This is a genomic window from uncultured Tateyamaria sp., assembly GCF_947503705.1.
Taxonomy (GTDB): domain Bacteria; phylum Pseudomonadota; class Alphaproteobacteria; order Rhodobacterales; family Rhodobacteraceae; genus Tateyamaria.
In genome coordinates, this window is record NZ_CANNES010000008.1 from 1 (window position 1) to 112,112 (window position 112,112).

At 59.7% G+C, this 112,112-nt stretch carries 107 protein-coding genes and 3 tRNA genes (1 of these 110 running past the window's edge); 53 read left to right on the forward strand and 57 right to left on the reverse strand.

What is annotated here, in order from left to right; translation table 11 throughout:
- Positions 1-233 precede the first annotated feature (233 nt).
- A complete protein-coding gene (lipA, locus tag Q1A44_RS16230) occupies positions 234-1,181 on the forward strand; it encodes a lipoyl synthase (RefSeq protein WP_299627378.1) in 948 nt (315 codons plus the stop codon).
- 9 nt (positions 1,182-1,190) lie between these two features.
- Here lipA and hpt read toward each other — a convergent pair whose 3' ends face one another.
- On the reverse strand, positions 1,191-1,727 hold the full coding sequence (gene hpt, locus Q1A44_RS16235; protein ID WP_299627743.1) for a hypoxanthine phosphoribosyltransferase: 537 nt from the start codon (positions 1,725-1,727) through the stop codon (positions 1,191-1,193).
- Between the two features lie 76 nt (positions 1,728-1,803).
- Between hpt and Q1A44_RS16240 the strand changes: the two genes are divergently transcribed.
- The gene (locus Q1A44_RS16240; protein ID WP_299627379.1) at positions 1,804-2,247 is read left to right on the forward strand and encodes a type II toxin-antitoxin system RatA family toxin; all 444 of its coding nucleotides are present in this window, start codon (positions 1,804-1,806) and stop codon (positions 2,245-2,247) included.
- Between the two features lie 40 nt (positions 2,248-2,287).
- Entirely contained in the window at positions 2,288-3,535 is a 1,248-nt protein-coding gene (locus Q1A44_RS16245; RefSeq protein ID WP_299627381.1) for an MmgE/PrpD family protein, read from the forward strand.
- On the opposite strand, the gene Q1A44_RS16250 is transcribed toward Q1A44_RS16245, so the two are convergent.
- From Q1A44_RS16250 to ispD, 4 genes are read right to left on the reverse strand one after another with little or no spacing between them, the layout of a single operon-like run.
- Positions 3,532-4,005 carry a CinA family protein gene (locus tag Q1A44_RS16250; RefSeq protein ID WP_299627383.1) on the reverse strand — a complete coding sequence of 158 codons (474 nt, stop codon included), beginning with the start codon at positions 4,003-4,005 and terminating at the stop codon, positions 3,532-3,534. The two genes, Q1A44_RS16245 and Q1A44_RS16250, sit on opposite strands and share 4 nt — an antisense overlap.
- On the reverse strand, positions 4,002-4,484 hold the full coding sequence (locus tag Q1A44_RS16255) for a phosphatidylglycerophosphatase A (RefSeq protein ID WP_299627385.1): 483 nt from the start codon (positions 4,482-4,484) through the stop codon (positions 4,002-4,004). The genes Q1A44_RS16250 and Q1A44_RS16255 overlap by 4 nt, the downstream gene beginning before the upstream one ends.
- Positions 4,485-4,492: 8 nt before the next feature.
- On the reverse strand, positions 4,493-4,972 hold the full coding sequence (gene ispF, locus Q1A44_RS16260) for a 2-C-methyl-D-erythritol 2,4-cyclodiphosphate synthase (protein WP_299627387.1): 480 nt from the start codon (positions 4,970-4,972) through the stop codon (positions 4,493-4,495).
- Positions 4,962-5,618 (reverse strand): 2-C-methyl-D-erythritol 4-phosphate cytidylyltransferase, encoded by a 657-nt coding sequence (ispD, locus tag Q1A44_RS16265; protein ID WP_299627389.1) that lies wholly within the window; start codon positions 5,616-5,618, stop codon positions 4,962-4,964. The genes ispF and ispD overlap by 11 nt, the downstream gene beginning before the upstream one ends.
- Positions 5,619-5,799: 181 nt before the next feature.
- Here ispD and dusB point away from each other — a divergent pair, with 181 nt between their 5' ends.
- The 5 genes from dusB to Q1A44_RS16290 all read left to right on the forward strand — a co-directional run bounded on the left by dusB (position 5,800) and on the right by Q1A44_RS16290 (position 12,975).
- Entirely contained in the window at positions 5,800-6,780 is a 981-nt protein-coding gene (dusB, locus tag Q1A44_RS16270; RefSeq protein ID WP_299627392.1) for a tRNA dihydrouridine synthase DusB, read from the forward strand.
- A complete protein-coding gene (locus Q1A44_RS16275) occupies positions 6,777-7,865 on the forward strand; it encodes an ATP-binding protein (protein ID WP_299627745.1) in 1,089 nt (362 codons plus the stop codon). Before dusB ends, Q1A44_RS16275 begins: the two co-directional genes overlap by 4 nt.
- 3 nt (positions 7,866-7,868) lie before the next feature.
- Positions 7,869-9,230, forward strand: coding sequence for a response regulator (locus Q1A44_RS16280; protein ID WP_299627394.1), 1,362 nt, complete (start codon positions 7,869-7,871; stop codon positions 9,228-9,230).
- 101 nt (positions 9,231-9,331) lie between these two features.
- Positions 9,332-11,566: a PAS domain-containing sensor histidine kinase gene (locus Q1A44_RS16285; protein ID WP_299627396.1), complete on the forward strand. Its 2,235-nt coding sequence runs from the start codon at positions 9,332-9,334 to the stop codon at positions 11,564-11,566.
- On the forward strand, positions 11,563-12,975 hold the full coding sequence (locus Q1A44_RS16290; RefSeq protein WP_299627398.1) for a sigma-54 dependent transcriptional regulator: 1,413 nt from the start codon (positions 11,563-11,565) through the stop codon (positions 12,973-12,975). Before Q1A44_RS16285 ends, Q1A44_RS16290 begins: the two co-directional genes overlap by 4 nt.
- A gap of 117 nt (positions 12,976-13,092) precedes the next feature.
- Here the strand turns inward: Q1A44_RS16290 and Q1A44_RS16295 are convergent, their stop codons facing one another.
- Entirely contained in the window at positions 13,093-14,103 is a 1,011-nt protein-coding gene (locus tag Q1A44_RS16295) for an ester cyclase (protein ID WP_299627400.1), read from the reverse strand.
- A gap of 2 nt (positions 14,104-14,105) precedes the next feature.
- Positions 14,106-14,570 (reverse strand): hypothetical protein, encoded by a 465-nt coding sequence (locus tag Q1A44_RS16300; RefSeq protein WP_299627402.1) that lies wholly within the window; start codon positions 14,568-14,570, stop codon positions 14,106-14,108.
- Between the two features lie 221 nt (positions 14,571-14,791).
- Here Q1A44_RS16300 and trkA point away from each other — a divergent pair, with 221 nt between their 5' ends.
- The 4 genes from trkA (at position 14,792) to hflX (ending at position 19,355) form a co-directional block, all read left to right on the forward strand.
- Positions 14,792-16,168, forward strand: a complete 1,377-nt coding sequence (trkA, locus tag Q1A44_RS16305) for a Trk system potassium transporter TrkA (RefSeq protein WP_299627404.1) — start codon at positions 14,792-14,794, stop codon at positions 16,166-16,168.
- Complete coding sequence (locus Q1A44_RS16310; RefSeq protein WP_299627406.1) at positions 16,168-17,715, forward strand: potassium transporter TrkG; 1,548 nt, start codon at positions 16,168-16,170, stop codon at positions 17,713-17,715. Before trkA ends, Q1A44_RS16310 begins: the two co-directional genes overlap by 1 nt.
- A 129-nt stretch (positions 17,716-17,844) precedes the next feature.
- Entirely contained in the window at positions 17,845-18,084 is a 240-nt protein-coding gene (hfq, locus tag Q1A44_RS16315) for an RNA chaperone Hfq (protein ID WP_007119530.1), read from the forward strand.
- Positions 18,084-19,355, forward strand: a complete 1,272-nt coding sequence (hflX, locus tag Q1A44_RS16320; RefSeq protein WP_299627408.1) for a GTPase HflX — start codon at positions 18,084-18,086, stop codon at positions 19,353-19,355. Before hfq ends, hflX begins: the two co-directional genes overlap by 1 nt.
- A 92-nt stretch (positions 19,356-19,447) precedes the next feature.
- Here the strand turns inward: hflX and Q1A44_RS16325 are convergent, their stop codons facing one another.
- Both Q1A44_RS16325 and Q1A44_RS16330 read right to left on the reverse strand, forming a co-directional pair.
- Positions 19,448-19,990, reverse strand: a complete 543-nt coding sequence (locus tag Q1A44_RS16325; RefSeq protein ID WP_299627410.1) for an rRNA large subunit pseudouridine synthase E — start codon at positions 19,988-19,990, stop codon at positions 19,448-19,450.
- Positions 19,991-20,018: 28 nt separating this feature from the next.
- Positions 20,019-22,484: a penicillin acylase family protein gene (locus Q1A44_RS16330; protein ID WP_299627412.1), complete on the reverse strand. Its 2,466-nt coding sequence runs from the start codon at positions 22,482-22,484 to the stop codon at positions 20,019-20,021.
- Positions 22,485-22,589: 105 nt separating this feature from the next.
- Here Q1A44_RS16330 and Q1A44_RS16335 point away from each other — a divergent pair, with 105 nt between their 5' ends.
- Positions 22,590-23,462 carry an NAD(P)-dependent oxidoreductase gene (locus tag Q1A44_RS16335; protein ID WP_299627414.1) on the forward strand — a complete coding sequence of 291 codons (873 nt, stop codon included), beginning with the start codon at positions 22,590-22,592 and terminating at the stop codon, positions 23,460-23,462.
- 62 nt (positions 23,463-23,524) lie between these two features.
- Here the strand turns inward: Q1A44_RS16335 and Q1A44_RS16340 are convergent, their stop codons facing one another.
- Together Q1A44_RS16340 and hemB are read right to left on the reverse strand one after the other, a co-directional pair.
- Positions 23,525-24,091 carry a YSC84-related protein gene (locus tag Q1A44_RS16340; RefSeq protein ID WP_299627416.1) on the reverse strand — a complete coding sequence of 189 codons (567 nt, stop codon included), beginning with the start codon at positions 24,089-24,091 and terminating at the stop codon, positions 23,525-23,527.
- Between the two features lie 237 nt (positions 24,092-24,328).
- The gene (hemB, locus tag Q1A44_RS16345; RefSeq protein ID WP_299627747.1) at positions 24,329-25,330 is read right to left on the reverse strand and encodes a porphobilinogen synthase; all 1,002 of its coding nucleotides are present in this window, start codon (positions 25,328-25,330) and stop codon (positions 24,329-24,331) included.
- Between the two features lie 223 nt (positions 25,331-25,553).
- Between hemB and Q1A44_RS16350 the strand changes: the two genes are divergently transcribed.
- Together Q1A44_RS16350 and mfd are read left to right on the forward strand one after the other, a co-directional pair.
- Positions 25,554-26,081 carry a component of SufBCD complex gene (locus tag Q1A44_RS16350; RefSeq protein ID WP_299627418.1) on the forward strand — a complete coding sequence of 176 codons (528 nt, stop codon included), beginning with the start codon at positions 25,554-25,556 and terminating at the stop codon, positions 26,079-26,081.
- A 67-nt stretch (positions 26,082-26,148) separates the two neighbouring features.
- Positions 26,149-29,604, forward strand: coding sequence for a transcription-repair coupling factor (gene mfd / locus Q1A44_RS16355; protein WP_299627421.1), 3,456 nt, complete (start codon positions 26,149-26,151; stop codon positions 29,602-29,604).
- Here the strand turns inward: mfd and Q1A44_RS16360 are convergent.
- From Q1A44_RS16360 to Q1A44_RS16370, 3 genes are all read right to left on the reverse strand, one after another.
- On the reverse strand, positions 29,601-30,893 hold the full coding sequence (locus tag Q1A44_RS16360) for a multidrug effflux MFS transporter (protein ID WP_299627423.1): 1,293 nt from the start codon (positions 30,891-30,893) through the stop codon (positions 29,601-29,603). The genes mfd and Q1A44_RS16360 overlap by 4 nt on opposite strands.
- 48 nt (positions 30,894-30,941) lie before the next feature.
- Entirely contained in the window at positions 30,942-31,577 is a 636-nt protein-coding gene (locus tag Q1A44_RS16365; protein ID WP_299627425.1) for a DsbA family oxidoreductase, read from the reverse strand.
- Positions 31,578-31,641: 64 nt separating this feature from the next.
- A complete protein-coding gene (locus Q1A44_RS16370; protein WP_299627428.1) occupies positions 31,642-33,156 on the reverse strand; it encodes a class I adenylate-forming enzyme family protein in 1,515 nt (504 codons plus the stop codon).
- A gap of 66 nt (positions 33,157-33,222) precedes the next feature.
- Between Q1A44_RS16370 and Q1A44_RS16375 the strand changes: the two genes are divergently transcribed.
- The gene (locus Q1A44_RS16375) at positions 33,223-33,846 is read left to right on the forward strand and encodes an XRE family transcriptional regulator (RefSeq protein ID WP_299627430.1); all 624 of its coding nucleotides are present in this window, start codon (positions 33,223-33,225) and stop codon (positions 33,844-33,846) included.
- A 17-nt stretch (positions 33,847-33,863) separates the two neighbouring features.
- On the opposite strand, the gene Q1A44_RS16380 is transcribed toward Q1A44_RS16375, so the two are convergent.
- Both Q1A44_RS16380 and Q1A44_RS16385 read right to left on the reverse strand, forming a co-directional pair.
- Positions 33,864-34,085 (reverse strand): hypothetical protein, encoded by a 222-nt coding sequence (locus Q1A44_RS16380; RefSeq protein ID WP_299627432.1) that lies wholly within the window; start codon positions 34,083-34,085, stop codon positions 33,864-33,866.
- Between the two features lie 219 nt (positions 34,086-34,304).
- Positions 34,305-36,020: an extracellular solute-binding protein gene (locus Q1A44_RS16385; RefSeq protein WP_299627434.1), complete on the reverse strand. Its 1,716-nt coding sequence runs from the start codon at positions 36,018-36,020 to the stop codon at positions 34,305-34,307.
- Between the two features lie 411 nt (positions 36,021-36,431).
- On the opposite strand from Q1A44_RS16385, the gene Q1A44_RS16390 reads away from it, so the two are divergent.
- Positions 36,432-37,217 carry a 3-hydroxybutyrate dehydrogenase gene (locus Q1A44_RS16390; protein ID WP_299627435.1) on the forward strand — a complete coding sequence of 262 codons (786 nt, stop codon included), beginning with the start codon at positions 36,432-36,434 and terminating at the stop codon, positions 37,215-37,217.
- Positions 37,218-37,340: 123 nt separating this feature from the next.
- Here the strand turns inward: Q1A44_RS16390 and Q1A44_RS16395 are convergent, their stop codons facing one another.
- The 4 genes from Q1A44_RS16395 to Q1A44_RS16410 form a co-directional block, all read right to left on the reverse strand.
- Positions 37,341-38,051, reverse strand: a complete 711-nt coding sequence (locus Q1A44_RS16395; RefSeq protein WP_299627437.1) for a DUF502 domain-containing protein — start codon at positions 38,049-38,051, stop codon at positions 37,341-37,343.
- A gap of 74 nt (positions 38,052-38,125) precedes the next feature.
- Complete coding sequence (locus Q1A44_RS16400; protein WP_299627439.1) at positions 38,126-39,046, reverse strand: pseudouridine-5'-phosphate glycosidase; 921 nt, start codon at positions 39,044-39,046, stop codon at positions 38,126-38,128.
- Positions 39,043-39,951 (reverse strand): PfkB family carbohydrate kinase, encoded by a 909-nt coding sequence (locus tag Q1A44_RS16405; RefSeq protein WP_299627441.1) that lies wholly within the window; start codon positions 39,949-39,951, stop codon positions 39,043-39,045. The genes Q1A44_RS16400 and Q1A44_RS16405 overlap by 4 nt, the downstream gene beginning before the upstream one ends.
- Before the next feature lie 50 nt (positions 39,952-40,001).
- Positions 40,002-40,808: a DUF4198 domain-containing protein gene (locus Q1A44_RS16410; protein WP_299627443.1), complete on the reverse strand. Its 807-nt coding sequence runs from the start codon at positions 40,806-40,808 to the stop codon at positions 40,002-40,004.
- Between Q1A44_RS16410 and Q1A44_RS16415 the strand changes: the two genes are divergently transcribed.
- Positions 40,807-41,997, forward strand: a complete 1,191-nt coding sequence (locus tag Q1A44_RS16415) for a HupE/UreJ family protein (protein WP_299627445.1) — start codon at positions 40,807-40,809, stop codon at positions 41,995-41,997. The genes Q1A44_RS16410 and Q1A44_RS16415 overlap by 2 nt on opposite strands.
- An 86-nt stretch (positions 41,998-42,083) precedes the next feature.
- On the opposite strand, the gene Q1A44_RS16420 is transcribed toward Q1A44_RS16415, so the two are convergent.
- Complete coding sequence (locus tag Q1A44_RS16420) at positions 42,084-42,698, reverse strand: thiamine phosphate synthase (RefSeq protein ID WP_299627447.1); 615 nt, start codon at positions 42,696-42,698, stop codon at positions 42,084-42,086.
- A gap of 160 nt (positions 42,699-42,858) precedes the next feature.
- Here Q1A44_RS16420 and Q1A44_RS16425 point away from each other — a divergent pair, with 160 nt between their 5' ends.
- From Q1A44_RS16425 to Q1A44_RS16435, 3 genes are read left to right on the forward strand one after another with little or no spacing between them, the layout of a single operon-like run.
- Complete coding sequence (locus tag Q1A44_RS16425; protein ID WP_299627449.1) at positions 42,859-43,587, forward strand: RNA methyltransferase; 729 nt, start codon at positions 42,859-42,861, stop codon at positions 43,585-43,587.
- A gap of 60 nt (positions 43,588-43,647) precedes the next feature.
- Positions 43,648-44,793 carry a heme A synthase gene (gene ctaA, locus Q1A44_RS16430; RefSeq protein ID WP_299627451.1) on the forward strand — a complete coding sequence of 382 codons (1,146 nt, stop codon included), beginning with the start codon at positions 43,648-43,650 and terminating at the stop codon, positions 44,791-44,793.
- Positions 44,793-46,268 carry a carboxypeptidase M32 gene (locus Q1A44_RS16435; protein ID WP_299627452.1) on the forward strand — a complete coding sequence of 492 codons (1,476 nt, stop codon included), beginning with the start codon at positions 44,793-44,795 and terminating at the stop codon, positions 46,266-46,268. The genes ctaA and Q1A44_RS16435 overlap by 1 nt, the downstream gene beginning before the upstream one ends.
- A gap of 136 nt (positions 46,269-46,404) precedes the next feature.
- On the opposite strand, the gene gyrA is transcribed toward Q1A44_RS16435, so the two are convergent.
- On the reverse strand, positions 46,405-49,146 hold the full coding sequence (gene gyrA / locus Q1A44_RS16440) for a DNA gyrase subunit A (protein WP_299627453.1): 2,742 nt from the start codon (positions 49,144-49,146) through the stop codon (positions 46,405-46,407).
- 172 nt (positions 49,147-49,318) lie between these two features.
- On the opposite strand from gyrA, the gene Q1A44_RS16445 reads away from it, so the two are divergent.
- The gene (locus tag Q1A44_RS16445) at positions 49,319-50,086 is read left to right on the forward strand and encodes a hypothetical protein (RefSeq protein WP_299627454.1); all 768 of its coding nucleotides are present in this window, start codon (positions 49,319-49,321) and stop codon (positions 50,084-50,086) included.
- Positions 50,087-50,122: 36 nt separating this feature from the next.
- On the opposite strand, the gene Q1A44_RS16450 is transcribed toward Q1A44_RS16445, so the two are convergent.
- Positions 50,123-51,070, reverse strand: coding sequence for a radical SAM protein (locus Q1A44_RS16450; RefSeq protein WP_299627455.1), 948 nt, complete (start codon positions 51,068-51,070; stop codon positions 50,123-50,125).
- 221 nt (positions 51,071-51,291) lie between these two features.
- Between Q1A44_RS16450 and zwf the strand changes: the two genes are divergently transcribed.
- Genes zwf through pgi form a run of 3 tightly spaced genes read left to right on the forward strand, consistent with a single transcriptional unit; the run spans position 51,292 to position 54,988 of the window.
- On the forward strand, positions 51,292-52,740 hold the full coding sequence (gene zwf / locus Q1A44_RS16455; protein WP_299627456.1) for a glucose-6-phosphate dehydrogenase: 1,449 nt from the start codon (positions 51,292-51,294) through the stop codon (positions 52,738-52,740).
- Positions 52,737-53,405 carry a 6-phosphogluconolactonase gene (gene pgl, locus Q1A44_RS16460; RefSeq protein WP_299627457.1) on the forward strand — a complete coding sequence of 223 codons (669 nt, stop codon included), beginning with the start codon at positions 52,737-52,739 and terminating at the stop codon, positions 53,403-53,405. The genes zwf and pgl overlap by 4 nt, the downstream gene beginning before the upstream one ends.
- Before the next feature lie 5 nt (positions 53,406-53,410).
- Entirely contained in the window at positions 53,411-54,988 is a 1,578-nt protein-coding gene (gene pgi, locus Q1A44_RS16465) for a glucose-6-phosphate isomerase (protein ID WP_299627459.1), read from the forward strand.
- Positions 54,989-55,105: 117 nt separating this feature from the next.
- On the opposite strand, the gene Q1A44_RS16470 is transcribed toward pgi, so the two are convergent.
- Positions 55,106-55,582: a thioesterase family protein gene (locus tag Q1A44_RS16470; RefSeq protein ID WP_299627461.1), complete on the reverse strand. Its 477-nt coding sequence runs from the start codon at positions 55,580-55,582 to the stop codon at positions 55,106-55,108.
- A 144-nt stretch (positions 55,583-55,726) separates the two neighbouring features.
- Here Q1A44_RS16470 and Q1A44_RS16475 point away from each other — a divergent pair, with 144 nt between their 5' ends.
- A complete protein-coding gene (locus tag Q1A44_RS16475; protein ID WP_299627463.1) occupies positions 55,727-57,349 on the forward strand; it encodes a long-chain-fatty-acid--CoA ligase in 1,623 nt (540 codons plus the stop codon).
- Positions 57,350-57,455: 106 nt separating this feature from the next.
- Positions 57,456-58,931, forward strand: a complete 1,476-nt coding sequence (locus Q1A44_RS16480; protein WP_299627465.1) for a metallophosphoesterase — start codon at positions 57,456-57,458, stop codon at positions 58,929-58,931.
- 46 nt (positions 58,932-58,977) lie between these two features.
- On the opposite strand, the gene Q1A44_RS16485 is transcribed toward Q1A44_RS16480, so the two are convergent.
- From Q1A44_RS16485 to Q1A44_RS16545, 13 genes are all read right to left on the reverse strand, one after another.
- Complete coding sequence (locus tag Q1A44_RS16485) at positions 58,978-59,214, reverse strand: YdcH family protein (RefSeq protein WP_299627467.1); 237 nt, start codon at positions 59,212-59,214, stop codon at positions 58,978-58,980.
- Positions 59,215-59,233: 19 nt separating this feature from the next.
- Positions 59,234-60,112 carry a polyphosphate kinase 2 gene (gene ppk2 / locus Q1A44_RS16490; RefSeq protein WP_299627469.1) on the reverse strand — a complete coding sequence of 293 codons (879 nt, stop codon included), beginning with the start codon at positions 60,110-60,112 and terminating at the stop codon, positions 59,234-59,236.
- Positions 60,113-60,190: 78 nt separating this feature from the next.
- Positions 60,191-61,840 carry a sulfatase-like hydrolase/transferase gene (locus Q1A44_RS16495; RefSeq protein ID WP_299627471.1) on the reverse strand — a complete coding sequence of 550 codons (1,650 nt, stop codon included), beginning with the start codon at positions 61,838-61,840 and terminating at the stop codon, positions 60,191-60,193.
- A gap of 3 nt (positions 61,841-61,843) precedes the next feature.
- Entirely contained in the window at positions 61,844-62,092 is a 249-nt protein-coding gene (nrtS, locus tag Q1A44_RS16500) for a nitrate/nitrite transporter NrtS (RefSeq protein WP_299627473.1), read from the reverse strand.
- A 91-nt stretch (positions 62,093-62,183) separates the two neighbouring features.
- The gene (locus tag Q1A44_RS16505) at positions 62,184-63,074 is read right to left on the reverse strand and encodes a NaeI family type II restriction endonuclease (RefSeq protein WP_299627475.1); all 891 of its coding nucleotides are present in this window, start codon (positions 63,072-63,074) and stop codon (positions 62,184-62,186) included.
- Positions 63,071-64,027 (reverse strand): DNA cytosine methyltransferase, encoded by a 957-nt coding sequence (locus tag Q1A44_RS16510; protein ID WP_299627477.1) that lies wholly within the window; start codon positions 64,025-64,027, stop codon positions 63,071-63,073. The genes Q1A44_RS16505 and Q1A44_RS16510 overlap by 4 nt, the downstream gene beginning before the upstream one ends.
- A 119-nt stretch (positions 64,028-64,146) precedes the next feature.
- On the reverse strand, positions 64,147-64,428 hold the full coding sequence (locus tag Q1A44_RS16515; protein ID WP_299627479.1) for a hypothetical protein: 282 nt from the start codon (positions 64,426-64,428) through the stop codon (positions 64,147-64,149).
- A 100-nt stretch (positions 64,429-64,528) separates the two neighbouring features.
- Positions 64,529-64,602: transfer RNA gene (locus Q1A44_RS16520), tRNA-Gly, on the reverse strand.
- Between the two features lie 58 nt (positions 64,603-64,660).
- On the reverse strand, positions 64,661-65,503 hold the full coding sequence (locus tag Q1A44_RS16525) for a methyltransferase domain-containing protein (protein ID WP_299627481.1): 843 nt from the start codon (positions 65,501-65,503) through the stop codon (positions 64,661-64,663).
- Positions 65,500-65,922, reverse strand: a complete 423-nt coding sequence (locus tag Q1A44_RS16530) for a hypothetical protein (protein WP_299627483.1) — start codon at positions 65,920-65,922, stop codon at positions 65,500-65,502. The genes Q1A44_RS16525 and Q1A44_RS16530 overlap by 4 nt, the downstream gene beginning before the upstream one ends.
- Positions 65,919-67,961 carry an ASKHA domain-containing protein gene (locus Q1A44_RS16535; protein WP_299627485.1) on the reverse strand — a complete coding sequence of 681 codons (2,043 nt, stop codon included), beginning with the start codon at positions 67,959-67,961 and terminating at the stop codon, positions 65,919-65,921. Before Q1A44_RS16535 ends, Q1A44_RS16530 begins: the two co-directional genes overlap by 4 nt.
- A 148-nt stretch (positions 67,962-68,109) precedes the next feature.
- A complete protein-coding gene (gene speB, locus Q1A44_RS16540) occupies positions 68,110-69,066 on the reverse strand; it encodes an agmatinase (RefSeq protein ID WP_299627487.1) in 957 nt (318 codons plus the stop codon).
- The gene (locus tag Q1A44_RS16545) at positions 69,063-69,554 is read right to left on the reverse strand and encodes a hypothetical protein (RefSeq protein ID WP_299627489.1); all 492 of its coding nucleotides are present in this window, start codon (positions 69,552-69,554) and stop codon (positions 69,063-69,065) included. The genes speB and Q1A44_RS16545 overlap by 4 nt, the downstream gene beginning before the upstream one ends.
- A gap of 116 nt (positions 69,555-69,670) precedes the next feature.
- On the opposite strand from Q1A44_RS16545, the gene guaB reads away from it, so the two are divergent.
- The 3 genes from guaB (at position 69,671) to Q1A44_RS16560 (ending at position 74,769) form a co-directional block, all read left to right on the forward strand.
- Positions 69,671-71,119 (forward strand): IMP dehydrogenase, encoded by a 1,449-nt coding sequence (gene guaB, locus Q1A44_RS16550; protein ID WP_299627491.1) that lies wholly within the window; start codon positions 69,671-69,673, stop codon positions 71,117-71,119.
- Positions 71,120-71,161: 42 nt separating this feature from the next.
- Positions 71,162-72,322 carry an RsmB/NOP family class I SAM-dependent RNA methyltransferase gene (locus Q1A44_RS16555; RefSeq protein ID WP_299627493.1) on the forward strand — a complete coding sequence of 387 codons (1,161 nt, stop codon included), beginning with the start codon at positions 71,162-71,164 and terminating at the stop codon, positions 72,320-72,322.
- 248 nt (positions 72,323-72,570) lie between these two features.
- Positions 72,571-74,769: an ATP-binding protein gene (locus Q1A44_RS16560; RefSeq protein ID WP_299627749.1), complete on the forward strand. Its 2,199-nt coding sequence runs from the start codon at positions 72,571-72,573 to the stop codon at positions 74,767-74,769.
- A gap of 9 nt (positions 74,770-74,778) precedes the next feature.
- On the opposite strand, the gene Q1A44_RS16565 is transcribed toward Q1A44_RS16560, so the two are convergent.
- Positions 74,779-75,378 carry a gamma-glutamyl kinase gene (locus Q1A44_RS16565; protein ID WP_299627751.1) on the reverse strand — a complete coding sequence of 200 codons (600 nt, stop codon included), beginning with the start codon at positions 75,376-75,378 and terminating at the stop codon, positions 74,779-74,781.
- A 197-nt stretch (positions 75,379-75,575) separates the two neighbouring features.
- Here Q1A44_RS16565 and recA point away from each other — a divergent pair, with 197 nt between their 5' ends.
- Positions 75,576-76,655 carry a recombinase RecA gene (recA, locus tag Q1A44_RS16570; RefSeq protein ID WP_299627495.1) on the forward strand — a complete coding sequence of 360 codons (1,080 nt, stop codon included), beginning with the start codon at positions 75,576-75,578 and terminating at the stop codon, positions 76,653-76,655.
- 138 nt (positions 76,656-76,793) lie between these two features.
- Positions 76,794-77,081 carry a DUF1330 domain-containing protein gene (locus Q1A44_RS16575; protein WP_299627753.1) on the forward strand — a complete coding sequence of 96 codons (288 nt, stop codon included), beginning with the start codon at positions 76,794-76,796 and terminating at the stop codon, positions 77,079-77,081.
- 115 nt (positions 77,082-77,196) lie between these two features.
- On the opposite strand, the gene typA is transcribed toward Q1A44_RS16575, so the two are convergent.
- Both typA and Q1A44_RS16585 read right to left on the reverse strand, forming a co-directional pair.
- Entirely contained in the window at positions 77,197-79,014 is a 1,818-nt protein-coding gene (gene typA / locus Q1A44_RS16580) for a translational GTPase TypA (RefSeq protein WP_299627497.1), read from the reverse strand.
- A 191-nt stretch (positions 79,015-79,205) separates the two neighbouring features.
- Entirely contained in the window at positions 79,206-79,664 is a 459-nt protein-coding gene (locus Q1A44_RS16585) for an Lrp/AsnC family transcriptional regulator (protein ID WP_299627500.1), read from the reverse strand.
- A gap of 114 nt (positions 79,665-79,778) precedes the next feature.
- On the opposite strand from Q1A44_RS16585, the gene Q1A44_RS16590 reads away from it, so the two are divergent.
- A complete protein-coding gene (locus tag Q1A44_RS16590; RefSeq protein ID WP_299627502.1) occupies positions 79,779-79,985 on the forward strand; it encodes a DUF6356 family protein in 207 nt (68 codons plus the stop codon).
- Here the strand turns inward: Q1A44_RS16590 and Q1A44_RS16595 are convergent.
- The 5 genes from Q1A44_RS16595 to Q1A44_RS16615 all read right to left on the reverse strand — a co-directional run bounded on the left by Q1A44_RS16595 (position 79,982) and on the right by Q1A44_RS16615 (position 83,493).
- Positions 79,982-80,596, reverse strand: a complete 615-nt coding sequence (locus tag Q1A44_RS16595) for a YitT family protein (RefSeq protein ID WP_299627504.1) — start codon at positions 80,594-80,596, stop codon at positions 79,982-79,984. The genes Q1A44_RS16590 and Q1A44_RS16595 overlap by 4 nt on opposite strands.
- Before the next feature lie 102 nt (positions 80,597-80,698).
- Positions 80,699-81,913 (reverse strand): NADP-dependent isocitrate dehydrogenase, encoded by a 1,215-nt coding sequence (locus Q1A44_RS16600; RefSeq protein ID WP_299627506.1) that lies wholly within the window; start codon positions 81,911-81,913, stop codon positions 80,699-80,701.
- A 112-nt stretch (positions 81,914-82,025) separates the two neighbouring features.
- Positions 82,026-82,604 (reverse strand): HD family hydrolase, encoded by a 579-nt coding sequence (locus Q1A44_RS16605; RefSeq protein WP_299627508.1) that lies wholly within the window; start codon positions 82,602-82,604, stop codon positions 82,026-82,028.
- The gene (locus tag Q1A44_RS16610) at positions 82,601-82,840 is read right to left on the reverse strand and encodes a hypothetical protein (RefSeq protein ID WP_299627510.1); all 240 of its coding nucleotides are present in this window, start codon (positions 82,838-82,840) and stop codon (positions 82,601-82,603) included. Before Q1A44_RS16610 ends, Q1A44_RS16605 begins: the two co-directional genes overlap by 4 nt.
- The gene (locus tag Q1A44_RS16615) at positions 82,840-83,493 is read right to left on the reverse strand and encodes an alpha/beta hydrolase (protein WP_299627512.1); all 654 of its coding nucleotides are present in this window, start codon (positions 83,491-83,493) and stop codon (positions 82,840-82,842) included. Before Q1A44_RS16615 ends, Q1A44_RS16610 begins: the two co-directional genes overlap by 1 nt.
- A gap of 170 nt (positions 83,494-83,663) precedes the next feature.
- On the opposite strand from Q1A44_RS16615, the gene Q1A44_RS16620 reads away from it, so the two are divergent.
- From Q1A44_RS16620 to Q1A44_RS16670, 11 genes are all read left to right on the forward strand, one after another.
- On the forward strand, positions 83,664-84,125 hold the full coding sequence (locus Q1A44_RS16620) for an Rrf2 family transcriptional regulator (protein WP_299627514.1): 462 nt from the start codon (positions 83,664-83,666) through the stop codon (positions 84,123-84,125).
- A gap of 63 nt (positions 84,126-84,188) precedes the next feature.
- Entirely contained in the window at positions 84,189-85,370 is a 1,182-nt protein-coding gene (locus Q1A44_RS16625) for an aminotransferase class V-fold PLP-dependent enzyme (protein WP_299627516.1), read from the forward strand.
- 20 nt (positions 85,371-85,390) lie between these two features.
- Positions 85,391-86,926: a Fe-S cluster assembly protein SufB gene (gene sufB / locus Q1A44_RS16630; protein ID WP_299627518.1), complete on the forward strand. Its 1,536-nt coding sequence runs from the start codon at positions 85,391-85,393 to the stop codon at positions 86,924-86,926.
- A 27-nt stretch (positions 86,927-86,953) separates the two neighbouring features.
- The gene (locus tag Q1A44_RS16635) at positions 86,954-87,259 is read left to right on the forward strand and encodes a hypothetical protein (RefSeq protein WP_299627520.1); all 306 of its coding nucleotides are present in this window, start codon (positions 86,954-86,956) and stop codon (positions 87,257-87,259) included.
- Positions 87,259-87,522 (forward strand): hypothetical protein, encoded by a 264-nt coding sequence (locus Q1A44_RS16640; RefSeq protein WP_299627522.1) that lies wholly within the window; start codon positions 87,259-87,261, stop codon positions 87,520-87,522. Before Q1A44_RS16635 ends, Q1A44_RS16640 begins: the two co-directional genes overlap by 1 nt.
- Entirely contained in the window at positions 87,519-87,833 is a 315-nt protein-coding gene (locus Q1A44_RS16645; RefSeq protein WP_299627524.1) for a heavy metal-binding domain-containing protein, read from the forward strand. The genes Q1A44_RS16640 and Q1A44_RS16645 overlap by 4 nt, the downstream gene beginning before the upstream one ends.
- 36 nt (positions 87,834-87,869) lie before the next feature.
- The gene (gene sufC, locus Q1A44_RS16650; protein ID WP_299627526.1) at positions 87,870-88,625 is read left to right on the forward strand and encodes a Fe-S cluster assembly ATPase SufC; all 756 of its coding nucleotides are present in this window, start codon (positions 87,870-87,872) and stop codon (positions 88,623-88,625) included.
- Positions 88,625-89,905 (forward strand): SufD family Fe-S cluster assembly protein, encoded by a 1,281-nt coding sequence (locus Q1A44_RS16655; protein ID WP_299627528.1) that lies wholly within the window; start codon positions 88,625-88,627, stop codon positions 89,903-89,905. The genes sufC and Q1A44_RS16655 overlap by 1 nt, the downstream gene beginning before the upstream one ends.
- A 1-nt stretch (position 89,906) precedes the next feature.
- Positions 89,907-90,389: a YIP1 family protein gene (locus Q1A44_RS16660; protein ID WP_299627530.1), complete on the forward strand. Its 483-nt coding sequence runs from the start codon at positions 89,907-89,909 to the stop codon at positions 90,387-90,389.
- Entirely contained in the window at positions 90,386-90,991 is a 606-nt protein-coding gene (locus Q1A44_RS16665; protein ID WP_299627532.1) for a YIP1 family protein, read from the forward strand. The genes Q1A44_RS16660 and Q1A44_RS16665 overlap by 4 nt, the downstream gene beginning before the upstream one ends.
- Positions 90,984-92,204 carry a cysteine desulfurase gene (locus Q1A44_RS16670; protein ID WP_299627534.1) on the forward strand — a complete coding sequence of 407 codons (1,221 nt, stop codon included), beginning with the start codon at positions 90,984-90,986 and terminating at the stop codon, positions 92,202-92,204. Before Q1A44_RS16665 ends, Q1A44_RS16670 begins: the two co-directional genes overlap by 8 nt.
- Positions 92,205-92,266: 62 nt before the next feature.
- On the opposite strand, the gene Q1A44_RS16675 is transcribed toward Q1A44_RS16670, so the two are convergent.
- The 3 genes from Q1A44_RS16675 to Q1A44_RS16685 form a co-directional block, all read right to left on the reverse strand.
- Positions 92,267-92,343 (reverse strand) — tRNA-Arg (locus Q1A44_RS16675).
- A 52-nt stretch (positions 92,344-92,395) separates the two neighbouring features.
- Complete coding sequence (locus Q1A44_RS16680) at positions 92,396-94,354, reverse strand: bifunctional 2',3'-cyclic-nucleotide 2'-phosphodiesterase/3'-nucleotidase (protein WP_299627536.1); 1,959 nt, start codon at positions 94,352-94,354, stop codon at positions 92,396-92,398.
- Positions 94,355-94,497: 143 nt separating this feature from the next.
- The gene (locus Q1A44_RS16685; protein ID WP_299627538.1) at positions 94,498-95,067 is read right to left on the reverse strand and encodes a DUF882 domain-containing protein; all 570 of its coding nucleotides are present in this window, start codon (positions 95,065-95,067) and stop codon (positions 94,498-94,500) included.
- A gap of 316 nt (positions 95,068-95,383) precedes the next feature.
- Here Q1A44_RS16685 and Q1A44_RS16690 point away from each other — a divergent pair, with 316 nt between their 5' ends.
- Genes Q1A44_RS16690 through Q1A44_RS16705 form a run of 4 tightly spaced genes read left to right on the forward strand, consistent with a single transcriptional unit; the run spans position 95,384 to position 99,616 of the window.
- Positions 95,384-96,991, forward strand: a complete 1,608-nt coding sequence (locus Q1A44_RS16690) for a L,D-transpeptidase family protein (protein ID WP_299627540.1) — start codon at positions 95,384-95,386, stop codon at positions 96,989-96,991.
- A 31-nt stretch (positions 96,992-97,022) separates the two neighbouring features.
- A complete protein-coding gene (gene lpxD, locus Q1A44_RS16695; RefSeq protein ID WP_299627542.1) occupies positions 97,023-98,114 on the forward strand; it encodes a UDP-3-O-(3-hydroxymyristoyl)glucosamine N-acyltransferase in 1,092 nt (363 codons plus the stop codon).
- 33 nt (positions 98,115-98,147) lie between these two features.
- The gene (locus tag Q1A44_RS16700; protein ID WP_299627544.1) at positions 98,148-98,408 is read left to right on the forward strand and encodes an acyl carrier protein; all 261 of its coding nucleotides are present in this window, start codon (positions 98,148-98,150) and stop codon (positions 98,406-98,408) included.
- Positions 98,408-99,616 carry a beta-ketoacyl synthase gene (locus Q1A44_RS16705; protein ID WP_299627546.1) on the forward strand — a complete coding sequence of 403 codons (1,209 nt, stop codon included), beginning with the start codon at positions 98,408-98,410 and terminating at the stop codon, positions 99,614-99,616. The genes Q1A44_RS16700 and Q1A44_RS16705 overlap by 1 nt, the downstream gene beginning before the upstream one ends.
- A 60-nt stretch (positions 99,617-99,676) precedes the next feature.
- Here the strand turns inward: Q1A44_RS16705 and Q1A44_RS16710 are convergent, their stop codons facing one another.
- On the reverse strand, positions 99,677-100,270 hold the full coding sequence (locus Q1A44_RS16710; RefSeq protein ID WP_299627548.1) for an invasion associated locus B family protein: 594 nt from the start codon (positions 100,268-100,270) through the stop codon (positions 99,677-99,679).
- Between the two features lie 439 nt (positions 100,271-100,709).
- Between Q1A44_RS16710 and Q1A44_RS16715 the strand changes: the two genes are divergently transcribed.
- Positions 100,710-102,254 carry a helicase HerA-like domain-containing protein gene (locus tag Q1A44_RS16715; protein WP_299627550.1) on the forward strand — a complete coding sequence of 515 codons (1,545 nt, stop codon included), beginning with the start codon at positions 100,710-100,712 and terminating at the stop codon, positions 102,252-102,254.
- A 69-nt stretch (positions 102,255-102,323) separates the two neighbouring features.
- Positions 102,324-102,911 (forward strand): hypothetical protein, encoded by a 588-nt coding sequence (locus Q1A44_RS16720; protein ID WP_299627552.1) that lies wholly within the window; start codon positions 102,324-102,326, stop codon positions 102,909-102,911.
- A 39-nt stretch (positions 102,912-102,950) separates the two neighbouring features.
- Here the strand turns inward: Q1A44_RS16720 and Q1A44_RS16725 are convergent, their stop codons facing one another.
- From Q1A44_RS16725 to Q1A44_RS16755, 7 genes are all read right to left on the reverse strand, one after another.
- Positions 102,951-103,622, reverse strand: coding sequence for a DUF2306 domain-containing protein (locus Q1A44_RS16725; RefSeq protein WP_299627554.1), 672 nt, complete (start codon positions 103,620-103,622; stop codon positions 102,951-102,953).
- Position 103,623: 1 nt separating this feature from the next.
- Complete coding sequence (locus Q1A44_RS16730; RefSeq protein WP_299627556.1) at positions 103,624-104,928, reverse strand: branched-chain amino acid ABC transporter permease; 1,305 nt, start codon at positions 104,926-104,928, stop codon at positions 103,624-103,626.
- Positions 104,925-105,935 (reverse strand): branched-chain amino acid ABC transporter permease, encoded by a 1,011-nt coding sequence (locus tag Q1A44_RS16735; protein WP_299627558.1) that lies wholly within the window; start codon positions 105,933-105,935, stop codon positions 104,925-104,927. The genes Q1A44_RS16730 and Q1A44_RS16735 overlap by 4 nt, the downstream gene beginning before the upstream one ends.
- Positions 105,935-106,279 carry a hypothetical protein gene (locus Q1A44_RS16740; protein WP_299627560.1) on the reverse strand — a complete coding sequence of 115 codons (345 nt, stop codon included), beginning with the start codon at positions 106,277-106,279 and terminating at the stop codon, positions 105,935-105,937. Before Q1A44_RS16740 ends, Q1A44_RS16735 begins: the two co-directional genes overlap by 1 nt.
- 15 nt (positions 106,280-106,294) lie before the next feature.
- Positions 106,295-107,116, reverse strand: coding sequence for an ABC transporter ATP-binding protein (locus Q1A44_RS16745; RefSeq protein ID WP_299627562.1), 822 nt, complete (start codon positions 107,114-107,116; stop codon positions 106,295-106,297).
- 217 nt (positions 107,117-107,333) lie between these two features.
- Positions 107,334-108,116, reverse strand: coding sequence for an ABC transporter ATP-binding protein (locus tag Q1A44_RS16750; protein WP_299627564.1), 783 nt, complete (start codon positions 108,114-108,116; stop codon positions 107,334-107,336).
- Positions 108,117-108,216: 100 nt separating this feature from the next.
- Positions 108,217-109,416: an ABC transporter substrate-binding protein gene (locus tag Q1A44_RS16755; protein WP_299627566.1), complete on the reverse strand. Its 1,200-nt coding sequence runs from the start codon at positions 109,414-109,416 to the stop codon at positions 108,217-108,219.
- A 224-nt stretch (positions 109,417-109,640) separates the two neighbouring features.
- Here Q1A44_RS16755 and Q1A44_RS16760 point away from each other — a divergent pair, with 224 nt between their 5' ends.
- Complete coding sequence (locus Q1A44_RS16760; RefSeq protein ID WP_299627755.1) at positions 109,641-110,681, forward strand: PQQ-dependent sugar dehydrogenase; 1,041 nt, start codon at positions 109,641-109,643, stop codon at positions 110,679-110,681.
- 48 nt (positions 110,682-110,729) lie between these two features.
- On the opposite strand, the gene Q1A44_RS16765 is transcribed toward Q1A44_RS16760, so the two are convergent.
- Positions 110,730-110,819: transfer RNA gene (locus Q1A44_RS16765), tRNA-Ser, on the reverse strand.
- 158 nt (positions 110,820-110,977) lie between these two features.
- Here Q1A44_RS16765 and Q1A44_RS16770 point away from each other — a divergent pair.
- Positions 110,978-111,805, forward strand: a complete 828-nt coding sequence (locus tag Q1A44_RS16770; protein ID WP_299627568.1) for a DUF2059 domain-containing protein — start codon at positions 110,978-110,980, stop codon at positions 111,803-111,805.
- Positions 111,805-112,112: the 5' end (the start) of a hypothetical protein gene (locus tag Q1A44_RS16775; protein ID WP_299627570.1), read on the forward strand. Its footprint extends 469 nt past the window's final position; only the first 308 of its 777 coding nucleotides appear in the window; its start codon is at positions 111,805-111,807; the stop codon falls past the right edge of the window. Before Q1A44_RS16770 ends, Q1A44_RS16775 begins: the two co-directional genes overlap by 1 nt.

Below are 112,112 nucleotides of genomic sequence, written 5' to 3' on the forward strand. Positions count from 1 at the left end.
GATGCCCCAAGGTCTTCCTCTCTGCCATCGCTCTCGCCGCCATCGTCATCTATTGGCTATGAGTCCTGACCCTAAGGCCAGCCCCCAAACCCCCGGAATATTTTAGAAGAAAAGAAGGCTGGACAGAGGGCCACGCGCCGCGCTCGCGCATAGCGGCCATGCGCCGCGTTGCGTGCATTGTGCCGATGTTTATGTTAACAACAAGTTTAACGTTAAACTACCTGAGGCCCGTTATGCGCGACCTGAAAATCCCTGCTGAACGTCATCCGGAAAAAGCCCGGCGCCCCGACAATCCGCAGCCGAAAAAGCCGAACTGGATTCGCGTCAAGGCCCCGGGCGGCGAGGGATATACCGAGACGGCCCGGATCATGCGTGAAAACAAGCTGGTCACGGTGTGCGAAGAGGCAGGTTGCCCCAATGTTGGCGAATGCTGGAGCCAGGGCCACGCCACGATGATGATCATGGGGGAGGTTTGTACCCGCGCGTGCACCTTCTGCAACATCGCCACCGGCAAACCACCAGAGGACCTGGACGCGTTTGAGCCGGGCCGTGTTGCCCATGCGGTTGAAAAGCTGGGTCTGAACCACGTTGTCATTACCAGTGTTGACCGCGACGATATCGAGGATGGGGGCGCTGATCACTTTGCGCAGACCATTCGTGCGATCCGCCACCGTAGCCCAAACACCACTATCGAAATCCTGACGCCGGATTTTATCCGCTGTGATCCGGCCGTTCTGGAAGTCGTGGTCGAGGCGCGCCCGGATGTGTTCAACCACAACCTGGAAACCGTGCCGGGCCTTTACCCAGAAGTACGCCCCGGAGCACGGTACTTCCACAGTTTGCGTTTACTTCAAAGGGTCAAGGAACTGGATCCGACGATGTTTACAAAGTCCGGCATCATGGTGGGCTTGGGCGAAAACAAGCAGTCTGTTGTCCAGGTCATGGAGGATATGCGGGCCGCAGACATCGATTTTCTAACCATCGGCCAATACCTGCAACCGACGCCCAAACACCATGCGGTGGACCGGTTTGTCACACCAGAGGAGTTCGCGGTTTATGAGAAAACGGCTTATAACAAAGGGTTCTTGATGGTTTCAGCGACGCCGCTGACGCGGTCAAGCTATCACGCGGGTGACGATTTTGCGAAATTGCGCGCCGCGCGGCAGGCAAAACACGGGTAGAATGCGTGCTTAGGTGAACCGGACTTTGCCGATAAACGGCAGATTTCGGTTCCGCTGTGCAAAGTCGATACCGTATCCCACGACAAATTCATCAGGAATGTCGAAGCCGGTCCAGTCCGCTTTGAAATCGACTTCGCGGCGGGCGAATTTATCCAGCAATGCGATGGTGCGCAAATGTGCGGGCTTGCGACCCTTTAGCAGCCGTGTCACGTGGTGCATGGTGTGGCCAGTATCCACGATGTCCTCAACGACCAAGACATCGCGACCTTCAATTGCGCCGCGCAAGTCCTTGAGAATACGAACTTCCCTGCTGCTTTCCATACCGTCGCCATAGGATGACGCCTCAAGGAAATCGACTTCGATTGGCAGGTCAAGCTCGCGCACCAGATCGGCGATAAAGACGAAACTGCCCCGCAAGAGGCCCACGACGACCAGCTTGTCCGTACCCTTGAACGCGGTCTCGATCTCGCGGCACAGCTCTTCGATCCGGGCGGCGATGGCCTTGGCCGAAATCATCTTGTCTATGACATATGGCCGCTCTGACATGGTCTGCCCCTTGATCTTGATTGGTTTCCGCGACACATCCAATGTCACCAAACATCCTGAGGTCTTGTCTAGCCTAATGCCTACCCATTCTGAAACCCGGTTCCTGCCGTATTCGGCGCAGCAAATGTATGATCTGGTGGCTGATGTGGGCGCATATCCCGAGTTTTTGCCCTGGTGTGCGGCGGCGCGCGTGCGCCGCGTTACGCCAGAAGGGGACCACGACGTGATGGAGGCGGATCTGGTGATCAGCTTCAAAGTCTTTCGCGAACGCTTTGCCAGTCGGGTTGTTCTATGGCCGGCTCAGCACAAGATCGACACCGAATATCTGGACGGGCCCTTTCGCTATATGAAGTCCAATTGGGCTTTTGCCGATACGGACGGCGGGTGCGAAGTGTCCTTTTTTGTTGATTTCGAGTTTCGCAACGCGATCCTGCAGGGCATCATCGGTGTTGTGTTCAACGAGGCCATGCAGCGGATTGTGCGCGCGTTTGAGCGACGGGCTGCAGCGCTTTATGGCTAAGCGCGCTTTGGGTTGAGAACGGCCCCGCGGGGAGGGTTTTTTGGAACAGAGAAGCGAGGGGATCACAGAGTTAGTCCTGGCCTATGCGCAGGCTAATCCGCCGCAGAATGTGCGTGATATCATGCGTTTGTCGGTTCTGGACTGGGCAGCATGTGGGGTTGCCGGCGCGCGACACGGTGCATTTGGTCCTTGGGCGCGCGGTTGTGAGGCGGTTGGCCCGGCGTCGCGGTTTGATGGGCGGGCAGGGTCAGTCGCTGAGGCGGCTATGGTCAATGGCACCCTTTCCCATGCACTGGACTTTGATGACACGCACTTTGCTCATATTGGGCATCCCTCTGTTGTGGTGGTGTCCGCGGCCCTTGCCATGGCCGAAGCAAAATCAGCCACATTGAATGACATGGTCGATGCGGCTCTAGTCGGCGCGGAAGCGTCGGTTGCTGTGGGGCTTTGGCTGGGTCGTGCGCATTATCAGGTTGGGTTTCACCAGACGGCAACGTCGGGTGCCTTTGGCGCAACCGTGGCGGCGGGTCGGTTGATGAGGTTGAGCGAAGCGCAGATGCGCCATGCTTTGGGACTATGTGCTACGATGGCCTCTGGTCTGAAGTCCCAGTTTGGCACCATGGGCAAACCTTTGAATGCAGGGCTCGCTGCGCGGGCTGGCGTTGAGGCGGCACAATGGGCCGCTCTTGGCATGACCGCGGCGCATGATGGTCTGGCTGGGCTCTTGGGCTTTGGTGCGACCCATCACGGGGCGGCAGAACCTGTACCGATGCAGTGGCGTATGGATGCGGTCAGCCATAAATTTCATGCCTGCTGTCATGGGGTGCACGCAAGCCTTGAGGCAGTGCGTGACGTTGACCTTTTGAACGCAACGCGCATCGAGATATCGACCCACCCGCGTTGGATAACCGTCTGCAATCAGGCGGCACCGGATACCGGATTGGGCGCCAAATTCAGTTATGCCCATGTGATGGCAATGGCTGCGTATGGCCGAGATACGGGTGACATCGCTCAGTTTTCCGATGATTGCGCGCGCGATCCTCACCTTGTTGCCTTTCGAGACCGGGTGCATGTGTCTGCTGATGATGGCCTGAGTGAAATGCAGGCCCGGGTTCAGGTGGACGGTATCGAATACAGCCATGACCTGGACGCGCCGCAGCCCTATTCGGCGCGTGAGGCGCGGGTGCGCGGGAAGTCCAAGGGTTTGATCGGCGCGCAGGCCGACACGCTTTGGCGTGCGATCGAGGACGATGATCTGGATAGTTTTTCCAGGGGGTTGAGCCGCTAGTCGGCGCAGAGACTTTTCAGCAAAAGCCCAAGTGCGTGATCCCGTGCCGCGCGCCGCACTGCATCCCGCCCCAAAGCGCCAAATTCAATCGTTTCGGTCACGACGCTGTCGTCAAATGCCAAGCCGAAGCAGACGCGCCCCTCGGGCTTGTATTCCGATGCGCCGGGGCCCGCGATACCAGTGATCGAGACGGCCATTTGCGCGCGCGAGCGGGCCAAGGCCCCCTGTGCCATTTCGGCTGCGACCTCTTCGCTCACCGCGCCGTGGGCTTCAAGTGTTGTGGCGTGCACGCCCAGCATCTCGCGCTTTGCGTCATTTGTGTAAGTGATAAACCCGCGCTCAATCACGGCGGAAGAGCCTGGAATATCGGTCAGGGCGACCGCAACCATGCCGCCTGTACAGCTTTCCGCCGTGGCAATCATGATTTTCTTTTCTTTCGCAATATCAAGAATATCCGAGGCGATCTTCATACCATCAGAACTCCGTGTGCGAACCCGGCCAGCACGAGGACGCCCAATGCCGCAAACACGCCGGCAATCACATCATCGAGCATCACGCCAAGCGCGTCGCCGCGCGCGTCCGCTTGCCCTACCAACCACGGCTTCCAGATGTCAAAGAGCCTGAACAGAGCAAATGCCGCGATCCAACCTGGCCACATTACCAGCACTTCGATACCACGGTCCCAGGCGGCATAGCTGAGCGGGGCGAGGGCAATCCACTGGCCAACGACCTCGTCCGCGACAATCTCGCTGGGGTCATGATCACTTTGGCCTGCAGTCATTTGCGCCGTCGCCCACCAGCCGCCTGCAAAAACGGCAAAGGCCGCCAACACCAGCAAAGGAAAACCGCCCAAGATGTGCAGCGCCCACGCCAAGGGCAACGCCACGAGTGACCCCCAGGTGCCGGGTGCGGGGCGCAGGTATCCCACGCCGCAAACGGTGCCTATCATCCGCGCTATCATGGTTTGACCAGCGCTGCGGTTGCGATACAGGCAATGCCTTCGCCGCGCCCGGTAAAGCCAAGCTTTTCCGAAGTGGTCGCCTTTACAGAAACGCGGTCGGGGTCCATCCCCATGATCTTGGCCATGGCGTCGCGCATCGAGGCCGCATGTGGCCCGACCTTGGGAAATTCACAGATCAAGGTGCAGTCGACATTGGAAAGCGTGAAGCCCATGTCGCGCGCCAGATTGACGGCATGGCGCAAGAAAATATGGCTTTCGGCCCCTTTCCATTGCGGATCCGAGGGTGGGAAATGCTGGCCAATGTCACCTTGGGCCAAGGCGCCATAGATTGCGTCCGTGACCGTGTGCATGCCCACATCCGCATCCGAATGGCCAACCAGCCCGTGGCTATGCGGGACTTGCACACCGCAGAGTGTCACGTGATCGCCCACGCCAAAGGCATGCACGTCGAATCCATTGCCCAGTCTAATGTCCATTGCGTCCTCGCATGATCCGTTCGGCCCGCGTGAAGTCTTGCGGGTGCGTGATTTTCAGATTGTCCTCATCGCCCGGCACGATGGCAACGTCCAGTCCGAAGGCGCGCGCTACTTCTACATCGTCTGCCGCGCCACCGGGATGCGCCGCATGGGCAGACAGGATCGCAGCGCGTCGGAACCCTTGGGGGGTTTGCGCGCGGAACAGGCCCGCGCGGTCCTGGGTTCCTGTCACGACGCCATCCACCCCAGTCCAAAGTGCGTCGGTCACGGCTAGCGCAGGGGCTGCGCCATCAGACCGTGCAAGCGCTGTCAAAACGCTCGAAATCGTCTGTGCCGTAACCAATGGCCGCGCGACATCGTGAATCAGCACGTGATCTGTGCCTTCGGTCGCAGCCAAGCCGTTCCGGACAGAGGCAGCCCGGTCTGCGCCACCGGCGACAACCGTGGCGTTATCAAAGCTGCCGGACCGATCCAGATCGTCGGGATGCAGCACCAACACGATCTGTGTCACCTCGGGATGCTCATGAAACGCCCGCAGCGTATGTTCGATGACCGGCCGTCCGCACAGCATTTGCCACTGTTTGGGCATATCCCCACCAGCGCGGGTGCCACGTCCGGCGGCCACAATCACAGCGGCGGCTGTCATATCTGCAATCTCGCTCTCATGGCTCTTGTCTAGGGTCTTGGGAATTTCGTGTCTATGCCAACGCGAGCGCCTAAAAATTAAGCATATGCTGCGAATAGCACCGATTTGACGGGGCGCTGAATTGAGAAAAGCCAAGGATTGCGGTAGGTCAAGCGGCACGCACAAGGATTAGGCACGCCCAATGGCCACAGGCCCGCTCGACATGACAGCCCCTGTGATGCTGGCCCCGATGGCTGGAATCACCGATTTGCCGTTCCGTACGCTCGTGGCGCGGTTTGGGGCAGGTATGGTTGTGTCCGAAATGGTGGCCAGCCACGACATGCTCAATGCGCGTCCCGGCAGCCGCGAAAAGGCAGAGCTTGGGTTGGATGCTGCTGGCACAGCCGTTCAATTGGCCGGGCGCGAAGCGGCCCCGATGGCCGAGGCGGCCAAGATGGTAGCAGGGCAGGGCGCGCATGTCATCGACATCAACATGGGATGTCCGGCCAAGAAAGTGACGCAGGGCTATTCCGGATCGGCCCTGATGCGCGACCCGGATCATGCGTTAACCTTGATCGACGCGGTTGTGAGGGCCGTCGACATTCCGGTGACGCTCAAGACCCGATTGGGCTGGGACGATGCAATGATGAACGCGCCCGAGATTGCGGCGCGTGCCGAGGCGGCGGGTATCCAGCAGATCGTGATCCATGGGCGTACACGTTGCCAGTTCTACAAGGGGCGGGCCGATTGGGCGGCCATCCGTACCGTCAAAGAGGCAGTTAGCATTCCGGTCATCGCAAATGGTGACATTACCAATGCGGCCACCGCCCGAGAGGCGCTGCGCCTGTCTGGCGCAGATGGTGTGATGATTGGGCGGGGCGCACAAGGGCGGCCCTGGGCCTTGGCCGAAGTGGCCCATGCGCTTTATGGCGCGCCTGCGCCGAATGTGCCGCAAGGCGATGCGTTTGCCGATATGGTTATCGCTCATTACGAGGACATGCTGAATTTTTACGGCGAGGTGTTGGGCCTGCGCGTGGCACGCAAGCATCTGGGGTGGTTCATGGACACGTGCAGGACGGACGTGTCATTGCGGCGCGCCGTTCTGACGGCCAAGACACCCGCCGCGACCCTGGCGCTTTTGCAGGGTGCGCTGTGTCCCGCAAACGGGCAGGCGGCAGCATGACCGGGGTGGGCGATCTTTGGGCTTCGATGCCGATCCCGACCATCGTGATTGGGCCAGATGACGAGATTGTGGACATCAATTCTGCCGCCGAAGGCTTCTTCAACTCGTCGATCAAGGCGATGGCGGGCGCGCCGCTTTGGGACCAGTTGGCCGTTGATGCCCCGCTCGAAGAAAGCCTGGCGCGGGCGCGCAAGAATGGCACAGCACTCTTTGTGAACGACGTCGATGTGGGCAATGGACAGCGGGCACCGCTGCAATGCGCCTTGCAAATCGCGCCACTTGTGGGTGCGCCACAGCATATGGTGTTGATGATTTCGCCGCGCGAACTGGCCGGACGAATGACGCAGAACCATTCGGTCAAATCGGCGGCCAAATCCGCGATCGGCATGGCTGAAATGCTGGCCCACGAGATCAAGAACCCGCTAGCTGGGATCACCGGGGCGGCCCAACTGCTCAGCATGAATCTCGGGAATGACGACCTGGAGCTTACAGACCTGATCGTGGGGGAATGCCGCCGGATCGTGAAGTTGCTGGAACAGGTGGAGCAATTCGGCAACCTCTCGCCCCCGGACCTGCGGGCCGTCAATATCCACGACGTGCTGGACCGCGCGCGGCGTTCTGCCTTGCTGGGGTTTGGTGGTCAGATGACGATCATCGAAGATTACGACCCTTCGCTGCCACTGGCTTACGGCGACCCGGACCAGTTGCTTCAAGTGGTTCTGAACCTGATCAAAAACGCCTCCGAGGCGGCGGGGGACACGGGCGGCACAATCCGCTTGCACAGCTTTTTTGAACATTCCTTCAGCCTGCGCCGCGCCGATGGCACCGGACAATCGCTCCCGCTTCAGATCGAGATCATTGACGACGGCCCAGGCCTGCCAGACGCAATTGCAGCCGATATCTTTGACCCTTTCGTGTCGGGCAAGGAAAACGGCACCGGGCTGGGCCTCGCCCTCGTATCCAAGATCATCTCCGATCACGGGGGGTGGATTTCGGTCACTTCCGTGCCGGGCAGAACCGTCTTTCGCCTCTCGCTCCCGCGGGCGCCGCAATCCGCGTCGCTTGCCCAAACCCAAAAGGACTAGCCCATGGATGGTACCGTACTTGTCGCCGATGACGACCGCACAATTCGCACCGTTCTGACCCAGGCGCTAACGCGCGCTGGGTGCAAGGTGCATGCGACCTCAAGCCTTACGACGCTGATGCGTTGGGTCGGTGAGGGCAAGGGTGATGTGGTGATCAGCGACGTGATGATGCCGGACGGGAACGGGTTGGAGATGCTACCCAAGATCAGTCAGGATCGGCCGGGTTTGCCAGTCATCGTGATTTCGGCGCAAAACACGATCATGACGGCCATTCAGGCGGCCGAGGCTGAGGCATATGACTACCTGCCCAAGCCCTTTGACCTGCCTGATTTAATGAAACGCACCGCAAAAGCGCTAGAACTCAAGGCCCACAGCCCCGCGCGTAGTGCCGAGGATGAGCGCCCGGATGAGCTGCCCCTGGTGGGGCGTACTGCGATAATGCAGGCGCTCTACCGCGTGGTGGCGCGTGTCATGAACACCGACCTGCCGGTTCTGATCTGGGGTGAAAGTGGGACGGGCAAATCCCTGATCGCCCGCGCGATCCACGACTTTTCTGACCGCCGAACGCTGCCTTTTGTGACGGCGGGTGCTGCCGATCTGCAAGACCTTGAGGGCCCTGTGCGCCTCCTTGCGCGGGTCAAGGGCGGTACGCTGCTGATTGATGAGATAGGCGACATCCCCGAAGAGCTTCAAGCGCGCATCGTGCGGATGATGGACACACCCGGCGAATATGTGCCCCGCTTTCTCGCCACCAGCCAGACCGACCTGACCGCCGCGATGGAGGCGGGTATGGTTCGCAAAGATCTCTACTACCGCTTGTCGGGAGCCACTTTGAACGTGCCTGCGCTGCGCGAACGGGTCGATGATATTCCGTTGCTTGCGGATCATTTCTTGCTACGGGGCGAGAAGAGCGGACAATCGCCCCGCGTCCTTTCCGAGGCCGCTGCCGAGATCTTTCGTACCTATAGCTGGCCCGGCAACGTTCGGCAGTTGGAGAATGCGGTGCGCCGCCTCGGGCTTACGAGCCGCGCGGTTGAAATCAGTGCCTCAGAGGTCGAACAGGTTCTGGGCAGCCAGCCGGAACTCGAACCGATGCGCAGTGCTGGCGATACGGAAAAACTGGGCGCGTCGGTGGCACGTCATCTGCGCCGCTATTTCGATCTGCATGGCAATATGTTGCCACCGCCCGGGCTCTATTCCCGTATTCTGCGCGAGGTCGAAGCCCCATTGATCGAGATCGCGTTGGACGCAACGGGCGGAAATCAGGCGAAATGCGCCGATTTGCTGGGAATCAATCGAAATACCCTGCGTAAGAAAATCACCGATCTAGATATTGAGGTGACACGGCGCCGCAAATTGATGTAAAACGGCCACACAACCCGTGGCATCCGGGCCGCATAGGCCCGGACGATCACTGGATATGGCGGTTAAGGCGCGCAAGCGCCACATCATCGAGGGCATGCCACGTGGCATCAAGGACACGCACGACTTGGTCGGTGACGTTGGGGCGTTTGCGTCGCAAACGCCGCGTACGCACCGGCGTCACGCTTGGCCTTGTTCTTTTGGGGCCGATCCTTGCCTTCACCACATTCCTTGTACTGGGTCCGCTGGACCAAGGGACCAACACGTCTGCCTTGCGGCTGATCCTTTTGGCGGACATGGTTTACGTACTGGTGATCGCGGCGCTGGTCATGTCGCAAATTGTTCGGCTGATTGCAGCGCGGCGTGCTAAATCGGCGGGGTCCAGACTGCACTTGCGGCTGACGGGGGCCTTTGCCTTATTGGCTCTTATCCCGACGGTGACTGTCGCCGTCTTTGCCGGCCTCACCGTGAATATCGGGCTCGAAGGTTGGTTTTCCGACCGCGTCAGCAGTGTCGTTGGCACCTCGCTTGCCGCCGCCGAGGCGTATGAGCAAGAGCAGCGCGAGGACCTCGCCGCCGACGCCCGTGCGCTGGCCCGATATATTGACACAGTGCGCGGGGCTCAGCTTGTGGGAGACCGCGAGGTTCTGACTGAAGGGCAGCTTCAGGTGCAGCGCGGGCTGCGCGAAGCGTATCTGATTGATGGCACTGGTGAACTGCGCGCCCGTGGAGACCGCTCTTACCTCTTTGATTTCGAAAGGCCTGCGGCAGAGGACATCGCGGCCGCAATCCAGGAGGGCATCCTGATTATCGAGGATTGGCCGAACAACGAATTCCGCGCCCTTGTGCCTCTGGCCAGCTTTGTCGACCGCTTCCTTTATGTCAGCCGCGATGTCGATGGCGAAATCCTGTCGCTTTTGGACGAAACCCAGGAAACCGTGCGCCTTTACCAGCAGTTGGAAAGCGATCGGGGGCGCGTCCTGTTTGACTTTGGTATGCTTTATCTGGGTTTTGCTGTGGTGCTGATCCTGGCCGCCATCTGGCTGGGCTTTTGGTTTGCCGAACGGTTGTCCGTACCTGTGGGGCGGCTTACGGGCGCGGCGCAGCGTGTGGGCGCGGGCGATCTGGACGTACAGGTGCGCGAGGAAGAGGGCGATGACGAGATCGCCATGCTGGGCCGATACTTCAACCAGATGACCAAACAGCTCAAGGGGCAGCGCCAGACCCTGCTCGACAACACTCAACAGATTGAGCGGCGTCGTCGCTTGTTCGATTCGGTGCTTAGTTCGGTCACCTCGGGTGTGGTCGGCGTCGATGCCCACGGCAAGATCACCTTTGTAAACCGGGCAGCTGTCGGCTTGCTGGATTGGGATGAGGGCGGGGCGACTGTGCCCCTCGCCGTTGCTGTGCCTGAATTTGCGGCTCTTTTTGCCATGCTCAAAGCAAGCCGGTCCGAAGTGGCGCAGGACGAGGTCAAAGTGACCCGCAACGGGCGGCTGGAAAACCTGTTGGTGCGCATGTCGACGCGGCGCAACGAGGATGGGCGGCTTGAGGGCTATGTTGTGGCCTTTGACGACGTGACGGATCTGGTCAGCGCTCAACGAATGGCGGCCTGGGGCGACGTGGCCCGCCGTATCGCTCACGAGATAAAGAACCCGCTGACACCCATTCAGCTGAGTGCCGAAAGGATTAAACGCAAATTTGCGCCCAAATTGGGCGAGGACAGCGACAGCCTGGAACAGATGACGGATGTGATCGTTCGCCAGACCGGCGATTTGCGGCGGATCGTCGACGAATTTTCGAAATTCGCGCGCATGCCAGAACCTGATCGGCAAAGCACGGATCTGGTCGAGATTGTGCGCGATGCTGTCGTGCTGCAACAGTCTGGCCAGCCCGGGGTCGAGATTGTGGCGGACCTGCCTGCCCAGGATGTGGTGGGCAATGTGGATGCCACGATGGTGTCACAAGCGCTGACCAATCTGATCAAGAACGCGGGTGAAGCCATCGAAACCCTGGTCAGAAAAGGGGCCCCCGAGGGCCACGTTCCCAGGGTCGAAGTGGCCATGGACACTGGCCCCGAAGGCGCGGTCATAACCATTGCAGATAATGGGGTGGGCTTGCCCGAAGACCGTGCGCGGCTCTTTGAGCCTTATGTCACAACCCGTGACGAGGGGACTGGCTTGGGCCTGCCCATCGTCAAGAAGATCATCGAAGAACATGGGGGCACTTTGACCCTCAAGGACGCGGCTCCCTTTGGGGACAGCGCATATTTTGGCGCGATGGCGGTCATCACCTTGCCCGTCGTTACAGCCACAATTGAGGAGGAAAAAGCGGTATGAGCGACATTCTGATCGTCGACGATGAACGCGACATTCGAGAACTGATCTCAGATATTCTGGAAGACGAAGGCTATGCCACGCGGCTGGCCGGCAATTCGGACGATGCGATGGGGGCGATAAACACCCAAGCGCCCGCGCTGATGATCCTCGATATCTGGCTAAAGGACAGCCGGATGGATGGGATCGACATCCTCAAAGCCGTGAAACGCGACAACCCGGATGTGCCCGTGGTCATCATTTCAGGGCACGGCAACATCGAGATTGCGGTGGCAGCAATCAAACAGGGGGCTTACGATTTCATCGAAAAGCCCTTCAATATCGATCAGTTGCTGGTGGTGATCCGCCGTGCCATGGAAACCTCGCGCTTGCGGCGCGAGAACCAATCGCTGCGCCGTCAGGATGTGGGTCAGTCCGACATGATCGGAGCGTCAGCCTCGTTCCGCAATCTGGTCAGCCAGCTTGACAAGGTCACCAAATCCAATGGCCGCGTGATGCTGACCGGTCCCGCGGGCAGCGGCAAGGAAGTCGCGGCACGCTATATCCATGCCAATTCGAACAGGGCGGATGCCCCCTTTGTCACCGTCAATTGCGCGGGGGTCGAACCAGACCGCATGGAAGAAGTTCTATTCGGTCGTGAAACTGCTGATCGTGGGGTAGAGCCTGGCCTGTTGGAACAGGCCCATGGCGGTGTGATTTATTTTGACGAAGTAGCAGACATGCCCGTCGGTACGCAGTCCAAGATCCTGCGGGTGCTCGTCGATCAACAATTCCAGAGGGTTGGGGGAAATGACAAAGTTCGTGTTGATTTGCGCGTGATCTCCTCAACCAACCGGGATCTGGAGCAGGCGATTGCGGCCCAGACCTTTCGCCAGGAGTTGTATCATCGGTTGAACGTCGTGCCGATCCCGGTGCCATCCCTCGAAGAGCGACGCGAGGACATTCCAGTCTTGGCTGACCATTTTATCGAAGATTTCAACAGTGCGCAGGGCCTCCCCAAGCGGGCGCTAAGCGAGGATGCGGCGGCGCTGCTTCAAACGATGATCTGGCCAGGAAATGTGCGCCAACTCAAGAATATGGTGGAGCGGGTCTTGATTCTCGGTGACGGGGCCGGCCCGATCGAGGCACGCGAATTGCCAGGCTCGGACGAGCCCGAGGGCGAGGAAGGACGTGTGGTGTTGTCGGGTGCGCTTGCAACCTTGCCATTGCGCGAGGCGCGTGAGGCGTTTGAGCGCGAATACCTGCTGACCCAGATCAACCGGTTTGGCGGCAATATCAGCCGGACGGCGAATTTTGTCGGGATGGAGCGCAGCGCGCTGCACCGCAAGCTCAAATCATTGGGTGTTGTCACCTCGTCCAAAGCGGGTGCGCGTGTAGCTCATTTGGACGAACCCGAAGCCGAAGCCGGCTAGGGCCGGAAACCGACACGGTTTCCGGCTGTTTTTCGGCGCGAAAAACAGCACACCCAGTTGCGATGGCGCGCCTGAAAACGCGCCGTTTTCATGCCGCTTTCCGCGTCGGAAAGCGAACTATCGCGCGCGCGTTTCCAATTGGGCCAATACATCCAGCCCCTGCATGTTCAAGAAATGCAACATGTCGATAAAGACCCAGTTTTCAGCCAGCTTGTCCCCATCGCGTCGATAGATATCGACGACCCGCATGTCGGCGGTTTTGCCGGAGGGTGGCAGACCCAGATACGGACCTGTGCATTCCATCGACAGATTCGGCCAGCCAAAGAACCCGCCATAGGAGCCTTCGGCCATTCGGCAGATATGGCCATTGAAGGTGCGGGCCCCTAATTGCGTCCGAAAGGGGCGCTGATGCTGTTCAATGTAGCGGTCGATCGTATAGGTGGCACCGATGCCCGTTGGCCCCCACCACAGCATATCGTCATGCCAATCGACGGCCAGTTCATCTTCGGGACGCGGCGGGGTCGCCATCGCATTGGCCCGGTCGATTCCTTTCATCATGTTATGGATCACATCGAGGGTCTTGGCCCCTTCGGCAGGGTCCTGGGCTTGGGTCAAAAGCCCATCATGGGTCATCGGTCCGGGCTGCACCAGTTGGGCAGCCGTCATACCAGGTAGCGGATACTGGCCCGCCTGCGCCATAACATGCAGCAGATCCACGAACATCGCCTGTTCGGTAATCTTGTCACCTTCCACCTTTGAGAACTCTGCATAGCGGATCATCACGATCTTGCGCGTGGGTTGAATGCCCAGAAATGGGGCATCAAAGAGCGCCAGGAAATGCCCCATGGAGGCGACCCAAGTACCGCCGCCTTCGTCGAGATGGTTGTGCCCGGCAAAGAACACATCCTCGCGCCGCTGTACCCGCTGCATCGCTTTCAGCCAGGGCGTCCAAAACACCTCCGCCACGGCGCTTGGGCCGGATTGAATGTGGAACGGATGCATCCCGCGCCAAACGGCGTCGGGTGCCAGATGCTCGGCAAGGCAGGCAGCCGCGTTATCCGCTGTAGCGCGCGCAAGAGCGGCGTGGTGGGCCTGAACACAGGCCTTGGCACGTTGAAGATCGGTCATAGTTATCCTTGGTTGACGATAAGCACGCTGCGGTCCTCGTTGCGAATTGCGCAGCTTTGTGGCCCCAGGCGGGGCAAGATGGTGGTCGCTCCCGGCGGGGCGGCATTCTTTATGGCGGGGGGACAGGCGGGAATTTCCACGGGGCGATAGCCCAAGTCACCCATGCATTGTGCCTTGATCCGCTTGCGCAAGCTCGCGTTGACGTCAACGGTGTAAATCTCGCCCGGGACCCAATAACCGCCCCGGTCGTAACACGCGCCTGACGCATCGCAGTGACGACGCGCCACATAACGTGGTGCACCCTGACGGGTCTGATTAGCCACGGGTGCATCGCGCAATGCATTGACGTCACATGTCAATTCGTCCCGCTCCAGCTTGGCCACGCTGACCCCTTCGGCGTAATATGTCGAAACGGGCAGACAGCCGATGGCTACGGAACAGAAGAGAACGGCAAAGAAGATGCGCATCCGTCCAAACTGCCGGAGCCTTGCCGCTTTGACAATCGCGATCCGGCGCGATTTGGTCGGAATCCGACGCAACGCCAAAAGGAATAGTCACGCCCGTCAGGCAAATCACGAGAGGGGCGGCGCCAAACGTTGACCGGGCCACGCGGCTCTGTCATGCAAAGATGCTGAGACGGGCCATTTGCGTCCCCACCGGGGCACGCGGCCAAGCACGGGATTACGCCATGAAGGTCATCATCTGCGGCGCAGGTCAGGTCGGCTGGCAAATTGCCCGCCATCTGTCAGGGGAACGCAACGACGTCACCGTCGTAGACAGCGACCCCGATCTGGTGCGCCGCGCCACGGATACGCTGGACGTTCAAGGGGTTGCGGGTTTTGCCAGCTATCCCGATGTGCTTGATCGGGCAGGGGCCCGGGACGCGGACATGATCATCGCGGCCACCCATTCGGACGAGGTCAACATGGTGACCTGTCAGGTGGCGCACTCGGTCTTTGGCATCAATCGCAAGATTGCGCGTTTGCGCAGCCAGGCCTACCTCACTGCGATCTATTCCGACCTGTACCGCCGCGATCACATGCCCATCGACGTGGTGATCAGCCCAGAGCGTGAGGTCGCCGCTGCGGCTCTGCAACGGCTCAGCGCGCCTGCGGCCTTTGACACCGAGCTTTTCATCGACGGGCAGGCGCAGTTGCTTGGCATTTCTCTGGATGCCGATTGCCCCGTGCTGAACACGCCACTGCGCCAACTCACCGACCTCTTTTCGACACTTCGTGTGGTCGTCGTGGGCGTCCGCCGCGAGGGCACGCTTTTCGCGCCCGAGGCAGGGGATCAGCTCTTTGCCGGGGATGAGGCCTATGTCTTTGCCCATGTTGAGGATGTGGCTCGGACTATGGAAGTCTTTGGCAAGACCATGCGCAAACAGGAACGGGTCGTTCTGGTGGGGGGCGGCAATGTCGGTCTGGCGGTCGCGCGCGCTCTGGAAAAACGCACCACCCGAGTGCGCGCCAAAGTGATCGAACGCAATCGCCGCTGTGCCGAACTGGCCGCAGAGGCGTTGGAGAGAACGATTGTCCTTAACGGTGATGGCCTTGACGTGGCCCTGCTTGCCGAGGCGGGCGTCGCGCGGGCCGACGCGATGCTGGCCGTGACGGATGATGACAAGACCAACATGCTGGCGGCCGTGCGCGCCAAATCCGAAGGCTGCCCTTATGCCATCGCCCTGATAAACGACCCTACGCTCGTCCCAATGATGGGTGCGCTTGGCATTGACGCCTATATCAACCCGCGCGCCACAACGGTCAGTTCGATCCTGCGTCATATCCGCCACGGTCGCGTGCGCGCCGTCTATTCCATCGGCGACGCAGATGCAGAAGTGATCGAAGCCGAAGTGCTGTCCACATCGCCACTCGCCGGTAAAAAGATCAACGAAATCGACTTTCCCGAAGGTGTGTTGATCGGGGCTATCCGCAAAGGCACCGAAGTATCACGGCCCGTAGGACGCACGCGTATCGACGAGGGGGACGTGATCGCGATCTTTGCCCTGACCAAGGACGTCCCGGAGGTGGAGCGCCTGATGCAGGTGTCCATCGACTTTTTCTGATGCGCGACAAGGCACAGCCGAAACAGACCTTGGCCGCGTCGGTGCTGCGTTTGCCTTTGTTTTTGCTGATGTTCGGCATCGTCTCCGGTGCGATGCTAATCCCGGCAATCTATGGCGGCGTGGTACGCGAGTTGGCGACCGCGCGGGCGTTTCTCTATAGCGGCCTATTGGGCCTGATCCTGTTCGGGCTGATTGCGCTGGCCCATGCGGGGCGCGACCCGCGGCACGGCACGCTCGGCCCGTTGATGTCGCTGTTCAGTTCTTTCGTCTTTCTGCCACTTTTTCTGGCAGTTCCTTTTTACGAGGGGCTGCGTAACACCACATTTCTGAATGCTTACGTTGAAATGGTCAGCGCCATGACCACAACGGGCGGCACCATCTTTGACGACCCCGAGCGTTTGAACGGCGCGCTGCACCTGTGGCGTGCGTTGGTTGGCTGGATAGGCGGGGTGCTGATGTGGGTGTCGGCATCGGCCATTTTGGCGCCGTTGAACCTTGGCGGCTTCGAGGTCACGGCGCGGGCGGAACCGGGGCGCAGGGCAGCCACGGATTTCGGCATTACCGCGCCCGAGGTGCGCGACCGCATCGCCAAAGTCGCCAAGGTGTTGCTGCCTATCTACATCGGGTTAACCGTGCTTTTGTGGATCCTGCTTTGGGTGGGGGGGGACCGGTCTTTGGTGGCGCTGTGTCATGCGATGTCCGTCATGGCCACGTCGGGCATATCACCAGTGGGCGGGCTGGCCGAAAACGGATCGGGAGTGACGGGCGAGGCGGTTATGCTGCTCTTCATGCTCTTTGCCCTGTCGCGGCTCACGTTTTCTACAGACACCGTGACCTCTGACACGGGCGGATTGGTGCGCGATCCCGAGTTTCGCATTGGGCTGGCTTTGATGCTAGCTGTGCCTTTGTTCTTGTTCTTGCGCCATTTTCTGGGGGCATTCGACGTCTCTGCGGAAGGGGACGTTATCGATGCGGCCCGCGCGCTTTGGGGTTCTGCCTTTACCGTTTTGTCCTTTCTGACGACAACCGGGTTTGCCTCCGGAAATTGGGGGGCCGCACAGGCCTGGTCGGGGTTGGACACGCCGGGGCTTTTGCTTATGGGGCTCGCGCTGATCGGGGGCGGTGTGGCCACGACGGCGGGGGGCGTGAAACTGTTGCGTGTTTTCGCGCTCTATCAAAACGGTCTGCGCGAGATGGAGCGGCTGGTGCACCCGTCTTCGGTCAGTGGCGGGGGGACAATGGGCGGGCGGTTGCAGAAGCAAGGCGCGTTCATCGCCTGGATCTTCTTCATGCTTTTTGCACTCACACTGGCGTTGGTCACGATTGCGCTGACGGCATCGGGTGTAGATTTCGACACGGCCATCGTCATGACGGTGGCCGGATTGTCGACGACGGGGCCTTTGCTCGAATTTGCAGGTGACAGCCCGATCAGATTGATCGAGATGAGTGCTGCGGCAAAAGGCATCTTTGCAGCCGCCATGGTGCTGGGGCGGCTTGAAACGTTGGCCATTATCGCGCTGATCACACCTGATTTGTGGCGCGGTTAGGCAAGCCTTTGCGGTAGGTCCGTAACGGACTGTTTTTTGGGGTGGAATGTTGTTCGGCCCCACGACATACTCGCGCGCGAGGGACGGTCTGATCCGCAGGCCAAAGCAAGAAAAAAAGGGTTTACCGAAATGGCTTCGGACAGACAAAATTTGCAAGACGCTTTTCTGAATCATGTGCGCAAAACCAAGGTGCCCGTGACCATCTTCTTGATTAACGGTGTGAAATTGCAGGGCGTCATCACGTGGTTTGATAATTTCTGCGTGCTGCTGCGCCGCGATGGGCAAAGCCAGCTTGTCTACAAACATGCCATCTCGACCATTATGCCCAGCCAGCCGATCAGCCTCTACGAGGGCGAAGACGCGTCCTGATGGGGGACGATCCGGAGTTCACCCGCGCCTGGGTTCTTCATCCTGATATCAAGTCCGACAAGGACCGGCGCGATGCGACGCTCGCGCTGGCCGAAGCTGTGTCTTTGGCCCATGCCTTGCCCGAGTTGAAAGTCGTCGGTGAAGAAGTCGTGCCCTTGCCCAAGGTGCGGTCAGGCATGCTCTTTGGCAGTGGCAAGATCGAGGAACTGGGTCAACGGATCACGGCGGCCGATGTGGAATTGGTGCTTATCGACGGTCCGGTAACGCCTGTGCAGCAACGTAACCTTGAAAAGGCGTGGAAGGTCAAATTGTTGGACCGCACCGGCCTGATCCTTGAGATTTTCAGCGACCGCGCTGCCACCCGAGAAGGCGTGTTGCAGGTCGAGATGGCGGCACTCAGCTACCAACGCACGCGCCTCGTGCGCGCCTGGACGCACCTTGAACGGCAACGGGGCGGTTTGGGATTTGTTGGTGGCCCGGGCGAGACCCAGATCGAAGCAGACCGCCGTGCCATCGACACACAGCTGGTGCGTTTGCGGCGTCAGTTGGAGAAGGTGGTTAAAACACGTTCGCTCCACCGTGAGGCACGGGCAAAGGTACCTTATCCGATTGTGGCCTTGGTCGGTTACACAAACGCCGGAAAATCCACGCTGTTCAACCGTTTGACCGGCGCGGAAGTGATGGCCAAGGACATGCTCTTTGCCACGCTTGATCCGACCATGCGCCGGGTTGAACTGGAGAATGGACCAGAGGTGATCCTGTCGGACACGGTTGGATTTATTTCGGACTTGCCGACCGAGTTGGTGGCCTCATTCCGGGCCACTTTGGAAGAAGTTCTAGCTGCCGATATCGTGTTGCATGTGCGCGACATTTCGCATCCCGAAACCGAGGCGCAGGCCGAGGATGTCGCCACGATCCTGACGGATCTGGGCGTGGGCACTGACCGGGTGCAGTTCGAGGTCTGGAACAAGATCGACCTTTTGCCAGAAGAAGAAGCGGCCGCGGTGCGCGCCCGGGCGGAGCGCGACGAGAACGTCTTTGCCCTGTCGGCGATTACAGGCGAGGGGATTGATGGCCTGCTTGAACATGTGGCGCAGGCCTTGCAAGGGGCGGTGATCACAGAGACACTGGTGCTACCCTATGCCGAGGGCCGCAAGCGCGCCTGGCTCTTTGAGCAGGACGTCGTTGAAGACGAACGGCAGGGCGAAGCCGGTTTCGAATTTGATCTGCGCTGGACGGCGGTGCAAAAGGCACGGTTCGACGGTCTGTGACACAAAGACCGGCTGGAAACCGGCGCGGTTTCCGGTGCAGATTTCCCCGGTTTTCGCGCCGAAAACCAGCCGGAGACCGTGCCGGTCTCCGTCTACGTTTCCCGCCACATACCAGGCTGCAAATCATCCAGCGACCAATCTCCGATCCGAACCCGGATCAGCCGCAGCGTCGGAAGGCCCACATGCGCTGTCATCCGTCGCACTTGCCGGTTTCGCCCCTCTGTTATCGTCAGTTCGAGCCAGCTGTCCGGGATGGATTTGCGCACTCGGATGGGCGGATTGCGCGGCCAGATATCTGGGCTAGCAATGGTCTTTGCCTGGGCCGGGCGGGTTGGACCGTCTTTGAGCGTGATGCCGTTTCTGAGCGCTGCCAGCGCTTCGGTCGTGACGATCCCTTCGACCTGCGCCCAGTAGGTTTTGGGGGCTTTGAATTTGGGGTGGGCGATCCGCGCCTGCAACGCGCCGTCGCTGGTCAGCACCATCAGTCCCTCGCTGTCCCGATCCAACCTGCCGGCGGGATAGACGCCGGGCACGTCGATGAATTGTGACAGAGTGGGCCGAGGTGATCCTTCGGTTCCTTTGTCGGTGAACTGCGACAGAACCCCAAAAGGTTTGTTAAAGAGCAGTGTGGTCATGTGCGTATTGCGGGAACAATGAAATGGGTCATTGCAGGGGTTCCAGGCGGGTGACGCCGACGCTGGCGGCGCGCGCCAAACCTTCGTCCAAAGACATGGGGATATATTCGCCGCGTCGCCACAGTTGGGCCAGGTCGTCATAGTGTCGCGACAGGAAATGCCCGGATTGGCCGGTCGAGATCACAAAGACCGAGCTGTTGGGATCGGCAAAGTCATAGACACCGCGATAGCCCGCACCGTGCACGTTCTCGAACGGGGCAGGGCCGCTGCCGCGCGTGCGCCCACGTTGAAGTGTGTTGTCACCGCCAGAGGTTGATTGTCGAATGTTCACGAAATAACGCAACAGCGGCACTTCGCCCAGGACCTGATGGTCATGCGTGGCTTGGTGGGCATCGCCCCAGCGCAAGCTTTCAAGCTGTGTGCCCCAGGTTTCCTCAATCCATAGCAAAGCGTCATCGAGTGCCAGGCGGGCCATGTCGGGACAGGTTTCAACAGGTGCTGATTGGCGCACATCGCACCAAACTGCTGCGCCGTCCACATCACGAAACACCCGCTCGATAAAGAGCGGCTCCACATGTGTAAGGGTGTTCGCCATCGGCCCTAACTCATCCCGGATCAGCCGGTCTTGTACGGCGCGCAACCAGGCTGCGTAAATCAGGGGTTCGGGCCAGTGTTCGTTCATCTCGCCGTTCCATTCAGCCAAAAGCGCCAGCGCCCGCTGTCGTTGCCGCGTCGCGGTGCCTTCAGGCGCGGCCTCGCCGGTGAACCAAAGCTCGGCCCCGATGAGGGGCAGTAGGCTGCGTGCAGTAAAAGAGACTGTATCCAGTTGCGCCTCGATGAAACTGTCGCGCGTGTGGACCTCGCGCGCCTGCATCAGACGTTGCCAGCGTTGAATGCGCTGTGTGTCGCCCCATTCAAAGCTCACATGGTTGGGAAAGGGTCGATCCACCGTCTTGTTATTGGTATTGCCGAGAATGCCGCCAAGCGGCGCGATAAAGCCGGGGTTGGTGTTATAGGGCATCCGCCCTTGCCAACGGTTCTCGGCCCGCCAGCCCAGCGATGGCATGCGCCCTTGGCTTTGGTGGCCTTCATCCCGCCGCGGGATCGCACCGATCGTTTTCATTGCGATGCTGCCCCGATCCACGAGGGTCATGTTCTGGGCGGGTGCGATATAGGTTTCAGACGCGGTGATTGCCTCGGCCACGGTCTGGGCACGCATCACACCAAGGGCCGCCTGTAACGAGGTATCGCGCGGGCTGAGTACTGTCCAACTGAGTGCGGCCACGTGACCAGGTGGAGTGACGGCACCCAAGTTGCGGAAGCTGCCGGGCAGGACGGGGCCATTGTCGGTCCAGCGCAGGGTCAGGGTGATCGGATCCGCATCCGCGATCTCGATGATCGAGGCGCGGCTTTCAAACTCCTTGAAGCCTGAAGGCGTGCGATATTCCTGCGGGTTCTCGGGATTCAGCTCTTCGATCAGGATGTCCTGATCATCAACATAGGCGCTGGTCAGCCCCCAACCGAGGCGGTCGGACCGCCCTGTAAGCACAACAGGCATGCCGGGGATCGTGCCGCCGATCACGCCACCTGTGCGCAGCTCCAACCGGGCCAGATACCAAATTGCAGGCGCGGAGAAGCCAAGGTGTGGATCGTTGGCCAGAAGCGTGCCGCCCGAGGCCGAGCGGGATGCGGCCGCAGCCCAGGCATTTGATGCGCCTGCAAAGCCGCGCGGTTTGAAAGGGGACAGCGGGTGGATTTTCTCGGTCAGGGCGGCGAAGCTGCGCGGCGCGCCGGGGACAAGGCTTGCGTATTCGGGAAGGCTTGCGATGCCGGGGCCGGGCACATCTGGCAGAATGTCGGCAAGGCGGTCTGGGTCGTCCAGGGCCAGCGACATGCGCGCGCGCAGCACTTCTTCCTGCATGTGCCCTGATAGTTGGAGGCCCATCAGTTTGGTGATGGCCAGACTGTCCGCGGGTCGCCATGGTGCCAAGGGCGCGTTGAACAGGAACATCTCCGGAGCACCGCGGCCCAGGGCTTCGGCGTTGATCTGATCCAGACGCGCATTGACGCCTGCTGCGTAGGCCTCAAGGGCGGCGCGGGTCGGATCGTCCACAGCCTCTACCGACTGGACAGAGAGCCGGTAGATATCCAGACGCCTTACGAAGCTGTCGATGTCGACCGTGGCCGTGCCAAAGAGTTCGGAGAGCCGACCCTGGGCCGTGCGCCGCAACATCATCATCTGCCACAGCCGGTCCTGAGCGTGGGCAAAGCCAAGCCCGTGAAACACATCCGTGTCCGTCTGGCCAAAGATATGGGGCACATTCGCGTTGTCGCGCACAATCTCGACCGGAGCGGAAATCGCCGGCACCCGCACCACGGCGTCATAGTCGGGCAGGGACCGGGAGGCCAGGTAATAGACCATGAGAACACCCAGCACTGCCAACACGATGATGGCGGCTGTGGCCCGCACCAGCCATTGAAAGACAACTGCCATCTGTGACTTATACTCCAGCGCGCTACGTTGACCCTTGGGCTGTGACTGTTAGGTAGACACGAGGCCAAGCGCAAGATGCGCGCGGAATAAGGTGAGGGGAAAGATATGGCAAAGCTGGCATTTTTGGGATTGGGTGTAATGGGTGCGCCCATGGCGGGGCATTTGCAAAAGGCGGGTCACGACGTGACAGTCTATAACCGCACAGCGTCGAAGGCGCAGGATTGGGCGAATGCTCATGGCGGGTCTATGGCGATGACGCCGCGCGAGGCGGCAACTGGCGCGGATTTCGTTATGGCTTGCGTCGGCAATGATGACGATTTGCGCTCGGTCTGTCTGGGCGACGATGGGGCCTTTGCGGGCATGTCCAGCGGTTCGGTTTTTGTAGATCACACCACGGTATCTGCGGCTGTGACAGCCGAGCTCTATGCCGCGGCCGACGCATTGCAGATCAGTTTCGTTGATGCGCCGATTTCAGGTGGGCAAGCGGGGGCGGAGAATGCGGCCTTGTCAATCATGTGCGGTGGGGACGAAGGGGCCTATGCGCGTGCCGAGCCGATCTTGCAGCCCTATGCCAAGCTTTGCCGCCGTATTGGCGAAAGCGGTGCGGGTCAGATGACCAAGATGTGCAACCAGATTGCCATTGCGGGTCTGGTGCAGGGCCTGTCCGAGGCGCTGCACTTTGCTGACAAGGCGGGCCTTGATGGCCGTGCGGTGGTTGAGGTGATCTCTCAGGGCGCGGCTGGATCATGGCAGATGTCCAACCGGTTCGAGACGATGCTGGACGATCATTTTGATCACGGCTTTGCCGTGGATTGGATGCGCAAGGATCTGGGGATTTGTCTGGACACAGCAGATGACAATGGGGCCAGCCTGCCGGTCACGGCTCTGGTCGATCAGTTCTATAAGGATGTGCAGAAAATGGGTGGCGGACGTTGGGATACGTCGAGCCTGTTCAAGCGATTGCAGAACATCGGATAAGTCATTGGTCGGGGGGCGGCACTGTTTGCATTCGCAAATGCGCCCGCCCACCGACCCGTTTTTTACGGAATGATCCGGGTGTATTTGGTACCTTCGAGCGTGGCGCCAATCCGCAGGCCGGCCCGGGCGAACACTGCGGCGAGGACAGGCGACAGTACTGTTGTGGTATCAGCGGCGGCGCTGTCACCCTGGTCTGAAATCACGTATTCCAGATCGGCACCTGCGGCCCAACCAGGCGAGCGGCGGAAATCCGTAAGAGCGTCTTGCGTCATGAAGAACAACACGTGGGCGAATTGTTGGGCACCAATTTGAAGGCCGCCCGACCCTTTGACCACCGAGTAGTAATCCACTGTCACGTTGTTCACCAAAAGCGCCCCGCGCCCATAGGCACCGCCCAAGCCAAATCCTGCTTCGGTGATCAAGGGCATGACGAGCATGCCATTTGCCTTTTGAGCCAGATCGCGCGTGTTGGGGTAGGTGCGATACATCTCGTCAAGGGTTGCGCTGACGCGGGCGTCGATTGTGGCGGCACCCCGCCCGCCCACACCATTGCCGCATGCGGCAAGCACACCCGTACTGGCCATTGCGCCGACCGCAAACGCGCGCCGCGAAATCCGAAAATCTGTCATGTTGAACCGCCTGTATAGCTCATGTCTGTGCGCGGTTTGCCCGCGCTTGTGCGCAACTATACGCCGATAAGGCGGGGCTGTCACGCATAAGGGGCGCTGCGGCGAGTTTCTGCCGGGATCCATGGGAGGCAAAAGGTGTGGGGGCGCTGCCCGCGGCCTTCGGCTTCCCGCGGCAGTATTTATGGAACGATGAAAAAGAGGTACTCGAAAGGCGGGCTGTCCTTTGCAAATTCGGGTTCAACTTTGTGCCAAGGCCCGGGCGGCTGCGGGTGCGAAATAGGTGAGGATTCCGTCACACCCGGCCCGTTTGAACGCCATCAGGCTTTCCAGCATGACGCGTTCTTCGTCGATCCATCCGTTCTGGGCTGCGGCCTTGATCATCGCATATTCGCCCGACACCTGATAGGCAAAGGTGGGTGCGCCAAAGCTGTCTTTGACCCGGCGGCAGATGTCCAGATAGGGCAGACCCGGTTTGACCATGACCATGTCCGCCCCTTCCAAGAGGTCCCTTTCGATCAGGCGCAGGGCTTCGTCCGAGTTGCCCGGATCCATCTGATAGGTTTTCTTGTCGCCCGTCAGCGCGCCCGAGGCCCCGACCGCATCGCGGAACGGCCCGTAAAAGGCGGATGCGTATTTGGCGGCATAGCTGAGGATCATGACGTTTTGGTGCCCTGCCGTTTCCAAAGCTGTGCGGATCGCGCCGATCCGGCCGTCCATCATATCAGAGGGGCCTATGATGTCGGCGCCTGCCTCGGCCTGGCTTAGCGCCATTTTCACCAGCGCCTCGACCGTTCGGTCGTTCACAATCTGGCCGTCTTCGACAAATCCGTCATGGCCGTTGATATTATAGGTGTCCAGCGCCACGTCTGTCATGATCGCGATCTCAGGCACTGCCGCTTTGATCGCTCGGATTGCACGGTTCGCGTGGTTATCGGGATCCCAAGCGCCTGCGCAATCCTCTGTCCGCTCCTCAAGCCCGGTATAGGGAAAGATGCAGATCGCCGGGATGCCCAGGTCGGCCGCCTCGCGCGCGGCTTCGACCACCTTGTCGACCGAGCGGCGCATGACGCCGGGCATGGAGGGGATCGGCTCTTCAATCCCATCACCGGATCGCACAAAGACCGGCCATATGAAATCCTCGACCGTCAGTGTGTTTTGCCGTACCAGACCGCGCAAGGCAGGCGATTGGCGCACGCGGCGCAGGCGAGTGGCAGGATAGGGGGCTTGGGTCGGGCGCATGGCATCTGTCCAGTTTGGTTGACAGTCCATGGGTGCCATGATCGGGGGTCTCAGGCAAGGATACTAATTCGGAAAATGCCGACCGCCCGATCACAGGGTCGTTGCATCTGGGCCATGGCTGGTTTTTTGCGTTGCCCCGTCTAGGCAGCGCTGCACGCGCGGGGTAAGAGGGGCGTCAATCAAGGCGGGAAGATCCCGGGCAAGCGGGCGGCAGGACAGACCTTTGGACTGGTACGACACCATTTTTGAGCTGATCGACATGCGCTCGTTCTCGAACCTGTGGTTCTGGATCGCGTTGGCAGTTGTTTGGTCCACGGCCAGCCATTGGGTGCTGGGCGTTCCGTATGACATGGTGGCGCGCGCCCGGCGCAATGGGGGGCAATCAGCCCAGGACCTCGAGGACCTCATCCGTATCAACACCAACCGTTTGCTGTTTATCGGCAATGTGTCAGGGCTTTGGGTGCTGGGGATCACGTGCTTTGTCCTGACCGGCCTGGTGCTTTTGGGTTTTGTGTACGGGGTGGAATTTGCCCAGGCTCTGTTTCTGCTCGGTTTTCCGATGTCGCTCGTGGGCGCATTGAACCTGTCGACAGCCCGCCTGATTCAGGAGGAAGAGGCGCAAGGCCCGCAGCTGTGGCACCGTCTGACCCGGCATCGCACCTACGTGCAGGCCATTGGCATGGTGTCGATCTTTGTCACGGCGCTCTGGGGGATGTACCAAAACATGGCCGTTGGACCCTTTGGCAGTTGATCGAAGGTTGACATGGGCGGCCATTGCCCCAATTGAAGCGTCCTGTCCCCAAACCTGATCTTTCCTGATGCCTTCAGCCAATCATATCACCGTCTCTGGCGCGCCCGAGGGGTTTGACGCGCGCTTGATCCTCGATGAGGTGGCCAAGCATGGTGCCGTCATGCACGTGGCCCGCGATGACAAGCGGCTGGCCGCGATGCAGGCGGCGTTGCGCTTTTTTGCGCCTGACATGCCCGTGCTGGTCTTCCCCGGCTGGGACTGTTTACCCTACGATCGAGTGTCGCCCAATGCGGACATCTCGGCGCAGCGGATGGCAACTCTGGCGGCCTTTGTCCACGAGATGCCGCGCCAATATGTGCTTCTGACCACGCTCAACGCGGCAACCCAGCGGGTGCCAGCGCGTGCCTTGCTGCGCGAAGCGGCGTTTTCTGCCACGGTGGGTGGTCGCGTGGACGAGGGCGCTTTGCGTGCCTTCTTGGTGCGCATGGGCTTTGTTCAAAGCCCCACGGTAATGGAGCCCGGGGACTACGCCATTCGCGGCGGCATCATCGACATCTATCCGCCGGGCGATCTGGGCCCTGTGCGTTTGGATCTGTTTGGCGATGTCTTGGACGGTGCACGCCGTTTTGACCCCGCCACACAGCGGACGACCGAAAAACTGGATGTGATCGAACTAGCCCCGGTGTCCGAGGTCATTCTGGACGATGCGGCGGTCACCCGGTTCCGCCAGTCCTACAGGTTGGAGTTTGGGGCGGCGGGCACCGACGACCCTCTGTATGAGGCCGTCAGTGCGGGGCGTAAGCACCAGGGTGCCGAGCATTGGATGGCGTTTTTCCACGACCATCTTGAGACGCTTTTCGACTACCTGCCGGACGCGTCCGTGACGCTTGACGAACAGGTGACGCCCAGCCGTCTGGCGCGTTGGGACAGCATCGAAGATCAATACGAAACACGCCGCCTTGCCATGGCCAATCGTTCAAAGATGGACAGCGTCTACAAACCGGCCCCCCCGGGAGGCCTTTATCTGGATGATGCGGCATGGGAGACGGCGGTGGCCAGTCACCGCGTTGTGCAACTGGCGGCGCTGCCGCAGGCCACAGGCCCGGGCGTGACGGATGCAGGCGGGCGGATCGGGCGGAATTTTTCACCTGAGCGACAACAGGAAACCATTAGCCTTTTCGGTGCTTTGGCGAGCCATATTAAAGCAAAGCTTGACGTCGGGCCTGTCGTGGTCGCCAGCTATTCTGACGGTGCCCGGGAGCGCCTGACGGGTCTGATCGAGGATGAAGGGCTGGCCGAGGTCATTCCCATAACCGACGCGACACGCATCGGGAAACGGGGGCTGCACTTGACCGTCTGGGCGCTGGAGCATGGGTTCGAGGCTCCGGGCCTGACCGTGATCAGCGAACAGGATGTGCTGGGGGATCGTCTGATCCGCGCGCCCAAGCGCAAACGGCGCGCCGAAAACTTCCTGACCGAGACGCAAAGCCTGTCGCCCGGCGATTTGGTGGTGCACGTTGATCATGGCATTGGCCGGTATCAAGGAATGGAAGTGGTCACGGCGGCGGGCGCGGCACATGAGTGCCTGCTGCTCGAATATGCCGAAAAGTCCAAGCTGTACCTACCGGTCGAAAACATTGAGTTGCTCAGCAAATATGGCCATGAGGAAGGCTTGCTGGACAAGCTCGGTGGTGGCGCCTGGCAGTCGAAAAAGGCCAAGCTCAAGGAACGTATCCGCGAGATGGCCGACAAGCTGATCCGGATCGCCGCTGAACGCGCCTTGCGCAAAGCGCCCGTGTTGGAGCCGCCCGTGGGCTTGTGGGACGCGTTCAGCGCCCGCTTTCCCTACCAGGAAACCGACGATCAGCTCAGCGCCATTGAGGCGGTGATTGATGACCTGACAAGCGGCGCGCCGATGGACAGGTTGATTTGTGGCGATGTCGGCTTTGGCAAGACCGAAGTGGCGATGCGCGCAGCCTTTGTCGCCGCAATGTCGGGCGTCCAGGTGGCAGTGATTGCGCCCACGACCTTGCTGGCCCGCCAACACTACAAGTCCTTTGCCGAACGGTTCCGCGGCCTGCCAGTGGACGTGCGCCAACTCAGCCGATTTGTGTCAGCAAAGGACGCCGCGTCAGCCCGTGATGCAATGTCACGCGGCACAGCGGATATCGTAGTGGGCACCCATGCATTGCTTGCCAAGGGGGTGCGGTTCGACAATCTCGGCCTCTTGATCATCGACGAGGAACAGAAATTCGGCGTCACCCACAAGGAACGACTGAAACAGCTGCGCAGCGATGTGCACGTGCTGACCCTGACCGCAACACCGATCCCGCGCACCTTGCAACTGAGCCTGACAGGGGTGCGCGATCTGTCGATCATCGGCACACCGCCCGTTGACCGGCTTGCGATCCGCACCTATGTCAGCGAGTTCGACACGGTGACGATCCGCGAGGCGCTGTTGCGCGAGCATTACCGCGGCGGACAGTCTTTTTATGTTGTGCCGCGCATTTCCGATCTGCCCGAGATTGAGGAATTCCTGAAGGCACAGCTGCCAGAGCTGACCTATGTCGTGGCCCATGGCCAGATGGCAGCCGGCGAGTTGGATGACCGGATGAATGCCTTTTACGACGGCAAGTATGATGTGCTTTTGGCGACGACGATTGTGGAATCGGGTCTGGATATTCCGACCGCCAACACGATGGTTGTCCACCGCGCCGACATGTTCGGGCTGGCGCAGCTTTACCAGATCCGAGGCAGGGTGGGCCGTTCCAAGACCCGCGCCTATGCCTACCTGACGACCAAGCCGCGTGCCAAGTTGACGGCGACCGCCGAAAAGCGTCTGCGTGTACTTGGCTCTCTCGACACACTAGGGGCGGGTTTCACGCTGGCCAGCCAGGACCTCGACATTCGCGGAGCGGGCAACCTCTTGGGCGAAGAGCAATCTGGCCAGATGCGTGACGTGGGTTTTGAGCTTTATCAAAACATGCTCGAAGAGGCGATTGCCAAGATCAAGGCGGGCGAGTTGGAGGGGTTGTCTGAGGCGGATGAGCAATGGGCGCCTCAGATCAACCTTGGTGTGCCCGTGCTGATCCCCGAGGCGTATGTGCCAGATCTGGATGTCCGTCTGGGTCTCTATCGCCGCCTGTCGGGCCTCTCGACCAAGGTCGAGCTAGAGGGTTTTGCCGCTGAGTTGATCGACCGGTTCGGCCCGTTGCCGCGCGAGGTCAACACGCTGATGTTGGTGGTGCGGATCAAGGCAATGTGCAAGCGCGCCGGCATCGCCAAACTGGATGGTGGACCAAAAGGTGGCGTGATCCAGTTCCACAATGACAAGTTCGCCTCACCGCAAGGGCTGGTCGAATTCATTCAGGACCAACGGGGCCTTGCCAAGGTTAAGGATAACAAGATCGTCGTGCGCCGTGATTGGACCAAGGACGCAGACAAGATCAAAGGCGCCTTTGCCATCGCCCGCGATCTGGCAGAGAAGGTCATCGCGCAGAAGAAAAAGAAGGCGAAAGCCTAGGCTTCGGTGGTCTCTTCGACCCGGCGCATCATTTGCATCAACACTGTTGCCACCAGACACATCACCAAAACGGTGCCCGCGAGCGCCAGCGGCGTGGCCGCGAACCCCATACTGATGACCGATGCCATTACCGCGCCCAGCACGGTGGACATCGACCCGATCACCGAGGCAGCCATACCCGCGATATGGCCCATCGGTTCCATCGCGATGGCGTTGAGGTTGGCGATGGTTAGTCCGCTTTGGAACATCACGCCGAACTGCCAAAAGACGTAAAAAGCAAAGACGCCGGGCATGTCGAACATCAGGAATAACACGAACGCGCCAGAAATCATCACCTGCGCCGTCAACGCCCAGGTGATGAGCCGCCGCATGCCGAAACGCCCGACGATGGCAGCGTTCAAAAGGCTCGACAGGCCAGAGATGGCCGCAATCGCGCCGAACCAATAGGGAAAGCTGTCTGCGCGATCAAAGGCCACCTCAAAGATCGGCTGCACCATGGTGAGGATCGAAAAGAGGATCGTCATCATCAGGGTTTGGACCACAATCGAAAGCCGCACAGTCGGATGAATGACCATCTGCCGTAATGCGTCTATCATCAATGCCCATTTCAGCGGGCGGCGCTCCTCAACAGGGAGCGATTCTCGCATCCGTGTACCAAACCAGATCCACAGGATCAGACCAAAAAGCAAAAAAGCGCCAAAGATCATCCGCCACCCAAAGGCAGCGGTGATGAGGTCCCCGATCAGCGGCGCGATGCCCGGTACAAGCAAGAAGACCATCATCGTCAGCGACAAGATGCTTGCCATGGACCGCCCGGAATAGAGGTCTCGGATGATGGCGGCACCGACAACACGCGGGCCTGATGCGCCGAGGCCCTGCAAAACACGTGCGGCCAGCATCATTTCAAGGCTGGGGGAAATCCAGCTGAGCACTGCCCCAACCGCATATATGGCCAGACCGATATAGAGCACTGGCTTGCGCCCATAAGCATCCGAGAGCGGCCCCATGAAAAACGTACCGACACCCATGCCGATCACGAAAAAGGTCAGGATCAATGCAGCCTGCGATGTGCCGCCCGGCGCAATGTCAGCGGCGATTTCGGGCAATGCCGGCAACATCGCGTCGATGGAAAACGCAATGGTCGCGAACATCATCGCCATCAACGCGATGAACTCCACCTTGCTCAGGTTTTGGCCTTTTGGACTGTCTTCGGACGAAATGGTGAGCACCTTGGATCGACGCGCATTCGCGTCATATTGGCGCGAACACTTGGCGTTGGCAACGACCATTGGTTGCATTTTGGCCTGACGCAACACTTTTTTGGTAACGTTTGGGGGCTAGGCGGCCCCCTCGCTCAGCTCGCCAATCACCCGTGCCCATAATTCGGGCGGCTGCGCGCCAGGCACGGCATGTTTACCACCCACGATAAAGGTGGGCACCGAGTTGACGCCCATCTGGCGGCTGTGCGCATCGCGCGCGGCGATGTCATCGCGGTCCGCATCCGATTTCAGCAGCCGTTGCACCAGGGACGCGTCCATTTCGATCCCGTCGGCAATATCGGCCAGAACGTCATGATCCCCGATGTCACGGGTCTCGACGAAATAGGCTTTGAACAGGGCCGAAACGGCAGCGGTCTGCTTGCCTTCGATCCCGGCCCAGTGGATCAGGCGGTGCGCGTCCATCGTGTTGGGCGTGCGCTTCATCCCCTCAAAGTCGATCTTGAGCCCTGCTTTTTCGGCATGTTCGACCACGGGCGCATAGGCACGCACGGCCCCTTCCTTGCCGCCGAACTTGCCCTCAAGATAGGCACGCCTCCCCATCCCTTCGGGCGGCATGTCGGGGTTCAGCTGAAAGGGATGCCATTCGATGACAAAAGGGTGGTCTGGATGGGCAGCCAGCGCGCGGTCCAGATGTGCCTTGCCGATATAGCACCAAGGGCAGATCGGGTCGGACATGATGTCGAGTTTTACCATGCGCCGTCCTTACCGCCTTGGGTCGTGATGTGCCAGTAGGTGCAACGTCACACCTGTGCGTGGTTTATTTCAAAAGGCTCGCCAGTTTGGGCAGCGCACGGCGCAGAATTTTGCCATTGCCGCCGGTAGGAATCTGATCGATGTGGAAATAGGCGCGGGGCCGTTTGTAACTGGCAAGCCTTTGAGCGGCGTGGGCCTGTAACAGGCTGGCATCCAGCGGTGCCTCGGCAGTATAGAAGGCCGCGATGACATAAGTGTCTGCCTTCACCTCGATCTGTGCGGCACCCACGCCTGTTACGCCCGGCGCGTCAGCCAAAGCGGCTTCCACCTCGACCGGGGACACCCGATAGCCGCCTGCGTTCATCATATCGTCGTTTCGCCCCAGATAGGTGATTTGCCCGTCCGCGCCCATCTGGCCGATATCGCCGGTCAGGAACCATTCGCCCTGCATTTTGGCGGCCGTCTCGTCGGGCTGGTGCAAGTATCCGATCATCAGGCCGGGATCGCTTTGGTGCACAGCGATGACGCCGGGCGTGTTGCGGGCAACCGGGCCTTCGCGCCCAAGGATCGCAACGCGACGCCCTGTCTGTGGTTGCCCCAAAGTCTCCGGATCGCCGGGGCGGCTGGGGCAAGACGAAACAAAGGTCGAGCATTCGGACATGCCGTAGGCTTCGTAAATCGGGGTGTTTGTCGCCTTCGTCCACGCGGTGCGCGTCGCCGGGGGCAGTTTTTCCCCGGCACTCAGGCCATGGCGCAGGTCGGGCAAATCGGGCAACATACCGCGCGCCAGCATTTGGCGATAAACGCCTGGAGCGGCAGCAAAGATCGTGGCGCGATGGTTTGCGAGCAACGGTCCCATTGCTTCGGGCAGGGTGCCCGGGGCTGGTATGAGGGCTGTGGCCCCAACGCTCCACGGGTCCATCAGCCCGGTGCCCAGTGTATAGGTCCAGTTGAACGCACCCGCATGCATCAACCGGTCCTGCGGCCGCAACCCGTACCAGCCGTCATACATCATCCGCCGGGCCGAAATCGCGCGATGCGCATGGGCCACCGCACGCGGCTGGCCAGAGGTGCCGGAGGTATAAATGACATATCCAAGCCGGTTCGGATCGCCCATATGCCAATCAACGGGGGCAAGGCTACGCATCTGGTGCAATGCATCAAGGTCCACCTCGCGCGGACCGGGGGCAGACGCCACGGCGGGATCGCGCAACACAAGACGAGGCGAGAGATCAGCCACAATCCGGGCCACTTCGACCTCTGTAAGGGCGGACGACGTGGGCACAGGCACCAAACCGGCGGCCAGCGCGCCCAGGTAAGCGATGGGAAAATCGATCGTATTGCCCAGCCGCATCAGCACCAAATCACCAGGCACGCAGCCCGCGTTCAAAAGCCCCGTGCCGGTGCCACGAACCGCATCGGACAGGCGGCCATAGGTCCAGCTGTCCTTGTCATCGGCCCCCAGTATCGTCACAGCCGTTGCATCCGCGTCCGGTTTGGCGCCCGTTAGCACATAGGCGGCCATGTTGAACGGGGCGGGGCAGGGTGGCGGCGGGCCTTGGTCGAAAACGCTTTGCATGGGCCAAGCGCTAGCCGCCTGTGCGTGGCGTTGCAAGCCTCGGAACAGCGTCCTATAGATGGGGTTATGCAAGGAAAAGACCCCAAAACCCTGATCAAGATTGCGCGCGCCTCAGGCGGTGAAGAGCTTGGCGAAGCGCTCGACCTCGGTGTGCGTGTGCGCGAATTGCGCAAAGCCCGCAATTGGACGCTGGAACAGGCCGCCAGCCAGGCAGGGTTGGCCCGCTCAACGCTTTCAAAAATCGAAAACGGGCAGATGTCGCCGACCTATGAAGCTTTGAAAAAGCTGGCGACTGGCCTTGAAATTTCGGTGCCACAACTTTTCACGCCTCCTGAAAAAGAGCAGGTGAACGGACGCATGGCCGTGACCAAATCGGGTGAAGGCAATGCGCATGCTACTGTCACTTATGAGCATGAGTTGTTGGCAGAAACGCTGACCAAGAAAACCATGCTGCCCTATCGCGCTCGGGTGCGCGCCCGGTCAATGGAAGAGTTTGACGGCTGGGTCCGCCACGATGGCGAAGAATTTCTGTACGTGCTGACGGGGGTCATCCATCTCTATACCGAGTTTTACGAACCCATCGAGATGCGCCGCGGTGACAGCGCCTATTATGACGCAACCATGGGCCACAACGTGGTGTCCACCAGCGACGAGGATGCGCTGATCTTGTGGGTCACGTCGCTGGCCTAAGGCAGGCCATACATCACTTAAGTTGTGTGAAAGTCCTGCGCTTTGGCAGCCAGGATTGCATCAAACGCGGTGCGCGCTTCGTCCAGGGTCATGTCATGCGTGGCCGCCAGATAGCTTTCAAAGCGGTCTTGATCGCCCTTGAGGAAAGGCATTGCGCTTTTCTCAAGCTTTGGAAATTCATTGCGCAGAACGCCGTAGTTTTCGGCCCAGTTTTGGGTCAGGTCTGTCCAGTTCATCATAAATCCCCATCAAGCAGCATCTGTGCGTACGTTTCCCCATCGCGCGCACTCGAATTAAACTTGGTTACGAACTTATTACAGTCGGACAATAGATCAAGGTTTTTCTGCGGTGCAGCAATCCAAATTTTGCCGCCTTCTCGCCCAGGTAGAATTGCCGAGGTGCCACCGTTGATCTGTGCCTGCCGGAAAAGGCGCAACACCCGTCCCGGCATAGCGTCGTTAGTCCTGCCACCACCAGAATTGCGGCATCCAGTCCGGCCCATCCCCATAGATCGGAATGACCTCCGGATGCCGCATCTGAGACACATGGGCGATCCGGCCTGTGGTAAACTGCCAAAACGGCACCACATAACGCCCGGAAATCAGCAACCGATCCAGAGCGCGTGTTGCGGCAATCGAATCCTCGCGCGTCGTCGCGGTCAGCATTTGCGTCACCATCGCATCAATCGCCGGGTCCTTTGCTCCCATCAGATTGGGCGTGCCATCCAGATCCGCTGCCTCAGAGCCCCAATAGAACTTTTGCTCATTGCCCGGGCTCAGCGACATGGCGCGCCGATGATAGGTCATGTCGAAATCAAAGGTACCGGTGCGCGCGGTAAACTGCGCCCCATCCACCAGATCCATCGTCACGTCGATGCCCATTTGGGTTAGCGCCTGCATATACAGATCAGCAATGGCGCGGTTTTGCGTACTGCTTTGATCCAGCAGGATCGAAAAGGCCATCGCCTCACCATCCGCATTGCGGAGTTTGCCGTCCTGGGTTGTCCACCCGGCGTCCTCCATCAAGCCAAGAGCGCGGCGCAGGCCTTTTCGGTTGCGCAGGGTACCGTCCGATACGGGTAATGCGTACCCCTCCATCACGCCGGGCAAAAGCTTGCCGTTGAACGGGGCCAGCAATTCGGCCACGCGGCCCTTTGCGGGTCCCGGCTCCATCGCCAAAGGAGAGTTGGAGAAATACGAGGTGATGCGTGGTTGGGCACCCCCCGTCAGCGTGTCGTTGATATATTCAAAGTTGAACGCCGTGATCAGAGCCTCGCGCACCCGCCAGTCGTCAAAGGGCGCGCGCCGGGTGTTCATCACAAAGCCGGTAATGCCGGAGGGTTTCTGGTGCTTGATCTCGGTCTTGATGACGTCACCGCTTTCGACGCGGGGAAAGCTGTACTGGCTGGCCCATTTCTCGGCGTTGAACTCGCGCACGGCAGACACTTCGCCCGCCTTGAATGCCTCAAATACCACGTCACCGTCGCCGTAAAAGTCGATGGTGATCTCGTCGAAATTGAACGTGCCGCGCATAAAACTCAGGTCAGCGCCCCAATAGTCCGGGTTGCGAGTCAGCACGACGTTGCGCGCGGCTTCATAGTCGGACACGACATAAGGGCCGGACCCGACAGGGATATCGGCAAGCTGCGCATCGCTAAAATCCTTACCCTCCCATTGGGCCTTTTGCAGGATTGGACGCATTCCGGCCAACAACGCCAGTTCACGGTTCTCTGTCGCACCAAAGTTGATCCTGAGGCTGCGCGGGCCGGTCTGTTCAATGCTCTCGATCTGGGTCCACAAGCTGGCATAGCGGCCATGACCCTGGGTGCCCAGCGTCTCGTAGGACCAGATTACATCCTCGACCGTCACCGGGTTGCCGTCTGAAAAACGGGCCTCAGGGCGCAGTGTAAAGGACACCCAGGATCGGTCGTCAGGCACCTCAATCGATTCGGCCAGCAAGCCGTACAACGCAAATGGCTCACCCCGATTGCGGCCCATCAGGCTTTCATGGGTCAAAAAGCGCAACTGCCAGGGCACGTTGCCTTTCTGGATGTAAGGGTTGAGCGAATCAAAGCTGCCAGTATTGGCCAACGTAATCGACCCGCCCTTGGGCGCGTCGGGATTCGCATGCGGAAGGGACACAAAATCCGGTGGCAGCTGCGGTGCACCATACATAGCTATGCCATGGCTTGGCTCTGCTAGTGGTGCGCTCGCAGCAAAAACCGATCCGCACAGAATCAGACCCAGAGTTGCAATCCGCACCCGACATTTTTGGAAAAAATCCCGCTCCATTTTGGCAACAATCCTCAATAACCCTTGTTTTATTCAGCATAACGCGGCCCGGACATAAGTGCATTATCAAACTTTTAGCTTGGACTCTGCGCGCGGCATTGCTTATAAAGAGTGCACTGCTCGATAGGTTTCTTGCCTGTATGAAACCTGCCTCAATAACTTAACGCCAGCTTCGTGCTGGCGTTTTTTTTTGACCTTCCGTGATAGCAAACTCCGCGCGCACCCCATTCCTTTCGCAGGTGCAGCATGACATGATGAAGCCAAATCCACTGACTTCGCAGCAGGAGCATCCCAATGGCGTTCGAAATCTCACTCACCGGCAAGACGGCCGTGATCACCGGGTCCAATTCTGGCATCGGTCTGGGCATGGCATGGGAGCTTGCGCGCGCAGGTGCGGATGTTGTCCTCAACTCCTTTACGGACAATGACGACGACCATGCGCTGGCCAAACAGATCGCGGACGAGACGGGCACAAACGCCCGCTATATCCAGGGCGACATGAGCAAGGGCGACCAGTGCCGCGCGCTGATTGAAAAGGCTGGGGCCTGCGATATCCTGATCAACAATGCGGGCATACAACACGTCGCTGCAATTCCCGATTTCGCAACCGAAAAATGGGATGCGATCATCGCCATCAACCTCAGCTCTGCCTTCCACACAACGGCGGCCGCGCTTCCCATGATGCGCGCTGCAGGCTGGGGCCGGGTGATCAACGTCTCCTCCGCACACGGGCTGACGGCTTCGCCCTACAAATCTGCCTATATCGCTGCGAAACATGGGATCATTGGCCTGACCAAGACGACAGCACTCGAAACAGCCCAGGAGCCGATTACCGCCAATGCCATTTGCCCGGGCTATGTACTGACGCCGATCGTGGAAAAGCAGATCCCGGACACGATGAAGGAATATGACATGAGCCGCGAAGACGTGATCCAAAACGTCATGCTGAAACGGCAACCGTCCAAAGAGTTCGCCACAACCGAACAACTGGGCGGTACGGCTGTCTTCCTTTGCTCAGCATCCGCCGACCAGATCACTGGCACCACGATCAGCGTGGATGGCGGATGGACTGCGCTCTGATAGGCTTCTTCTCTTTAAAAATACTCCCGCCGGAGGCTCCTGGCCTGACAAGCCAGACAAACGGCAGATCATGATCCCGCGCAGGCCCGTCAGGGCCTGCGCCCTTGCACGCCGCAGGCGCACTTACTTAGGCGGGGGCTGGGTCGGGTCCTTGCCATTGGGGTACACCAAGCCCGCAGAAATCACCAACTTCGCTGCATCCTCAACCGTCATATCCAGTTCGATCACATCCTCCGCCGGAAAGAACAGCAAAAAGCCCGAGGTCGGGTTTGGCGTCGTGGGGACAAAGATGCTGTAAAGCGATCCGGTATTGCCCGCACGATCACTGACCTCACCCTTGGCCGTGGTCGAGATAAAGCCGATGGCCCAGATCCCCTTGCGCGGATATTCAATCAGGCAGGCCTTCTCGAACGACCGCTCGGATTGGGCAAAGATCGTCTCGGAGATCTGCTTGATCCCCGAATAGATCGACCGGACCACAGGCGTGCGTTCCACAAGGCTCTCCGCCCAACGGATCAGCGACCGACCGATATAGCCTTTGGCCACCCATCCGATAAAGATCGTAAAAAGCAGGAAAATCACAACGCCGATGCCGCGTACGTTGATCTGCACCGATGGGTCCAGACCCAAATAAGTCTGGATCAGCTTGTCAGGTTGATATTGCACCGGCACCAGCGGCAGGACGAAACCGTCGATCCAGCCCACAACGGACCAGATCAACCAAACGGTCAGGCCCACAGGCGCAATCACGACCAAGCCGGTCAAGAACGAGGCCCGCAGCCGGGAAAACAGGCTCGGGCGGCGGGGTTGTTCAGGATCGAAGGGCGTGTTCATGAATGGTCCGGGACGACTCTCTGCAATCTAGTTAGGGGAAGGGGCACGGCACTACAATGGCTGCTGCCGCGTTCTCAGGCAGGGGTGCCGGTTTTGCTTAATTGGGTGGCGATCTCGGCGGCAAGCCGGGCGTTATTTCGTACCAGCGCGATGTTGGCCACCAGAGACCGCCCCTCGGTCAACTCATAAATCCGTTGCAGCAAATAAGGCGTAACGCCCTTGCCGGTGATCCCGTGCGCCTCCGCATCGCCTTGGGCCTGAGCGATGATCGGCGCGAGAGTTGCGCGGTCAATCTCGTCCTCACTTGGGATCGGATTGGCCACCAATTGCCCGCCGGGCAGTCCGAGAGCCTTGCGCATGGCATGGGCCTGCGCAATCTGTGCCGGATGGTCCATCTGTAACGGCGCTCCAAGCCCCGAACTGCGCGACCAAAAGGCGGGCATTTCGGATTGGCCATAGGCGATCACCGGTACGCCCTGGGTTTCCAGCACTTCGAGGGTTTTCGGGATATCAAGGATCGCTTTGGCACCCGCTGCGACGACCGTGACCGGGGTTTGGCCCAATTCCAACAAATCGGCCGAGATATCAAAGCTGTCCTCGGCCCCCTTGTGCACCCCGCCGATGCCTCCAGTGGCAAAGACATGGATGCCCGCGATGCGCGCCGCAATCATGGTGGCCGCCACGGTCGTGGCACCTGTGCCGCCCGAAGCCATGCATACCGCCATATCCGCCCGGCTCAGTTTCGCTACGCCCTTGGCCTGCGCCAGGCCCTCCAGTTGTGCAGCGCTGAGACCCACATGCAGGGTTCCGTCGATCACAGCCATGGTTGCCGGCACCGCACTGCCGTCGCGAATGTCCTGCTCGACACGGCGTGCGACTTCCAGGTTCTGCGGGTAGGGCATGCCATGGGTGATGATCGTGCTTTCCAGGGCCACAACGGGTTTGCCTGTGGCCAGAGCGTCCGCAACTTCGGCGGAGGGCGTATAGAGCGTCATATTGGGGTCTTTCCTGAAACGTAGCTGGCGGCGGCATCAAGGGCGCGATCCAGGGCCTTGCCTCGGTCTGCGCCTCGCGCCTCTGCCGCTATATGGGCGGCCATGAAGGTGTCACCTGCACCGGTGACGCGCGTGACCAGCACTTGGGGTGGTGTCTGGGTGATAATGCCGCGGCTCGATCCTTCGGCGGCGGTTTCGCCGCCATTTGTGACCAATGCGCGGGCGGCACCGCGGTCCAGCAGGCCCTGTGCCGCTTCGGCTGCGCTGTTGAAGTGGCGTTGGCACAGCAGCCCGGCTTCTTCGAGGTTCACATAAAGCGTGCCGCGGCCGTGGGTCAGAAACGGGCCCAACCGCTCGGCCTTGCCCGGCGAGGCAGGGGCCACACGCAGGTCCGCTTGGGCAAGAAGGGGGCTTGTCGTTATTTCGCTTAGCAGGTCGATGGTCAGATTACCGTCAAGAGCCACAAGCCCCGCATAGGGGGCTTCCTGCGTGGCCAGCGTGCCGTCTGTCAGGGGCTGCAGTATCTTGGCCCCCGCCGCCTCAAGCGAGTGGGCGTCTGCAATCGCTGCAATCAGACCATTGGCCCCTTCAACGGCCATATAGCGGTCTGTGGGCAGGTCGTCGGAACGGTAGACACTGTTCGTGACCATACCGCGGGCTGCACAGGCAGCCATCAGTTCGTCCCCTTCCGCATCGCGCCCGATGGCCGTGAGCAGGGCAGGCGTCATCCCAAAGCGCGCCAGGGTCATCGCGATGTTCATGGCCACGCCGCCCGGCAGGCGGGTGATGCGCCCAGGCACGTCGGACCCCTGGCGCATGGCCAGTGCAGCGCGTCCGATCACGTCCCACAGGACGGAGCCGATGCAAAGGATGTCGGGGTGCGTGGCGGCAGGCGTAGATGTCATAGCTGCGTTGTGACGAAGGCGAGGGGGCAAGGCAAGCCCGCGTGGTCGACTTAACGCGCTGGCACCCCAAAGGTCAGGGCGGCCCAGAATGTATCCCAGACTGCCTCGTCACTGTCGTCAGCAGTGCGCAAGACGACCCCGTCAAAGAGGTAATCGTGGCCGGGCGTCACAGGTACGGCGGCAATTCCTTGCGCGTCGGTACGGTGCAGGCTGATCGTCACGGTCCCGTCCGGCGCGCGGTCGAAAACTTCGACTTGGGCGTCGGCGCGCGGCGCGCCCTCGTCCAGAAGCAGAACGCCCATCGTGCCATTAAACCCAGCGTCATAAGGATTGGTCAGCGCCACGAATTCGGTTTTCAGACCCAGTGCGCGGTCTGCGCCCGCTCCGTCGCCCACTGCAATCAGTGCTTTGGCGTGGCGGGTATAACGTTCCTTGAACGGTGCAGGGCCAAATCCGTTGGCGGCATGGCGGGCCAGAATGTTCGGGAAATCCTTGTGATCAGCAAACGCCTGAAATTTTTCCCACGCCTTGTACGTCACGAAGGATGGCGTGGTTTCATGCACCACGATTACCAGTCCTGGTTGTTGTGATTTAATGTCTAGCGCGGGGTTGTCGCCCATGCGGCCCTTCACCGGCGTCACCACATCGCCCGTCACCACATCAAAACGGGCGATGTTGCGGGTAAAATAGGACAGGGTCGTACCTTCGAATTCCTGACCGTTTTTCAGCTTTGCCTGAATTTGTGCCCCGGTCGCCACTTGAAAAGCCTCTGGTTCGATCCAGAATTCATGAGCGGTTGCAACGCCAGCGTAGATGGCGCACCAAAGGGCAAGAAAAAGGCGAGGAATGATCATCATGACGGCTTTCACACTGGGAACCTCAAAGCTGCGGCTTTGGACGGTCATGTCAAGCCTCTGGCTGGCGCTTTGGTCCGGATTGGCCAGTGCTCACGAAGTTGTGCCAACCATCGCGGACCTGATGGTCGAGGACGGGCGCGTGACGATCGAGATGCGCGTGAACCTTGAGGCGCAATTGTCGGGCATTGATCTGGATGGCCTCGACGACACGGATGCCGCCGAAAACGTGGCCGATTACGACGCGCTTCGGGCTCTGACGCCCGCCGATGTGGCCGCACGGGCGGGCGAGCTTGTGACCACGTGGAACGGTATTCCTTTGTTGATGGTCGGTGATGTGGCGATTCCCGTCATGCTCGAAGCAGCCAGAGTGCCGGATGTGGCAGATATCGAACTGCCGCGGATTTCTGACGTTGTGCTGTCGGCCGCCCTACCCGCCGGAGCGGGGGCAGTGGACATAGCCTGGCCCGATGGGGCCGGTGATTTGGTGCTGCGCCAGCAGGGCGTTGATGAGCCCTTTACCGGCTTGATCAGCGGTGGTGGCACCAGCGGTGCGATTTCGCTGGCGGGTGGAGATGAAGCGACCGGATGGCAAACCTTTGCCTACTATATCCCCGTCGGTTTTGATCACATTCTGCCGCAGGGTCTCGATCATATCCTCTTTGTTCTGGGGCTTTTCTTCTTGTCCACGCAACTTGGCCCGCTGTTGTGGCAGGTCAGTGCGTTTACGCTGGCACATACCGTCACGCTGGCGCTTGGGGCCTTGGGGTTGGTGAATATTCCCGGCAGCATCGTCGAGCCTTTGATCGCTGCCTCGATCGTCTATGTGGCCATCGAAAACATCTTTGCCCGAGGGCTGAACCGATGGCGACCTGTGGTGGTTTTTGGCTTTGGCTTGCTGCACGGATTGGGGTTTGCCTCTGTCCTGGGCGAGTTCGGATTGCCCGAGGCGCAGTTCATTCCGGCACTGATCGGGTTCAACGTAGGCGTGGAAGTGGGACAGTTGACGGTAATCGTCATCGCGATGATCTTGCTTTGGCTAGGGTGCCGGGCTGCGGCGATGGCCAAGTTGCAAGGCGTCGAAGAACTGGTGTCGGAATACCCTGTGATGTTCCGCGCCTGGTCGGTGACCGGTTCGCTGATCATCGCAATCATCGCGATCTATTGGGTGATTGAACGGACGCTTCTTTAGCCGTGGTGGCGGGCGACACGCCCGCCTTACACGGAAGCTGTTCGGGCTTGCAGCCGTAAGGCTTTCCTACTTGTAGGATACCCTTGTTACCGCAGTGATGCTGTCAGGGCTTTGAGCGTGGCGTTTGGGTCATCGGTGGCCCAGATCTCTTCTCCGATCCCGAAAAAGTCGGTGTGCGGGGCAAGTGCTGCGATAAGATCTCTGGTCAGCCCACCTTCGGCGACGACGGGCACCTCAATCATCTCGCTCCACCATTGGAAGAGTTCGGCTTCGGCCGCCACTTGATCTGCCACTGGGCGTACGGGGCCAAAGGCCACGTAGTCGGCACCAGCCTCACCTGCGCTCATGCCATCATGGCGTGACGTGCCGCAAAAGCTGCCAACGATAGCGTCAGGCCCGAGGGCCTTACGGGCGTCGCGCACGGATTTTCCCGCATCGCTCAGATGCACGCCGTCAAGGCCCAGACGTTCGGCCAAGCCCGCATGATCGTTGACCACGATTGCGACATCCCGTGCATGGGCCACCTCGCGGCAGACATCGCCCGCACGCGCAATCCGGTCTTCATCAAGGGTGGCCAGGGCGAGGCGGATGCATGCAACCTCGTGGGCGTCGAGGACGGTGGCCAAGAGATCGGGAAACTGCGACAGCTCGATCACGGGTGGCGTCAGAAGGTAGAGTTGCGGCTGCTCGGGGGCACTCATTCGGGTCGTCCTTTTGCTTTGGCGGCAGGAGTAGCGGAAGTGGCGGGGAAAGAAAACTTTTATGCCTCCGACGGGCATATTTTCAAAACAATGAAGTTTGAGTATTTTTGGAACCGATGAAGATGTTGTGGGGCAAGCGGCGCTGGGATAAAGGCCGGGCATGACACCTACCTTTGTACTGACGCGGCCCCAGATGGGCGAGAATATCGGGGCAGCGGCGCGCGCGATGCTGAATTTTGGCGTGGACCGGATGCGTATCATTGATCCGCGAGACGGCTGGCCAAACCCGGCGGCGGTGGCTTTGGCCAGCGGGGCGGGGCGCGTGCTGGATGGCGCAACAGTACACGCCGATGTGGCGGATGCCCTGGCCGATTGCACGTTTGTCTATGCGACCACCGCGCGGCAGCGTGATCTGACCAAACCCGTGCAGAGCCCGGAGGCGGCCATGCGTGACGCGGCCAAGCGGATTGCGGCGGGGGGGCATGTGGCTGTGATGTTCGGGCCGGAACGGGCGGGTCTGGAAAATGATGATATTTCCCAGGCCAATGCGCTCATTTCCGTACCGGTGAACCCTGAATTTCCGTCACTCAACTTGGCGCAATGCGTTTTGTTGGTGGGATATGAGTGGATGCGCGCTGCGGGCGATGTGGTTCACGAGACGGTCGAGATGGCGGGCACCGAGTGGGCCACGGGGCAGGAGGTCGACCATTTGGCGCGCCATTTCGAAGAACGTCTGGACGACGCTGGTTTCTTTTATCCCGAACACAAATCCGACAGCATGCGCCTGAACCTGCGCAATATGTGGAGCCGGATGCCGCTCACCCGCGCGGATGTGCAGACCTTGCATGGAATGCTGCGTCAGATGGTCCGCTGGGCCAATCGCGGCTGATGCTGGACCTCGGGCGCGCGCGGACCTAGGTTGCGCGACAAGCAAGAGCAAGAGGCTGGCATGGCAAAGAACCGCAGCATATTCGAAGAGGTGGGCACCACCGAAAAGCAAACCGTGCAGACCGGTGTCATTGATCAGGGGCGCGGCGGCGCGCGTCTGGCCATCCGGCTCTGGCTGATGATCCTGTTTGCGTTGGTTGTGGTGATGATCGCGGTGGGTGGTCTGACCCGTCTGACCGATAGCGGGTTGTCGATCACAGAATGGCGGCCCTTTACCGGCGCGATCCCTCCGCTGAACGCGGCAGACTGGGAAAGCGAGTTTGCCAAATATCAGGCGATTGACGAGTTCATGATCCAGAACAAGTGGATGGAACTTTCTGATTTCAAAGTGATTTACTGGTGGGAATGGGGGCATCGGCAGCTGGGTCGGGTCATTGGCCTTGTCTGGGCGATCGGGTTCGTCTGGTTCCTGATCCGCCGTCAAATCCCCGTGGGCTGGACGCCGAGGCTGTTGGGTCTTGGTGCATTGGGGGGCCTACAAGGCGCCATCGGTTGGTGGATGGTGTCCAGCGGGGTCACTGCTGGCGAGGGCGTCCTTGATGTGGCGAGCTATCGGTTGGCCACCCATTTGGGGCTGGCCTTTGTCATACTCGGCTTTATCGCGTGGTATGTGCTGCTTTTGGGGCGGCCTGAACGGGACCTGATGCAGGCGCGGCGCAGCAAAGAGGGCAGGCTTTTTGGGCTCTCGACGGGCCTCATGCACGTTGCCTTCCTGCAAATCCTGATCGGGGCCTTGGTGGCGGGTATCGACGCCGGTCGCAGCTATACCGATTGGCCCTTGATGGGCGGTCAGGTCTTTCCGCCCTCGGCCTTCATTTTTGAACCGCTGTGGCGCAATTTCTTTGAAAGCCCCGGGCTGGTACAATTCATCCACCGGGTCACCGGCTATCTGCTCTTTGCCTTCGCCATTGTGGTCTGGCTGCGCGGGCGCAAATCGGCCCACGCCAAGACGCGATTTGCCTTCAATGCGGTGCTGGCGGCCATGAGTTTGCAAATCGTGCTGGGTATCATCACAGTCCTATACGGCGCGCCCTGGCACATTGCCATTGCCCACCAATTCCTTGCCGTTGTGCTGTGGAGCCTGATTTTGCGCGCCCGCTTTTTTGCGGCCTATCCGATTGCAACGTCGATCCGGGGGACGACCTGATGAGCGCTTTTGATGACCTTATGGCCTATGAACATGACACACAGGCGCTGAGCCAGATTGCGGGCCGGTTGGGCTGGGATCAGGAGACGATGATGCCGCGTGGCGCTGCCGCCCAACGGGGCGAAGAGATGGCGGCCATGGAATCGGTGCTGCATGCGCGACGGACCAGCCCACGTGTCGGCGACTGGCTGGCCAAAGTGGATGCGGACAGCCTTGACGCGGTTGGGCAGGCGCATCTGCGCGAGATCCGGCGCAGTTATGAGAGGGCGTCGAAAATTCCGGCGGACCTCGCCAAAGCGCTGGCGCGCGTCACCTCGACCGCGCAGGGCAAATGGGCCGAGGCGCGGGCAGACAATGATTTTGCGACCTTTGCCCCAGTGTTGAGCGAGGTCGTCAGCCTCAAACGCGAGGAAGGCGCCGCACTTGCGGGGGGCGGCGACATTTATGACGCCATGTTGGAGGATTATGAGCCAGGCACGACGGGTGCCGAGCTCGAGGCGATGTTCGGCGCGATGCGGCCCGAACTGGTTGAGTTGCGTGCCGCAATCCTCGACCGGCCCAAGCCCGCGGGTCTGAGTGGTCAATTCGCAGAAGATATCCAACTGGCTCTCAGCCAAAAGTTGGCGCTGGCCTTTGGCTATGACACCGATCATGGACGGATCGACAAGGCGGTGCATCCGTTTTCCAGCGGATCGGGCCAGGATGTGCGGATCACGACTCGCACAAACCCGACCGACCCGTTCAACTGTTTTTACTCGACCATCCATGAGGTGGGACACGCCTGCTATGAACAAAATATTGATGCAGCCTTTCTGCTGACGCCCTTGGGGCAGGGCGTATCGATGGGCGTGCACGAGAGCCAGAGCCGGATTTACGAGAACCAGTTGGGGCGAGGACGCGCCTTTACCGGGTGGCTTTATGGGCAGATGCGCGACGCCTTTGGCGATATAGGTGTGACTGGCGAGGACGCGTTTTATGCTGCTGTGAACCGGGTGTCAGATGGCTATATCCGCACGGAAGCGGACGAGGTTCAGTACAATCTGCATGTTCTGCTCCGCTTTGATCTGGAACGCGCCCTCATGGAAGGTGATCTGGCAATTGGCGATCTGGAAGCGGCCTGGAACGACCGGTTTGAGACGGATTTCGGCTATGCCGTCGATAAGGCGTCAAATGGGGTCTTGCAGGATGTGCATTGGTCCGTGGGCCTGTTTGGGTATTTCCCGACCTATTCGCTGGGCAACGTCTATGCGGGCTGTTTGAACGCGGCTTTGCGCGCGGCTTTGCCTGATCTGGATGCCGATCTCGCGCGCGGGGACACGAGCGCGGCAACAGCATGGTTGCGCGAGAATGTGCAGCGCCATGGGGGGCTTTATGCGCCGCGCGAATTGATTGCAAAGGCCAGCGGGATGGAGCCGTCGGAAACACCGCTTTTGACCTATCTGCGCGAGAAATTCAGCGGGATTTACAGCCTGTAACCCAACGGAGCGTCCCCATTCGGGGACGCACGACATTTTTTGTTTGTGGATGGCCGGGGTTTGGCATGCAGTTTGGAGCGTGCCGCCTGGGATGTCGTCCCCTCCGGGGGGCAGTATTTAGGGAACAATGAAGAGATTACCCTTCGTCTTCCTCGTCTCCCTGGTCTGCAATCCAAGCGACACTCACGACCTCTTCGTTTTTTCCGGTATTGAAAACTTTGACGCCGCCTGCACTGCGCGAGCGGAAGCTGATACCGTCCACGGGCACGCGGATTGACTGGCCCTTGGATGTGGCAAGCATGATCTGGTCGTCCATTTCCACCGGGAAAGAGGCGATGATGTTGCCGGTCTGCATCCGCTTGTCCCAGGCCGTGACACCCATGCCGCCGCGTCCACGCAACGGATAATCGTGCGAGGAGGTTAATTTGCCAGCCCCTCCTGCCGTGATCGTCAAGATCAGGTTTTCGGCAGCAGACATTTCGGCATAGCGGTCCTGTGGCAGTGGCATATCCGCGTTGCCTTCGTCCTCGTCCGGCGCGGCGTCGGGATCGTCGGCAAGACCCGCCATGGCGCGGCGCATCTTGAGGTAGGCGGCCCGTTCGTCCGATGTGGCGTCAAAGTGCCGGATCACTGACATGGACACCACGCGGTTGTCCCCCGACAGTTTGATCCCGCGCACACCGGTGGAGTTGCGCGAGTTGAACACCCGCACATCATCGGCCCGAAAGCGGATCGCCCGCCCGGAATTGGTGACGAGCATCACGTCATCATCATTGGCGGCAATGCGGGCGTTGATCAGTTTCCAACCCTCGCTGTCACCTTCGAATTTCATCGCGATTTTACCGTTGGCTTTCACATTGGTGAAATCCGACAATTTGTTGCGTCGCACTGTGCCCCGATCGGTGGCAAAGACCACTTGCAGGTCGTCCCAGTCCTTTTCGTCGCGGTCCACGGGCATGATTGCCGCAATACTGACCCCAGGCGGTATCGGCAGGATGTTCACGATGGCCTTGCCCTTGGACGTCCGTCCCCCTTGCGGCAGACGCCAGGTCTTGAGCTTGTAGACCATGCCATCGGTGGTGAAGAACAAAAGCTGCGTGTGCGTGTTGGCAACAAAGAGGGTCGTGATCACGTCCTCTTCTTTGGTCTGCATGCCGCTCACACCCTTGCCACCGCGCTTTTGGCTGCGGAAATCGGCCAGCGGCGTGCGTTTGATATAGCCGCCCGAGGTTACGGTCACGACCATGTCCTCGCGTTCGATCAGGTCCTCGTCTTCCATATCGCCCGACCAGTCGACAATTTCAGTGCGGCGGGGGACGGCAAAAAGTTCCTTGGTTTCCGCCAACTCGTTGGCGATGATGCCCATGATCCGCTCGCGTGAGCCGAGGATTTCGAGATATTCCTTGATCTTGGCTGCCAGTTCTTCGAGCTCGTCGGTGACTTCTTTGACGCCAATCTGAGTCAAACGTTGCAGGCGCAGTTCAAGTATCGCCCGTGCTTGAGTTTCGCTGAGGTTATAGGTGCCGTCATCGTTGGCCGTGTGGGTCGGGTCGTCAATCAGCGCGATATATTGCAGGATGTCGCGGGCAGGCCAGCGGCGGGTCATCAGTTTGGTGCGTGCCTCGGCGGCGTCGGCGGACTGGCGGATGGTCGCAACAACTTCGTCGATATTGGTGACGGCGACGGCCAGGCCACACAGAACGTGGCTGCGCTCACGCGCTTTGCGCAACTCGTAGGCGGTACGCCGGGCCACGACGTCTTCGCGAAAGTCGATGAACGATGTCAGGAAGCGGCGCAGTGTTAGCTGCTCTGGGCGACCGCCATTCAGCGCCAGCATGTTGCACCCAAAAGAGGTTTGCATGGGTGTGAAGCGGAAGAGTTGGTTCAGCACGACCTCTGCCGTGGCGTCTCGCTTGAGTTCCACGACAACCCGCACGCCGTTACGGTCGGATTCGTCCTGAACGTGCGCGATACCTTCGATCTTTTTGTCGCGCGCGGCCTCTGCAATGCGCTCGATCATGGTAGCCTTGTTTACTTGATAAGGAATCTCATCAATAACAATGGCATAGCGGTCTTTCCTCAACTCCTCCACCCGCGTCTTGGAGCGGACGATGACTGAACCGCGACCCTCAAGGTAGGCTTTGCGCGCGCCGGACCGGCCCAGCATGATACCGCCAGTCGGGAAATCGGGTCCGGGCACATAGTCGATCAATTGTTCAGAGCTCAGATCCGGCTCTTCTATCAGGGCGAGGCAGGCATCGACGACTTCGCCCAGGTTGTGGGGCGGGATATTTGTGGCCATACCGACCGCAATGCCACCAGCGCCGTTGACCAGCATATTGGGAAAGCGGGCGGGCAGGACGGTGGGTTCGCGGTCTTTGCCATCGTAATTGTCTTGGAAATCAACGGTTTCCTTGTCGATATCAGCCAATAAAAAGGCCGCGGGCTTGTCCATCCGAACTTCGGTATAGCGCATTGCAGCGGCGTTATCCCCGTCCATCGACCCAAAGTTGCCCTGACCATCCAGCAAAGGCAGAGACATCGAAAAGTCCTGTGCCATGCGCACAAGCGCATCATAGATCGCGCTGTCGCCATGCGGGTGGTACTTACCCATCACATCACCCACTGGACGGGCGGATTTGCGGTAGGATTTGTCGTGGCTGTTGCCGGTCTCGTGCATTGCGTAAAGGATGCGCCGGTGGACGGGTTTCAGGCCGTCACGCAGGTCAGGAATGGCGCGGCTGACGATGACGGACATCGCATAGTCCAGATAGGACGTGCGCATTTCATGCTCGATCGAGACGGTAGGGCCCTCATAGGCAGGACGCTCGGGCGGCATTTCATCATCGTTTTCAGGGGTTTGCGGCGTATCGTTCATTCAGCGGACCTGATTTTTCTTGTTCTATATCTAGGGTGAAACAGCTAACAAAAAACGAGATGTAGCGCAACGACAACTTGGATATAAGCGACGCAAGGGCGGATTCTTTGGGATACCGTTTTGCCGCACACGCATTCAGATGCGCGTCGTGCGTTCTGAGGGAAGGAATAAGATGGCAAAGCTAGTGGAAGCGCTGGAAAAGGCGATCGTGAAGCTGCGGCGCAAGCGCGTGTCGCGCAGGCTGTTTGAGCGCAATGGCGGAGAAGTGCGGTATGGGCCCTTCAAGGGCCTCAAGTTGAGCACTGGCGCGCATACATCTGCAGGCAATCTGGGAGCCAAAACCTGTGGCCTCTACGAAGATGGCGTGATTGCCGAGATTATGTCCATGGGCCCTTATCAGGATGTGGTGAATTTCGGTGCGGGCGATGGGTATTTTTCACTCGGCGTTCTGGTTGCGGGCGTGGCTGAGCGGTCGATTTGTTTCGAACTGAATGCGACGGGCCGCGAGGTTGTGGAGCGCAATGCAAAGATTAATGGCCTGAGCGATCGAGTGCTGATCTTCGGTGCGGCTGATGATGAAACCGGCCCAACTCTGGCTGGCGTGGGCTTCGACCCGTCCCGCGCGCTTGTGCTGTGCGACATAGATGGCGGTGAGTTTCCGGTTCTGACGGAGAAGCTTCTGAGCGATCTGCAAGGCGCAATATTGATTGTGGAGTTGCACGACAAACTAATTGCGGGCGGGGAGAGCCTGCGCGAAGAGTTGATCAATCGGCTGCCCGATGGCGCTCAGCACCGCATTCTCAAGTCTGCGCCACCTGATTGGCGTGACATTCCCGAGATCGAAGAGATGACCGATTACGACCGCGCGCTGGCGTCCACAGATGGCCGAAAGTTGTTGGGTGAATGGTTAATCGTAACATATGAAGACCCCGGTGTTTAACGTCGGCCGTGTCATTTTGTCTGCTATGGTGGGCAGTCAGGCGGAACAGCTGGCCCCGCCCAGCACGCAGAACTTGGCGCAGTGTGGGTGATTGAGCGCAACATCTCGCTCTGCCTCCGCCAAGGTCGTGCCCATTTCAAATTGCGGATCATAAGGCAACAAGGTGCAAGCCAGCACGGCTGGTGATGCAGTTCCTTTGCGCTTTACCACCATCCGCGATGACGCGCACATGACCGCATCAGGATGTTTGTTCAAGATCGACCAGCAAGCCGTTGTAATTTCTGGAACTTCCACCCCTGCATCCATTTCTGGGAACAGAACAGTGCTTCCGGGATGCATGGGATCAATATCCCACCCATGGGTTGCGTAAAGCGCGCCATATCCGGCACGCGCTTCGTTTTCGCTCTCTGCCATTTCGATGCGGCCTGCCACTGCAAGCTTCGCCCCGATGGACGCAAGCCAATTGATACCGCGTAGCGTCTTGTCAAAAGCACCCACTCCGCGTTCCGCGTCATGAATATGCGGTTTGTAGTGATCGACGCTAATCCTCAGCGTCAGCTTTTCGCCATATCGGGCCACCAAATCGGCCAGCCCATTTTTAACCGACGGGCGCATCATCGGCGCCATTGCGTTGGTTAGGATCAAAACGTCATAGCCGCGCGCCAAGGCGAGTTCGGCCATCGCGTTCATCTGCGGATTCATGAACGGCTCGCCGCCCGTAAAGGCAATCTCGCGCACGCCCCAATTACGGGCCTCAAGTTCGTCCAGATAGGGGCGGACATCCTCAACGCCGATATAGACCAGCGCGTCATTGGTCGGCGAGCTTTCGATATAGCAGTTGGTGCAGGTGATGTTGCACAGCGTGCCGGTGTTGAACCACAGCGTTTCGGGGTTGGTCAGCGACACTTTCGCCCGTGGCTCGCCCTTGGCCGTGATTTCGGGGTCTTTGAACTTGCCCAGATTGGCGAGGTCGAGGTCTTTCATGGGGCCGTCCATCGTTGTTGTCCCGTGTTTGCCACAGGTAATGGGCGGATGCAAAAGAGGAAACCCGTTCGTGACGGCCTGACAGGTTTGTGATATTGCGCCGCTGCGTTGGCATTTGTGCGCCCGGGGGTGCTGCAATGCTGCACCTGCACAGTCGCTGTTGTATGCTGGTGTCGATCTGCTAATGTTTGCGCAAACATTTTTTGGCAAGGAGCAGGCCCATGGTGTCGCGCGTCATACCTGTAGAGAACTTCGACCTGGTGATTTTCGGCGGCACGGGCGACCTGGCCCGGCGCAAGATTTTGCCCGGCCTTTTCCGCCGCTTTTGCGCAGGCCAGATGCCGCCAGAGGCGCGTGTCATCGGTGCTGCACGGGCTGACATGGACAGTGCGGGATACCGTGATTTCGTGGCTGAGGCCGTGCGCGAGTTTGGTGGCGATCGAGCCTTTGAAGATGGGACGCTGGCAGGTTTCCTTGAGCGGATGCACTATGTGCCCATTGATGCGCGCGGCGAAAACGGCTGGCGTGAACTGGTCGCCTTGATCCGTCCCGATGTCGTCCATGCATTCTATTTCTCTGTGGCACCGGGACTTTTTGGTGATTTGGCCGAGCGGCTGAATGTTCACGGGCTGACCAATGATGCCAGTCGGATTGTGGTCGAAAAACCCTTTGGCCGCGATCTGGAAACGGCTCGCGCCCTGAACCGTGATCTGGCGGCCTATTTCGACGAAAGCCAGATTTACCGCATTGACCACTACCTAGGCAAAGAGACTGTGCAAAACCTGATGGCGGTGCGCTTTGGCAACATGCTGTTTGAACCGCTGTGGAACAGCCAATATGTCGACCACATCCAGATTACAGTAGCTGAGACCGTCGGTGTGGGCGGGCGCGGTGAGTATTATGACAAGTCCGGCGCAATGCGCGACATGGTGCAGAATCACCTGATGCAGCTATTGTGCCTCATCGCGATGGAGCCGCCTTCGAAGTTTGACCCAGATGCGGTGCGCGACGAAAAGCTCAAGGTGATCCGTGCCCTTGATCCAATGGACCCGCATCACATCGTGCGCGGCCAATATGATGCGGGCGACGACGGCCCAGATTATCGTACTGCCGTCGGTGATCCGCGCTCGCGCACCGAAAGCTATATCGCGATGAAAGTTGGCGTGTCGAACTGGCGGTGGGCGGGCACGCCATTTTACCTGCGCACCGGCAAACGCCTCAAGGCGCGCAGCAGTGAGATCACCGTTGTCTTCAAAGCCCTCAATCACTCCATCTTTGGCGAGCAAGAGGACCACCGCAATGTGCTGTCGATCCGGTTGCAGCCGAACGAGGGGATCACACTGGGCGTGACAATCAAAGAGCCTGGTCCGGGGGGGATGCGCCTGATTGACGTACCCTTGGACATGTCCTTTGCCGATGCCATTGGTGAAAATGGAGACCAGACAGATGCCTATGAACGCCTGATCATGGATGTGATCCGCGGCAACCAGACCTTGTTCATGCGTGGTGACGAGGTTGAGGCGGCCTGGGCCTGGACCGATCCGATCATCCAGGGTTGGGAAGCACGCGGCGACGTGCCAAAAGTCTATGAAAGCGGCAGCGAGGGCCCGGTGGATGCGGTGCAGCTTCTGGCCCGCGACACACGCGTCTGGCGAAAGGTAGCCCCATGACACTGACCGAATATGCAGACCGCGAGATGCTGGCCATTGATCTGGCCAACGTACTCGCCGGGGACCTTAAAAATTGCCTTCTGGTGCATCCCTGGGCGTCTTTTGTCGTGCCGGGCGGCACAACGCCTGGCCCCATATTCGATGGTCTGTGCGCCGCTGATCTAGAGTGGGACCGGGTCCATGTGATGCTGAGTGACGAACGCTGGGTGCCCGAAGATCATGAAAGGTCCAATGCCGGCTTGCTCAAAGAGCGGCTGTTCGTGAACCGGGCTGCATCCGCACGATTTGTTCCGTTTCATATGGAAGGCGAGACGCCCGAAACGGCAGCGCCCTTGTTGTCGGCCAAGCTGGCTGATGAAATGCCCATTTCGCTCTTGCTGTTGGGCATGGGGGCCGACATGCACACCGCTTCGCTGTTTCCGGGTGCGACGGATCTGGCGGCAATGCTGGCCGATGATGCGCCTTTGGTTGTGCCGGTATCCGTGGCAGGGCAGGAGCCTCGGATTTCGTTCAGCGGCCCGGCGCTTGCCGGGGCAATGGCCAAACATCTGGTGATTTTTGGACAGGAAAAACGCGAGGCCCTTGAGCGGGCCCGCACGCTCGATCCCCAAGAGGCGCCTATCGCGGCGGTCCTCGACGGAATGACAGTACACTGGGCGGAGTAAGATCGATGTGGAACGACTTGAAGGCGCTGCACAGCGCAACACAGGATCGCGCGATACTGGATCTGTTTGACGATACGCGTGCCTATGATTTCGCGGTCGAGACGCAGCATATGCGCTTCGACTATGCCAAGACAAATATCGATGCAGACACGCGTGCGGCCCTTTTGGCCCTGGCGGACACCGCAGGTGTTACCGCGCGCCGCGACGCCATGTTTGCCGGTGCCGAGATCAATGAAACCGAAGGGCGGGCGGTCTTGCACACGGCACTGCGCAACCTTGATGGCGGTCCCGTCATGGTCGATGGCCAGGACGTGATGCCCCCGCTTCTGGAAACGCTTGACCGGATGGCGACCTATGCAGATGAGGTGCGCGGCAGCGACATCACGGATGTCATCAATATCGGTATCGGCGGGTCCGACCTGGGTCCGGCCATGGCCGTCCAAGCGCTGTCACCCTATCACGACGGCCCGCGCGTGCATTTTGTGTCCAATGTGGACGGGGCGCACATCGCCGACGTTCTGCGCGGACTGAATGCCAAAACGACACTTGTGATCGTCGCCTCAAAAACCTTTACCACGATCGAAACCATGACCAATGCCCGCACAGCACGGGCCTGGATGATGGATCATGGCGGGGACGCAGGTGCACAGTTTGCGGCGCTCTCGACGAGCCTGGAAAAGACCGCCGATTTTGGCATTCCAGAAAGCCGTGTGTTCGGCTTCGAGGATTGGGTTGGCGGGCGATATTCGATGTGGGGGCCCATTGGTCTGAGCCTGATGATTGCCATCGGCCCGGATGCCTTCCGCGCCTTTTTGCGTGGCGGTCAGGATATGGATCGCCATTTCAGCATCGCTGAAGGGGCCGAGAATATGCCGCTGATGCTGGCGCTTGTGGGCATGTGGCACCGGCAGGTTTGCGGCTATGCCACGCGCGCGGTGTTGCCTTATGATCAGCGCCTCGGCCAACTGCCTGCCTACTTGCAACAGCTTGAGATGGAATCAAATGGCAAATCGGTCGGTATGGATGGCTTGCCCCTGGACGTCGACAGTGGCCCGGTGGTCTGGGGCGCACCCGGCACCAATGGCCAGCACGCGTTTTACCAACTGATCCATCAGGGCACGTCCGTCATCCCCTGTGAATTCATGGTGGCGGCCGAAGGGCACGAGCCCGAACTGGCCCATCACCACACCCTGCTGATGGCCAATTGCCTGGCACAATCCGAAGCGTTGATGCGGGGCCGGTCGCTGGACGAGGCGCGCGCCAAGGTGGCGGGACAGTTTGATGGCGACGAGTTGGAGCGCCAGGCGGCGCACCGCGTCTTTGCAGGCAATCGCCCGTCGACCACGCTGGTCTATCCCAAGCTTGATCCTTTTACACTGGGCCAGATCATTGCGCTTTATGAACATCGGGTTTTTGTCGAAGGCGTGATCCTGGGCATCAATTCCTACGATCAATGGGGCGTCGAGTTGGGCAAGGAGTTGGCCACGGCCTTGCAGCCGATCATCGAAGGCACGGCCCCGGCAGAGGGTAAGGACGGGTCGACACAGAGCCTTGTCGCCTATCTGCACCGGCATCGCGGGTAGGGTTTTTGGGAAATGAACGCTTTTCGGCGCACGTGATGTTTTGCATCCGCCTCCGGCAGCTGCGTTTTTGCCCATGGCGGGGATATTCTGGGGGCCAAAAGAACGGATCGGGGCGGTTCACTCAGGTCTGGTTGCACCGTCGCGGATCAGCTTGTTTTTGATCTCAGTTGGGATCGACTTGCGCGTATGGCCGTCCTGTTCCAGCAATACCATTATACAGGTAAAGCTGGCGCGCAGTGTGCCGCCTGACCAGATGTCCTGATGCAGGGTCATGGACGTTGTGCGGAATGCGGTGCATGTGCAGGTGGTTATATAAACCTCGCCTCGCACCATTTCAGCGTGATAGCGCACCTCGCCTGAGCGGATCACGATCCTGGGGCTATTGGGATCACCGATGATCCCGATCCCATAGCGTTCAATGAATGCAATCCGCAGCCGTTCGAACCAGACGAAATAGACCACGTTGTTCACATGGTTCAGCGCGTCCAGTTCGTCATGATGCACTTGGCCAGCCATCGCAACAGGCGCCGCTTTCGGCAATCCAGCGGCCTGTTGCTGGGCGGCGGTCAGGTCAGTGTGCAATGGCAACGTCATGGAATGATGGCTATGCCGCGCGGCTTTGGCTTGCAAGCCTTGCCGTGCCCGGTCAAATTGATCAGCAAGGGAGGACATGGGGCCGGTGCCATCGCGTATGAGCCATAAAACCATGCCTCACAGACCAGCGCGAGGAGGGGCCCCATGTTTGGCCAAATGATGAATTTCCCCCTGACCATCGGGTCATTGGTGGATCACGCCGCCCGATTTCATTCCGAGACCGAGATCGTGTCGGTCAATACAGCGGGTGGTGTCGAGATGGCCAGTTGGGGATCGGTCGGCGCAAATGCTCACCGACTAGGCGATGCGCTGACCAAGCTGGGCCTTGCACCTCAGGCCCGCTGTGCGACCATTGCATGGAACAATCGGCGCCATCTTGAGATCTATTTCGGCGTCTCGGGCGCTGGTTTCGTCTGCCACACGATCAACCCGCGCCTGTTTCCCGAACAGCTGGTCTATATCATCAACCACGCTCAGGATGAGGTGCTGTTTATCGACCGCACATTCATCCCGCTGGTCAAAGCGATCCGGGACAAGCTGCCGGGGCTGAAGCATATCGTGCTGATGGAAGGGCGGGATGAGGCAGCTGCCGCCGAGATTGAGGGGCTGGAATTCTACGACGAACTGATTGCCACGGGCTCGCCGGACACTGCTTGGCCTGATTTTGACGAAAACACAGCCTCGTCGCTCTGCTATACATCAGGCACCACGGGCAATCCCAAGGGTGTGCTGTATTCGCACCGCTCGACTGTGCTGCACTCTTTTGCCTCGAACAGTCCAGATTGCATCGGGTTCTCGGCCCGTGACGTGGTTTTGCCTGTCGTACCCATGTTTCATGTGAACGCCTGGGGCACGCCCTATGCCTGCGCTATGGTCGGCGCGCGGATGGTAATGCCGGGGCCGGGGCTGGATGGCCCGTCGCTGGTCGATCTGATCGACACCTACAAGGTTAATGTTGCACTGGGTGTGCCAACGATCTGGCTGGGGCTTTTGGGGGCAGCCGAGGCAAAAGGTTCGCAACTGGAAAGCCTCAAGCGTACCGTTGTGGGCGGCTCTGCGTGCCCACCATCAATGATTACCACTTTCCGCGACAAATATGAGGTGGAGTTGATCCATGCCTGGGGCATGACCGAAATGTCACCGCTGGGATCCACAAACCAACCGCTCGCCAAACACAGTGACCTTCCGCTCGAAGACCAATATGCGCTGCGCGAGAACCAGGGGCGGCCGCCATGGGGCGTAGACCTCAAGATCGTGGATGCGGACGGGGTTGAGCTGCCCCGTGACGGCGTGGCCCAGGGTGATCTGATGGTGCGCGGGCACTGGATCCTCGACAGCTACTTCCTGTCCTCGCGCGAGGAAACGCTGACCGATGACTGGTTCCATACGGGCGATGTGGCCACGTTGGATGCGGACGGGTTCTTGTCGATCAAGGACCGCTCCAAGGATATCATCAAATCGGGGGGCGAATGGATTTCGTCCGTGGACCTTGAGAATATTGCTATTGCTCACCCCGCCTTGGCCGATGCCGCAGTGATCGGCGCACGCCACGTGAAATGGGACGAACGGCCCGTTCTGGTCGCAGTGGCAGCCGAAGGGCAATCGCCTTCTGAAACGGAAGTCCTGTCAATTTTTGAGGGTAAGATTGCAAGTTGGCAGGTGCCGGACCGGGTCGTCTTTACCGACGTATTGCCACGGAACGCGACCGGAAAGGTACTCAAGCGGAACCTGCGAGAGGAATTTGGCGAAGTCCTGATCGACCCGTAAACTGGTACGTTGGTTGGCACAAAACTATTGCGAAAATTCTGACTTTGCTTGACGTTGGAGCCTCCAAGGTCATCCAATTTGTCGATATTCGTTTAAGGAATTTATTATGCGTTTTGTGCCCTCTACACCCAATGGAAGCCTTTTGCTGAGCGCTCTGGAAGAGACGAGCGACAGCCACGACACCGCCTTGGCCCAGGACATTCTGGCCAAAGCGGCAGAGGTAATTGAGGCGCGCGAGGCGGGCAAGACGCCCGATCAACCCACGACCGAACATCAAATCGTGCAGGTTTTGGCGGAGTGGACGGATGCCCACTTGGCCGATGATCCCCAAAAGGCCTCCGTTCATCAGGCCGAACTGGAAGCGAAGAGCGGGGTGCATCCCTTTGCCTTTGCAAAGGCGCAAGACCTTCTGAGGCGTCGTGGCCATGACCGCCCGCCCTATGACGGGACGTATTACCGCCCATGGGATCCGAATGATGCCAGCCAAAAGGACTTTGGCAAGGTCAAGCACCACCTGAAAAACGATGCTAAAATCGGGTTCTACGGCGATTGGGGGACGGGTGGCGAAGACGCGTGGCACTTGTTCTACGAGATGATGAAACACAAGCCGGATGTGCTGCTGCATCTGGGCGATATTTATAACACCGGCAATCATTACGACATCAAGCACAAGTTTCTGGAGCCCATGGACGAGGTGTGCCGCCATCTTGGGGTGTCGCGCCCGCCGGTCCTGACGATCCCGGGCAATCACGAGTATTTCACAAAAGCCAAATCCTATTTCCACATGCTGGATACGCTCAATAGCGCGCATGGTTCAGAATGGCTGCAAGAGGCCAGTTTCTTTTGTCTGCGTACGGCTGATCACAAATGGCAATTCATCGGGTCTGACACCGGTTTGCAAAGCTACACCAAGCGGCATGGCCATGGGGCAGGGGCGGGCAAGACTGTGCCCGGCTTTGAAGACAGCGAACTGGAATGGCACCGAAAGCGTATTTCCGAATTTCCGGGGCGCACTGTTTTCCTGTCGCATCATCAGGTCGTGTCGCCCGATTTCTCAATGTATTCAGGCCCTGCGTCCGGCGCGAGCGGCAATTACACGTATTGGAACCCAAATCTGGTCGAGGCGTTCGCCTGCCATATGCCCAGTGGTTCCGCAAACCCGAACAAGACCTACCTGGAGGCGATTGATCTGTGGCTATGGGGCCACGACCACTGGTTCGTGCCCTTTGTTGACAACGTCACGGTGCCAACCTTTGGGCAAACACCAGCGGGCGCGAAACTGCGGCGCGGCAGGCTCTTGGGGGGCAGTGCCCGCGAAACCAAGGCCACGCGAACCGTGGCCCCAGCTTTTGCAGGTCTCGTGGCCAAGGATGACAAAGGTGATCCGGCCCTGCCGTACTACACGCCGGACAACACGCCGAAAAATCAACTCTATAACGCGATCTGCAACCACACCTATGGCATTCTCGACCTAAGTACCGGGCTGCTGAACCACTATCAGACACCCGCGTGGTACGACGGCACAAAGCAACCGCCGCAAACGCGCACGCTCAAGAACCCGATTTTGACGGACAAATTTTGAAACCCTGGGCGCGCGAACACGTGGCCTGACAGGCCACGCCTGAGTTTTACCGGCTCAACAGCCCATAGATTTCATCCTTGAGCGCCATCCGCTTTTTGCGCATCTCGCTCAGGTGGTCATCTGAGGTTGGTTCGACATCCGTTTCCGCCCGGTGCACGTCGCGGTTGATGTCGTGATAGGCGTCAGCCAGCCGCGCGAAATGCGCATCGCTCTGGCGCAAGGCGCTGATCTGTTCGGCATATTCGGGGAAATCACTGGCAAGTTCGTGGGGGGTGTGGCTCATTTCTGGGCTCCTTTAGGTGTTAGCTGCGGCGCGCCTTGGGATGCAAAGACGTGGCGAGGATATGGTCTGCCGAATGGACCACATGATCGGCCTGATGGACGATTTTCGGATCGGGAGGCGTGGCAACCTTCAGATCCTTGTCCGGGTAGTCCAGGGTCGACAAAAAGTGCCGCATACAGTTCAGGCGCGCGCGTTTCTTGTCATCTGACCGGATCACCGTCCAGGGCGCGTCCGCGGTGTTGGTGTAGAAAAACATCGCCTCTTTGGCCTCGGTATAGTCATCCCATTTGTCGAGGCTTGCGCGGTCGATGGGCGACAACTTCCATTGCTTCAGCGGGTCGGTCTTGCGGGCCTCAAAGCGGCGCGATTGTTCGTCTTGGGTGACCGAGAACCAGTATTTGTAAAGGCGGATGCCACTGCGGACGAGCATCCGCTCGAATTCGGGGGTTTGGCGCATGAATTCAAGGTATTCGCCGGGTTCACAGAAATCCATGACACGTTCGACACCGGCCCGGTTGTACCATGACCGGTCATAAAGAACGATCTCGCCCGATGTCGGCAGGTGTTTGATATAGCGTTGGAAAAACCATTGGCCGCGCTCTTCTTCGCTGGGTTTGTTCAGGGCAACCACACGTGCCTCGCGCGGGTTCAGATGTTCGGTGAACCGCTTGATCGTGCCGCCTTTGCCCGCCGCATCGCGGCCCTCGAACAGCAGGACAAATTTCTGGTTTGTCTCGACGCCCCATTGCTGCGCCTTGAGCAACTCGACCTGCAAGGCGGCCTTGTCCCGCTCGTATTCCGCGCGACTGAGTTTGGTGGCATAGGGGTATTGACCCTGTTCAAATGCGAGGATCGCACCGGTGTTGGGGGCGGTTGGTGTTTCCGTCTTGGTCAGCATATGTCCTCCATCATGTTGAGGACAGTATCGCACAGGGCGGTGTCAGAGTGCCTTGACTTGCATCAAAAGCTGCGTGCCTTAGTCATCTGGATCAAGATAGTTTTGCCGCGCAGGGCCCCGGTATTTGACGGTCAGATGCGGATCAACCTCTGTCCCGTCCTTCATAAAGGGCAGCACACCCTTGCCGCTGGATGCCCCGCGCATGTTCTTGATGTCATCCTCAGAACGGGTGACCCGTTGCGACATGCGCAAGCCCCAGTCGTGCAGGTATGTGGTCAGGCGATCAATCTCGGCCTGATGATCGGTGCCCTTGGCCAGGTCCACCAACTCGTCCGGGTCGTTTTGCAGGTCAAACAGCATCGGCCGGAGGCCCGGCGCCGCGCAATACATCAGCTTGAACCGGCCGTCAAACACCATGAAGAGGCGGCAATCGCGCGGCTCCAGACCCAGCTTGACGGCCACCGGCTGCGCGGAAAAGTCGTATTCCGAAATCACGTAGTCTCGCCAATCGGGCGTCTCACCTGCAAGCCACGGCAACAGGCTGCGCCCTTCGACGATATGGTCGGGCACTGCGCCGCCCGCCGCCTCGATAAACGTTGCGGCCAGATCAATGGATTCGACCAAAGCGTCGCAGACGGTGTCACGGGTGGGATCGGCGCTGCCGCGCGGATCATAGATAATCATGGGCACTTTGACCGAGGGGTTGTGAAACAGGTTCTTTTCCCCAAGCCAGTGGTCCCCAAGGTAATCGCCGTGGTCTGAGGTCAGCACAATCATCGTGCTGTCCATCTGGCCGGTTCCTTCCAAGTGATCCAGTAGCCGCCCTAACTGATCATCGCATTGCTTGATCAGACCCATATAAGCGGGGATGACCTTTTGCCGAACCTCGTCATCCTGAAAGGCGCGACCCACCGGGCCACTCATGAACGAGTTGTAAACGGGGTGCGCATTTTCCCGCTCGCCTGCGTCGCGGATCGCGGGAGGCACATGATGCACCCCATACATCGACGCGTAGGGCGCTGGCACGATGTAAGGCCAATGCGGCTTGATATAGCTCAGATGCGCGCACCATGGCCCCTTGGCCTGATCAATGAACTTGATGGCCTCACCGGTCAGCCAGGGCGTTTCGCTGTCTTCCTCGCGGATGTTGGCAGGCAGGTCCGTGTTGTCGAACATCCAGCCCGACGCGATCTGGCCGTCCTTGATGCCGGCATTCGCATAGTCCGACCACGGGTTCGTCCCGTCATAGCCCTTGGACTTGAGGTATTCGTTGTAAGGGCTTCTTTTTTCGTCATAAAACCCATCAGGCCCCTCGGCCCAAAGACCGTCGTCCCTGATCCACGGATCAAAGCCGCATTCGGACTGTCGCACACCGATGATGCTGTCCGGCTCCAACCCCAGACGGGCCATGCCGGCCGCGTCCGCTTTCATATGGGTTTTGCCGATGAGGTGACAGGACATGCCGAGGCGGCGGAGGTGATCCCCCAGGGTCTGTTCGCCCACGCGCAGCGGAAAGCCGTTCCAATGCGCCCCGTGCGAAGAGGCATAGCGCCCAGTGTAGTAGCACATGCGTGACCCGCCACAGATCGGCGATTGCACATAGGCATTGGTAAAGCGCACACCCATCTGGGCCACGCGATCAAAATGCGGTGTGTGCAGATGCGGATGGCCCGTGCAGCTGAGGTAGTCAAACCGCAATTGGTCATACATCACAAAAAGAATGTTCAAAAGTCAGGCGTCCTCAAGGCTTTGCAGCCTGTCGCGGACTGCCATGACCGAAGAGTATGTCGAGACGGAATATGGCACAAGGAAGGTGAGCGCGCATTTGAGCCACGCAATGGCGTCCATGCCACCCATCATCATCCGGTCACCATGGTTGATCAGCGCAATCACGGTGCCCACGATCAAGGCGATGCGCAGTGCGCGCATCGTCACGCTGCGGTCGGTGGCGATCTGCCAAAAGGTGGGCGTTTGGGGCATGTTGAATTCCTTGTTGTCCCGTGATGTGCACCCTGGGCGGCGCGTCCGCAAGGCACATGTCACTGGGCGCACGCAGCCGTGACCGCATGTGTCAGCCAAGCATGATCCCATGTTGAGCGGCAAGGTTACGCGCCTCACCGCTGACGGGCCTGTGGGAAATAAAGGCGCTTGGATCACAAGCGGGCAACCCGAGGGCCGCGATCAGCGGGGCATCATATTGACCCGAAAGCAGCAGAATGCCCTCGCGCGCCAGATGATCCCTTGTACCGCGCCCGTTATCCGCTCTGATCCGGCGCATGAAATCGCGTTGCTGCGCCACTGCCTCGACCACGTCGCGGGTGATGGGAACACCTTGGATTTCGCGAAAAAGGGCCGCCATCCGCGCGTTGCCTGTCTTGCCCGCGAATATCCGTGTGGTCACGTCCGCAGGCACCGTCCGCCAGAAGTTGGGTGGATAGGGGTGGTCGCGCAAAAGCCAGAAGATGTTTGCGAATCCTTCGGCAGACACGGTTTTTTTGGCGTCCTTATTCTGACCGGCCGTCAGGTAGTCAGGTCGCGCCACGATCAACCCAAGGTAACATGTCGCCCGCACCTCATCCGCTGCCACCAGGATACACGGTGCATCCACCGCCTCGGTCGGGATCATCCAATTGCTGCCCATCGTGTTCTTGATGTCAACGTCATGGCCTTGGAGTCGCGTATCCAACCGCCCGCGCGGCAGGTTCAAAAGCGCGCGCAATTCAATCTCGACCCGCGTGCCGATATAGGTCTTTTCCGTCTTTTCAAGTTCATCATAGGATCGTCGCCCGGTCTTGGGCGTCATGATCACATCGTCAATGCATTGGCGCAGCATGGTCGCGAAATCGCGGGCAAGTGGGTCGGTGCCGCCCGCCCGCGCTGTGATATCATTGGCGAGACTGTTCAACAGCGGGTAATCGGGGTGCCCCGGCGTGACGATACTGTCCGGAACGCGCGCCTTCATCCGACGGCGCGCAACACCCGTTTGCGCAGAACCTTGCCGATCCGTGCGGACACGGCATGTGCCACGGGTGGGGGAAAGGCATTGCCGACCTGGCGGTAGGCATTGGTCTTGGCCCCGGTAAAGTGCCAGTCGTCGGGAAAGCCCTGAATGCGCGCGACCATCGGCACAGTCAGGCGCGGCATGCCGACATGATCGGCCTCTGGCGGTGTTGGCGCAACAGTGCGCCCTTCAACCCCTAACGTGGCCCAAGCCGCGCGGGCGCGCGTGGGGCCGAGGTCGGGACCGCCATGCTTTTTCGACCCGCCCACGATGGTCGGTGCAATCTCGTCTGCCTTATCGGCCCAGGCATCGGCACCGGGCCAGCCACCAGCCCCCATCAAATCACGCAGGGTTTCACCAACGGTCGGAGGATTATGCGGATGCGCCTCTGGCCAGTCGAAGTATTCGGACCGCGTTTGCTCAACCGCGACGATCACCACGCGCGGGCGCAGTTGCGGCACACCGTAATCCGACGCATTAAGCAGCCGCCAGTCGGTCTTGTAGCCCAGAGCATCCAACTGCGTCTTCAGCCGCTCGCGGTAGTCGTGGAAGACGGCGCCCAGAAAGCCGCGTACATTTTCGATCATCACAGCGCGCGGGCGGGCTGCATCAATGATGTCTATGGCGTCGTTGAACAGGTTCCGCTCGTCTTTTTCCCCGAGCTGTTTGCCCGCGATGGAAAAGGGCGGGCAGGGCAGGCCACCGGCCAGCAGGTCCATACCGCGATAGTCGGCGGCACGTTCCTTGAAAATGCGCAGGTCTTCTTCCAACACGTTCCATTGGGGGCGGTTGTGGCGCAGCGTGTTGCAGCAGTGTTTGTCGATCTCAACGAGGGCCGTATGCGCAAACCCGGCCTGTTCCAAGCCGAGGGCCTGACCGCCCGCGCCTGCGCAGAGTTCCACAGATGTCAGCATGTGCCCGCCCTCGTGTCCCGCCTTCAACGCCACTGCAGTCAAAGGATCAATGCCCAAACTGGTAGCGCGATTTACGTTCCTTGTCTGTTCTTACCGTTTGGGGGGCAGTGCGGCAAGCGCTATTGGTCTGTCGGAGTGTCCCATTTCCAGGCAATCGCGCCCAGGTAATTGCCACTGTCCACTGCGTTCACGGTGATCCGTTTTGGCCCATACCCATCCGCCTTGCGAAAGCGCCGATAATCACGCCGGTTCTTGGCTCGCCGGTGCAGCCCCGACAAGGTGATGACCATAAATGTGCCTTCGCCCCGCAGCGGAATTGTATCAACAGTCTGCCAACCGCTTCGCAGCGCGTCTTCGAGTACCAGATAAGGGTCGCGCCGGATCGGAACGGAGTGTTTCACGCGATTTGCCTTTTTGTTGGACGGTCACATTTTACCCCGCCACAATATATGTGCAACGCGTCACTTGGCAGCACGGGGCGTGCGAAACTGTGCCGGAGGCTGGAGCGGGTAACGAGAATCGAACTCGTAACTAAAGCTTGGGAAGCTGCCGTGATACCTTTTCACCATACCCGCGTGCCCTGTCGCCGAGATAGGCAAGGGGCGCAAGGCCGTCAAGGGGGATTGCGGCAGCTCAGGCAGCGGTACGAGCTTGGTAGAGATTGATCAAAGCAGGCACGCGGATTCCATTGGCGCCTGCAAATTCCCCCATTTGTGCGCGCAGCGCTTCTCTGAGCCGGGCGCGATCTTCAGCGGTTGCCTCGAATTGGCGCAGGGCGCGATCGGCGGGGCCGATCTCGCACAAAAGCGCTGTAAAATCATCCAGATCACCCGGTGGGGTAAGACAAAGCTCGACCGGGCGACAGGTCACATCGACCAGCCCGGCGGCTTTCAGCATCGGGATGATCCGGTTTGCATCCTCAAAGGCGAAAGGGCCGGGCAGAGTGCGGTCCACCTTCTCCATCGGGCCAAAGACCTGCGTGGCAGCCGCTGCGGCGCGCATAAAGTAGGGGTTTTTGGCTGCATGGCCCCAGGCCGCAAAAGTCAGCGGCGCGCCGGGCACCAGGCCGCGCGCGATATTGGCAAAGGCCGCAGTTGTGTCTGCAAAAAACATTATGCCAAAGCGCGAGATCATGGCGTCAAAGCTCTGCGCCATGAAAGGATGGATTTGTGCATCGGCCTTGAGGTTTGCGGCATTCGGGTGGTCTTGTAGCCGCGTCTTTGCCAGGGCGAGCATCGGGTCGGAGATATCGACGCCGGAGACATGACCTAAGGGCCCCACAAGTGACGCGGCGGCGGCCACGCTGGCCCCTGTGCCGCTGCCGATGTCGAGCACCCGTGCGCCCTGGGGCAAGTTTGCCGCCACAAGCACCAGATCGAGAACCGGCTGCAACAGGCGATCCATCCGGTCCTGCATTGCAACCCATTTGTCACCTGCGTCACTGCCCCAAAAAGCCTCTTGGTCTGCGTTGCTCATGGAACAACCCGCGCAAGGATGGTGGACACAATTCCGCTGGGACAGCAGCGCGGGTCGCCATCGCGGTACTGATACTGGATCAACACTGCGCCTTCGGGATGGGTCTGGACCTCCTTGATCCCGGCACCGGGCAACTCAAAGGGGGCACCCATCACATAACCGCCCTGAACCGGCGTTACGATCCGGTATTCCAAGCTGGTTGCGTTGCCGCCATAGGCGCTCGCATAGACGGCCTGCACGATCAGATCGAGGGGGGCCTGACGATCCCAATCAATGGGCCAGGTTGCGGCACCATCCACGATCTGATTGGGCTGTTGCAGGGCCGCGAAAAGGGCTGCATCGCCTTGCCCTTTGGGTATGATATTCTGCGCGGCCAATGGTGTGGCGCAGAGCAGGAACAGTGCAAGGAGGGCCCTCATGCGCGCCGCCTCCTGCGGCGACCGCCGCCGCCTTCATTTTCGCCGCCAGAGTTAAAGCTGACCTCGGGCAGGCTGACCAAGCTATTGAGGATCGGAAACGGATCGGCAGAATTGGGAATGGCGGAGGCGTTCACGAAGTGCTCCTGAAAGCGGGGTTCGATGGCGGTTTCGATCTTGTGAATTTGGCGCACGGTGGCCTCAATCTCGGATCGGGCTTCGATGTTCAAAAGCGCGATGCGCGCCCCGGTGCCCGCAGCATTTCCGGCAGAAGTCACCTTTTCAAAGGGCGCATCGGGGATCATGCCCAACACCATGGCATGTTTGGGCGAGATATGCGCACCGAATGCACCGGCCAGCACAACCCGGTCCACGCGGTCGACGCCGAACTTGTCCATCAACAGGCGCGCTCCAGAATATAGTGCGGCCTTGGCCATCTGGATGGCGCGAATGTCGGGGTTCGTGACGGTGATGAGAGGCCCGCCGGTTTCCGTGCCATCATGCAGGACGTAAGAGTGCGTGCGCCCGTCCGCGATGCAGCGGGTTGTGCCGGTCTGTGCGGCACTCCCGATCAGGCCAGAGGGGTCCAGGAGGCCCGCCAGGCGCATCTCTGCAATCGCCTCGATGATGCCAGAGCCGCAAATGCCGGTGATGCCCGTGACGGCGGTGGCGTCTGCAAATCCGTCCTCTTCCGACCACAGATCAACGCCGATGACGCGAAAACGCGGCTCTTTGGTGGTGGGATCAATTTCAACCCGCTCGATGGCGCCGGGGGCGGCGCGCTGACCGGATGTGATCTGCGCGCCCTCAAAGGCGGGGCCGGTGGGCGAGGAACAGGCCAGAACCTTGTCACGATTGCCCAACAGGATCTCGGCATTGGTGCCGACATCGACAACCAGAACGAGGTCATCGGATTTGTCGGGTGCCTCGCTCAGGGCGACGGCCGCCGCATCCGCGCCCACATGCCCCGCAATGCAGGGCAACAGATACACGCGGGCCGAGGGATGAATGTTCAGATCAAGGTCATCAGCGCGCAGGCGCATCGCATCAGAGGTGGCAAGGGCGAAAGGCGCCTGGCCCAATTCGAACGGGTCAATGCCCAGAAACAGGTGATGCATGACCGGATTGCACACAAAGACCGCGTCGACGATCAGGCCCTTGTCGATCTGTGCCTCTGCCGCGATCTGGGTGAAGAGGGCGTTCATTCCTTCGCGCACGGCGCGGGTCATTTCATCCGCGCCGCCCGCGTTCATCATGCCATAGCTCACCCGGCTCATCAGGTCTTCGCCAAAACGGATTTGAGGGTTCATGATGCCCGAGGACGCCACAACTTCGCCCGTGATCAGATCGCACAAATGGGCCGCAATGGTGGTGGAACCAAGATCGACGGCAAGGCCATACATGGTGCCCTCGTAATAGCCCGGCCACAGGTGCATGATGCGCGGCGCGTTCTCGGCGTCGCCGAGGTGTATGGCCGCTGTGACCTTCCATTCGCCCTTGCGCAGGGTCGGTTGCAACGATTGTAGAATGTGCAGATCGGCGTGGATATTGCTGATGCCCCAATCCGCTTCGATCGCCCGCACCAACCGCTCCAGATCGCCTGATGGCTCGTGCATATCGGGTTGCTCGACCTCCACAAAAAAGAGCTTGGTCGAGGGGTTCATGACGATATCGCGGGCCTCGGCGCGCTTGCGCACGACTTGTTTGTGGACTTGGCTTTCGGGGGGCACATCAATCACGACGTCGCCCTGTACAGTGGCCTGACAGCCCAGGCGACGGCCATCAATCAACCCGCGCTTGTCCTTGTAGCGTTGCTCGACCTTGTTCCATTCGGACAACGCGTCTTCTTCCACTGTCACGCCATGTTTGGAAAACTCGCCGTAGCTGGGGGTGATCTGACACTTGGAGCAGATACCACGCCCGCCACAGACGGAATCGAGGTCAACGCCCAATTGCCGTGCCGCCGTCAGAATAGGGGTGCCTGCGGGAAAGTGGCCACGCTTGCCAGAGGGAGTGAAAACGACAAGAGGATCAGTGCTCATGGAGGCCTCGGATGATTTGACTTGGCGTAACATACTGTCCCCCACGCGGGGCGAAAGCCATCAAACGACATCGGCAGGCCGGACGCGTCACCTTTTCACGGTTCGTTATGGGCACACCGGCCTTCCGATGGGGCAGAGCCCCCCGGACCTATGCGCCCAGGCGTGCGTGGAAAATAAAGCCAAGAAGGTTCATCAGCACTTGCGCCGCCAGGATCGCGGTGCTGCCCGTTGGGTCGTAATCAGGAGCGACCTCAACAAGGTCGATGCCCACAATCTCGTGCCGTTTGGCCGCCGCCTGTAACATCTCAAGAACATCATAGTAGAGAAAGCCGCCATGGCTGGGCGTGCCCGTGCCCGGCGCGATGGAGGGGCAGAAGGCGTCAATGTCGATCGTGATATAGACCCGCGCGCCCTTGGGAATACGGGCAATCACGCCCTCGGGCCCCAAAGCGCGCGCCTGGCGCACCGACAGGATGTCGGAACCCATGGCTCGCGCATCTTCATAGCCTTCTTTGGCGGTTGAACTGACATTGCGGATACCCACCTGGGTCAACCCCGTGACGTAATCACATTCCGCCGCCCGTCGCATCGGGTTCCCGTGCCCGTGCCGCACCCCGTGCCGTTCGTCGACGAAATCCAGATGCGCGTCGATTTGCAGGATGTGAACGTCGCCTTGGTCGTCAAAGGCGCGGATGCAGGGAATGTTGATCGAATGATCGCCTCCGATGGTCACCGGCAGGGCCCCAGCCTTCAGGGCTGCACGCACGCCCACTTCGATATTGGCGTGACTGCCTTCGGTATCGGTATGAATGATGTCAGCGTCGCCCATGTCCACGATCCGCACGGTTTCGGGCAAATAAGTGGCGTCGTCTTCGTGGTCATAAGCGCCTGCATGCCCAAAGCTGAACAGCGTCGACGCCTCGCGCACCGCGCGCGGGCCAAACCGCGCGCCGGACCGCCATTGCGTGCCTGCGTCAAAGGGCGCGCCTAAGATGGCGACATCTGCCTCAAATGCAGCCCAGTCCTCGACATAGGGGCGCTTGCCAAAAGTGGCGATGCCCACGAAAGGCAGGTTCAGACGGCCCGCATCATAGGCGTTGGTCATTGGGTATCTCCTTCGCCGTTGGCCCAGCGTATCAATGTGGCTTGATCGAGGATCGGTTGAAAACATATCACCCGGCCCGCGCCATAGCGCAAACATGTCGGCACCGCGTTTGGATCGGGGCGGCACAATGCCGCGCGCTGCGTCCTGTTCGCGCGTTTCAAGGTGACGCCGGATCCGTCCGGCCGCCGCAAGGTGACGGCGCGTTTGTCCAGGCGGGCGGTACACAGTATTTCCGTTTGCCCGCCGCCCTGCGCCGGTTCAACGCAGCGCCCGATTTGGGCAGTGCAGCGTCCGTCCGTGCCGGTGGGGCAATTGGCAAGTTCGGTGAGGCACCCCTCATCCCCGCCGCAAGCCGCCTCCGCCATCGCGATCGGCCAACCTGAGGCATAAAACCCAAGCTCTTGCGCCCCCACAAGGGTCGGACAAAACACCAAAAAAAGCGTTCCGATTGCTCTGCGCATATCGCGCCATATGGCGTGTTCTGTCATGCGCCTTACTCTTGCCGGTCTATACCGCGTGCGCAATCGACATTTCACCCTTTCCATCAGCCGCCGCCCATGAAATAGGGAAGTGCCAAATGAAGGCTCCAGCCAAGAGGTGTAATATGGAGATTCGCGAGGCCCTTACCTTTGATGATGTCCTGCTGGTTCCAGCCGCGTCCAGCGTGCTGCCCGCCACTGCAGACACCCGCACCCGCGTCACGCAACGCATCGATCTGAACATCCCGCTGCTCAGCTCCGCCATGGATACGGTGACAGAAGGGCGCATGGCTATTGCCATGGCTCAGGCCGGTGGTATGGGCGTCGTCCATCGCAATCTCGACGTCGATGCCCAGGCGCGCGAGATACGCCGCGTCAAGCGTTTCGAGAGTGGGATCGTCTATAACCCCATCACCCTGCGCCCCGATCAGACGTTGGCCGATGCCAAGGCCTTGCAAGACCGCTACCGGGTCACCGGCTTTCCTGTTGTGGACGAACGAGGCCGTGTGCTGGGCATCGTGACCAACCGCGACATGCGTTTTGCCAGCGACGACGCCACGCCCGTTTCGGTTATGATGAGTTCCGACAATCTGGCCATTTTGCATGAACCCGCCGACCGGGACGAGGCCATCAGCCTGATGAAGGCGCGCCGCATCGAAAAGCTGCTGGTAACTGATGGAAGCGGCAAGTTGACGGGCCTTTTGACCCTCAAAGACACCGAACAGGCCGTGTTGAACCCAACTGCCTGCAAAGATGAATTGGGCCGGTTGCGCGTGGCTGCGGCCTCAACTGTTGGTGATGCAGGCTTTGAGCGGGCGCAGGCCCTTGTAGATGCAGGCGTTGATATGATCGTGATCGACACCGCACATGGGCATTCCGAAGGTGTCGCCGAGGCTGTGCGCCGCGCCAAATCGTTGTCGAACGAGGTACAGATCGTGGCCGGCAACGTAGCCACGGGCGAGGCGACACGCGCCCTGATTGGCGCTGGCGCGGATGCAATCAAGGTTGGGATTGGTCCAGGCTCCATTTGCACCACCCGCATGGTTGCGGGCGTGGGCGTGCCACAGCTGACCGCCATCATGGATTGCGCCGCAGCGGCGGGCGACGTTCCGGTCATAGCGGATGGAGGCATCAAGTTCTCGGGCGATTTCGCCAAGGCCATCGCGGCCGGCGCTTCCTGTGCCATGGTTGGCAGCATGATCGCAGGCACGGATGAAAGCCCGGGCGAAGTCATCCTGTATCAAGGCCGCAGCTTTAAATCTTATCGCGGTATGGGCTCGCTTGGGGCCATGGCCCGCGGCTCTGCCGACCGCTATTTCCAGAAGGATGCCGCGAGCGACAAGCTGGTGCCCGAAGGGATCGAAGGACAGGTGCCTTACAAGGGTTCTGCCGGCGCCGTCGTGCACCAGCTGGTCGGCGGGTTGCGCGCGGCCATGGGTTATACCGGGTGCGCCACTGTCGACGAGATGCGCAAGAACTGTCAGTTCGTAAAGATCACTGGCGCAGGTCTGAAGGAAAGCCATGTGCATGACGTTCAGATCACGCGCGAATCTCCAAACTATCGAATTATGTAATATCAATGTCTTGTGGGGCGATATTGAAGTGAATTTGACACGATGACCCCTGGTGCAAGGGTCGCTGCGGCGATCGAAGTCCTTGATGCGATGGCAGTCGGCCAAGCCGCGGAACAAGCGCTGAGCCGTTGGGCGCGCGCCAGTCGTTATGCCGGATCCAAAGATCGGGCCGCCGTGCGTGATCACGTTTTTGACGTTTTGCGTCACAAGCGCAGTGACGCGGCGCGCGGCGGTGATACCACCGGCCGGGCCCTGATGATTGGGCGACTGCGGGCGCAAGATGCTGATATAGAGGCGCTTTTTGACGGTTCTGGCTATGGCCCGCCGCCGTTGTCGGAGGCGGAGCGCCTGCGACCTGGGGTGCCTGATGACATTGGCATCCGGTGGGACATGCCGGATTGGTTGATCCCGCATCTTCAGGACGGCCTTGGCGCGGATGCCGAGCGCACGGCAGTCGCCTTGACCGAACGCGCGCCCGTGACACTGCGGGTCAATACCGCGCGCACGACCCCCGCCGCCGCCATCGCTGCTTTGGCGGACGAAGGGGTGGTTGCGGCCCCAAATCCACGTGCGGCCACGGCGCTGACCGTGACCGAAGGCGCGCGGCGTGTGCGCAATGGCCCCTGTTTCCAGGGCGGCCATGTAGAGGTGCAGGATGCATCAAGCCAGGCGGCGGTCGCCGGTCTGATCGGGCAGGGCCGGGCACTTGATTTCTGCGCAGGTGGCGGCGGCAAGGCGCTGGCACTTGCGGCGATGGGCTGGCAGGTGAGCGCGCACGATATTGATCCCGCGCGGATGCAAGACATACCGGTACGTGCTGCGCGTGGCGGGCATGACATCACTCTTTGCTCTTCCCAAGATTTGGCGCAGGCAGGTCAATTCGATCTGGTCTTTTGCGATGCGCCCTGTTCGGGTTCCGGCACCTGGCGGCGGACGCCAGAGGCGAAATGGGCGCTGACGCCGGAGCGGCTGACGGAATTGACCCAAATGCAGGCTGATGTACTTGAAACCGCTCGGGCTTATGTGGCTCCGGGTGGACTTCTGGTCTATGCGACCTGCTCGGTCTTTTCAGCCGAAAATGAGGGCTGCGTTGCGTGGTTTCTGGACGATCATCCCGATTGGACCTTGGCCGAGGCTCAAGGTTGGCCCGTCGATCAGGCCGGGGATGGGTTTTATTGCGCCCGCTTGACGCAGCGACAATAACAAGGCTTACTCAACTCTAAGTTTAATTCAGCGCTTTTGGCGACGACTTCAGCGTGTCAGCACCCCTCGGGTTAACCGGGTTAAGACGCAATTAACCGTTCTTGTCGCACAAAAGCGGGCAATGATTCGAGATGTGGAGGTCTCTGGTGCCAGACAGCGCGCTATCGCACAGCAGGCTTTCGCGGTTTTCCCAAAATGGGTCGCGTCGTGCCCAAGGGCTACTGGCGGTTTCTGTCCTGCTTGGGGTCATGGGGGCACTTGCGCCGCAACTTGTTGTTCAGATGGGGCTTATTGCCGCTGCGGGTGCGCTGATGGTGCTGGGCCTTGTGCTGACGGTTACGGCGCGCAAAACGCGCAAGACCCATGATCTGGCCATCGGCGCCATATCGGATTTCATCGAAAAAGATGCCTCGCCCAGTTTCGTTTGTACCGCTGATGGGGAGGTGTTGCGCGCCAATGCAGCGGCCCGTGCCACTTATGCGACGCGGCGCGGGGAAACACTGGCCAACTCTCTGCGTAACACCTTTGCCAATCCGGGCGGCATCCTTTTCCGCCTGAAATCACAGGCTGATCTTGAGGGCGCTGCACGTGAAGATATCGTGACCCGCAAAGGGCATATGCGCCTTGCGGTGCACCAGATGGGCGAGGATCAACTGCTGTGGCGGCTCGAAGCAGTGCCAGATACCGGTCAGGGGCGTGGAACGGATGGCCCAGGCCTTCCCATGATCATGGTAGGGCGTGGCGGTGCGGTTCTTTATATGAACGACGGCGCACGTGCGATTGCGGGGCGCAGGGTCAAAGCCCTCGATGGGCTGTTTGACCGGTTGCCGATGGTATCTGGTGCGGTTGCGCAAATTACGGGTGCAGAGGGCCATGTCGATGTATTGGTGTGCGAAGTGGACGCCGGTGCTGGCCGCCGTGCCATTTACCTTCTGCCTCCACCTCCGGCGACTGAGGTGTCGACCTGGGCGGGGTTCGAGGATCTGCCTGTCCCGCTTGTACGGTTCACGCCAGATGGACTGGTATGCGGTTTCAACCGGACCGGTGCCGATCTGATCGGTAACGTCTTGGTCGAGGGCGCGCACTTGTCGGATCTCATGGAAGGGTTGGGGCGTCCGATCGCTGACTGGCTCGACGAAACCGTGTCGGGACGCGCTGTTCAGCAATCCGAATTTCTCCGCCTCAAACGCCCGGACAAAGAGATGTTTGTTCAGGTCGCGCTCAGTTCCATGACCGAGGCGGGCGAGGCGTCGATTATCGCGGTGCTGGCCGATGCGACCGAATTGAAAACGCTTGAGGCACAATTTGTCCAGAGCCAGAAAATGCAAGCAATCGGGCAACTTGCGGGCGGCGTCGCGCATGACTTCAACAACTTGCTAACGGCCATTTCCGGCCATTGTGATCTTTTGCTGCTGCGCCATGACCAAGGCGATGTGGATTACAGCGACCTTGTTCAGATCAATCAGAACGCCAACCGTGCCGCAGCCCTTGTGGGTCAGTTGCTGGCCTTCTCGCGCAAGCAGACCTTGCGGCCAGAAGAGTTGGATTTACGTGATACAATGGCTGATTTGACCCATCTGTTGAACCGTTTGGTTGGCGAAAAAGTGAGCCTGACCTTGACCCATGATCCGGTCCTCAAGGCGATCCGAGCCGACAAGAGGCAGCTTGAACAGGTTCTGATGAATCTTGTGGTCAACGCGCGCGATGCGATGCCCGACGGCGGCGAAATCCAGATCGAAACCGAGTGTGTGACTCTTTCCGAACCGTTGGAACGGGACCGGGTCAGTGTCCCGGCCGGGCAATATGTGTGCTTGCGCGTGATCGACCAGGGTGTGGGTATTCCACCCGATAAACTCCAGAAAGTGTTTGAGCCATTCTACACCACCAAACGCACCGGCGAGGGCACGGGGCTGGGGCTGTCGACAGCATATGGTATCGTGAAACAGACGGGCGGTTTCATCTTTGTGGACAGCACGGTAGGGCAAGGCACGCGGTTTTCGATCATGTTCCCAGTGCTTGAGCGGACGGTTCCAAAAGCAAGCACTGCGCCCAAAGTGGTCCCGTCGAGCGAGCCGAAACACGGCGACGGCGTGATCCTTTTGGTTGAAGACGAGGCACCCGTGCGTGCTTTTGCCAGCCGGGCGTTGCGTTTGCGTGGTTACACGGTACTGGAGGCTGATTCTGCCGAGGCGGCCCTCAAAACACTGGAAGACGAGACGCTGAACGTAGACCTGTTTGTAACGGACGTCGTCATGCCCGGAAAAGATGGGCCAAGCTGGGTGCGTGAAGCGCTCAAGGAACGACCGCAGGTGCGGGTCGTCTTTGTGTCAGGCTATGCGGAAGACAAGCTGAGCGATCAGCAAGAGAAGATACCGAATTCGGTCTTTTTGCCCAAACCGTTCTCGCTGAATGATCTGGCCGAAACCGTGCATCAACAACTGCACTAGCCGCACATATCAATCTTTGGGAATACTGTCGTAAAGCGCAAATTCATGGTCAAACTTGCGCCGAAGCCTGGTCTCGACCTCCGGCGACAGATAAAGGGGAACCTCCGGTGACACATTCTCGCGCTCCAGGGAAAAAGCTACGCCAAGCCGCTCACTCAAAAACCGCAGCAATCGCGCCTGATTTTCATATTGGAACAGGTGGGTGACGCCCGTTCCGTTGGGTTGACGCTCCAGGAACTTGAACTGGCTGCCGACATCGGCAAACCCGGGTTTTTGCCCCTTCATATAGGCCAGCACAAAATCGTCGAAACTGATGTCATGGGTCGCGTTAGGTTTGCCTTGCATGAAAGGGCGCTGGCGATACCGCCACCAACTGCCCAGCCAACTGATGGGTTCGCGCATGACGGCCATCAGTTCCAGTTCGACGTCGCAGACATTCAGAAACATGGGCCGAATAAAGCGGTTGTAGCGATAGACCGGCGCATGTTTGAGCATGGACGGCTCGGAAATCACCAGATCCGCATGCGGGCGAAGCGCGGTCTCATAGGCCGTCGTTCCCGTTTTCGGCACGGACAAGAATGCGAGCCTCGCCTTGTAGAACACCAACATCTGTCGCGCCTCTTTCATTTATTGCCAACAGGCCTTGTTCGTAAACTACTCTTTAACCCTCTGCGGCAAAAGGTAGATGCACAGAATTTTATTGAAATGTTCTTCTTTTGATCTCATAAGGAACACAAAGAGAACATCGAAGCAGAACCGGCAGTGATTGCCGCCCCCCAGCGGGTATGACACAAAGGACGAAATCCATGGCAACGGCAGACCTTTTGACAATGACAGACAAAAAATCGGCAGACAAACAAAAGGCGCTCGACAGCGCACTGGCCCAGATCGAACGTCAGTTCGGCAAAGGCTCTATCATGAAGCTGGGCACCGAAGGCGCGATTCAGGATATAACGGCAAGCTCGACCGGGTCTCTTGGCCTCGACATCGCCTTGGGCATTGGCGGTCTTCCCATGGGGCGGATTGTCGAAATCTATGGCCCTGAATCGTCTGGGAAAACTACGCTGACGCTGCATTGCGTAGCAGAACAGCAAAAGGCGGGTGGGGTCTGTGCCTTTGTGGACGCCGAGCACGCGCTTGATCCGCAATATGCCAAAAAGCTGGGCGTGGATATTGACGAGCTGTTGATTTCGCAACCAGACAATGGCGAGCAGGCGCTTGAAATCACCGATACTTTGGTTCGCTCAGGGGCGGTGAACATGGTGATCGTGGATTCGGTTGCAGCACTCACGCCGAAATCCGAACTTGAAGGCGATATGGGCGACCGCAATGTCGGCGTTCAAGCGCGTCTGATGAGCCAGGCAATGCGCAAACTCACCGGTTCGATCAGCCGCTCGAACTGCATGGTCATCTTTATCAACCAAATTCGGATGAAAATTGGGGTCATGTTCGGCTCGCCTGAAACGACAACGGGCGGTAACGCGCTAAAGTTTTACTCCTCGGTGCGCCTGGACATCCGACGTATCGGCTCTCTGAAGGATCGTGACGAGGTAGTCGGCAACGCGACGCGCGTCAAAGTCGTCAAGAACAAGGTGGCGCCGCCCTTCAAGCAGGTGGAATTCGACATCATGTATGGCGAAGGCATCTCGAAAATGGGCGAGCTGCTGGATTTGGGCGTCAAAGCGGGCGTGGTCGAAAAGTCAGGCTCGTGGTTCAGCTATGGCGATGAGCGGATCGGACAGGGCCGCGAAAATGCCAAAGCGTTCCTGAAAGAAAACGAACGGGTCGCGCTTGAAATTGAGGACAAGATTCGCGCCTCGCACGGGCTCGACTTTGATCTGGCCCCTGGCGGCGATGACCTCGACGGTGAAATCCTCGAAGGATAGTCGCCCATGCATCAAATAAGTACCCAGGGCGTCGCGGAAGCGGCGCCCTTTTCATTTGGACACCCTGGCCCTGTCGGGGGTGGTGTCGGACGCGTAAATATGCAGGCTCTGCACAATACAACGGTGAAAGGAACGATGATGCCTGCTCTTTGGATTGCCCATGTCACGGTCACGGATGAAGCGGCCTACAAGAAATACGCGGCCGGCGCGACAGAGGCGATTGCAGCGCATGGTGGCACATTTATTGCGCGCGGCGGTCGTTACGTTCAGCTGGAAGGCAAGGATCGGCCGCGCAACGTGGTTGCCCGCTTTCCTGATGTGGAAACAGCCGAGGCTTGCTACCATTCTGCCGCCTATCAAGCCGCGCTGGCCCATGCGCGCGGCGCGTCAGAGCGTGAACTACTGATTGTGGAGACAAGCGAATAGGCTTCTTCCGGCCAGCAATATCCCGGGGTCTGGGTCCGAGCCTCAAGGGCAAAGCCCGGCAAACCGGTGTGTCTGGGGCCACCAGGCCCCAGTAACGCGCAGCCTTATGTAAAGCTTAGGACGCCCGCGCCATCCGCTTGCGCTCGTGCGGATCCAGATAGCGTTTGCGCAACCGGATTGCGTTGGGCGTCACCTCTACCAATTCATCATCGTCGATATAGGCAATCGCCTCTTCGAGTGACATGGTGATAGGCGTCGTCAGGCGGACAGCCTCGTCCGTACCCGAGGCCCGCACGTTGGTCAGCTTCTTGCCCTTGAGTGGGTTCACTTCCAGATCGTTTTCGCGGCTGTGTTCGCCGATGACCATGCCAGTGTAGACGTCAGCCTGGGCACCGATGAACATTCGCCCACGCTCTTCCAGGTTCCACAGGGCGAAGGCCACGGATTGGCCATTTTCCATCGAAATCAGCACGCCCGCGCGTCGGCCCGGGATCGGCCCTTTATGGGGGGCCCATTCGTGGAACACGCGGTTCAGTACGCCGGTGCCGCGCGTATCGGTCAGAAATTCGCCGTGATAGCCGATCAGACCGCGCGACGGCACATGAGCAACGATGCGCGTTTTGCCGGCACCGGCGGGCTTCATCTCCACCAGGTTGCCCTTGCGAACACCCGTCAGCTTTTCAATCACCGCGCCGGAATATTCGTCATCGACGTCAATGGTGGCTTCTTCAATCGGTTCATGCCGTACGCCGTCGATCTCTTGAAACAGCACTTGCGGGCGCGAGATAGACAACTCAAACCCTTCACGGCGCATGTTTTCGATCAAGACGCCCATTTGCAATTCGCCGCGCCCCGCGACCTCAAATGCGTCGCCACCGGGGGTGTCGCTGATCTTGATTGCGACATTGGATTCCGCTTCTTTCATCAGGCGATCGCGGATCACGCGCGATTGCACTTTTTTGCCGTCGCGACCCGCCAGTGGCGAATCGTTGATGCCGAAGGTCACGGTGATGGTCGGTGGGTCAATGGGCTGCGCAGGCAGTGCCTCGGACACGGATGGGGCCACAATCGAATCCGCGACCGTGGCTTTGGACATGCCTGCAAGCGAGACAATGTCGCCGGCCTCGGCCAGTTCGATAGCCTGTTGGCCCAGACCGCGAAAAGCGAGGATTTTGGTGCAGCGGAAGTTTTCGATCAGTGTGCCGTCCCGCGACAGCGCTTTGACGGTTTCGCCCGCCTTCAAGGTCCCGGATTCGACACGTCCCGTCAGGATGCGCCCGATGAACGGGTCGGCACCCAGTGTTGTGGCCAACATACGGAAAGGTTCGTCGCGCGCCTCGACTTGCGCGGGTGCAGGCACGTGTTCCACGATCAGGTCAAACAGCGCGCTCAAGTCCTTGCGCGGGCCATCCAACTCCATATCGGCCCAACCACTGCGGCCCGAGGCGTACATCGCGGGGAAATCCAGTTGCTCGTCATCGGCGCCCAGGTTGGCAAAAAGGTCAAAGCATTCGTCCAACGCCCGGTCAGGCTCCGCGTCGGGCTTGTCCACCTTGTTCAGAACCACGATGGGCCGCAGGCCGAGGGCAAGCGCCTTCGAGGTCACGAATTTGGTTTGCGGCATTGGCCCTTCAGCGGCGTCCACCAGCAGAACAACACCGTCCACCATGGACAGGATACGCTCAACTTCCCCGCCAAAGTCGGCGTGGCCGGGCGTGTCGACGATGTTAACCCGGGTACCTTTCCATTCGACAGACGTTGCTTTGGCCAGGATCGTGATCCCGCGCTCGCGTTCCAGATCGTTGCTGTCCATGGCCCGCTCGGTCGTGGCCTGATTCTCACGGTAGGTGCCCGATTGCTTTAGCAATTCGTCCACAAGCGTGGTTTTGCCGTGGTCGACGTGGGCGATGATGGCGATATTGCGCAGATCCATGAGCGGGCCTCTTTAAACGGGGGCGCGCTTGCCGCGCCTGAAACATATATCCCGCAATCGCGGGCGTTGTGGCGGGCCATATAGCGCTGCGCCGCAGAAAGGAAGGGGGAATGCCGCGCGGTTGCGTCACTGCCCGGAAATGGCGCGCACGGGCCATCCTTCTTGCCGCCGTTTGCAGAAACGGCAGAGGGTCAAAGGGGCAGGGCAGTGCTGTCCTTGATCTCTTCCATCACAAAACTGGCGGCCACATCCGCGATTGGAACCTGGTGGATCAGTTGCTGATAAAGTGCGTCGTACCCTGCCACGTCCCGTACCCGCGCGCGGATCAGGTAATCGAGGTCGCCGGTCATGCGGTACACGCTCAGGATACCGGGGATGATGCGCGTCGCACGGTTGAATTTGGCCTGCCAGTCCGGGTCGTGGCTGTGGGTGCGCACCTGCATAAAAACCATGAGCCCCTGACCGACCTTGACCGGATTAACCAGGGCCACGCGCGCCGTGATAATCCCGGCCTCCTCCAGCGCCTTGACCCGCCGCCAGGTGGCATTCCTGCTTAGCCCCACTGCCTCGCCGAGGGCTTCGAGCGATTGCCCGGCATCGCGTTGCAATTCGTTGAGGATTCGAGTGTCTGTATGGTCATAATTATCCATATCGTTTAGTTATGTGAGATTTTCTCCCGTAACAAGCGCTGAAATTTGGGTATTTTGGGAACACTGAAGTGGCGGCAGTGGGTAAGCTGGATGCGATCCAAAAGGGAGACTTTGATGCTGACCCGTGTTTTTCTGAGCCATCCACGCAGTGTTGACGAAAGCTATGCTGCGCATGCGGTCTTTGCCGGTGGTTTTGCGCTGCGCTTGTTTCTGGCCGGGGGTGCCGCCCTTGTTCATGCGCTGGTTCCATGCCTGTTTGAAAAGACGGCCAGCCGGATGATCGCGCAGATGTATGCCAAGACCCACAATCGCGGGTCTTAAGTCGCAATATAGCGATCCCGGCGGTGGTTAAATGTGATGATCAGGTTCAGGACAACCGCGCCCAGCAATGACCAGCCGACAACCGAAATGGGGAAGAGCAGGGCGGCCACGCCAAAGATCACGGCGTCAGAAATGAGCTGAACATATCCGGCCTTGAACCCATAGCGGTCCTGGATAAGCAATGCGACAACGCCCAGACCGCCGAGCGATCCGTTGTGACGGAACATCGCCAAGAGCCCTATGCCGACAGTCGTGCCAAAGATCACGGCGCCCAAAGCCGGGTGCAGTGTCTGGATCGTGAACCCAAGTGGCAACAGCGTCGTGATGACCGACAAAAGTGTGACAGAGGCCAGTGATTTCAGCGTGAATTGAAGCCCCAGCCGTTGGTATGCCAGCGCGTAAAAGGGCAGGTTGATGACAAAAAACACTGCACCAAAGGACCAACCGGTCAGATAACTGAGGATCACCGCGATGCCCGCAGTTTGCCCGGTGATCAAGCCCACATGGGTTAGCACATGCATGCCCAAGCCGCACAGAAACACGCCGAGCCCCAGCCCTTGGGCATCGTCCGGTGCACTGTGTGCGAGTTTGGTTTCGTCGATTGTGACCATAGCCCTCAGTTAGGGCAGCTTTGCTGACATTTCTAGCGCATGGTCCAATGAAACGGGCCTGCGCATGGCAGGCCCGATCCCAATGCATATCTTTTGTGCAACTTAGCCCGCCAAAGCGGCGCTCAGATTCTCGTCAACCTTTTCCAAAAAACCCATTGTGGTGAGCCAGCGTTGATCCGGGCCGACCAGCAAGGCGAGGTCCTTGGTCATGAAACCGGCCTCGACCGTGTCGACCACCACCTTTTCCAGCGTCGTGGCAAAGGTCATCAGGGCCGCATTGTCGTCAAGCTTTGCCCGGTGCTTGAGCCCACCGGTCCAAGCATAAATCGAAGCGATGGAGTTGGTCGATGTCGCTTCGCCTTTTTGGTGCTGGCGGTAGTGGCGGGTTACGGTGCCGTGTGCGGCCTCGGCCTCAACGATTTTGCCATCCGGGGTCATAAGTTGGCTGGCCATCATGCCAAGCGAGCCGAACCCTTGAGCCACCGTGTCGGATTGCACATCGCCATCATAGTTCTTGCAGGCCCACACAAAGCCACCATTCCATTTCATCGCACAGGCCACCATGTCGTCGATCAGACGGTGCTGATATTCGATGCCTTTGTCGTCGAACGCGTCTTTGAATTCGGCGTCGAAAATCTCCTGAAAAATTTCAAGGAAACGGCCATCATATTGTTTCAAAATGGTATTCTTGGTCGACAGATAAACAGGCCAGCCAAGGTTGAGACCATAGTTGAACGAGGCACGCGCAAAATCGCGGATCGACGCATCAAGGTTGTACATGCCCATGAACACGCCCGCGGACGGCGCGTCAAAGACTTCGCGCTCGTCCACTGTGCCGTCTTCACCCACGAATTTCATCGTGAGTTTGCCGGGGCCGGGGAATTTCATGTCGGTGGCTTTGTACTGGTCGCCAAAGGCATGGCGACCGATAACGATGGGCTGGGTCCAGCCCGGCACAAGACGCGGCACGTTGGAGCAGATGATAGGCTGGCGGAACACGACACCGCCCAGGATGTTGCGGATGGTGCCATTGGGGCTGCGCCACATCTCTTTCAGGCCAAACTCCTCTACACGCGCCTCATCTGGGGTGATCGTGGCGCATTTGACGGCAACGCCCACCTCTTTGGTCTTTTCGGCGGCGTCGATGGTGATCCGGTCATTGGTATCATCGCGCGCCTCAATTCCGAGGTCGTAATACAGCAGGTCAAGATCCAGATAGGGCAGGATCAATTTCTGTTTGATGAAGTCCCAGATGATCCGGGTCATTTCATCGCCATCCATCTCGACGATGGGGTTTTCCACCTTGATCTTGGTCATGGGGCTTCCTTCGTGCAGGGCTGAAACTCTGTCGCTGCCTTAGCCTGTCTTGATCCCTTTGGGAAGTCGGTATGCAACGGTATACATAAAATGCCGCCGTTTTGAGCGGCCCTTAGGCGAGGTTGGCAAAGAACGCGGCGATCCGCGCACGTGCGTAGTCCCAGAGGGCCGGCGCACCCATCGCAATTTTCGTGCCGACACGGGCATTGATCATGTCTTCGGTCACGTCATAGTCGGTCCAGCTGCCACCGCCCGAGGCGAGGTTCAGCATTGGGGGTTGGAACCGGTCAAGCGCCTTGGCGAATTGTGCCGATGGGGTTTCGGCGGCTTCGAACTCCTCCCAGATCGGACGCAAGTTGGCCGCGATATCGCCCGGTAACAGGCCAAAGATGCGGTCGGCAGCCACTTGTTCCTGCGCCGCAATGGCTGCGTGATCCAGATCGCCAAAGATGGGGTTGTCGCCCGCGTCAATCTCTACCAGATCGTGCAGGATCAGCATTTTGATGACGCGGTTGATGTCGACGTCGGGGCCTGCCTGATCGGCCAGCACCAGCGCATAAAGTGTCAGATGCCAGGAATGTTCGGCACTGTTTTCGGCGCGACTGCCATCGGCCAGTGTCGTGGCGCGAAGGACGGATTTCAGCTTGTCTGCCTCATCCAGAAACGCGATCTGCTGGTCGAGACGCGTCACGTTTTGGGATTTGCCGCGCGATGCGCCTTGAGCTGCTGAGCCAGAAACCGGCGGCCAGCGTCGTTTGCCATGCGTGTGCGCACCGCCGTCAAGAACGCCTCTTCGAGGGTTTGGGACGAAGCGCCGAGCACCTCGCCCACTTTCATGAACAAGCGGTCATCGCCCACTTCGCCTTGAACGGCGAGGCATTCTTCGGCCAGCTTGTTGGCCAATTCGACGACAACCGGATCGGCCATTACCGCGTCGTTTCCGTCAGGCGGCGCTTGACGTAGTCGGTCGTGTGATCAATCAACGTGTCCATATGCGGTTCTTCAAAGAAGTGGCCAGCGCCCTCGATTTGGGTATGGGTGATCGTGATGCCTTTTTGCTCGTGCAACTTGCTCACGAGACCTTCGGTATCGGCGGGCGGCGCCACGCGGTCGGCTGTGCCGTTGATGATCAAACCCGAGGACGGGCAGGGCGCCAGGAACGAAAAGTCGTACATGTTTGCGGGTGGCGAGACACTGATAAAGCCTGTGATCTCGGGCCGTCGCATCAACAGTTGCATGCCGATCCACGCCCCAAAGGAGAAACCGGCAACCCAGCAATGCTTGGAATTGTTGTTCATCGATTGCAGGTAATCGAGCGCCGAGGCCGCGTCGCTGAGCTCGCCAATGCCCTGGTCATATTCACCCTGGCTGCGGCCAACGCCGCGGAAATTGAACCGCAACACGGTAAAACCCATGTTGTAGAACGCATAGTGCAGGCGGTGCACAACCTTGTGGTTCATGGTGCCGCCAAACTGCGGATGTGGATGCAGCACGATGGCAATCGGTGCATCACGTTCTTTTTGAGGGTGATAGCGGCCTTCGAGGCGGCCTTCGGGTCCGGGAAAAATGACCTCGGGCATATGTGCGGTGTCCTCGTCGTTTCTTTGGCGTCGTTTTGTGCAATCCGATTTCTTGACGAATTTGATCGGATACTTTAGAACGTTTCTAAATGTCGTGTCGGGGTGTATTCGCCCGTGTGGCAAGGGATGTATGGCCTCTGGCCTGCAAGGTCAATTGGGGGCGTGCTGCTATGAAGCTTTCAACCAAAGGCAGATATGCGATGGTGGCGCTGAGCGATATTGCGTTGCAGCCTGCCGACACACTTGTGAGCCTCGGCGACATCGCGGCCCGTCAGGATATTTCCTTGCCCTACCTTGAGCAGCTTTTCGTAAAGTTGCGCCGTGCTGATCTGGTGACTTCGGTGCGTGGTCCAGGGGGCGGATATCGCCTAGCCAAGGCCCCGTCGGACATTCGCGTTTCCGATATCCTGGCGGCTGTCGATGAAAAGGTGGATGCGATGCACAAAGGGGCCGGGGCGTCCGGGGCTGCGTCAGGCTCTAAGGCGCAATCGCTGACCAATCGGTTGTGGGAAGGATTGTCGGCACATGTCTATGTGTTCTTGCACCAGACCCGCTTGTCGGATGTGATCCAGAACGAATTGGCCCCGTGCCCTGCGGTTCCGCATCTTTTTGCGGTGGTTGATGATGGTTGATGTCGATTGGGGGCCAACCCCCAAACCCCCGGAGTATTTCTTAAGAAGAGAAGGATGGACGTCGTGAGCCGTGTCTATCTTGATCATAACGCCACCACGCCTTTGCGGGCTGAGGCGCGGGACGCGATGATCGCCGCCATGGATGTGATGGGCAATCCTTCATCGGTGCATGCCGAAGGGCGCGCCGCCAAAGCCGTTGTGGAGCGGGCGCGGGCACAGGTCGCGGCGCTTGTTCGCTGTGAGCCGACGCAGGTCATCTTTACCGGGTCTGCAACAGAGGCTGCTGCATTGGCCATCGCTCAAAAAGCCAAACATGGTGGGCGCTTTGCTGCGTTTGGTACGGAGCATGATTGTTTTCATGTCTGGAGCGAAGCGGACATCTGCGCACCATACGGTGCGGACGGTGCCATGACAGGAAACGGGGCGAAGGGGGTCTTCGCGATGATGGATTGGGTCTTGCAGCCTGTAGAGAAACAGTGGTCGCCAGATCGCTCTGATCAGGCGCTTGTCGCAATGTCAGCCGCAAACAGTGAAACGGGATTGATGTTTAAATCGGTTCCAACTGACGAAAAAATCAATGCTCTGATTTCCGGTACAGTGCCATTTGCAGTCGTGACCGACATCACCCAGTTAGCGGGTAAAGCAGCCATTGAATACAACGGCGACAAACGCCCGTCTTATGCGGTTTTGTCAGCGCATAAATTGGGCGGGCCAAAAGGTGTCGGTGCGCTTATTAATTTCACTGTCGACGACCCGACTGCGATGTTACGTGGGGGCGGCCAGGAAATGGGTCGTCGCTCCGGCACTGAGAACGTGATTGGAATTGCCGGTTTCGGGGCGGCCGCGGAAGCAGCGCAACGCGATGTAGATGCGGGAAAATGGGCGGCAGTGGAGAAACTTAGAAATATTCTAGAAACGGCCCTTGCTGCGGCGTCAAATGCTACTATTTTTGTCGGGAAAGAGGCGTTGCGCCTGCCCAACACCACCTGTTTTGCTACACCCGGCTGGAAGGGCGAGACGCAAGTGATGCAGATGGATCTGGCCGGTTTTGCCATTTCGGCGGGCTCGGCGTGTTCCAGCGGCAAGGTCAAGGCCAGCCGCGTGCTTGAGGCGATGGGTCTGGGAGATATTGCGGCCAATGCGGTCCGTGTGTCGCTGGGACTTGAGACGACCGAAGAAGATGTCATGCGCTTTGCCGATACGTGGGCGCAGAAGTTGAAGAAACACCAGGCGCGGGCCGCCTGAGCCGCGAAATTGCGAGAGGAATGTCTGATATGGACAATGTCGTAGATGATGTGATGGTCAAGGACGGTGTCGATCAAGAGACCGTTGACGCGGTTCGTGAGGTTGGCGGCGCTTATAAATACGGCTGGGAAACCGATATCGAGATGGAATATGCCCCCAAGGGTCTGTCCCCCGATATCGTCAAGCTGATCTCTGAGAAGAACGAAGAGCCGGAGTGGATGCTGGAATGGCGTCTGGCTGCCTATGAACGCTGGCTGCAAAAGGACGAGCCGAAATGGGCGATGGTCGATTATCCTGAGATCGATTTTCAGGACCAGTACTACTACGCCCGCCCCAAATCCATGGAGGTCAAACCCAAGTCGCTGGATGAAGTCGATCCCAAGCTGTTAGAAACATACGCCAAACTGGGCATTCCGCTCAAAGAACAAATGATTCTGGCAGGCGTTGAGGGTGCCGAAGACCTGACCGACGCGCCCCGTAAGGTTGCAGTGGATGCTGTGTTTGACTCGGTGTCGGTGGGAACGACCTTCAAGGATGAATTGGCCAAGGCAGGCGTTATCTTCTGCTCCATTTCCGAAGCGATTCAGGATCATCCGGAACTGGTCAAGAAGTATCTCGGTTCCGTTGTGCCGGTTTCCGACAATTACTACGCGACGCTGAACTCTGCCGTGTTCTCGGACGGGTCGTTCGTGTATGTACCGCCGGGCGTACGTTGCCCGATGGAACTGTCGACCTATTTCCGTATCAACGCCGAAAATACTGGCCAGTTTGAACGGACCCTGATTATCGCCGATAAAGGCAGCTACGTCAGCTACTTGGAAGGGTGTACCGCGCCCCAACGTGATATTGCTCAGCTACACGCGGCGGTCGTCGAGATCATCATCGAAGAAGACGCCGAGGTGAAATACTCTACCGTTCAAAACTGGTATCCCGGCGACGAGAACGGCAAGGGTGGCATTTATAATTTTGTGACCAAGCGCGCCGATTGCCGGGGGGACCGGGCCAAGGTGATGTGGACGCAGGTGGAAACCGGCTCTGCCGTGACGTGGAAATACCCGTCCTGCATTCTGCGCGGGGATGACAGCCAGGGCGAGTTCTACTCCATCGCCATAGCCAACAACATGCAGCAGGCCGATACCGGCACAAAGATGATCCATCTGGGCAAGCGCACCAAATCGCGCATCGTGTCCAAGGGGATTTCTGCGGGAAAGGCCCAGAACACCTATCGCGGGTTGGTTTCGATGCACCCGAAAGCCAAAGAATCACGGAACTATACGCAATGCGACTCGCTGTTGATTGGCGACAAATGCGGGGCGCACACCGTGCCCTATATTGAGGTCAAGAATAACAGCAGTCGGGTGGAGCACGAGGCGACGACGTCGAAGGTGGACGATGATCAGATGTTCTATTGCCGCTCACGCGGGATGGACGAGGAAGAGGCGGTGGCACTGGTTGTGAACGGTTTCTGCAAGGACGTATTGCAGGCCCTGCCGATGGAATTTGCCATGGAAGCACAGCAGCTTGTGGCGATTTCCCTGGAAGGGTCGGTGGGGTAACTCATGGCGGGTCTTGAGGACAATAGCATGGTTGTGCGCACATTTACGCACCCCAAGGCGGACGCCGCGGCAACGCCAGCCCGAAGCGCTGGGGCAAGCGTTCCCGGGCGCATGTTCTTGGCTGTCATTGTTGGTGGGTTTTTGGGGCTGCTATTCAGCATCCTGATTGCCCCCGACTTTGCACTGGCTTTTGCCATCGGCGGCGCGATGAGTTTTGCCGCGGGAGCTGCCTTGCTTGTTCTCACCAAGTCTGACGACACCGCCCCAACCGGCAACGCGCGCTCCGAAGAAGAGGTGCGACAAGCCTTGGCCGAGATTGAGGCGCGCAAGTGATGGTTGGTCTTACCTCCCCTGCGCCGGAACAGGCAAGGATCAAGCGTCATACCGTTTCCGACACGGATGGCACGCGCGAGGGCGGCTTGGTCTTTCCCATCGTGTTCATCTTGGGGTTTGTCGCTGCTGCGATTGCACATCCTGATGCGCTGACCTCGTTCTGGGTATGGTTTGCGCTGTTGATGATGTCGGTGGCGGTGGCTGTTGGCGTACAGAAGACGGTTGCGCGACTTTATGGGCATGAAGACGAGGACGACACATGATCCTGACCACCACGAACACCGTTGAGGGCATGAAGATCACTGACTACCGCGGCATTGTCGTGGGAGAAGCGATCATGGGGGCGAATGTGGTCCGCGATTTCTTTGCGGGCATCACCGATATCATCGGGGGCCGGTCGGGGGCGTACGAATCGAAATTGCAGGATGCGCGCGACACCGCGATGCATGAATTGGAAGAACGCGCCGCTGCTCTTGGGGCCAATGCCGTTGTGGGTATTGATCTCGATTATGAGGTGGTGGGCGACAGTATGTTGATGGTCAGTGTCTCTGGCACGGCCGTCGTTTTGGGATAACCGCCCGTTTGGGCGAGAAGAACTAAGGAAGAAAAAATGCTGACGATCAAAGACTTGCACGTCAAACTTGAAGAAGAAGACAAGCAAATTCTGAAAGGCGTCGACCTCACGGTCGAGGCGGGCAAGGTGCATGCGATCATGGGCCCCAACGGCTCGGGCAAGTCGACGCTGTCTTACGTCTTGTCGGGCCGTGACGGGTATGAAGTGACCGGCGGCGAGGCGCATCTGGGTGATGATGACCTGCTGGAGCTGGAGCCGGAAGAGCGCGCCGCCGCGGGCTTATTCCTGGCCTTTCAATACCCCGTCGAGATCCCCGGGGTAGGCAACATGACCTTCCTCCGCACCGCCGTGAATGCCCAACGCAAAGCGCGCGGCGAAGAGGAGATGAGCGCCGCAGAGTTCCTCAAAGTGGTCCGCGCGCGGGCCAAGGAACTCAAGATCGATGCCGATATGCTCAAGCGCCCGGTGAACGTGGGCTTCTCCGGCGGCGAGAAAAAGCGGAACGAAATCCTGCAAATGGCGATGCTGGAGCCAAAGATGTGCATCCTGGACGAAACGGATTCGGGCCTGGATGTGGACGCGATGAAGCTGGTCGCCGACGGCGTGAACGCGCTGCGCAGCGAGGGCCGCGGATTTCTTGTGATCACCCACTACCAGCGCCTGCTGGACCATATCAAACCGGATGTCGTGCACATCATGGCTGACGGTCGCATCGTGAAAACCGGTGGCCCCGAACTGGCGCTTGAGGTCGAGAACAACGGCTATGCTGACATTCTGGCCGAGGTGGCGTAATGGCGGCTCCAGCAGAAAAAATGGACACGACTGAAGCGCGGATTGCCGCGCTGTCGATGCCCCAAGGTGGGTGGTCGGATGCCGCGCGCGCCGATGCGTTGGCCCGCCTTCGGGCGATGGGCCTGCCCAACCGGCGGGATGAATACTGGAAATTCACCCGACCCGACGTTCTGACCCAGGTTGAAACGCCGTCCGCCGCCGTGTTGGAGACCAGCGAAGCGCAGGTATTCTCCAACATCGACGCGCTGCGCATCGTATTCAACGATGGCGTATTTGATGCCGAGGCCTCTGATGATCTGGCCATGGAGCATGTCACCATCGACCGGTTGGCTGATACCAGTGCAGACATCCATTGGGCGGGTTCGCTCTATGGCCAGTTGGAAAAGAGCGGCCAAACCCCGGTTGCACGCCCCTTGGGCGCGCTCAACACGGCTTTTGCCACCGATGGCATCCTGATCCACGTGACAGGCAAGGCACCGCGCCCCATTAACCTTGTCTACCATCATCGGGCCGAAAACTCCGAGGCGATCCTGCACCATGTGATCAAGCTGGACGCAGGGGCGGAACTGACCGTATTGGAAACAGGCCCGGCTGCGGCCCGGTTCAACAAGGTTATGGAAGTTGACGTGGCCGACACGGCGGCCTTTCACCATGTGCGCGCCCAGGGTCGGGATCATGAACGGCATGCAGCGACGCATATTTTCACCCGTCTGGGCACCGAAAGCACGTTCAAAAGCTTTACGCTCACCGTCAATGGGCGGCTCACGCGCAATGATTGTGTGATCGAACTGACCGGCGACGACGCAATTGCCCATGTGGCGGGGGCCTGCGTGGGCGACGGCGATTTCCACCATGACGACACCGTGTTCATCACCCATGATGCACTGCGCTGCGAAAGCCGCCAGGTGTTCAAGAAGGTGCTGCGCAACGGGGCCGTTGGCGTGTTTCAGGGCAAGATCCTGGTCAAGGCAGGGGCACAAAAGACTGATGGCTATCAGATCAGCCAGTCGCTCTTGCTGGACGATGACAGCCAGTTCTTGGCCAAGCCAGAACTGGAAATCTATGCCGACGACGTGATCTGTTCGCATGGCAGCACGTCGGGGGCCATTGATGAGGAAGCACTGTTTTACCTGCGCTCGCGTGGTGTGCCGACCGAAATTGCGACCGACCTGCTGACCCTCGCCTTTCTTGCCGAAGCGGTAAACGAGATCGAGGATGAGGGCCTGCGCGACGCGCTGGTTGAGCAGCTGGAAGGCTGGTTGGAGCGGCACCGGGGCTGACATGGCCATCACCAGCAATATCGCCGCGACCTATCGGGGACCGGGGCGCGTGATCACGCGGCTGTTGTCCTTGGGTCAGCGTGAGGATCGCGCGCTCATGTACCTGATGAGCGCGTGTATCATCATCTTTATTGCCCAATTGCCGCGACTGTCCCGCGAGGCACATTTGACGGGCCAGGAACTGGATATGCTCTTGGGCGGAACGCTGATGGCCTGGGTGATCATTGCGCCTTTGCTGATGTATATCATCGCATTTGTCGCGCGCGGCATTGGCATGATCCTGCGCGGCAAGGGCAGCGCCTATGGCGCGCGACTGGCCCTGTTTTGGGCGCTCTTGGCCTCGTCGCCGCTGATCTTGCTGCATGGGCTGACCGCCGGTTTTATCGGGCCGGGCCTTGAATTGCAGATCGTGGGCTTGCTGTGGTGCGTGATATTCTTTTGGTTCTGGATCGGCGGAAGCCTCGCACAGGAGCGTGGCGCATGAAGTTCTGGGCAGAACTTGCCTTGGCAACGCTGCGCGACCCGCAGGCGACGGCGCGCCAGATCATGGACTGGCATTTGGGCCGGACCGAGCTTTACCTTGCCTTGATCGCCGTCACAGCGACCAATGCATTTCTGGCCGGAACGGCAAATTTTATCGCACCTGCACAGATGGACCCGGCGACCGCCCAGGCGGTGCCGATGTTGGCCTTGCTGGAACGGCCCTTGGTGCTCTTTGTGCTGATCGCGGGTGGGCTTGTGGTGACGGTGCATGCGCTGTTCTGGGCAGGCCGGGCGATGGGGGGCGGGGGCAGCCTGTCTGACATGCTGGCGCTGCTGACGTGGTTGCAGGCACTGCGTGCGGCGGCGCAGGCGGGTGTGTTGTTGTTGTCGTTGGCCGTGCCGGTTTTGGGCGGGCTGGTGGCCTTGGGCGTGGCCATCGTGGGTTTCTGGCTGCTCTTGCACTTCATCAGTGCGGCCTTGCGCCTCGACTCGCTTTTTCGGGCTTTTGGCATCCTGCTCGCAGTGATGGCGGGCCTCTTGTTGGGATTGATGTTGCTGGTGACCATGATGGGGCTCACCGCCGGAGGATTGACAAATGTTTGATGTAGAGGCCGTGCGTGCCGATTTCCCGATCCTGTCGCGCGAGGTAAACGGCAAGCCGCTGGTTTATCTGGATAATGGTGCGTCGGCCCAAAAGCCGCAGGTGGTGATCGACGCGATCACCCGCACCTATGCCGAGGAATATGCCAATGTGCACCGCGGCCTGCATTACCTGTCCAACCTCGCCACCGAGAATTACGAGAACGTGCGGGGCAAGATTGCCCGTTTTCTCAATGCAGCCTCCGAGGATGAGATTGTTTTGAACTCGGGCACCACTGAGGGCATCAACATGGTCGCTTATGGCTGGGCCATGCCGCGCATGGGGCCGGGCGACGAGATTATCCTGTCAGTGATGGAGCATCACGCCAACATCGTGCCCTGGCATTTCCTGCGCGAACGGCAAGGTGTGGTGATCAAATGGGTCGATGTGGACAGCACAGGTGCGCTTGATCCCCAAGCTGTGCTTGATGCGATCACCCCGCACACCAAGCTGATTGCCGTGACCCACATGTCAAACGTCTTGGGCACCAAGGTCGACGTCAAGGCGATTTGTTCCGGCGCGCGCGCACAAGGTGTTGCAGTTCTGATTGATGGCAGCCAGGCCGCGGTGCACATGCCTGTGGACGTGCAAGACATTGGTGCGGATTTCTATGCCATCACCGGTCACAAGCTTTATGGCCCGTCGGGCTCTGGCGCCATTCATGTGCGGCCCGAGCGTATGGCCGAAATGCAGCCTTTTATCGGCGGCGGAGACATGATCAAGGAAGTGTCGAAAGACACCGTGATCTACAACGATCCGCCGATGAAGTTCGAGGCGGGCACCCCAGGCATCGTGCAGACCATCGGTCTGGGCGTGGCGCTCGATTATATGATGGGCCATGGCATGGAGGCCATTGCCGCCCATGAGGACGCGCTCCGCGACTACACGGTGGAACGTTTGGGTGGTCTCAATTGGCTGCAGGTCCAGGGTACAACCCCCGACAAGGGCGCGATTTTCTCCTTTACCCTGGACGGGGCCGGGCATGCGCATGACATCTCGACGATCCTGGATAAAAAGGGGGTTGCCGTGCGCGCAGGCCAGCACTGTGTCGGGCCGCTGATGGCGCATATGGGGCTGAACGCCACCTGTCGCGCGTCTTTTGGGATGTACAACACCAAGGGCGAGGTGGATGCGTTGGTCGAAGCGCTTGAACTGGCCCACGATCTTTTTGGGTGAACCAGCAGAGGCGTACCAATAGGTACGCCTTACGGAGATTTTTGCACCTGTTTCGCGATTAATGGCGGACCCTAGAGGATTCGAACCTCTGGCCTCTGCCTTCGGAGGGCAGCGCTCTATCCAGCTGAGCTAAGGGTCCACTGGGGCGCGGTATAGCGAGGCCAACCGCGCCCTGCAATTGCAAAACGCAGTCAGAGCGAGATGCGGAATTGCGCGAACCCGTCCGGCCCGTCGCCGGCAGGCTCGATCGTTACCCCTTGCACATCATCCACATAGTCCGCAGCCTTTGGACCGGTCTCGAACAGGACGGATGTGCCGGGCAGGGGGGCGAAGGACCAGTTGGCATCGGCGCGCGGGCTGATCGTGCCCTGGTCCACGATATAGCGCACAATCACGTCACGGTTTGTGTCGGGCGCTTCGAACACAACACTGTCGCCCTTGGCCCCGGGGAAGTTCCCGCCACCACCTGCGCGGTAGTTGTTGGTGGCGATGATGAACTGCGCGTCCGGGTCAATCGGCGCGCCATCATACATCAGGTTCACGATCCGGTTGGCGCCTTCGTTGATCAGGTTGCCCTTGGGGTCGAATTTCGACGGTTGGCTAAGGTCGATCTGATAGGTCACCCCGTCCATCACGTCAAAGTTGTAGGATGGGAAATCGGGGTTTAGCAGCGGTTGATCAGCCGCGCCTGGCGTCACCTGATTGAACATACCTGCCGAGCGTTCGAGCCAGTCCTTGACCTCGGCCCCCGTTACCAGAACCGCACGGGCCGTGTTGGGGTAGAGGTAGAGGTCAGAGACATTCTTGATCGCCACATCGCCTTTTGGCACATCCGTGAAATACTCCGGCCCCCCGCGACCACCGGCCTTGAACGGGGCGGCCGCAGAAAGGATTGGCAGCCCCTCGTATTCGGTGCCTTGCATCATGTCGCTGATATACCAGCTTTGGGCGATCGACACGATCTGCACCGATGGATCATCAGCCACCAACGCGAAATAGCTGTGCAGCGGCGCATCCGTCTTGCCCACCGCGCGGCGCACATAGGCCAGCGTGGCATCGTGATCGGCCTGCACGCTGTCTAAAACGTTCTGCTGGCTTTCGACCAGGGCGGTGATGGAACGGTCTTCGTTGCGCTTGGAGATTGGCCGCGCCTCGGATGTATGGTTCACGATGCGCCAACTGCTGCCATCGCGTTCCAGCATCAGATCAATCAAGCCCAGATGCGACCCCCAGAACCCGCCCATGGCTGCGGGTTTGCCGTGGATTGTGCCGCCGGCCACATCAACGGCGGGCATGTCGGCATAGCTGGGAGAGGGGAAGACCTGGTGATGGTGACCCGTCAGGACGGCGTCGATGCCGTCAATAGCAGCCAGCGGAACAGAAGCGTTTTCCATCCCATCCACGTGATCGGCCGCCCCAATGCCCGAATGGCTGAGCGCGATGATGATGTCGGCGCCTTGCTCTTTCATCAGGGGCACCAGCGCGCGGGCCGTGTCCACGATGTCGCGGGCTTGTACGTTCCCTTCCAGATGGCGGCGATCCCAGTTCATCACCTGCGGCGGGACAAAGCCGATGAGGCCAACTCTGACCATATGCGCATTGCCGTCACCGTCCGTGACCGACCGGTCGAGGATCACGAAAGGTGGCACCAGGGTTTTGTCGGCGGCGGGCGCAGCCCCTTGTTCGGTGGCGACATTGGCGCACACAATGGGGAAGTCGGCCCCGGCCAGTGATTTCATCAGGAAATCGAGGCCATAGTTGAATTCGTGATTGCCAAGCGTCGCGGCATCAAAACCCACAGTGTTCATGGCGGTGATGATCGGATGGCTGTCACCCTCTTTCATTCCCCGCTCATAGGCGATGTAGTCACCCATCGGGTTGCCCTGCAGGAAATCGCCATTGTCGATCAGCATGGAATTGGTGGCCTCGGCCCGAATACTCTCGATGATCGACGCGGTGCGGGCCAGGCCCACCGTATCGCGGGGTCGGTCGGCGTAATAGTCATAGGGAAAGACATGCACATGCAGGTCCGTGGTTTCCATGATGCGCAGATGCGCCTGGTTGCCCGCGGCGCGCAGGCTGAAGGGATGCAGGGCTGCAAATGTCGCTGTGGTCGCCAGAAACGTACGGCGCGAAATCAGATGTGTCATGGTGTCCCCCAAAGTGTTGACTACAACCGTAGGCTAGGGGGCTAATCCTCTCATGTCACAGAAAGATGTCAGGGCCGGCAATTCTTTGCACAAAAAAAACGCCCCGATGGGGCGCTGTTTTTGTCTGGCCTTTGTTCCGAGGCTTAACTGCCCCAGGTGCGTACCACGCCACAATCCATATGCACGAAATTCGAGCCGGAATACCGACCGACACCGCCACCGCGACAGGCCGCAGCGGCGCGCGCCATCTGGCTGACGGACCGTGTGGACAGGCGCAAGTCGGCGGCTTGGCCCTTCATGTGCAGCGAGTTCTTGGCGACGCCACGGCTGCGCGAACGCAACATGGCGTTGGTCTGGGGGCTGCGGTAGCCCGACAGCAGCATATAGGGTTCGGTCGCATCCATAAGGTTGTGGGCGGCGGCCATGATATCCACGGTGCGCAGATCCATGGATTTGACACCATCAGTCCGCCAATCACGCATAAAGTGGTTCACTTCCTTGACCGCGTCCTGAATGTACTGACCTTCGATCCAATAGATCATGTCGATCCGCTCGCCGGTGCGGCCCGAGTACATGCGAATGCGGCGGATGTCGCCAGCACCGCGCAATAGACCAGCTGCATTGGAGAATGTAGGGGCCGCAGCAACTGTTGTTGCTGCAAATGCGCCAAGCAAAGCCCGGCGGGTCATTCCCGTGGAATTTTCATTCATCATATTACTGCGCCGTCCCGTACGCCTGCCTATACCCATGATGTTACACGGGTTTTGCCATCTCATCCCCAGATGCAACATCTCTATGGCATAACGCGATTCGTTAACCAAGTGCTGAATCCGGCATGGTTAAAGTCGCAAGAGTTTTAGGCAATTTTTTGCCCATTAATTGGCCATTGTGGCCAGGTCGCCGCGAACCGGTGCATGGGTGCATCATCAGGTCACAGAATTTCTGCACGCGCCAATGTGAATAGACAAGGCCGCAAGCGCTTTGAAATAGTGACCTCCAGCTAGCCAATGGATTTTCAAGGGGTTCGAAATGTCTGTGATGATTTCCCGGTTCTGGACACTGTTTTTTGGGGCCGTTGTGGCTGTGGCGCTGAGCCATCTGCCGCAATCTGCCTCTGCCGAAGTGACCGCGTTCAAACAGGCGGTGGCCGAAGCCGCCGCGCGGGATGCCGACATTTCCGCCTTTTACAAAGCGAATGGTTATACCAGTCTGTGGACAGGCCGGTCAGGCCGCGAACGCCAGCGCCGGGTGGCTCTGTTCAAAGCGCTGAGCGCTGCGGGCGATCACGGTCTACCCACAGACCGATATGACGCGGCGGGGCTGCAAGCCAAGATGAAGGCGGCCAAGACCCAGCGCGAGCGTGGTCTGGTCGAGGTCGAACTGAGCCGCACCTTCCTGCAATATTCCCGCGACCTGCAAACCGGTGTTCTGGTGCCCAGCCGCGTGGACAAGGCCATCGTGCGCCAGGTGCCGTACCGCGACCGCACGTCTTACCTGGTAAATTTCTCCAAATCCAACCCCAACGGTTTTTTCAAGGCGCTGGCGCCCAAGACCATGGAATACACCGCCCTGATGAAAGAAAAGCTGCGGATGGAGCGTCTGTTGGCCAAGGGCGGTTGGGGGCCCAAAGTGCCCGCAAACACCCTGAAACCCGGCCAGTCCGGCGCGGCCGTTGTTGCGATGCGCAACCGGTTGATCGCCATGGGGTTCCTGAAGCGCACCAACAGCCAGACCTATGACAGCGCCATGCAATCGGCGGTCCAGCAGTTCCAATTGGCTCATGGGCTGGCCGCTGATGGTGTTGTCGGTGCGGGCACCATGAAAGAGCTGAACAAGGATGTGCCTGCCCGCCTGCAATCCATTATCGTCGCGATGGAGCGGGAACGCTGGGTCAACCAGGAACGTGGCAAGCGTCATATCCTGGTCAACATCCCCGACTTCACAGCCAAGGTGATCGACAACAACAAGGTCACCTTTTCGACCCGTTCCGTTGTTGGCGCCAACAAATCCGACCGTCCCACGCCCGAGTTCTCGGACGTAATGGAGTTCATGGTCATCAACCCAAGCTGGTACGTGCCCCGGTCCATCGTCACCAAGGAATATCTGCCCGCCCTCAAGGCCAACAGCAACGCCGTCCGTCACATCGAAATCACCGACAGCCGGGGCCGCAAGGTCAACCGGGGCGCTGTGAACTTCTCGCAATACACGGCAAAGACCTTTCCGTTCAACATGCGCCAGCCTCCCTCGAAGGGCAACGCGCTTGGGCTGGTCAAGTTCATGTTCCCCAACCGGCACAACATCTACCTGCACGATACACCTGCCAAAAACCTCTTTGGCCGCGAAGTCCGAGCCTATAGCCATGGCTGCGTCCGTTTGGCTGATCCGTTCGATTTTGCCTATACGCTGCTCGCCAAACAGGAATCGGACCCCAAAGGCTATTTCCAGTCTGTTTTGGGCACAGGCCGCGAAACCCGCGTGGATCTGAAAAGCCCCGTGCCCGTGCACATCATCTACCGCACGGCCTTTACCACGGCCAAAGGGCACACCCAGTATCGTCGCGACATCTATGGTCGTGACGGGCGCATCTGGAACGCGCTGTCCAATGCAGGGGTGGCCCTGCGCGCCGTTCAGGGGTAAGTGCTGACCCCAAGCAAATTGGGGTCAGATCATGCAGTATTCAGTGCGCGAGATTGCAACGGCCATTGAGGCCGAAGCGGTGGGTGACGTCGATATCGTCATCCACGCCTTGTCCGAGCCAGGCGATGCGGGCCCCGATGATCTGGCGCTCGCCAGTAACCCGAAATATGCCGATGCCCTGGCCAAAGGGGCGGCGCAGGCGGCCCTGCTATGGGCGGGTGCCGATTGGGAAGCTCTGGGCCTGAAGGCGGCTATCCTGCCGCGTCGTCCCCGCTATGCCATGTCGCGCCTGACCGGAATGATGGACCCGGGCCACAGTTTTGGCAGTGGTGTGCACCCAAGCGCAGTTGTGGACCCCAGCGCGCAGATCGGCGCGGATGTGACTGTGGCACCCGGGGCCGTGATTGGGCCAGAGGCCGTCATTGGCGACCGCACAGTGATCGGCCCGATGTGCTATGTCGGTTGGAAGGCGCGCGTGGGCGCAGATGGTTTTTTGCGTGAACATGTGAGCATCGGCACCGGCGTTCAGATCGGCGACCGGTTCATGGCGCAGCCCGGTGTGCGTATCGGCGGCGACGGGTTTTCCTTTGTCACGCCGGAGAAAAGCGGCGTCGAGGCCGTGCGCGAGACGCTTGGAGAGCAGGGGGACACCCAGGCACAAAGCTGGTCGCGTATTGCCTCTTTGGGCGCCGTGGTGATTGGCGACGATGTCGAGATCGGCACCAACACAGCCATCGACAGCGGCACCATTCGCCCCACCCGCATCGGCAACCGGACAAAGATCGATAATCTCGTCCACATCGGCCACAACGTGGTCATTGGCGAGGATAACCTGATCTGCGGCCAGGTGGGCCTTGCAGGCTCTGTCACCGTTGGCAATAACGTGGTGATGGCGGGGCAGGTGGGCGTGTCGGATAACCTCACCATCGAAGACCGCGTTGTTCTGGCCGCCGCCACCAAGGTGATGAGTTCGGTGCGTGCAGGCAAGGTCATGCTCGGCTACCCTTCGACCGAGATGGACACCCAGATTTCCATGTACAAATCCCAACGGCGCTTGCCGCGCGTCCTGCGCGAAATCACAGAGATCAAGAAAGCGGTTTTCAAGTCCGGTGACAGCGACTAAATCAACGGCAACACCGGCAAGGGGTCAGCTGTCATGAATATCCAGGACAAAGTGATTGAGATTATCGCCGAACAGGCGGTGCTTGAGACATCGGACGTGGCGCTCGACAATACGCTCGAAGATCTGGGCATCGACAGTCTGGGCCTGGTCGAGAGCATTTTTGCTATCGAAGAAGCCTTTGATATTTCGATCCCGTTCAACGCAAATGACCCGTCCGAGAGCGATTTCGACATCTCGAATGTCCAGTCTATTGTGGCGGGCATTCAAAAGCTGATTGCGGAACAAAAAACCTGATGCACCGCGTTGTCATCACCGGGGCAGGCAGCGTCAACGCCCTGGGCCATGACGTGCCCAGCACCCTTGAGGCGATGCGCGAAGGGCGCTGTGGCATTGGACCGCTTGATTTTCAGGACGTGGACCGGCTGTCGATCCAGATCGGCGGGCAGGTGCACGGGTTCGAGGCGGAGGGCCGCTATAACCGCCAACAGATGAGCCTGTATGACCGCTTCACCCAGTTCACACTGGCTGCTGCCAAAGAGGCGATTGCACAGGCGGGTCTGACGTTTTCGGGCGATCTGGCCGCCAAATCTGGCGTGATCCTGGGCACGGCGGGCGGAGGCGTGAACACCTGGGATCAGAATTACCGGCTGGTTTATGAAGAGGGCAAGAACCGCGTCCACCCCTTTGTTGTGCCCAAGCTGATGAACAATGCCGCGGCCTCTCATGTGAGCATGGAGTTCAACCTGAAGGGTCCGTCCTTTACCGTGGCGACGGCCTGCGCGTCGTCCAACCACGCCATGGCGCAAGCGTTCCAGATGGTGCGCATCGGCATGGCGCCCGCGATGATCACCGGCGGGTCGGAAAGCATGCTGTGTTTTGGCGGGGTCAAGGCGTGGGAGGGGCTGCGCGTGATGTCAAAGGACGCATGCCGCCCGTTTTCTGCCAATCGCAACGGGATGGTGCAGGGCGAGGGGGCCGGGATCTTCGTCTTTGAGGACTACGATCACGCCCGTGCGCGTGGCGCTGAGATCCTGTGTGAAGTGGCGGGCTTTGCCATGTCATCTGACGCCACGGATATTGTGATGCCGTCCAAGAACGGTGCGGCCCGGGCCATGGCGGGCGCGCTCGCCGATGCGCGGGTCAATGCGGATCAGGTGGGCTATATCAACGCGCACGGCACCGGCACGGCTGCCAATGACAAGACCGAGTGCGCCGCGGTGGCGGATGTGTTTGGGCCGCATGCGGACAAGCTGATGATTTCGTCCACCAAGTCGATGCATGGGCATCTGATCGGTGGCACAGGCGCGGTTGAGCTTTTGGCCTGTATCATGGCGCTGCGCGACGGGGTGATTGCCCCCACCATCGGCTATGAAGAACCGGACCCCGAATGCGCGCTGGATGTGGTGCCCAATGAGGCGCGCGATGCGGATGTGGATGTGGTTCTGTCCAATGCGTTTGCCTTTGGTGGCATGAACGCGGTGCTGGCCCTGCGCAAGGTCTGAGGACAGCAAAAGGCCGCCCCTGTTGCCAGAGGCGGCCCCCTTCAGCGCATCACGCGACGCTTAATTTTCGGCAATCGTGACCTTGTCATAGGCGGCGGTAAACCCGCTCAGCGACATGGTCAGCTTGACCTGCTGGTCCGGGGCCAATGCGGGTACAATCGTGACCGTTGCAGCATTTCCACGTTTGAACGATGCCACCTCTTCGGGGACGAGGCCGACGCGGGAAAAACAGCCGATCGGGTTGCAGAAGGCAAAGGGATAGCGGCGCGGCGTGCCTGCGTCGACTTGGATCGTCAACTGCTGCGGCAGGGATGTCTCAAGCGGTACAATGATGGTTGCGCCCGCTTCGGCACGGCCTCCATCAGGCAGCCGGAAGATCGAGATTTCGGCGACAGGCGTGCCATCTTCATCAGACATCAACTGGTACATCTGGCAGGGGTCATTGCCGTCTTCGGTTTTGACGCAGCGCATATCCCAGTCACCGATGGTCTCGGCGATGTAGTTCTGACCGATCTGTGGTTCGGTGTTGGCGTCCTGGCCGAGGCTCAACTGGTCCTCAAGCTTGGGTGGTTCGGTGTCTTCAGTGGCTGTCTGTGCCACAAGGGCGGCAGGCATCAAAAGAGACAGGGAAAGGGCAAGCAGTGACGTGCGCATATCATGTCCGGTTGTTGGTTACTCTTGGCCGTTAGCTACCACGACATTTGCGCGGTGTCAGCGCGAAAGCGCAAAGTTTTGACCAATCGCGATGGGGTATCTGTGCAAGGCACCCAAAACGCAAAAAAGGAGGCCGTAAAGCCCCCTTTCTCAAGTGTTTTTTCTCCCCGTCGGACTGGCCGACTTATTGATGCGGACGTTACGAAAGGCGGGGCGAGCGGTCAACAGCTAATCGTGGTTGATTGAGAAGAGTTGATCATAACCCTTGCCCGACAGGCCCGCGGGCCAAAAAAAGGCCGCGCACAAGGCGCGGCCAGTCTGACAGGGAGGAAGTGTTCCACGCCAGAGAACAGATCGGCGGGAACAAAAACACTATGGCACCCAAAGGTTAACTTTGTATGGTCCCCACGAGTGGGCGGAATGACAAAAGGTTAACGCAATGAACGCTGATATTTTCATCGGGGGCGGTGGGCCCGATTATGCCACGCCGCAGGGTCTGGCGCTCAAATACGCGAACCGCCATGGGTTGATTGCGGGGGCGACCGGCACGGGCAAGACGGTGACGCTGCAAATTCTGGCCGAGGGCTTTTCCAATGCGGGCGTGCCGGTGTTTCTGTCAGACGTCAAAGGCGATTTGTCGGGGCTGGCAAAATCGGGCACCGCCGATCATAAATTGCACGGGCCCTTCATGGAACGCGCTGGAACCATTGGGTTTTCCGACTATTCCTATCACGCCTGTCCAGTCACGTTCTGGGACCTCTTTGGTGATCAGGGCCACCCGGTGCGCACAACCGTATCCGAGATGGGGCCGCTGCTGCTGGCCCGGCTGCTGGAACTGACCGAGGCGCAAGAGGGCATCCTGAACATCGCCTTTCGCCTTGCCGATGAGGAAGGTTTACCGCTCTTGGACCTCAAGGACTTGCAATCCCTGCTGGTCTGGATCGGCGAGAATAAGCAGTCGCTGAGCCTGCGCTATGGCAACGTGTCGGTCCAATCCATCGGAGCGATCCAGCGGCGTTTGCTGGTGCTGGAGAACCAGGGTGGTGCGGGTCTTTTTGGTGAACCGGCGCTGGAACTGGCCGATCTGATGCGCGTGGGCGATGATGGGCGCGGCATGATCAACCTGCTGGCCGCCGACAAGCTGATGGCTGCACCGGGGCTCTATGCCACCTTCTTGCTGTGGCTGCTGTCGGAGCTTTTCGAAGAACTGCCCGAGGTGGGGGACCCGGACAAGCCCAAGCTGGTTTTCTTCTTTGATGAGGCACACTTACTCTTTGACGACGCGCCCAAGGCACTGGTGGACAAGGTGGAGCAGGTGGCCCGTCTGATCCGGTCCAAAGGGGTTGGCGTGTACTTTATCACCCAGAACCCGGCGGACGTACCCGAGGACATACTGGGCCAGTTGGGCAACCGGTTTCAGCATGCGTTGCGCGCGTTCACAGCCAAGGATCGCAAGCAGTTGCGCATGGCCGCCGAGACGTACCGGGAGAACCCGCGGTTCTCGACTGAAGAGGCGATCCGCGAGGTGGGTGTGGGCGAGGCTGTGACCTCGATGCTCCTGAAGAAAGGCGTGCCGGGCATTGTGGAGCGGACGCTCATTCGCCCGCCGTCGTCGCAGTTGGGGCCGATCACTGTCGCCGAGCGGCAAGGGGTCATGGCCGCCAGTGCCATGGCGGGCAAATATGATGCGCCGCTGGATCGCAAATCCGCTTTCGAGATTTTGAAGGCGCGGGCGGACAAGGCGGCGGAGGAAGCCGCCAAAGCCGAGGACGCCGCCGAAGAGGCTGAAACGCCGATGCTGCGCGAGTTCAACGCGGCGCGTCGCTATTCCGCCAAGGGGGTCACCCGGTCGACCTCGCGGCCCGTGCGGCGGGGCGCGAGCTTTGGCGAGGCGATGACCAAGATGGTGGTCAAGGAATTAACGGGGACCACCGGCCGACGGATGGTGCGCGGCATTTTGGGGGGCCTGTTCAAGGGCCGATAGGTTTCGAAGCGCAAAGGACTCTGTGAAGTGTTGATGAGAGGCATGCGATTATTGAGTGCGGCTGGCGGGATGAAGAAGCTTGCCCTGTGGCTGAAAGACCATCCTGTCATGATCTTGGTCGGGCTAATTGCAACTGTGCTTGGGCTCGCTGTTTCCATCGTAAAACTCTACGACTTTGCCTTTGATGAGGCACCGTCCGCGCAATCGGCAGCGGAAGTATCTGTTCCAGCGTTCACGGACATGATCTCATTCCTAGAATACATCTACGAAAAGCATGACGCCTTGCAAAGCGCGACCAACTCGGAAATTTTTCGCTTCGACCTTGCATTGGATAAGTGGAGCGACGCGGGGTCGCGCGATCCAGATACAGGTGATTATGACGGACGCCATCATTTCTACCGGTATTCGTTGCCAGACACATCTGACAGCCCCTATTCGCAAGAGTGGGCAAAAATCAGTGCTTGTGTGATTGAATGTGACGTTTTCACGTTCAAAGACGGTGAAACCCCCATTCTGCTGACAGAGTGGGGCTTCGGAGAATTTCGAATTTCGGGCTTTTTCTATTTGGAGAATATCAGTCGGATGTATCAGGGCACTCGTTTTTATGATTTGCAAATGGTGCCGACCGAAACCGTATTGAGCAACCGTTTGAGATAGATGGGTTTCGGCCTTGCAACCGTGGCCGATGGGCGGCGCTTAATCGCTGGATTTCCTGACAGGCCACCATTCCAACACCAGAAGGTAGGGCAGGTAAAAGGCAAAGACCTGGATCTGGTCAAAGAGCCCGGAGAAATCCGCGCGGCTGCCTAAACGGCACGTGGCCTCGCCCATGGAACAGGTGATCCCGAACCATAGGCCGTAATGCAGCCGGTAAATCCATGATCCCAGCGCCAGCACGATCAAACGCAGGCCCCAGCGCCGGTGTCGGTGATAATCGCGGGCCAGGGCGTTGCGGATCGTCTGGACCGCCGCCAGTGCCATGAGCAGACCGTAAAAGGCAAAGCCCACACTCATCACCGGCCCGCCAATGGTGCCGCGCAGTGCGATGTAGATCAGGCCGCCGAGCGCCGTGAGCAAGGCCAGCGGGGCGAGGATGCGCCCCGATATCCGATGAAGTCGCGGCCAGCGGCGCCGCAGCGGCCCGGCCCATTGCACGACGGCCAGGATCGTGACGACACCGCCCGCCAGCATATGGCCAAAGATGGCGAGGTCGGAGGTGGCGGTGCCTACAAGCCTGCCTTGCGTGGCAGCGTCGCCGCCCAGACTGTAGAGCCCGCGCCATATTGCGTGCCAGGAAAACTCCTGCACCGCCAGCAACAAGAGACCCAGCCCCAACAGCGCCCAGATCGTGCGGCTGCGGGCCTGCACCCTATTTCTCGGGGATCAGCCCCCGTGGGCTGAACCGCAGTACCAGGAGCAGGACAAGGCCCATCGTCAAAAGCCGCATATGGGCCGCCGATTCCAGCAGATGTTCGCGCAGCCAATAGCCTTCGGCCATGCCGCCGGTGATGACCTGCATCAGCCCCAGCCCAATCGGTTCGACCATGACCCAGAGCCACCAGATCAGGAACCCGCCCAGGACCGCACCCAGGTTGTTGCCCGACCCGCCCACGATCACCATGACCCAGACCAGGAAGGTAAAGCGCAGCGGTTGGTAGGTGCCCGGCGTCAGTTGCCCGTCGAGCGTCGTCATCATTGCGCCCGCGATCCCGCAGATGGCGGAACCCAGCACAAAGACCTGCAAGTGCCGCGCGGTGACGTCCTTGCCCATCGCCTCTGCCGCGACTTCGTTGTCGCGAATGGCGCGCATCATACGGCCCCAGGGCGAGTGCAGCGCCCGTTGAACGAGGATGAATAGGCCCACAAGGACGATCGTAAAGAGGCCTGCATAGATCAGCTTGACCCAGATGGTCGAGGCCCAGACCGGGTCCATGCCCCAGCCCGACACACGTTCGACGAAGCCCGGATCGTTTTGCAGGTCGATCTCGTAGGGGGCAGGGCGGGGCAGGCCGACCACGTTCTTGACGCCCCGGGCCAGCCAATCCTCGTTCTTCATCACGGCGATGATAATCTCGGCAATCCCAAGCGTGGCAATCGCGAGGTAGTCGGAGCGCAGGCCGAGGGCTGTTTTGCCGATGATCCAGGCGGCCCCTGCGGCCAACACGCCGCCCACAGGCCATGCAATTAGAACCGGCAGCCCGAGGCCGCCGAGATAGCCGGCATTGGCGGGGTTCACCGCCTCGACCGCCTGCACGCCGCCGTCAAAGACCGCGCGGTATATGAAGAAGCCCGCAATCAGGATCACGATCATGCCGATGGCGCGGGTCCGGCCCTTGGGCAGCGCCCCATAGGCCAGGATTGCGCCCACGATGGTGGCCGCCCCCAGCACCAGCGCCAGCACGACGCGCAGGCCGCCAGCGGCCCATGCCTCGCCTTCGGGCGGCATGGAGATCAGGACCGTGGCCAACCCACCCAGGGCCACGAACCCCATGATCCCGACATTGAAGAGCCCCGCAAACCCCCATTGCAGGTTCACCCCCAACGCCATGACGGCCGAGATCAGCCCGAAATTGAGGATAAACAGCGCCGAGTTCCAGCTTGAGAACACGCCTGTGCCGATGATCAGCAGGGCGATGAAGGCAAAGTACAGCGTATTGCGCGCGGTGTCGGTCATACGGATTTCCCCGCGAAGAGGCCCGTGGGCTTGAACAGGAGGACAATCAGCAGGATCACAAAGCTGACCGCGAATTTGTAGTCGGTTGAGAGAAGCTGCACCAGGCTGGAGGGTTCTAGGGCCTCGGGCAGCAGGTAGCCCGCGACTTTCTTCCAGGCATAGGTGATTGTGACCTCGGAAAAGGCAATGACAAAGCCGCCCGCGATGGCCCCCAGCGGATTGCCCAGCCCCCCCACGATGGCGGCGGCAAAGATGGGCAGGAGCAGTTGGAAATAGACAAAGGGTTTGAAGGATTTGTCGAGGCCATAGAGCACGCCCGCAACCGTGGCCAGCGCCGCCACGATGAGCCAGGTGACCATGACGACCCGTTCGGGGTTGATGCCCGAGAGCAGGGCGAGGTCTTCGTTATCCGAATAGGCCCGCATCGACTTGCCCGTCCGTGTGCGGTTGAGGAAGTAGAATAGCAGCGCGACGACGATGACGGCGGTGATGACGGTCAGGCCTTGGGTGGTCTTGATCGCCAGCCCCTCGCGCAGGCCCGTCAGCGCCTTGAACTCGCGCACCGAGATGATGAACCGTTCGCCGTCGGAAAACCGCTGGTCATTTGGCCCGATGATAAAGCGCACCAGCCCGTTCATGATGAACATGACGCCAAGCGAGACGATGACAAAGATCACCGGTTTGGCCTTTTGCTGGCGGTAGAATTTGTAGACGGTTTTGTCGGTGAACAGGATCAAGGCCGCACAGACCGCAATGCCGAAGGGCAGGGCGAGCAGCGCGGTGGGCAGGGGGCCAGCACTGATCCCGACGCTTTGGAAGCCCCAGGTGATCAGGATGGTGGCCATGGTGCCAAAGGCCATCGTGTCGCCATGGGCGAAGTTGGAAAACCGCAGGATGCCGTAGATGAGCGTGACCCCAAGCGCGCCAAGCGCCAGTTGGGAGCCGTAGGCGATGGCGGGCACGAGGACGAAGTTGGAGAGGGCCACGAGGGCGTTGAGGAAGTCCATTAATCCATCACCCCGCACGCACCCATGTAGTTCACCATCATCGCGCCGCCCGACATGTGGACCGACTGGCGTGCAATCCCATCCCCATCGACAGAGATCAACACGGCTCCAACCTCGCTGCCGAGCCGCATCAGCAGACCGTCGCCAAAATCAAAGGCTTCCCCTGACAGAGTTTCCGCATCGGTTTCTGCCGTGACCGGGTAGGGGGCGGTGTCATAATCCACCCAGATGTCCATGCCATAGGCACTCATGTCGCAGCCTTCGCTTTCGAAACATTCAATGTCAAAGATGCAGTTCAATCCAAGCGCCCAGAGGCTGTTCGGCATGAGGAGAAAGAGGACCATAAGGATTCTCATCACTTAACCCCCCAAAAAGCTCTTGCGCACGTCCGGGTCCGCCAACAATTCCTTGCCCGTCCCCGTATACGCATTGCGTCCCTGCACGAGGACATAGCCTTTGTCCGCGATCTCAAGGGCCTGGCGGGCGTTCTGCTCCACCATCAGGATGGGAATGCCGGTGCGGGCCACCTCGATGATCCGGTCAAAGAGCTCGTCCATAACGATGGGGCTGACCCCTGCCGTCGGCTCGTCCAGCATCAACACCTTCGGCTGGGTCATCAGCGCGCGACCGACGGCAACCTGCTGACGCTGCCCACCCGACAGCTCGCCCGCAGCCTGCAAGCGCTTCTCCTTGAGGATCGGAAACAGGTCATAGACCTGGGCCATCGTATCGCGAAAGTCGTCGCGGCGGATGAAGGCGCCCATCTCAAGGTTCTCTTCGACGGTCATCGAGGTAAAGATATTCGAGGTCTGGGGGACAAAGCCCATGCCCTTGGCGACCCGGTCCTGCGGCGAGAGGTTGGTGATGTCCTCACCATCAAGCCGCACCGACCCCTGACGCACATTCAGCATCCCGAACACGGCCTTCATCGCGGTGGATTTGCCGGCCCCGTTGGGGCCCACGATCACGGCAATCTCGCCGGGGTTCACGGCCACGGTGCAGTCATGCAGGATGTCAGGGCCCGCCCCATAACCGCCGGTCATGGTATCGCCGATCAAAAACGCTTCGGCCGTGTTCATGGCCGCACCAGTGCCGGGTGTCGGCTGCAATGTGCCCGCGCCTTTTGGATTGGTGATCGAGGCATCCTTGTTCCCCCGGCTCTCTTGATAGGGATTGCTCACACCATCATCCCTTGCTTCTTTTCTTCAAAAATACTCCGGGGGTGTGGGGGCTGGCCCCCACGAAAAGCCGTGTGTGGGGGCTGGCCCCCACGAAAAGCGGTGTATGAGGGCTTGCCCCCACGAGACACCATGTATGGGGGCAGGCAACCGCCACGACCCGTACGCGGGCGCGCAGCGCCCGCGTCGGTCGGATTGGCGCAGCCAATTCGAAACAGGATCATGCGCCCACCTTGTCTTTGTTCTTGAGGCCTGTGCCCAGATAAGCCTCGATCACCTGTTCATTGGCCTTGATCTCGGCCAGGGTGCCCTGGGCGAGTACCTTGCCCTCGGCCATGCAGATGACCGGGTCACAGATCTTGCCGATGAAATCCATGTCGTGTTCGATCACCACAAAGGTGTAGTTGCGTTCAACGTTCAGGCGCAGGATCGCGTCGCCGATGGTGTTCAGAAGGGTGCGGTTCACGCCGGCCCCCACCTCGTCCAGAAAGACGATCTTGGCGTCCACCATCATGGTGCGGCCCAGTTCCAGCAGCTTCTTCTGCCCGCCCGACACTTGGCCCGCCTTGTGGTCTGCCAGATGCTCGACGGTCAGGAATTCCAGCACCTCATCCGCCTTGGCGGCCAGTGCGCGTTCTTCGTTCGCGATCCGCTTGCGGCCGAACCAGGTGTTCCACAGCGTCTCACCCGATTGCGCGCCGGGCACCATCATCAGGTTCTCGCGGCAGGTCATCGAGGAAAATTCATGCGCGATCTGGAAGGTGCGCAACAGGCCCTTGTGAAAGAGCGTGTGCGGCGGCAGGCCCGTGATGTCTTCGCCGTCCATGGTCACACGGCCGGAGGTGGGTTGAAGAACGCCTGCGATCACATTGAAAAGTGTGGTTTTTCCAGCACCGTTAGGGCCAATGAGCCCGGTGATCGAGCCTTCGGCAATCTCCAGTGTGGCACCGTCCACGGCATGAAAGCCGCCGAAATGCTTGTGAATGTCGTCAACGACGATCATCTGTCACCCCCGTGTGGTCTTGCGCCGCATTAAAAGCGGTCTTCAAGATGTTGAAACAGCCCGGAAAATGTCCGGGCTGCTCAGCTTCTTTCAGGTCAGCTCAGCGGTACTTGGCTGTTGTGATCTCGCCGCCTTCGATGACGATCTGGCGGTAGTTGCCCGCACTTTCGCCAGGGCCGATCAGCTCGACCGCCGTGGCACCCACATAGTCGATGTCGCCACCGTCCTTGATGATCTGCAGCGCCTTTGCCAATTCGCCGGGGAAGATTTGTTCGCCAGGTGCGTTGGCCACATCCATCACGTGATCTTTGTAGGCGTTGCTGTCCTTGGAGCCTGCGGCCTGCATGGCCAGCATGATCAGGGCCGCCGCGTCATAAGACTCCGGCGTGAACGGCGATGTGGCGTCAAACGCATCACCGACCATTTTGGTGAAGATCGCAGCGCCGTCGCTGTCCGTGCCGGGGTGCTGGCCGGTGGAGCCTTCGATTTCGTCACCGAAGTTTTCCTGCAGCTTGGCGCCGATCATACCGTCGGGGAAGTGGAATGTGTCAAACGCGCCCGTGTCCAGTGCAGCGCGCACGATGCCCGAGCCGCCCTGGTCCACGTAACCCGCAACCACGAGACGGTCGCCACCGGCAGAGGCCAGCGCGCCAACTTCGGCCGAGTAGTCGGCTTTGCCGTCTTCGTGGGCCGCGTTGATCGTCACGGTGCCGCCTGCGGCCTCGAATGCCGCCTGGAACGCGTCGGCCAGACCCTTGCCATAGTCGTTGTTGGTGTAGGTCACGGCAACTTCGTTGATGCCTTCTTCCATCAGCACTTCGGTCATCACGACGCCTTGGCGCGCGTCCGAGGGGGCTGTGCGGAAGAAGAGGCCGTTGTCTTCGTTGTCATTGTGCGACAGGCCGGGCGATGTGGCCGAAGGCGAGATCATCACGACACCGTTGGCCACGGCCACGTTGTTGAGGATCGCGCCGGTCACGCCGGAGCAGTCCGCGCCCATGATACCGTCCACACCATCGGCGGTGATCAGCCGTTCAGCGGCAGCCGTGGCTGCGCCCGCGTCAACGCAGGTGCTGTCGGCGCGCACAGACGACACTTTGGCCCCGTCCAGCAGCAGGCCGCTGTCTGTGACTTCTTTCATCGCCAGTTCCGCGCCATCAGCCATCGAGGGTGTCAGCGATTCAATCGGGCCGGTAAAGCCAAGGATCACGCCGATTTTGACGTCTGTTGCGTGGCCGTCCGCATAAGCCGAGCCCGCCATCAGTGCAGTTGCGGCCGAAGCCATAAGCAGTTTTTTCATGTGTAATCTCCCTGTGGATTTTTATCCTGGCGCGGAGCCTATGCGCGCGGTTTGAAAAAGAAAAGTCGAATAGTCGGGTTTACCCTTGGGAAAGCAGGCCCCGCCCTCGCGCAAATGTGGGTGGAAGCCTGCGCCCCATTGCCTATCTCATGATCCATAGCTGAACGGAGTTGACCATGCGCTTGCCCCTCATTTTGACCCTTTGTGCGCTGCCTGCGGGTGCCATGGCTTTGGACACTGCCGCCGGTGCCGTCACCGTCACCAAAGTGGCCGGTGGCCTTGAGCAGCCCTGGGGCGTGGCCCCGCTGCCCTCGGGAGCCCTTTTGGTGACCGAGCGTGATGGTCGCCTTGTTCTGGTCGAGGACGGGCGCAGCGCGCGTGTTGTTGGCACACCTCGGGTGTCGGCGCGCGGGCAGGGTGGTTTGCTCGACATCACCCTGGCCCGTAATTTTGCAACGACCCGTACGCTGTTCCTGACTTACTCCAAACCCCAGCAGGGTGGCTCCGGCACGGCCATGGCCGCCGCCGAATTGAGCGCGGATGGCCGCCGCCTTGAGAACCTGCGCGACCTCTTTGTCTCTGCCCCCGGCGGCAGTGGCGGTCGCCATTATGGCTCCCGCGTGGTCGAGGCCCTGGACGGCACGCTATACGTGACAATTGGCGATCGGGGAGATCGCCCGTCGGCGCAGGACCGGGCGCTGCACAACGGGTCCATTGTGCGTGTGAACCGAGACGGCACTGTGCCTGCCGACAACCCGTTTGTGGGACAGGACGGCGTGCTGCCCGAGATATGGTCTTATGGTCATCGCAACCCGCAGGGCGCGGGTCTGGATGCCGATGGCACGCTGTGGACGGCCGAGCATGGCGCGCGCGGTGGTGACGAGGTGAACCGAATTGCGAAAGGGGCGAACTATGGTTGGCCGGTGATTTCCTACGGTGTGCACTATTCCGGCGCCCGCATTGGCGAAGGCGTGGCCCAAGACGGGATGGAGCAGCCCGCGATGTACTGGGACCCATCCATCGCGCCCTCGGGCTTGCTGGTTTATCAGGGTGACATGTTTCCCGAATGGCGCGGTGACATGTTCGTGGGCTCGCTGAAGTTCGACTATATTGCGCGTGTCGAGATGTCAGGCGACAGCGCCCGCGAGGTCGAGCAGATCCAGGGGGCGGAGACAGGGCGCGTGCGTGACATCGTCGAGGACAGCGGCGGCAGCATCCTCTTTATCTCGGTCGCGGAGGGCGCGGTGTATAGGATCACCCGCTAGCTACGTGCGCCCGGGCTGGCGGCAACCAGGGTGCGGGAAAAGGGAATATGGCGGAGAGACAGGGATTCGAACCCTGGGTGGGCTTGCACCCACAACGGTTTTCGAGACCGCCCCGTTCGACCACTCCGGCACCTCTCCGCGGGGGTCTGGTAGGGCCGTTTAGTAGCTGATGCGCGCAAGGGCAAGGCACTTTTCGCCCGTTTTTCTCCACACGGGAATTTTGGTGGACCTCGGGGCAAAAACCCATACCTTCGCAGCAGCCCCTTCGGGCGCAGTACCTTATGGAAAGGGTTGTCATGCGCGCTTTGCGTTCCGTCTTTGCCACTGTTGTGTTTTGCCTTGTGTTGCCGGGTCTTGCCGCCGCCGCTGACCGTGACCGATTGGAAGCCTTCCTCGAAGTCACCGGTTTTGACGTGGCCCTTGAAAGCATTCGTCTGTCGGCAAGCTCTGCGCCGCAGATGCTGGGAATGGAGGCGGAAGATTTCGGATCGGAATGGGCGCGCCTGACCGACGAGGTGTTTGACGTGGGCCAGATGCACGACATGGCCCTCGATATCCTCGAAGAGACTTTGAGCGATGATTTGTTGACCCATGCGGTGGAATTCTATGCCTCTGATCTGGGTCGGCGTCTTGTGGTGGCCGAAAATGCGTCGCATCTGAGCGAAGAGGACGAACTAAAAGCGGAAAGCGGCGAGGCCATTGTCGCGGGACTGGAGCGGCTGGACAGCCCCCGGCTTGATTACCTCAAGCGGATGAACGCAGCCTCTGACAGTGCGGGCACGGGCCTGCGGGCGATCCAAGAAATTCAGGTGCGGTTCCTGATGGCCGCTGCCGGGGCCGGGGTGATCGGGCTGGAGATGGACGAGGCGGATTTGCGGGCCTTTCTGGGCCGCAATGAAGAGGCGCTGCGCGCTGATCTTGAGCAGGGGGCGCTGACCGGGGCCGCCTATACCTATCAGTCTTTCTCTGATGCCGATGTTCTGGCCTATGCCGAAGCGTTGGAGCATGAGGACATGCGCCAGGTTTATGATCTGATGAATGCTGTGCAATACGAGATCATGGCCAACCGGTTCGAGGCGTTGGCGCGTGCCATGCAGGGCCTGCAACCCAGTCAGGAGCTGTGATGCGCTTTGTCCTGTCTTTTGTGGCGTTGTGGTTCAGCGCCACTGCCGCGCTGGCCAACGCGGATATTGACCGCCTTGTGGATGCGATGGGCATGCCTGCCTTGGTCCGCGCCTTTTCGGAGGAAGGCATCGCGTCCAGCCCCGAGTTGGATGAGGCGTTCCTGAACGGGCAGGGTGGGGCCGTCTTTGCCGAGACGGTGCGCAAGCTTTACGATCCTGCCCGTCTTGAGGCCGAGTTGCGCACGGGCCTTTATGAGGTGCTGGACGCTGACATGGCGCGCACCGCGCTGCTTTTTGCCGAAAGCGA

What these genes read in the sequence shown, in the direction of transcription:
- lipA (WP_299627378.1), top strand. Translation starts at nt 234, where the DNA reads ATGCGCGACCTGAAAATCCCTGCTGAACGTCATCCGGAAAAAGCCCGG.
- hpt (WP_299627743.1), bottom strand. Translation starts at nt 1,727, where the DNA reads ATGTCAGAGCGGCCATATGTCATAGACAAGATGATTTCGGCCAAGGCC.
- Q1A44_RS16240 (WP_299627379.1), top strand. Translation starts at nt 1,804, where the DNA reads ATGCCTACCCATTCTGAAACCCGGTTCCTGCCGTATTCGGCGCAGCAA.
- Q1A44_RS16250 (WP_299627383.1), bottom strand. Translation starts at nt 4,005, where the DNA reads ATGAAGATCGCCTCGGATATTCTTGATATTGCGAAAGAAAAGAAAATC.
- Q1A44_RS16255 (WP_299627385.1), bottom strand. Translation starts at nt 4,484, where the DNA reads ATGATAGGCACCGTTTGCGGCGTGGGATACCTGCGCCCCGCACCCGGC.
- ispF (WP_299627387.1), bottom strand. Translation starts at nt 4,972, where the DNA reads ATGGACATTAGACTGGGCAATGGATTCGACGTGCATGCCTTTGGCGTG.
- ispD (WP_299627389.1), bottom strand. Translation starts at nt 5,618, where the DNA reads ATGACAGCCGCCGCTGTGATTGTGGCCGCCGGACGTGGCACCCGCGCT.
- dusB (WP_299627392.1), top strand. Translation starts at nt 5,800, where the DNA reads ATGGCCACAGGCCCGCTCGACATGACAGCCCCTGTGATGCTGGCCCCG.
- Q1A44_RS16275 (WP_299627745.1), top strand. Translation starts at nt 6,777, where the DNA reads ATGACCGGGGTGGGCGATCTTTGGGCTTCGATGCCGATCCCGACCATC.
- Q1A44_RS16280 (WP_299627394.1), top strand. Translation starts at nt 7,869, where the DNA reads ATGGATGGTACCGTACTTGTCGCCGATGACGACCGCACAATTCGCACC.
- Q1A44_RS16290 (WP_299627398.1), top strand. Translation starts at nt 11,563, where the DNA reads ATGAGCGACATTCTGATCGTCGACGATGAACGCGACATTCGAGAACTG.
- Q1A44_RS16295 (WP_299627400.1), bottom strand. Translation starts at nt 14,103, where the DNA reads ATGACCGATCTTCAACGTGCCAAGGCCTGTGTTCAGGCCCACCACGCC.
- Q1A44_RS16300 (WP_299627402.1), bottom strand. Translation starts at nt 14,570, where the DNA reads ATGCGCATCTTCTTTGCCGTTCTCTTCTGTTCCGTAGCCATCGGCTGT.
- trkA (WP_299627404.1), top strand. Translation starts at nt 14,792, where the DNA reads ATGAAGGTCATCATCTGCGGCGCAGGTCAGGTCGGCTGGCAAATTGCC.
- Q1A44_RS16310 (WP_299627406.1), top strand. Translation starts at nt 16,168, where the DNA reads ATGCGCGACAAGGCACAGCCGAAACAGACCTTGGCCGCGTCGGTGCTG.
- hfq (WP_007119530.1), top strand. Translation starts at nt 17,845, where the DNA reads ATGGCTTCGGACAGACAAAATTTGCAAGACGCTTTTCTGAATCATGTG.
- hflX (WP_299627408.1), top strand. Translation starts at nt 18,084, where the DNA reads ATGGGGGACGATCCGGAGTTCACCCGCGCCTGGGTTCTTCATCCTGAT.
- Q1A44_RS16325 (WP_299627410.1), bottom strand. Translation starts at nt 19,990, where the DNA reads ATGACCACACTGCTCTTTAACAAACCTTTTGGGGTTCTGTCGCAGTTC.
- Q1A44_RS16330 (WP_299627412.1), bottom strand. Translation starts at nt 22,484, where the DNA reads ATGGCAGTTGTCTTTCAATGGCTGGTGCGGGCCACAGCCGCCATCATC.
- Q1A44_RS16335 (WP_299627414.1), top strand. Translation starts at nt 22,590, where the DNA reads ATGGCAAAGCTGGCATTTTTGGGATTGGGTGTAATGGGTGCGCCCATG.
- Q1A44_RS16340 (WP_299627416.1), bottom strand. Translation starts at nt 24,091, where the DNA reads ATGACAGATTTTCGGATTTCGCGGCGCGCGTTTGCGGTCGGCGCAATG.
- hemB (WP_299627747.1), bottom strand. Translation starts at nt 25,330, where the DNA reads ATGCGCCCGACCCAAGCCCCCTATCCTGCCACTCGCCTGCGCCGCGTG.
- mfd (WP_299627421.1), top strand. Translation starts at nt 26,149, where the DNA reads ATGCCTTCAGCCAATCATATCACCGTCTCTGGCGCGCCCGAGGGGTTT.
- Q1A44_RS16360 (WP_299627423.1), bottom strand. Translation starts at nt 30,893, where the DNA reads ATGGTCGTTGCCAACGCCAAGTGTTCGCGCCAATATGACGCGAATGCG.
- Q1A44_RS16365 (WP_299627425.1), bottom strand. Translation starts at nt 31,577, where the DNA reads ATGGTAAAACTCGACATCATGTCCGACCCGATCTGCCCTTGGTGCTAT.
- Q1A44_RS16370 (WP_299627428.1), bottom strand. Translation starts at nt 33,156, where the DNA reads ATGCAAAGCGTTTTCGACCAAGGCCCGCCGCCACCCTGCCCCGCCCCG.
- Q1A44_RS16375 (WP_299627430.1), top strand. Translation starts at nt 33,223, where the DNA reads ATGCAAGGAAAAGACCCCAAAACCCTGATCAAGATTGCGCGCGCCTCA.
- Q1A44_RS16380 (WP_299627432.1), bottom strand. Translation starts at nt 34,085, where the DNA reads ATGATGAACTGGACAGACCTGACCCAAAACTGGGCCGAAAACTACGGC.
- Q1A44_RS16385 (WP_299627434.1), bottom strand. Translation starts at nt 36,020, where the DNA reads ATGTATGGTGCACCGCAGCTGCCACCGGATTTTGTGTCCCTTCCGCAT.
- Q1A44_RS16390 (WP_299627435.1), top strand. Translation starts at nt 36,432, where the DNA reads ATGGCGTTCGAAATCTCACTCACCGGCAAGACGGCCGTGATCACCGGG.
- Q1A44_RS16395 (WP_299627437.1), bottom strand. Translation starts at nt 38,051, where the DNA reads ATGAACACGCCCTTCGATCCTGAACAACCCCGCCGCCCGAGCCTGTTT.
- Q1A44_RS16400 (WP_299627439.1), bottom strand. Translation starts at nt 39,046, where the DNA reads ATGACGCTCTATACGCCCTCCGCCGAAGTTGCGGACGCTCTGGCCACA.
- Q1A44_RS16405 (WP_299627441.1), bottom strand. Translation starts at nt 39,951, where the DNA reads ATGACATCTACGCCTGCCGCCACGCACCCCGACATCCTTTGCATCGGC.
- Q1A44_RS16415 (WP_299627445.1), top strand. Translation starts at nt 40,807, where the DNA reads ATGACGGCTTTCACACTGGGAACCTCAAAGCTGCGGCTTTGGACGGTC.
- Q1A44_RS16410 (WP_299627443.1), bottom strand. Translation starts at nt 40,808, where the DNA reads ATGATGATCATTCCTCGCCTTTTTCTTGCCCTTTGGTGCGCCATCTAC.
- Q1A44_RS16420 (WP_299627447.1), bottom strand. Translation starts at nt 42,698, where the DNA reads ATGAGTGCCCCCGAGCAGCCGCAACTCTACCTTCTGACGCCACCCGTG.
- Q1A44_RS16425 (WP_299627449.1), top strand. Translation starts at nt 42,859, where the DNA reads ATGACACCTACCTTTGTACTGACGCGGCCCCAGATGGGCGAGAATATC.
- ctaA (WP_299627451.1), top strand. Translation starts at nt 43,648, where the DNA reads ATGGCAAAGAACCGCAGCATATTCGAAGAGGTGGGCACCACCGAAAAG.
- Q1A44_RS16435 (WP_299627452.1), top strand. Translation starts at nt 44,793, where the DNA reads ATGAGCGCTTTTGATGACCTTATGGCCTATGAACATGACACACAGGCG.
- gyrA (WP_299627453.1), bottom strand. Translation starts at nt 49,146, where the DNA reads ATGAACGATACGCCGCAAACCCCTGAAAACGATGATGAAATGCCGCCC.
- Q1A44_RS16445 (WP_299627454.1), top strand. Translation starts at nt 49,319, where the DNA reads ATGGCAAAGCTAGTGGAAGCGCTGGAAAAGGCGATCGTGAAGCTGCGG.
- Q1A44_RS16450 (WP_299627455.1), bottom strand. Translation starts at nt 51,070, where the DNA reads ATGAAAGACCTCGACCTCGCCAATCTGGGCAAGTTCAAAGACCCCGAA.
- zwf (WP_299627456.1), top strand. Translation starts at nt 51,292, where the DNA reads ATGGTGTCGCGCGTCATACCTGTAGAGAACTTCGACCTGGTGATTTTC.
- pgl (WP_299627457.1), top strand. Translation starts at nt 52,737, where the DNA reads ATGACACTGACCGAATATGCAGACCGCGAGATGCTGGCCATTGATCTG.
- pgi (WP_299627459.1), top strand. Translation starts at nt 53,411, where the DNA reads ATGTGGAACGACTTGAAGGCGCTGCACAGCGCAACACAGGATCGCGCG.
- Q1A44_RS16470 (WP_299627461.1), bottom strand. Translation starts at nt 55,582, where the DNA reads ATGACGTTGCCATTGCACACTGACCTGACCGCCGCCCAGCAACAGGCC.
- Q1A44_RS16475 (WP_299627463.1), top strand. Translation starts at nt 55,727, where the DNA reads ATGTTTGGCCAAATGATGAATTTCCCCCTGACCATCGGGTCATTGGTG.
- Q1A44_RS16480 (WP_299627465.1), top strand. Translation starts at nt 57,456, where the DNA reads ATGCGTTTTGTGCCCTCTACACCCAATGGAAGCCTTTTGCTGAGCGCT.
- Q1A44_RS16485 (WP_299627467.1), bottom strand. Translation starts at nt 59,214, where the DNA reads ATGAGCCACACCCCCCACGAACTTGCCAGTGATTTCCCCGAATATGCC.
- ppk2 (WP_299627469.1), bottom strand. Translation starts at nt 60,112, where the DNA reads ATGCTGACCAAGACGGAAACACCAACCGCCCCCAACACCGGTGCGATC.
- nrtS (WP_299627473.1), bottom strand. Translation starts at nt 62,092, where the DNA reads ATGCCCCAAACGCCCACCTTTTGGCAGATCGCCACCGACCGCAGCGTG.
- Q1A44_RS16505 (WP_299627475.1), bottom strand. Translation starts at nt 63,074, where the DNA reads ATGAAGGCGCGCGTTCCGGACAGTATCGTCACGCCGGGGCACCCCGAT.
- Q1A44_RS16510 (WP_299627477.1), bottom strand. Translation starts at nt 64,027, where the DNA reads ATGCTGACATCTGTGGAACTCTGCGCAGGCGCGGGCGGTCAGGCCCTC.
- Q1A44_RS16525 (WP_299627481.1), bottom strand. Translation starts at nt 65,503, where the DNA reads ATGAGCAACGCAGACCAAGAGGCTTTTTGGGGCAGTGACGCAGGTGAC.
- Q1A44_RS16530 (WP_299627483.1), bottom strand. Translation starts at nt 65,922, where the DNA reads ATGAGGGCCCTCCTTGCACTGTTCCTGCTCTGCGCCACACCATTGGCC.
- Q1A44_RS16535 (WP_299627485.1), bottom strand. Translation starts at nt 67,961, where the DNA reads ATGAGCACTGATCCTCTTGTCGTTTTCACTCCCTCTGGCAAGCGTGGC.
- speB (WP_299627487.1), bottom strand. Translation starts at nt 69,066, where the DNA reads ATGACCAACGCCTATGATGCGGGCCGTCTGAACCTGCCTTTCGTGGGC.
- Q1A44_RS16545 (WP_299627489.1), bottom strand. Translation starts at nt 69,554, where the DNA reads ATGACAGAACACGCCATATGGCGCGATATGCGCAGAGCAATCGGAACG.
- guaB (WP_299627491.1), top strand. Translation starts at nt 69,671, where the DNA reads ATGGAGATTCGCGAGGCCCTTACCTTTGATGATGTCCTGCTGGTTCCA.
- Q1A44_RS16555 (WP_299627493.1), top strand. Translation starts at nt 71,162, where the DNA reads ATGACCCCTGGTGCAAGGGTCGCTGCGGCGATCGAAGTCCTTGATGCG.
- Q1A44_RS16560 (WP_299627749.1), top strand. Translation starts at nt 72,571, where the DNA reads ATGGGGGCACTTGCGCCGCAACTTGTTGTTCAGATGGGGCTTATTGCC.
- Q1A44_RS16565 (WP_299627751.1), bottom strand. Translation starts at nt 75,378, where the DNA reads ATGTTGGTGTTCTACAAGGCGAGGCTCGCATTCTTGTCCGTGCCGAAA.
- recA (WP_299627495.1), top strand. Translation starts at nt 75,576, where the DNA reads ATGGCAACGGCAGACCTTTTGACAATGACAGACAAAAAATCGGCAGAC.
- Q1A44_RS16575 (WP_299627753.1), top strand. Translation starts at nt 76,794, where the DNA reads ATGCCTGCTCTTTGGATTGCCCATGTCACGGTCACGGATGAAGCGGCC.
- typA (WP_299627497.1), bottom strand. Translation starts at nt 79,014, where the DNA reads ATGGATCTGCGCAATATCGCCATCATCGCCCACGTCGACCACGGCAAA.
- Q1A44_RS16585 (WP_299627500.1), bottom strand. Translation starts at nt 79,664, where the DNA reads ATGGATAATTATGACCATACAGACACTCGAATCCTCAACGAATTGCAA.
- Q1A44_RS16590 (WP_299627502.1), top strand. Translation starts at nt 79,779, where the DNA reads ATGCTGACCCGTGTTTTTCTGAGCCATCCACGCAGTGTTGACGAAAGC.
- Q1A44_RS16595 (WP_299627504.1), bottom strand. Translation starts at nt 80,596, where the DNA reads ATGGTCACAATCGACGAAACCAAACTCGCACACAGTGCACCGGACGAT.
- Q1A44_RS16600 (WP_299627506.1), bottom strand. Translation starts at nt 81,913, where the DNA reads ATGACCAAGATCAAGGTGGAAAACCCCATCGTCGAGATGGATGGCGAT.
- Q1A44_RS16610 (WP_299627510.1), bottom strand. Translation starts at nt 82,840, where the DNA reads ATGGCCGATCCGGTTGTCGTCGAATTGGCCAACAAGCTGGCCGAAGAA.
- Q1A44_RS16615 (WP_299627512.1), bottom strand. Translation starts at nt 83,493, where the DNA reads ATGCCCGAGGTCATTTTTCCCGGACCCGAAGGCCGCCTCGAAGGCCGC.
- Q1A44_RS16620 (WP_299627514.1), top strand. Translation starts at nt 83,664, where the DNA reads ATGAAGCTTTCAACCAAAGGCAGATATGCGATGGTGGCGCTGAGCGAT.
- sufB (WP_299627518.1), top strand. Translation starts at nt 85,391, where the DNA reads ATGTCTGATATGGACAATGTCGTAGATGATGTGATGGTCAAGGACGGT.
- Q1A44_RS16635 (WP_299627520.1), top strand. Translation starts at nt 86,954, where the DNA reads ATGGTTGTGCGCACATTTACGCACCCCAAGGCGGACGCCGCGGCAACG.
- Q1A44_RS16640 (WP_299627522.1), top strand. Translation starts at nt 87,259, where the DNA reads ATGGTTGGTCTTACCTCCCCTGCGCCGGAACAGGCAAGGATCAAGCGT.
- Q1A44_RS16645 (WP_299627524.1), top strand. Translation starts at nt 87,519, where the DNA reads ATGATCCTGACCACCACGAACACCGTTGAGGGCATGAAGATCACTGAC.
- sufC (WP_299627526.1), top strand. Translation starts at nt 87,870, where the DNA reads ATGCTGACGATCAAAGACTTGCACGTCAAACTTGAAGAAGAAGACAAG.
- Q1A44_RS16655 (WP_299627528.1), top strand. Translation starts at nt 88,625, where the DNA reads ATGGCGGCTCCAGCAGAAAAAATGGACACGACTGAAGCGCGGATTGCC.
- Q1A44_RS16660 (WP_299627530.1), top strand. Translation starts at nt 89,907, where the DNA reads ATGGCCATCACCAGCAATATCGCCGCGACCTATCGGGGACCGGGGCGC.
- Q1A44_RS16665 (WP_299627532.1), top strand. Translation starts at nt 90,386, where the DNA reads ATGAAGTTCTGGGCAGAACTTGCCTTGGCAACGCTGCGCGACCCGCAG.
- Q1A44_RS16670 (WP_299627534.1), top strand. Translation starts at nt 90,984, where the DNA reads ATGTTTGATGTAGAGGCCGTGCGTGCCGATTTCCCGATCCTGTCGCGC.
- Q1A44_RS16680 (WP_299627536.1), bottom strand. Translation starts at nt 94,354, where the DNA reads ATGACACATCTGATTTCGCGCCGTACGTTTCTGGCGACCACAGCGACA.
- Q1A44_RS16685 (WP_299627538.1), bottom strand. Translation starts at nt 95,067, where the DNA reads ATGATGAATGAAAATTCCACGGGAATGACCCGCCGGGCTTTGCTTGGC.
- Q1A44_RS16690 (WP_299627540.1), top strand. Translation starts at nt 95,384, where the DNA reads ATGTCTGTGATGATTTCCCGGTTCTGGACACTGTTTTTTGGGGCCGTT.
- lpxD (WP_299627542.1), top strand. Translation starts at nt 97,023, where the DNA reads ATGCAGTATTCAGTGCGCGAGATTGCAACGGCCATTGAGGCCGAAGCG.
- Q1A44_RS16700 (WP_299627544.1), top strand. Translation starts at nt 98,148, where the DNA reads ATGAATATCCAGGACAAAGTGATTGAGATTATCGCCGAACAGGCGGTG.
- Q1A44_RS16705 (WP_299627546.1), top strand. Translation starts at nt 98,408, where the DNA reads ATGCACCGCGTTGTCATCACCGGGGCAGGCAGCGTCAACGCCCTGGGC.
- Q1A44_RS16710 (WP_299627548.1), bottom strand. Translation starts at nt 100,270, where the DNA reads ATGCGCACGTCACTGCTTGCCCTTTCCCTGTCTCTTTTGATGCCTGCC.
- Q1A44_RS16715 (WP_299627550.1), top strand. Translation starts at nt 100,710, where the DNA reads ATGAACGCTGATATTTTCATCGGGGGCGGTGGGCCCGATTATGCCACG.
- Q1A44_RS16720 (WP_299627552.1), top strand. Translation starts at nt 102,324, where the DNA reads ATGAAGAAGCTTGCCCTGTGGCTGAAAGACCATCCTGTCATGATCTTG.
- Q1A44_RS16730 (WP_299627556.1), bottom strand. Translation starts at nt 104,928, where the DNA reads ATGACCGACACCGCGCGCAATACGCTGTACTTTGCCTTCATCGCCCTG.
- Q1A44_RS16735 (WP_299627558.1), bottom strand. Translation starts at nt 105,935, where the DNA reads ATGGACTTCCTCAACGCCCTCGTGGCCCTCTCCAACTTCGTCCTCGTG.
- Q1A44_RS16740 (WP_299627560.1), bottom strand. Translation starts at nt 106,279, where the DNA reads ATGGTCCTCTTTCTCCTCATGCCGAACAGCCTCTGGGCGCTTGGATTG.
- Q1A44_RS16750 (WP_299627564.1), bottom strand. Translation starts at nt 108,116, where the DNA reads ATGATCGTCGTTGACGACATTCACAAGCATTTCGGCGGCTTTCATGCC.
- Q1A44_RS16755 (WP_299627566.1), bottom strand. Translation starts at nt 109,416, where the DNA reads ATGAAAAAACTGCTTATGGCTTCGGCCGCAACTGCACTGATGGCGGGC.
- Q1A44_RS16760 (WP_299627755.1), top strand. Translation starts at nt 109,641, where the DNA reads ATGGCTTTGGACACTGCCGCCGGTGCCGTCACCGTCACCAAAGTGGCC.
- Q1A44_RS16770 (WP_299627568.1), top strand. Translation starts at nt 110,978, where the DNA reads ATGCGCGCTTTGCGTTCCGTCTTTGCCACTGTTGTGTTTTGCCTTGTG.